Genomic DNA, 115,343 nt, shown 5'->3' with positions numbered 1-115,343 from the left:
CTTTACATAACTTGTAACCCATTTAACCTTCATTTGATAGCATCCCGTTTTATACATCACAATGGAGTGTTTTTTTATGCGCAAATATATTGCACCTTTAGCTGTAATTTCAGTCACACTATCTACGTTCGCTATGGCCAATTCCATACAAACTTCATCTGAATCGGTAGAAGTCAAAGAGGGTGTTATCAATGCTCCTGAAATCACTATCAAATTAAACGGGAAGCAATCTAGCAATGAACCACAGGAAAAAATTATTGTAGAAGCTGATTCTATCGAAATTGTCGATGGAGAACTTCGAGCTAAAGGCGCTAAGTTATATGAGCAGGATAAGAAAATAGAATCGAATAAATAATTTATTGCTCAAGCTAGCTAGATCATCTATGGCTTGGGCAACAAAAACCTGCCAAAGCAGGTTCACTTTATCTTTTAGTCTTGCCAACATTATTCTGATTAGTTTTGTTTTTTCTCACACAATTGACAGAGACTCGCCTAACTTACTACCTTTTAAATTCATCTGTTTCAGAAGCTCCGCATATATAGTAACCTTACCTGCTTTACTGAAATCAATGCATAGATAGTGTGATTCTTCGTATTTAGATCGACGTAGCTTGTTAAGATGATTTAAAATGATCTTAGCGGCAGTAACACAAACCCTCATGTGTGTACTTGTATAAGTGGGCTTGCATGGCTCCTAGCGCAGTAAAGCACCTAAATATTCATCAACTGATGGTGATTTTAAGTTTTGTGTTGCTTTATCCGACATTACTGACATTGAAATGCCCCTATATAACAAAGCACTCTACTTTAAGTGCACTCACTAGGTATTTTCTAAGCTATAAAAAGGGATGCGTTGAGTTTTGTGTTACGAATTTAGATTTTTCAATATGAAATATACTGTATAAAATCACAAATACCAGACGAAAGTAACGAATAAGTGCAAGGTATAAGTTGCTAATTATTAACTTATTTAAGTGTAAATTATTGATATGTCATTATTAATTACTAAAAAATGTATCAACTGCGATATGTGTGAGCCAGAATGCCCAAATGATGCAATTTTTATGGGCGATGAAATTTATGAAATTGACTCCAGCCTGTGTACTGAATGCGTAGGCCATTATGACAAACCTACGTGTCAATCTGTCTGCCCGATAACAAACACAATCATCACCGACCCTCAACATATTGAAACTGAAGAACAGTTATGGGACAAATTTGTTGCAATTCACCACGCTGATAAAATTTAACCCCAATTAACCTCCCCTCGCTATTGAGCTTTAATGCTTAGAAAGCTGCCAGTAGATTTTCTGGCAGCTAGGCATAGCATTATTTAAAGATTACTTTCAATAATGACTGTAGCAGCGGCATAGTGGCGTTCGTCTGTAATCGAAACATGGAAATGTGTTGCTTTTAAGCTACCTGCAAGTTCCAGCGCAGCGCCATTTAAGTTAAGTAATGGCTTACCCAATTTATCATTTGTCACTTCGAATTGGGTAAATGCTAAACCATTGCGTATTCCTGTGCCTAATGCTTTTGCAGCAGCCTCTTTGACTGCAAAACGTTTTGCCAAAAAACGCGCTGGCTTTGATTGTTTTTGGTATTGAACGAACTCGCTTTCTGTCAGTATCCTGTTCGCTAGGCTGTCACCTGTGCGTTCAATTGCAGACTCAATGCGTGCTATTTCAACAATATCTGTACCTAACCCTACAATCGCCATTATTTACGCGCTTCTAATAATATTTTTTTCATATCAGCAACGGCTTGTGCTAACCCGCTAAATAAAGCACGACCAATGATTGCATGACCAATATTTAGCTCATAAATTTCCGGTAATTGGGCAATACGCTGAACATTATGGTAAGTCAACCCGTGACCTGCATTCACTTTAATACCTTTACCTGCGGCATATACCACACCATCACGAATACGACGAAATTCTAACTCTTGCTCTTGTTCTGTTTTCGCATCTGCATAAGCCCCAGTATGGATCTCAATAAATGGTGCCCCACACTCTTGTGCCGCATCGATTTGCTCGTGATCTGCATCAATAAATAATGAAACTAAAATACCCGCTTCAGAAAGGCGCTTAACGGCATCAGCTATTTTTTGTTTTTGACCTGCGACATCCAAGCCACCTTCAGTGGTGACTTCTTCACGTTTTTCAGGGACTAAGCAACAAAATGCAGGTTTAATACGGCAGGCTATCTCAACCATTTCATCCGTTACTGCCATTTCAAGATTCATTCGAGTTTGAATGGTTTCATTTAAAAGGGCGACATCTCTATCGGTAATATGGCGACGATCTTCACGTAAATGCACCGTGATGCCATCAGCCCCTGCTTGCTCAGCGACAAAAGCAGCTTGTACAGGGTCGGGATATTGAGTGCCTCTTGCATTCCTAACAGTTGCAATGTGGTCAATATTTACACCTAACAAAAGCTCAGCCATTTTTTTCTCCCAATAAATAAACGATAACAAACAACTCTCCCTTCTATCCTACTGTAATTTGCCGTCTTGAGGGAATAAATCTCTCATCATTCGAGGTGAATTCCAGCTTAATTGCCCTATTTCAATGGTTACACTTTTATTTTGCGAAGCGCTTCGTAGAATTTTATTGAAATGATAAATTCACGTTGTTCAAAGCGAAGACTTTCAGTAAAAATAATAAAAAAGGGGCGAATAACCATAATCAATATATTTAATATATGGGGTCATTCAATCATTAAAATAACAATATATTTAATTGGGCTTATTCTGCACTTTAGGCGAGTAGGTAAATTGGCGAAATAGCTCGCGGCTTTTTAAGGGCTTTCCACCTAAGTAGGGTTTAAGGGCAATGCGAGTGAAGCGTTTGGCTGCTTTCAATGTGTCAGCATCTGGGAATTCTCTACTAGCCAGAGCTTTAAGTTGCTTACCTGTGAAACTGAGCTGGTCAATAATTAAACTACCAATAAAACCTTTTTCTTCACGGTAACGGTAAGTCATAGTATCGGAAACTGGCTCTCCACTGCCTGCACAGTGTAGAAAATCCACCCCATAACCAAGGTAGGAAAGCAGTGCCAATTCAAATTGGCGTAAAGCAAATTCTGGGGTCTGTTCACTTGCTGCGAGTATTTGCAAACAGGAAAGGTAATCAAAAAATAAGGCTGAATAAGGTGTGCCAAATTCTAATACTCGAGCGGTTAATTCATTAAGGTATAAACCGCTATATAAAACCGTCCCCGTTAAAGGTAAAGCCAAGGAAACAGGGTCAGCATTAATGAGTGTTTTGATTTCACCTTTGCCTCCCCAACGGATCAGCAAAGGTGTGAAAGGCTGTAAACAGCCTCTTAATGGTGAGCGGTTACGGCGAGCACCTTTCGCAAGCAAGCGAATTTTCCCTTCACCTTCAGTGAAAAAATCAAGTAATAAGCTTGTCTCACTGTAAGGCCTTGAATGGAGTACAAACGCACGTTGCCAACCACTCATTCTACCACCAATTATTTGAGGTCGTCGACATAACCAAGGCTGCGCAATGCTCTTTCGTCATCAGCCCAACCAGATTTAACTTTAACCCAAAGCTCAAGGTGTACTTTATTATCAAACATTCTTTCCATATCAATACGTGCTTCAGTACCAATGGTTTTCAGTTTGCTACCTTTGTTACCAATCACCATTTTCTTCTGGCCTTCTCGCTCAACCAGAATCAACCCATTGATATGATATATACCCGAATCCGTCACTTTAAATTGTTCAATTTCTACAGTCACTGAGTATGGCAATTCATCCCCAAGAAAACGCATTAGCTTTTCACGGATGATTTCCGATGCCATAAAACGCTGGGAACGGTCGGTGATATAGTCCTCAGGGAAATGGTGAGTCGCTTCAGGTATATGTTGCTTCACAATCTTAGCAATTGTATCTACACCCGTGCCTTTCTCCGCACTGATAGGAACAACATCCAAAAAGTTCATTTTCTGGCTAATCATACCGATATGCGGCAACAATATCGTTTTATCGACCACATTATCAATTTTATTGATCGCTAAAATAACAGGGCAACGTAAGCTAGATAGCTTAGTCAATACCATTTCATCATCAGGCGTCCAATTAGTGCCTTCAACCACAAAAATAACTAATTCCACGTCACCAATTGAGCTCGATGCGGCTCGATTCATTAAACGGTTAATAGCTCGTTTTTCTTCAATATGTAACCCTGGAGTATCTACATAAATAATTTGGTAATTATCTTCTGTATGGATCCCCATAATACGATGGCGAGTCGTCTGAGGCTTTCTCGATGTAATCGAAACTTTTTGCCCCAGTAATTGATTTAATAATGTTGATTTACCAACATTTGGCCGCCCAACTATAGCCACAAAGCCACAGTGGGATTGTAATTCACTCATTCAAGCTCCAAAATTTTCAATGCTTGCTCTGCGGCGGCTTGCTCTGCTTTACGGCGACTTGACCCAACCCCATTAATAGGCTGTTCAATACCGCTGACTTGACAGTGGATCGTAAATTCTTGATCGTGAGCTTCACCTTTTACCTGAACAACTAGATAGTTAGGTAATGGTAAATGACGCCCTTGCAGATATTCTTGTAACCTTGTTTTCGGGTCTTTTTGTTTATCACCCGGACTGATTTCATCCAGTCTACTTTGATACCAATCTAAAATAATTCTTTCGATCGTTTGAATATCACTATCTAAAAAAATACCACCGATCAGTGCTTCAACAGTATCAGCAAGGATAGATTCGCGACGAAACCCACCGCTTTTTAATTCCCCCGGCCCTAAACGCAAGCATTCACCGAGTTCAAATTCACGGGCAATTTCCGCTAATGTATTTCCACGCACAAGTGTTGCTCGCATTCGGCTCATATCACCTTCATCCACTTTAGGGAAACGATGATATAAGTCATTTGCAATAACAAAACTTAATATTGAGTCCCCTAGAAATTCTAGGCGCTCATTGTGTTTGCTGCTTGCGCTTCTATGTGTTAAGGCTTGGATTAATAACTCATTTTGATTGAATTGATAACCAAGCTTACGCTGTAATCTTTCTAGTAAAGAGGGGTTCATGTGCGCCCAACCATTTTTATTTGATAAAAAAGCACACGCAACAGACCTGTAAAATAAGCCATTTTACAAAACTGTTGCGTTTGCACTGACTCCCGAGTCAACCCACATTTTATACAGCTCAGTAGAACTAATTATAAAATACCATTAGTTACCATGCATTATAAAGGAGGGTTAATAATTGGAGAGCCAATAATATTAATTAAACTATATTGTACACTGGGTAAAATAATAATGCTTCGGATTATGCGGATTTTCAAATGAAAACCCGCACAACCACCGTTTGGCAGATCCAATTAATAAGATTATAGTGGACCAATTCGGCTAAAGCGAATACCTGTAGGCCATTCGTTTTCTTGTTTATCCAAACTTAACCAAATAAACACAGCTCGACCAACTAGGTTTTCTTCAGGAACAAAGCCCCACATACGGCTATCTGAACTGTTGTCCCTATTGTCACCCATCATAAAATAATGCTTTTCAGGCACAATCCATTCATTCTTTGGCATACCCGGTTGCAAATACCTTGCTTCAGTAATAGCTTGGCGAATAATTAGGATTTGATGCTCAACGGTGCCTAATTTTTCGCTACGCTCATACTGGCGCAGTGCATTTCTAGGTAATGCTTCGTCCAATGGGATTTCATAATTACCCTTTTGGCTGTCAACAACAGAATCAACATCAAAAAACATCGTCCATTCACTCGGTGCCAATGGACCATAAGTAATAGGGAGTTTTTCCGTGCACTTGTTATCAGCACAATTTGGGTAAATAGTCAGTTCTTTCGCATCTGGGTTATAAACGATTTTATCCCCAGGCATACCAATCACACGTTTTACAAAATCAACATTTGGATCTTTCGGGTATTTAAATACCGCAATATCACCACGTTTAGGTTTACCAGTTTCGATTAATGTCGTCTGCGTAATTGGGTCTTTTAGCCCATAAGCAAATTTCTCAACCAACATAAAGTCGCCAACTAATAAAGTTGGCATCATTGACCCTGAAGGTATTTGGAATGGCTCATAAATAAATGAGCGGACAACCAGCACAATAGCTAACACAGGGAAAATAGATGACCCTGTTTCAAGCCATGAAGGACGGCGAACTGCATTCGCAACATCCGCTTCACTCACTGCACCGTTAGTCGCATCCTGTAATTGCTTTAGCTTCGCTTTACGAGCAGGTGCAAATTTAAACTTGTCTAAACACCATATAATCCCTGTGATTAATGTTGCCAGTGTTAGGATCAAGGCAAAGGTGTTAGCCATTGAGTCTCCTTGTAAACTTAGTTGTCTTTACCAACATGCAATATAGCAAGAAACGCTTCTTGTGGTAATTCAACATTACCTACTTGTTTCATCCGCTTCTTACCATCCTTTTGCTTCTGTAACAGTTTCTTCTTACGGCTAACGTCACCGCCATAACACTTGGCAAGCACGTTTTTACGTAGTTGTTTAACTGTAGAACGAGCAATAATATGGTTACCAATCGCCGCCTGAATCGCAATATCAAATTGTTGGCGAGGTATTAGTTCTTTCATTTTTTCGACAAGTTCACGCCCACGATGTTGTGAATTTCCGCGGTGAGTAATCAAGGCGAGGGCATCAACACGTTCGTTGTTAATAAGAACATCGACCCGCACCATATCCGATGGTTGGAAACGTTTAAATGCGTAATCCAACGATGCATAACCACGAGAGGTTGATTTCAAACGATCGAAGAAGTCCAGAACAACTTCAGACATTGGAATATCATAAGTAAGCGATACTTGATTACCATGATAGACCATATTGGTCTGAACACCACGTTTCTCAACACACAATGTAATCACATTACCTAAATACTCTTTAGGCATCAGCATGTGACATTCTGCAATTGGCTCACGCAGTTCTTCAATATTATTCAATGCAGGTAGCTTCGAAGGGCTATCTACATACACAATTTCACCGTTGGTTTGTTTTACTTCATACACTACCGTTGGTGCAGTAGTAATCAGGTCAAGGTCGTATTCACGCTCTAAACGCTCTTGGATGATTTCCATGTGTAATAAGCCAAGGAAACCACAACGGAAACCAAAACCGAGTGCCGTAGACGTTTCTGGCTCATAGAATAATGATGCATCATTCAGGCTAAGTTTACCAAGGGCGTCACGGAAAGCTTCATAGTCATCAGAGCTTACAGGGAATAAACCTGCATAAACCTGTGGTTTTACTTTTTTAAAGCCAGGCAGCGCTTTTTCAGCAGGATTACGAGCACCTGTTAAAGTATCACCTACTGGTGCCCCAGTGATATCCTTAATCGCACATACTAACCAGCCTACTTCACCACAATTTAATACATCGCGGTCAATTCGCTTCGGTGTAAAAATACCAAGGCGGTCAGCGTTATACACTTGACCTGTACTCATGACTTTGATTTTATCGCCTTTTTTCAAGGAGCCGTTTTTAATACGGATCAATGAAACAACACCTAAATAGTTATCAAACCATGAGTCAATGATTAAGGCTTGCAAAGGCGCATCCGCATCACCTTCTGGTGGGGGGATCTCTTTAACCAGACGCTCAATCACATCTTGAACGCCAATCCCTGTTTTTGCTGAACAGCGAACAGCATCATGTGCATCGAGCCCCACGATATCTTCTATTTCATCCGCAACACGCTCAGGGTCTGCCGCAGGCAAGTCGATTTTGTTCAAAACAGGAACAACTTCTAGGTCCATCTCAATAGCGGTATAACAGTTTGCAAGTGTTTGAGCTTCAACCCCCTGCCCTGCATCAACCACTAACAGGGCACCTTCACATGCTGCTAATGAGCGTGATACTTCATAAGAGAAGTCAACGTGGCCAGGTGTGTCAATGAAATTTAATTGGTATGTTTCACCATCCGCAGCGGTATAATCGAGTGTAACACTCTGTGCTTTAATGGTGATCCCACGCTCACGTTCTAAATCCATTGAGTCTAAAACCTGCGCCGCCATTTCACGATCTGTTAAACCACCACAAATCTGAATAATACGATCTGATAAGGTAGACTTACCATGGTCGATATGAGCAATGATAGAAAAGTTTCTTATGTTATTGATTTTCAAGGTAATATCTTCTTTTAAATTGCCTTACAAAATCAGCTTTGTGCAAATATCGCGACAAAACTAAAATGCTATGATTATCACAAGATTGTTAATTAGCAGCATTTTACATACAAGAACCCACTAACACAAAGATTCAATGTAAAACAACTGTAAACCTGTATAAGGTTAATAAGTTAGTTATCGTAATTTATCGCTAACTCCCCTGTAAAATATACTGTTTTATACCACCGTGCTTATACTATTTTCATTCCTGCTCGAAATAATCTAAAAAGCCAATGAATTGCTAATCATCCATTTATTAATAAGCTTTAAACCGCAAAAGGGAAACTACATGTTTCCCTTTTTAGTGATAGTACCAATTTATATTTCGAATACAACCCATTGAAATTTAGCAATTAACTTGTATCGAAAGCTCTGTCGGAGGTAACCCAATTTGTAAAACCACAGGTTGAAAAGCTTCGTCATCACGCCATTTTGACGCCAACTTACGTGCTATAAAAAAGCCAATTACACCACCAGCCACACCAGACATAGCTATCCAAAACTGTTCTAAGCTAAATGATTGCGCTAGACCTGCAAAAATAAATAACCCTAAAATAGGCGTTAAATAAACTAATAGTGCAGAGCGTATCAGGCTACCTTCTGGAATACCGACCTCAATCTTTTGCCCTACCACCAGTGGCTGTTCAATCGCAATTTCTAATTCATGTTCCGTATTTGGCCCTATTTTACTTAATGCGTAAGAACCACAGGTTTTACGAGCACCGCAACTTCCACAGCCAGATGAAGAACCATAGCGCAATAACGCCCTACCGTTTTGCCAACGGACTACTGTTGCCCACTCTTTTACCATAACTTACTCCCGGAACTGAATACTACCCGCCACGACTTGTGCGGTTGCCAACGGTAATTCACCGATGATAGTGACCACATGTTGTTTTTGCGCCATCGTATAAATTGTCCGACGCCCATTTTGTAAGGGTTGATCTAACAACGGGCCTTTTACAGATTTTGTCACATTAACAGAAAAGGTAAATAGACCATCACTAAACATCGCCGTTTCGACTATATCGTCTTCAGCTAATTTACGTGAAGAGCGCGATATTTCTTCGAAGCCTGGTGGCAACATACCGATTTGCCACTTAAATGAGGGATTCCCATTTTTGGGCGAAATCAATAAAGGCGGCATATTTACCTTGCTCAAGGTAAGCAACGAATCTTTCACTGTTTTGCTATCTAGTACCGTTGAGATCACACGAAATTGTTCAAGTGTTTGACTATTATTATCGAGAAGATCGATACGTAATGGTAATTTCGTTTCTTCATCGATCAATACTACATAGTTAAAACGTGAATTGTCTTTCGATATTATGCGGATCACTAATGCAGGTCGGTCACCAATATGAGTGCGCCCTGCATCAATAAAATTATAATACGGTTTAATTTGTTGATAATTAGCAAAAATTACCGAAGGTAAGTTATCAACAATATTTTTGCCATTTAAGCTAAATGCATCAAACCCTGGCTCAAAATAGCTAATGCTGTCACCTTTTTGCACAATTTCACGTCGTGACGAATCCATCTGGATCATCTGAGAAACAGGCTTACCATCAATAATAGTATGGCGATAACGTACAGGAGTAATTGATTGAGGGTTAAATGTCACAAATGACATTTCATAAGAGAGAGCTTGGGCAGCATTTCCCATTTCTTTAAAAAGAACATCGGCATCTTGTTCAGATGCCGAAGCTTGATTAGAAACAATCAGGCTGCCCGTCAGGCAGATGACGGATAACCATTTATTCATTATTGCAATTTAACTCCTGCTGAAGACGCAGCTTGTGCAGGTTCTTGATATTGCTGATTCTGATTCAACATTGAGCGTCTTTCAATTTCATACTGCTGCAACATTGCATTAATACGTTGATTTTGCTGCTCAACTTGTTGCAGTTGTTGCTCGTTACCAAACAGTTGATTATCAGATATATTTAAGCTTACTGGCGCACCACTTCCTACTGGAATTGTGTTAAACATAGGCTCATCAACTGGTGAATCAACAGCATCACTTTGATTATATTGTTGAACACCAACAATCACAGCCAATGAAACACAAGCTGCCACACCAATTTGGGTTAATTGGCTCGCCCAAGGACGAATTTTGCCCCAGAATGGGAAGCTTCCCCAAGTCGCAGGTTCAGGCTGCGATTCAACAACTACCTGAGGATTAATACGCACAGCTTCATTCTCTAGTGCTGCCGCAACTTTACTAGCAATATCAAAATGCATGACCTCGCTAGTTTCGTTACGTAGAGTATCACGAATAAGATGATAGCTCTCCCAACGTTGCTTTAACGTTGAATCACGTGAAATGGCGTTTACTAGTTCTAAATCTAGAACTTCGCCATCCATCATTGCGGAAAGTTTCTCTCTTTGCATGCCCAATTACCTTCAGTTAATTGCATCACAATTATAGTTAATTGACTGATTTAACAATACTAATACTGTTGAATCAGAGGTTGTACTTTATTATCAATCGCTTCTCTTGCTCTAAAAATACGCGAACGTACAGTGCCAACAGGACAATCCATAATTTCTGCGATTTCTTCATAGCTCAAACCATCTAGTTCGCGAAGCGTAATTGCCATTCTTAAATCTTCTGGCAATGATTCGATGGTTTTAAAAACGACTTTCTTTAATTCATCAGACAACATTAAGTTCTCTGGGTTCGAAATTTCTTTTAAAGCACCAGCGGTTTCAAAGTTTTCTGCATCACTCGCTTCGAGATCTGACGCGGGTGGACGCCTATCTTGAGCAACTAAATAATTTTTAGCCGTATTAACCGCAATACGATAAAGCCAAGTGTAAAATGCGCTATCACCACGAAATGACCCGATGGCACGATACGCTTTTATAAATGACTCCTGAGCCACGTCAGGGACGTCGGCCTGCGGCACATAGCGAGAGACTAGACTTGCAACTTTATGCTGATATTTTATTACCAGTAAGTTGAAAGCTTGTTGATCGCCTTTTTGCACCTTCTCAACCAATATCTGGTCAGTTAATTGCTCGCTCATTCCAGGAAGTATCTCCCGAATTCAAGCTGATAATATGTTAACTTGATCATGTTCTCCCTTCCTAAAGCAAGCACTACTTTGAGTAGTAGAACTAGTTGAAGTTCAATTAAATCTAAAAAAATAGTCAATAATTTACAAAACGGCCAACGTTGCTGTTTCGATGATCCTAAAAGATCTCCATTAAAACAACTGTATATAACATTTCCGTCTCTCATGAATACAGCATACGAATTTTGTAAATAAATACTATTACCACCACACGAAACCAATTTGAATATGTAAATAGACTTAGGTCAATACATGTTTACTAAACAGCAATCCATCAATAGCAATAGACAATCCAATAGGCTAACATAAAAAACTCAATACATACTATTATATACACGCAAACACTTATGAACGCATCCACACAGCATTACACTGATATCTTAATCATTGGGAGTGGTGTCGCAGGACTTTCAGCTGCCTTACGGCTCGCCCCCTTTCATCAAGTGACTATTCTCAGCAAAAGCAACCTCAGTGAAGGGGCTTCCTACTACGCACAAGGTGGTATTGCCGCCGTTTTTGATGATACCGACAGTATTGAATCTCATGTTGAAGATACCCTCATCGCTGGTGCGGGTATTTGCCAAAAAGAAGCGGTTGAATTTATTGCCTCAAACGCTAAGCATTGTGTTCAGTGGCTGATCGACCAAGGTGTTTTATTTGACACCGAAATCACCGAAAGCGGCGAAACACAATATCATTTAACCCGTGAAGGGGGTCATAGCCATCGGCGGATCTTACATCATGCGGATGCCACAGGTAAGGAAGTTGAAACAACTTTAGTCGATCTTGCCATTGCCCACCCTAATATACATATTAAAGAACGCTATAACGCCGTTGACCTTATCCTTTCTAATCCAGCCAACTCTTCTCGTATTTTAGGTGCCTACGTCTGGAACCGCCAAAAAGAACAAGTCGAAACAATCCGAGCAAAAACAGTTGTGTTAGCAACGGGAGGTGCTGCTAAAGTTTATCAATACACGACAAACCCTGATATTTCTTCTGGCGATGGCATCGCAATAGCATGGAGAGCCGGCTGCCGTGTTGCTAACCTTGAATTTAACCAGTTCCACCCAACCTGTTTATTCCACCCGCAAGCACGTAATTTTTTACTAACAGAAGCATTGCGCGGAGAAGGGGCTTATTTAAAACGCCCTGATGGTAGTCGTTTTATGCCAGATTATGACGAGCGATGCGAACTTGCTCCTCGTGATATTATTGCTCGGGCAATTGACCATGAAATGAAGCGCCTTGGTGCTGATTGCATGTATTTGGATATCAGCCATAAGCCTGATGATTTCATAAAAAACCACTTCCCAACCATTTATGCGAAACTAATGACTCTAGGTTTAGATCTCACAAAAGAGCCAATCCCAATTGTGCCTGCGGCTCATTATACTTGTGGTGGCGTCATTGTGGACAAAATGGGTATGACCGATATCACCAACTTATATGCTATAGGGGAAGTGAGTTACACCGGTTTACACGGTGCAAACCGTATGGCCTCAAATTCACTCTTAGAATGCCTTGTATATGGCTGGTCAGCAGCAGAAAACATCAATAAAACCATAAAACAGATCGATGAGATCCCTTATTTGCCTGAATGGGATGAAAGCCGAGTGCATAATTCGGATGAACAGGTTGTAATCCAACATAACTGGCATGAATTACGCCTATTTATGTGGGATTATATGGGGATCGTTAGAACCACCAAACGCCTTGAGCGCGCCTTACGTCGTATTCATCTATTACAGCAAGAAATCCATGATTACTATGCGAATTTCCGTATTTCAAATAATTTACTGGAATTACGAAACCTCGTTCAAGTTGCTGAATTAATGGTACGTTGCGCGCTAGAGCGCAAAGAAAGCCGTGGGTTACACTATACACTTGATTATCCAGACCCATCACCAAATTCAGGGCCTACCGTTTTAATACCTGAATAGAGGGTCACAAAGCCGGCACTGGTGTCGGCTTTTCTTTAGCTAGCTTCACGGTATATAACTTAGTACTTTAAATAAAATGGCTGAATAAGTTTACGAAATGCTTCGGTATATTCATTATTTTCATTTTTTAGCGCTAAAGATGTTTGTTGTACCGATGCTTCCTGTAATTGAATACCCAGCAGCATACGGTGATAACCAGTTTTAGGTTTATCGCTAATATCGACGCGAAAAGCTGTAAACCAGCCAGATTTCCCTGCCATATCCTGCAATCTCTCCCCAACTTCGTATGGTAAGACTAAACAAAACAGCCCATGGGGAGCAAGACAGGACTTCGCACTTTTTAGCAATACATCATGGGTTAAAGCACATGTATACCTTGCTTGGTCTCGTTTTTTATCACGGCATGCGACCGCAGGTTCAAAATAAGGCGGGTTACTCACAATCAAGTCATACTGAGTCTGCGAATGCTGGCTATAAGTAATAATATCTTGGTTAATTATATGTAAGCGTTCCGCCCAAGGTGATTCATTAAAGTTTTCTTGTGCTTGCGCCGCTGCCTCATGGTCTAATTCGACGGCATCAACACGCAATGTTGGGTTTCTTTGGGCTAACATCAGGGCTATCAAGCCACTACCACTGCCAATATCTAAAGCTGCTCTAACCCCTTTTACGGGAGCCCAAGCCCCCAGCAACACGCCATCAGTCCCCACTTTCATTGCACATCGGTCATGTGCGACAAAAAACTGTTTAAAAGTAAACCCACCTTTGCGGTAATTTTGTTTTAGTTCACACATGCAAACACTCTAATTGGACAATATTTATTCTATCGTACTCATTTTGAGCAAATAAAAATGATAATTTAACCTATTCGCTACAATATTATTCTTATATTATGAGAATAATATTTGAGACGAATTTTTTTTACTGCTAAGTTCAAAAAAAGGAGATGCAATGAATAGTATAAATCGAACCCTAGACATCTTGTCATATATCACAACCAGTGCATCTCCGGTGACGCCTCAGGCTATCTCATCTGCATTAGGCATCCCATTATCGACAGTTTATCGGTTGCTGGCAATTCTCATAAATTGGGAATTTGTCTCTTATGCAAAACAATATGGCACTTATTGTGTCGGTTCGCAGAGTATCAAAAACCAAGAAAAATACTATCACCACAGTTTATTGATGGGAGCTTCTAAACAAGAGCTACAAAAGCTAGCGAAAAAAACGCAAGAAACCGTGGCGATAATTACTTCAAACTTACGGGAAACTATTTGTGTAGACATGATTGAAAGTGAACAGGCCTTACGCTGCTCTTTTATTATTGGTCGTGGTAATACCTTAATAAAAGGAGCAAGTGCAAAAACGTTACTGGCCTTTCGTCATGAACAATACCAAACCCATGTATTTGAAACACACGCGAAACAATTAGCACATGAGCAAAGTAAATTTAAATTACAACAAGACCTACTGCAGATACAAAAACAAGGCTATGGCGTGTCTATCAGTGAAATTGACGAGGGCGTATTGGGGGTTTCTGCCCCTATTTTCAAAGGAAATGATGTTTTAGCTGTAATTTCAGTTATGGCGCCTGAATTCCGTTCCACTCATCGCGTCGATGAATTTATTACGCATACTTGCCAAACAGCCCATAACATTACTAAATTAATTAACCTGGAGTAACTATGACACAAGCTTTCCAATGGCAAGGGCGCACAGATGGTGAAACACAAGAACATTTGCGCATCCATCAGGTCATTAACCAACACGCTCCTGCTAAATTTGCCTTAATTGGTTTTGCGTCCGATGAAGGCGTTAGACGTAATAAAGGCCGTCAGGGGGCCAAAGCGGGTCCAAATGCTATTCGCAGCCAACTTGCAGGGTTGCCAATTCATCAACCACTTGCCATCAAAGATAACGGGACAATTAGCTGTGATGACGGTGATCTCGAAGCCGCACAACGCCGTCTATCTGATGAATTAGTAGCTATATTATCTGCTAACCAAAAACCTATCGTCCTAGGTGGTGGTCACGAAGTGGCATTTGCCAGCTTCCAAGGCCTGTTTGACTATGTTGAACAATATCAAGCGGGTAAAACAATTGGTATTATTAACTTTGATGCGCATTTCGATTTACGCGAAGCCCCTATTGCCACTTCCGGCACGCCATTTTTGCAATCTGCCATGTTATGTCAGCAATACCAACGTCCTTTCAAATACTTATGCTTAGGCATCGCAGATCATGGCAATACAAAAGTCCTATTCGATACCGCTGATACGTTAGGTTGCCAATATATCCGCGATAAAGAATTAGCTTATACCAAGCTACCTCAAGCAATTGAAAAAATTAAAAAATTCATTGACGATGTCGACTATTTATATGTCACCGTAGATTTAGATGTATTTTCTGCAGCCATTGCGCCAGGCGTTAGTGCACCAGCACCGAAAGGTATTTCTACTGAAATTTTTGATGAACTATTTGCCATTATCAAAAGTAGCCAAAAAATTGCCGTTTTTGATATCGCAGAATGTAACCCTGAGTTTGATATTGATAACCATACCGCCAAACTCGCAGCTTATTTGATTTACCAATATTTATTCTAATAAAACAACACAACAATTCGACTGATAAATACACTGTTTCTCACGCTGTTAAGATAACTTACTTTCGAGCACCACAATAAAAATAGCTTTGAAATTGATTATCAAATTAGCTGTAGCGCAATATCTTAATGGTTTTTAACTATTGAATTTCGCGTTACAGCTAGGCGGCAAGTGACGTTATCCCTAGTCACATACAAAAGTATGTGACTAGGGTAGCGGAGCGCGGCTAACAACTCTGTAGCGTGAAAGACAACAGTTAAAAAGGGAAAAATATGATTCTACACCTAGACACGCTCTCCACCCTATTTCTAACAGTAATCTGCCTATTGATGGGGATCCACTTAAAAAAACGTATTGATTGGCTACAACGTTTTTGTATTCCCTCCCCTGTTATTGGCGGTTTTCTGGTTAGTTTGATTATCTGGGGACTTAAATCATTCAATCTAGCCGAGATTAATTTTGATACCAGCTTACAAACCTTTTTAATGGTTGCCTTCTTTACCACTATTGGGATTGACGGTAGCTTCCGTATTTTGAAAAGTGGTGGTCGGTTACTATTTATCTATCTTTTCATCTGCTGGTTTGTGGTTATCTTCCAAGACACTTTCGGTGCAGGGCTTGCCCATTTATTAGGTGTTGAACCTGTTATCGGCATTATGGCTGGCGGTGTTTCTCTAACAGGAGGGCACGGTGGTGCGGCTGCTTTTGGTGGTATGGCAGAAAGCTTAGGGGTGCAATCAGCGACAGTCGCCGCTATTGCCGCCGCAACTTTCGGTTTAATAACGGGAAGTCTACTCGGTGGGCCAGTCGCTTCATTTTTGATCAAGAAATTTAACGTTCGCATTCAAGCTGATGAAAATGTAGAACGAGTTCAAATACCTGAAACCATCGCAGGGAAAATCGAATCTATCGATGCCCATGCTTTTTTAAAAATGCTCGCGTTAGTACTGGGGATCATGGTAATTGGTCAATTCGCCTCGGCACAATTTACTAAGGCAACAGGATTTTCATTACCGAGTTATGTAGGCGCAATGATCATCGCTATTGTTATCCGCAATATTAACGACCAAATTGAATTATTCCGCATCAACCAAAAATCGGTTGACCTGATATCAGAAGTCTCCCTTGGCTTATTTTTAACAATGGCGATGATGTCATTAAAAATTTGGGAGTTGAAAACAGTTGCACTACCATTATTTACCATCCTATTAGCGCAAGTTATTATATTAACGTTATTAGTTGTCTTTGTTATTTTTAGGCTGCTAGGTAAGAATTACGATGCCGCCGTGATGTGTGCTGGTTTAATGGGCCACGGGCTGGGAGCTACGCCAAATGCAATGGCTAACATGTCTTCCGTTTGTGAGCGTTATAAACATGTTTCCATGAAAGCCTTTATGATTGTCCCATTGAGTGGTGCAGTACTCATTGATTTAGTCGGGATACCTTACCATACTTGGCTTATTAATATATTTAGCTAATCATTTCGAAAGGGAGGTTCTCCTCCCTTTTCAATGGTGTTATCCAGCCTAAACCCTACCTACTTTCATTGATATATCACTCCCTGTCTACTTTAAAAACAGTTACAATTGAGGAAAGCTGATTTTTCAGGTGAACAATTTTGCTAACCTGTTTATAATCAGCGCCCCAAATAGAGGTATATCATGACTGCATCCACTTTTTCTGAACTTGAACTTGACGAAAGCCTAATTAATGCGCTTTCGGATAAAGGCTATCAACGCCCAACGGCTATTCAAGCCGCGGCTATTCCTGCTGCAATGGATGGCCGAGACGTTTTAGGTTCAGCCCCTACTGGAACAGGTAAAACCGCCGCATTTTTAATCCCTGCGATTCAACATTTACTTGATTTTCCAAGAAAAAAATCAGGGCCACCTCGAGTTCTGGTTGTTACACCAACTCGTGAATTAGCCATGCAAGTTGCTGAACAAGCAAAAGAATTATGCGCACATAATCACCTAGATATTGCAACGATTACTGGTGGTGTCGCTTATATGAACCATGCTGAGGTTTTCAGCGAAAATCAAGATATCGTTGTCGCCACAACAGGTCGCTTACTCCAATATATCAAAGAAGAAAACTTTGACTGCCGGGCCGTTGAAATTTTAATCCTTGATGAAGCAGACCGCATGTTAGATATGGGGTTTGCGAATGATATCGAAACCATTGCTGGTGAAACGCGCTGGCGCAAACAAACTATGCTCTTCTCTGCAACTCTGGAAGGCGAAGCAATCCGTGATTTTGCAGAAAGGTTATTAGAAGAACCCATTGAAATTGATGCAGACCCTTCTCGTCGCGAACGCAAAAAAATTCAACAATTTCATTACCGAGCCGACACACTAGAACATAAAACAGCTTTACTATGCCACTTGTTAAAACAAGAAGAGGTAACAAAAGCGATTGTGTTTGTTCGTAAACGCGAACGCTTACGTGAAGTCGTTCAATGGCTGCGTGAAGCAGGTATTGAACCATGTTACCTTGAAGGTGAAATGCCGCAAACTAAACGTAACGAAGCTGTTCGCCGTTTAGTTGATGGCCAAGTTAAAGTATTAGTTGCAACCGATGTAGCTTCCCGTGGTTTAGATATCGATAACGTCAGCCATGTGTTCAACTTTGACTTACCACGTACTGCTGATGTGTATTTACATCGAATTGGTCGTACGGGTCGCGCAGGCCGCAAAGGGGTTGCAATTTCCTTAGTTGAAGCTCACGACTTTCCACTGCTGGGTAAAATAACTCGCTATATTGAAGACCAAATTAAAATTCGTGTTGTTGACTCTTTGCGTCCGACCACGAAAGCCCCTTCAGAGGCAATGCTGAATAAGCCTAAACCGTCGAAGAAAGTCCTTGCAAAACGCAAGGAAAAGAAAAAAGAAGAACAAACTAAAAAGAAAGAAAAAGTACGCCATCGCGATAAGAAAAATATTGGGAAACGCCGTGCTCCAATTGCACCGACAACACCTGAGCAAACTAAGTAAATAAAAACGGGTTTCGACCCGTTTTTTTTATTATTTCATCATATTAAACACTTTTTCACGCATAAATTTTCCCTCATGGGTTAACAATTCTGGTTTAATAATATGATTATTGAGAATGTCTTTGCAGTCTAAGCCTTGGTTGTTTTTAACTCGCCAATCAGCTCCACTTGCTAACAATAACTCTGCCACCTCAAGTGCATGGCTATTCACTGCATCATGTAAGGGAGTATTGCCTAAACTATCCCTAATATTTACCGTTACACCATTCTTTAATAAGATTTGAGATTGCATGACTTGGCCGTTTTGTGCAGCTAAATGCAAAATACTTTTTTGTTCTTTTGATTGCATACTTTTAATTAATTGCCCATATTGAGATTCAATTAAAACTTGCATAAATTGCCCATTCATTGCACTAACTGATTGCCGAGCTAAAAAGTCAATATCGCTAGGTTTATGATGTCGAACTAAAATAGCTGAAAACTCATTAATATCCCCTGCTTTAATCGCTTTCTTACAACCTTCTTGCCAATTTAATACTTGTTGTTCTTCAGGGTTAGGGAATACAGTTAATGGTATTTCTTGGATTTTATTATATTCTCCAGTAAGGGCATTCCAATTATTCCACGGTTTATGCATGCACATCATTTTAATAATTTTAACCATTGTATGTGCAATAAAACTTCTTGTTAATAAACGGTGTGGTAGCCAATTTTTCCAAGAACTCTGTTCGCTATAAGGCATTTTAATACAATTTCCCAACGCAGAAGGGATTGGTAAAGAATTTTGTAATGAATCAAGCCAGTCATACTGCACAGTATAAAAACGTATTAGTCCTTCCTGAGCCACTTTTTCAGCCATGTGGTAATCTATGCCGACTTTATTAACAGTGCTCTTAGACAGCCCCGCTGGGCTAAATGCAATACAAGGAGAATTGCTTGCCAATGCTGCAATAGACGATAGCCCTCCACCTAATGAATGCCCTGTACAGATTGTATTTCCATTAACTGCATTTGATAAAACATTCATTAAACTCACGGCTTGAAAATATTGAGATTCATACAAACCAATTCCTTGGCGGATATTTGCATAAAAATCGCTGATATCATTGCTACCACTAAAACAAAGAATATATAAATCATGAAACCGACAAATATTAGCTTGGAACCCTGTCTGCTTATCACTTAATAATTCAGCACTTATTCCCAGTTTATTCAATTCACTATCATCTAATCTTTCAATCTCTTGTATTGTCTGCCAATTATTATTGTAAGCCCCCTGTGAAAGCAACGCTAATATATAGTCTTTCGGCTGTGCATCCCGACCTAAAAAGTCATTTTTTAATATTTTTGGGGGCCACAAATTTCCCCCGCAAGACTGATTTTCTACATGCTGATGTTGTAAATATATATCTAAACTTTCTTGAGCAAGAGAAAGCTCATCTCTAGAGGATATCGTTTCTGGCGTTAAAAAAGGCATAAATTCCTCCTAACAAATATATTGTGTTGGAAGAATATTGGAATACAAATAGCCAAGGAGAGAAATAATCTACTTTATTAGTCGCAAATAAAAAGCCATTGATAACAATGGCTTTAGAATTTATTACACAGTATTTAACGTAGTTATACTAAATTTTATTATAAGCTTTCAGTAAAAGTACGGGTAATAACATCACGCTGTTGTTCAGGGGTTAATGAGTTAAAACGTACTGCATAACCTGATACACGGATGGTTAATTGTGGGTATTTTTCTGGGTTTTTAACCGCATCTTCTAATGTTTCACGGCTTAAAACATTCACATTTAAGTGCTGGCCACCTTCGACACGAACTGTTGGCTTCATCTCCAAAGGGACTTCACGATACTCAAAAGCACCTAATTCGTCTTTCGCGACGATTTGGCCTTCGTTATAATCCGCTTTTGCACAAACACAACGAGCCTCATTTTTCTCGTTATCAAGTAACCAGAAAGAATTTAATAATGCTGCATTATCTGTTTTAGTAATTTGAATACCAGTAATCATGTCGACCTCCACGTTCGAACTTGATTGCAATCGGTTTTTATTAACCGAAACTGCATTAACCATCAATCTTATAAAAACTAGCAATTGGATATTTGGTCTAACCAATGTATATAGTCATTTTATACCAGTTGAACCCCTGAGTTTCTTTGATATTTATCAATTATTTCGCGCAGTAACTAAACAGATCGGTTCAACTTTATGATTTAAATCAAAATTAATCCGTTTGTTTTTTAATTTTTTTCATAAACTTTAAAAAATATTTTAAATACTATAATCAATATCAGGGCTTTATCTCTTGCCTATGAACCAGTAAGCTTAGGGTATCAACTGGTTCAGTTATAAATTGGACTGTCATAGATTCATTATTATGGAATACTTCATGTCAGAACCTATCACATGGCACGATGTCATTGGCCCAGAAAAATCCAAGCCTTACTTCAAGGAAACACTTGCTTACGTTGCTGATCAACGCAAAAAAGGTAAAGTTATCTATCCACCACAAGATGATGTTTTTAATGCTTTTCGTTATACAGAACTTGCCGACATCAAAGTGGTTATCTTAGGTCAAGACCCCTATCACGGACCTGGTCAAGCCCATGGCCTATCTTTTTCAGTACTCCCAGGGGTAAAACCGCCACCTTCTTTAGTTAATATGTATAAAGAACTGGAGAAAGATATCGCTGGTTTTCAACGGCCTGATCATGGCTATCTACTGAGTTGGGCTAAGCAAGGTGTCTTATTACTCAATACCGTACTGACGGTAGAGCAAGGTAATGCACATTCCCATGCACATCTAGGCTGGGAAACCTTTACAGATAAAGTTATTGAAGCTATTAATGAAAATACTCAGGGGGTCATTTTTCTATTATGGGGCGCCCACGCACAGAAAAAAGGCAAAATAATTAATACTAAGCGCCATCACGTCCTTAAAGCCCCACATCCATCGCCACTTTCAGCGCACCGTGGTTTTTTAGGTTGCGGACATTTTTCCCAAACAAATACCATCTTAGAACGGGAAGGCAAAACACCTATTGACTGGAACCCAGTCATCAACGAATAAAATACGATGTAATGGGCTAGAAAAGCAGAACAAGAAAACAATAAAATCAAACAATTGATTTTCAATAATACTAGTAATTAAATGGGATGCCTGTGCATCCCATTTAATTATCATTATCGTTATTTCGACACGATGACCATTGCTGGTCTTAATAGACGGTTATTTAACGTGTAGCCTTTTTGCATCACATCAATAACATGACCTGCTTGATGATCAGGCGATTCTATCATCGTCATTGCTTGATGAACCTCAGGGTTAAACGGTACATTCGCTTCGCCTACTGGTTCAATGCCAAATTTCGCCACTGCATCTAAGAATGTTTTCAGCGTTAAATCTAACCCTTCTACCATTGCTTTAGATTGTTCATTGTCACTGTCTGCCGCATCAATAGCACGCTCTAAATTATCAATAACTGGTAATAGTTCATTAGAAAATTTTTCAAGAGCAAATTTGTGCGCCTTTTCGATATCTTGTTCCGTCCGACGACGAATGTTTTCGATTTCAGCATGTGCGCGCAACATGGCTTCACGCTCAGTTTTTCTTGATGCTTCAAGCTGTTGCTCAAGCTCAGCAATACGCGCTGCTAACGCTTCTTCGTTTGCTTGCATTTCATCAGCTTGCTGAACTTCAGCTTCTTGCTCTTGTTGAACTTTTTGTGATTCATTTTGCTCAAAAGCTTGCTCATCATGCATGTTTTGGTCTTTACTACTCATGAATATCTCCGCGTATTTAGCATTAATCCCCTATATGAGAGTATTATGGGGATCTAATACAGGGATTCAAGGGAAGTCATACAATGAGAGGCCAAAAAAGTATGCGAAAGGGCAATAATACACCACAATCACAATTTAAAACGATAGGCATTGTCGGGCACCCAAGGCATCCGGAAGCATTGGCAACTCATGAATTAATTTATCATTGGCTAATTTCAAAAAATTACCATGCAATTATTGATAAACAAGTTGCCAAAGATCTGAAGCTGGCTAATGCCAATACAGGGTCATTAACCGATATTGGCCAACAAGCAGACCTCGTCGTCGTCGTTGGGGGTGATGGTAACATGCTGGGTGCTGCGCGCATTTTATCCCGCTATAATAATAAAGTTATCGGCGTAAACCGGGGTAACCTCGGTTTTTTAACTGACCTCGACCCTGATAATGCCTTACAGCAGCTTTCTCGGGTCCTTGAAGGTGAATATCGCGAAGAAAAACGTTTTCTATTAGAAGCTCAGGTTATCAAAAGTAATCAAAAATCACGGAAAAGTACTGCAATCAACGAAATTGTTCTGCACCCAGGTAAAGTCGCTCATATGATCGAATTTGAAGTCTATATTGATGAAAAGTTCGCATTCTCTCAGCGCTCTGATGGCTTAATCATTGCAACTCCAACTGGCTCTACCGCCTATTCACTTTCTGCGGGAGGCCCTATTTTAACGCCTAATTTAGACGCCATTGTCTTAGTCCCTATGTTCCCTCATACCCTATCATCACGGCCACTCGTTATTAGTAGTGATAGCAGTATCCGTTTAAAGTTTTTACGCACAAATATCGACTATGAAGTCAGTTGTGACAGCCAAATTATGCTGCCAATTCAAGATGGTGAAGAGGTTATAATTAAACGCAGTAATAAAAACCTTAACCTAGTTCACCCCCAAGACTATAACTATTTCAATACGTTAAGTTCAAAATTAGGATGGGCTAAAAAAACTTTTTAATTTTTTTGCGCTACCTCTTTACTGTATAAAAAAACAGTTTAAACTGTATGAAAACACAGGTGTGTATTTTTACAGGAGAGCGCAGATGCTTACTCAATTAACCATCAATAATTTTGCTATCGTTCGTGAATTAGAAATTGATTTTCGTAATGGCATGACCACCATCACAGGTGAAACAGGTGCGGGTAAATCTATCGCTATTGATGCGCTCGGCCTGTGTTTAGGGGAACGTGGTGAAGCCAATATGGTACGCTCTGGCACTCAACGTGCAGATTTGTGCGCCCGCTTCTCCCTTGCAGATGCAAAAATGGCCGCAAATTGGTTAGCTGAACATCAACTTGATAACCAAAATGAGTGCCTATTACGCCGTACAATATCTTCTGATGGCCGCTCCCGTGGCTTTATTAATGGCGTATCCGTACCTCTTTCGCAGCTTAGGGAACTCGGTGCTTTACTAATCCAAATCCATGGTCAGCACGCTCATCAATTATTACTTGATAATACTCACCAAAAATCACTACTAGATGCCTATGCAAATCAACAAGAACTGCTCTCGCAAATGAAACAAGCTTGGCAGGTTTGGCATAACTCTTGCCAGCAATTGGCCATTTTTCAAAAACAAATGCAAGAATATGAAGCTCGTCAGCAGCTATTAGAATATCATTTGAAAGAATTAAATGAATTTATGCCCATCCAAGGGGAATTTGAAGAAATTGACCAAGAATATAAACAATTAGCAAATTATGGTCAGTTTTTAACGCTTGGGCAAACTGCGGCTCAAATATTATCAGACAATGATGAAGCCAACGTGATGGGCCTGTTGAACATGGCAAAAAATGAGTTATCTGAATTAGTCGCTCTCAATCCTAAGTTTTCAGGGTTACTGGATATGCTCGAAGAGGCTTCAATCCAAGTCAGTGAAGTCAGTGATGAAATAAAACATTATTGCGATCAGTACGAACTTGACCCCAATCGCTTGTTTGAACTTGAACAACGCATTTCTAAACAAATTAGCCTAGCGCGTAAACATCATGTTACTCCTGAAGCACTACCAGAACTATTTCAACAGTTACTAAGTGAGCAAGAACAAATTTCCAATCAAAATGAAGATTGTGAAGCATTAAATGCTCAGGTTATTAATGATCACCAAAAAGCATTAGCTTGCGCTAAGCGCTTACACCACATGCGCCTGCATTATGCCCAAGAGTTAAGTTCATTAATTACCGATAGCATGCACCAACTATCTATGCCCCACGGCCTGTTTACTATTGATGTAAAATTTGTTCCGGAACAGTTGCAAATCGACGGTGCTTGTAAGATTGAATTCAATGTTACGACTAACCCCGGTCAGCCTCATCAAGCTTTAAGTAAAGTTGCATCCGGCGGTGAATTATCACGCATAGCATTAGCTATCCAAGTTATTACCGCTAAAAAAATGGACACCCCAGCCTTAATTTTTGATGAAGTCGATGTCGGTATCAGTGGGCCAACAGCAGCGATTGTTGGTAAATTATTACGTGAATTAGGTGAGTCGACGCAGGTTATGTGTGTAACCCATCTACCGCAAGTTGCTGGTTGTGGTCATCATCATTTTTATGTCAGTAAAGAAACCAATGGCGTAGAAACTGAAACACATATGCAATTACTGGACAAAAAATCAAGGTTACAAGAACTTGCCCGACTTCTTGCCGGTTCAGAAGTCACAAAAAACACACTGGCAAATGCAAAAGAATTACTCGCAGCGTAATTTTTGACAACTTTTTTACGCTCATGTGGTCTTAGAGTCGATAAGGAAGGTTTTAAAATGTATCAATGTCGATTATCATTGATGTTCTGACTCCAAAAGGAATGAGATATCCATGCGTTATAAATTGTTAACTGCTGCTGCACTATCACTCGCATTAATGTCTACGGGCTGTTCAATGATGGAACGTCTTGTCTATCACCCTGACATTAACCAAGGTAATTACCTCACAGCGAAAGATGTTGCCAAGATCCAAAAAGGAATGACACAGCAACAGGTCGCTTACACTTTGGGCACACCAATGTTATCCGACCCGTTTGGTACTCAGACTTGGTATTATGTTTTCCGCCAAGAGCTCGGGCATGACCCAGTTCAGCAAGAGACTTTAACTCTAATTTTTGATCGCAATGGTATTTTAACTGATATCAAAAATGAGAAAAACCTTGCAGCCCAAGAGTCAATGGAAGCCGCTGAAACTAAAGCATCCGAGACCAAGTCAGCTGACTAATCATATAGTTAGGGCTTTATGAAACTATCTACCTGTATCATTAACTACATATTTGAACAGGTAGTTATTTTGAATGAACATTGTTATACCACTCTTATTTCCAAAGCAATTTGAAGATATTAAGTCTACATAACAAAAAAACCGAGCTATCGCTCGGTTCATCAAAATCATATTAGCTCTATCAACTATTTTTTGTTTCTTTAGATTTTTCAGCGCGCTTTCGACGTAATTCTTTCGGGTCTGCAATTAAAGGCCGGTAAATTTCAATCCGATCACCATCTTGCACTTTATCAGTCAACTTTGCAGGGCGGCTATAAATACCCACTTTATTTTTCTTTAAATCGATATCATCACGCAACGCAAGAATTCCAGAGGCAATTATTGCATCCTCAATTGTTGTACCATCAGCAACCTTCACTGATAACAAAAATTGTTTTTCCGGCAATGCATAGGTTACTTCGATACTAAGCTCAGACACTGTAAACATCCTTAGCTCTTAAAGTAAAGGCTTGAACCATGTTGTTCGCCAATTCCTTAAAAATTTTACCGAATGCTAACTCTATTAATTTATTAGTAAATTCAAAATCAAGATGAAATTCGATTTTGCATGCATCAGCACTTAAAGGAATAAATTTCCATCCTCCAGATAACTTGCTAAATGGCCCTTCGACCAACTGCATGTGAATACACTTGTTATCCTCAAGTACATTTTTAGTAATAAAGGTTTTGCTGATCCCCGCTTTTGACACTTCAACTGAAGCTGTCATTTCATCAGAACTGTGGCTAATAATTCGGCTACCTACACACCCAGGCAAAAAACTTGGGTATGAAATAACGTCATTGACGAGTTTATACATTTGTTCTGCGCTGAAAGGGACTAACGCAGAGCGACTAATCTGTGGCATATCAATTCCTATCCCCAAAAACTGAGCATATAATACCATCATTGACTGGTTAAACAAAAAACAAAACCCATACAGGGCAAGATTTGCACAATCAGAAAAATATCAGCTTAGAAAGATTTCTTTCAACTCAGCTTACAGTATAATGATTGCACTATGACAAAGAAAAAACCATATAAACCCGGTTCAGCAACAATTGCTATGAACAAGCGTGCTCGCCACGAATATTCTATCGAAGAGGAGTTCGAGGCGGGTTTGTCCCTACAAGGTTGGGAAGTTAAATCACTACGCGCTGGCAAAGCCAATATTGGTGATAGCTACGTGCTTTTACGTGACGGTGAAGCCTACTTATTTGGTGCAAACTTTACACCACTTACTGTTGCATCATCCCATGTAGTGTGTGATCCAACCCGTAGCCGAAAACTACTTCTGAATCAACGTGAATTAGACACACTTTACGGCAAAGTTAATCGTGAAGGGTATACCGTTATTGCACTTTCCCTCTATTGGAAAAATGCATGGTGTAAAGTCAAAATTGGTGTTGCAAGGGGTAAAAAAGCCCATGATAAACGTTCTGATATCAAAGATCGTGAATGGCAACTCGATAAAGCACGTATAATGAAACATTCTAATCGCTAAGTTCTAGCTTTATAGGATAATTTTCTGTTATACTGTGCTCAACAACTTGGGGCTGATTCTGGATTCGACGGGATTTGCGAAACCCAAGGTGCATGCCGAGGGGCGGTTGGCCTCGTAAAAAGCCGCAAAAAAATAGTCGCAAACGACGAAAACTACGCACTAGCAGCTTAATAACCTGCTTAGAGCCCTCTCTCCCTAGCCTCCGCTCTTAGGACGGGGATCAAGAGAGGTCAAACCCAAAAGAGATCGCGTGAATGCCTTGCCTGGGGTTGCAGCGTTAAACTTAATCAGGATAGTTTGTTAGTGGCGTGTCTGTCCGCAGCTGGCAAATGAATTTAAAGACTAGACTAAGCATGTAGTACCGAGGATGTAGAAATTTCGGACGCGGGTTCAACTCCCGCCAGCTCCACCAAATTATCTTCTAAGGACGTCCAAAGAAGACTGAAAAGCCCGTTAACTCAATGAGTTACGGGCTTTTTTATGTCCTACGCTGTCCTATTTTATCCCACCCAAGCTAATTACTTTAGGCCCATTGATAGGCCCAACGAAAAGAACTAACATCTTTGTTGGGCCTAAATGCATGGAGATTTTTCATGGCAAGAAAAACTAAGCCATTAACCGATACCGAAATCAAAGCAGCTAAACCGCAGGACAAGGACTATCAGCTATATGATGGTGATGGACTCACACTGCTAATCAAATCTAGCGGAAGCAAGTTATGGCAATTCCGTTACTACCGCCCTTATACAAAACAAAGAACCAAACAAAGTTTTGGGGCCTACCCTGCTGTCACACTTTTAGATGCTAGAAAACTTAGAGCAGTGTCTCGCTCATTGCTGGCAAAAGATATTGATCCTCAAGAATATCAAAAAGATCAAATAAGAAACTCTCAAGAGGCCAAAACCAATTCCTTTCAACTTGTCGCTGAACGTTGGTGGGAAGTAAAGAAGTCCACCGTAACCGAAGATTACGGTAACGATATTTGGCGTTCACTTGAACGAGATGTGTTTCCCGTTATAGGTGATATCAGCGTTACCGATATCAAAGCCCATATATTGGTTCAAGCAATACAGCCTGTTCAAGCCAGAGGTGCATTAGAAACTGTTCGTCGCCTTTGTCAACGTATCAACGAAGTGATGATCTATGCTCAAAATACTGGGTTAATTGATGCCGTTCCAAGTATCAACATCGGTAAAGCTTTTGAAAAGCCGAAGAAAAAGAACATGCCAAGTATTCCCCCTGATCAACTACCGCAACTCATGCAGACAATGCGTACAGCTAGTATTAGCCTATCGACTCGATGCTTGTTTATGTGGCAGCTGCTTACCATATCCCGCCCTGCCGAAGCCGCTGAAGCACGCTGGGACGAAATCAACTTTGAAACTAAAGAATGGAAGATACCGGCTGCTAGAATGAAAATGAACCGTGAGCACACTGTTCCGTTATCTGACGCTGCTTTAGCTATCTTAGAACTAATGAAACCTCTCAGTGGTAATCGTGAGTTTATCTTTCCTAGCCGTATCAAGCCTACCCAACCAATGAATAGCCAAACCGTCAATGCTGCATTAAAACGTGCCGGATTCGGTGGTGTATTGGTTTCTCACGGTCTTCGTTCAATAGCCAGTACCGCACTCAATGAACAATGCTTCCCACCTGATGTTATCGAAGCCGCCCTCGCCCACGTTGATAAAAATGAAGTTAGGCGAGCTTACAACCGCAGTGATTACTTAGAGCAAAGGCGCCCTATGATGCAATGGTGGGCTGATTTTATTGAGGCAGCAGATAGGGGGAGTATTATTGAAGGCGGGATAAGAGGGATATCGCTAGTTGGGTAGTTTATGCTCCCGTTCGATTCGAACGGGAGCATAATGGCACAGAGCCATGCATCGTCTAGACGCCAGCTTTGTGCCAGAAGCGAACATAACTAAAATCTTGTTGTGCAAATCAAAGCTAAGCAAGTCATGCCGTTTTGAACGGTAGTTTATCAGTCTTTCAATTTTTTCTTTGCTTACGAGTGCTCACTTGAGAACTTAATTGGGGGCAAAATAACTCGATGAAAAATGGCTTTTGTTTTAACTAGAAGAACGATCTTACATAGGTGAATATACGTTCATAATTAATTACTGCTACACCGATAGCTGCAAATATAGTGAACGCAGAAACGATAGGGCTATTTTTCACCAGCTCCACCAATGCTACTGGATGCACGCCATACTTATCGATAAAGCTTGCCTTGGTAACTAGACTTTTCTGATGGGTTCTATCGAATACATTGGCAAGTATGTCCACTTTGCGAAGAGTAGATTGCTGAAGTTTGATAAAGTCACCATTGACAAATGCATCAGCTTCCTCCGCCCCTTGAAGAGCATCAACATCTGCGATTCCGTTCAATTCAATTATGCTCATCAGGCGCCCTTTACGGCCTTTAGGAGATGTATGAGGGGCATACTTGCGGCCATATAAAGTTACTAGCTCTCGGGCCAAGTCTAGCTTTCGATTATCAGACAAAATAGTTGGAGTCCCCCCAAGAACACGGTAGCGATGTTCCAAGGCAGAAAAGCCATAATTATCATCGCGCATGTTCCAGTGAATAAAAGTGCTTTCAACATGGCTGGCTAAAAACTGAAAGTAACCGTCTAGCATATCTCGCTCAAGCGGATCAAGAATAGTCGATATCTGAGTAGGGGAGGAAATCGCCTGCCTACCAGCTGCAAGTGAAGTTAAATTCACTAGTTGTTTAAGCAGTTCTGCTGACTTTTGAATAGACCATGTCTTGGTCTGTGCTGACTTGAGATTTCTGATTGCAATACTAGTAACACGAGTGGAATGACCTACAGGGGGTTGGCCTGGAGCTGCGTAGAACGACTCACACGAATAGTGTATTAAATAAGAGTTCACTGAGTCGGCATAAACTTCATTCAGTCGTTTTTGTGATTTATGCCGTTCTTTAATACGCTCTATCTCAGACGATGCCATCCCTGATCCTAACTATTAGGTATGTAGCTACAAATAATTGGCAGCTAAAATAATTATCAATGTGTTACTATAACTTCTATATGAAAAAAATGAAATGACCCTAGTAGAAAACATTTAGATTTATGTAGTGATATGATGAACCTACTTACCTGAAGTAGCCATAACCATACTCTACTGACTTCGTTCACAATTAGCATAATATCTAACACTATTAGAGTTGTTAGTATTGATGTCACTAAATCCCATTTTCAAGTATACGCCTGAATTCCTCATGCTTCTGTCCTCTGAAATAAAAAATTTCTAGCTCTGAATTGATGAGTACAATCTGACAATTTGAACTTGGAACGTGTATCGTGATAGAGGCTCGTTATCTAGGAATTGAAGTCGATGATGTGTTAGAGAGATCTGAGTCAATTGATGTATAGTTCTATCAGGGCTGTTATCAGCCCTGTGCCAAATTCGGACATTCCACACATTTATCTATATGGCAAAAAAAATACCACTAAATGTTTTTATGCTCGATGATTAGTTGTCCGATACAACGATGTCCCCAGAAATGATCATCCATTATCTGCTGTCTTGCTATCTCATCCCCTCGGAGTGCTTCCAGAATAATTCCAGCAGTTAGTAATTTTACAAACATGTATTCCCCTGTATCGGGTAATAAGTCCCAGAGCCTGTAAAGTCCTGCCTCAATATTCTTTGTAACTGGTGCATTTACATGAGCACTGAAGGCATGGTCCACTAACGATGTCATTGCATTAATACTCTCAAGTTCATCTGAATAACACTGTTTTACACTCTCCGCATACACGTGAGCTCTTTTAATACCATCTTCAAGTATCGTGGGCTGAGACCAGATGATATATGCTTTCGTTACATCAGGCATCAATGGGTCATCCAACCATTCTCTTGCCTTTTCTTCCGGAAAATTGCGAAGCGCATTAGCTGTATGGATAGAAATGATCCTTAGTAATTTGAAATCATCCAGCAGAGACCTTGAGGCAATAGGTAAAAAATGACGAGCCGAATTTAGCGCATGTTTGAGTAAAATATCCTGTACATTATCAAATGAGAGCGCGACGTGGAAAGCAAAATCCAAAAGCTTTGCCCATAGTTTAATATCGTTAGTGAACCCAGCATTACGTACTACCGCAAATGGCGCTTGAGCTCGTTCACGCAGATTAATCTCGAATGCAGAAATTCGCTGGCCAGCCGCACGGCCAGGATCACTCCCTAATTCAATAGATAAATCAGTTTGTGCTTTTGCAAACCAATATGCCGAGGTATCCTCATTGATGAGTGACCAGCATTCCGAGGTGGTAAGTTGTTTTCCAAATATAGACAAAGCCTTACCTAGCATGAACTTACGTGTTTCATCTTTATGTGCTAGTGCAAATCGACAAATGTATTCTGCATCTGGATGACTTATCGATATAAATGATTCCCAAGTCTTTTCTGTATTATCACAAACTCCAGCTGTAGCATTAAGAGCGAGAGAGAACTCCTTTTCAGCCAGTTGAAGTTTTTCTTGCCAATTCTCGAGCTGTATTTCCTCTCTAGCAATGACGTCAGGCAAACTGGATTGATCATAATTAGCCTGATCCGGGTTATATTTCAGCTGTCTAAGCCTACCTTGTATATCGGAAATTTTCTGGTTGCATTGTCGTAAAGTAATTCGTGTTTCATTCATCAGCTTAATACAAATTTGAGTCATACCCTCAGATGGAATACAAAGAATCCTTAGACGATCTACCAGAAAAGGGAGAGGCGTTTTTGGCCTCCAGTGAAATTCAATTCCGAGGCTGAAGGCACCAACCATGATGAATACTGGCAAACGAGTACGCATAGCGGCATCAGCAAGAGTAGGATAAAAACTGCAAAGTTCTGCAACCTCTCCGACAATAGTATCAATAGGAACACGTACAGCGACTTCAGCCACAAAATGGCCCATATATTCAGGACAATGGATCAACATCATCCGAGAAAGAAAACCCAACGCATACTCTCTTCGTGGATTGTCATTGAGACATCTTTCCGCTAGCCTGAAAGCAAATCTGGTTTCTTTCCAGTCATTGTAGTTAATAACAGGAATAGAAAAAATATCGGCGCCAGTTCGTTTCGGCGCAGAATGCTTCATAGTTGCAGCTTTGATTGCTTCGTTTAAGCATTTTTTATAGGCTCTAGAATTTCTTAGTAGGCGTTTAAGAACATAAACTACAATATTCTCAGCCTCCAGATTATCAGTGTGAGAGCGTGCTAGCATTTCACCTATGCCTGCCAATGCTGCACCGTTCAAAGGAAGTGGACCAGTTTTCGTCTGCTTCTTTAGCAATCGCAATAGTAATGTACCATTGCATTCCCAGTACTGGTAATCCAATTTGGTGATCAGACCACGCATTTTTGCATGATGAAAAACCGAAGCGTCAGTGCCCTGTCGATTTCCATAAAGCCATCGTAGCGTGTGAGTAATTTCAGGTATGAAGTTACGGTTAAATTGTTTTTTCATCTCTCGGCCAGTCCAGCGTAATTTCAGGGGAAGAGGATTTAGTAATATCTTGACCCAAGATAAGACCGTCAATATAACGACCAACTACGAGTGAGACAGCATCATCAAGTTTTGACATACAAAATGGCCAGTTACCTGACATTTTGTTGAAACTGTTTGACAGTAGATATAATTCCCTGTTCCCTTCGAATAGCTCCAGCATTAGGTAGCGGTCATGAAACGCCTGAGTACTACCAGTAACTAGATTGATAACACGCAAGGCACGCACAATCCCTCCCACAATTCCTGATCGCATCCTATTGAGAGCAGTTCGCATCTTTAAGATGTCGTAATCAAACTTATCCGTATCAGGATTCTGCTTCGACAGACTTGTGATAATTGTCATTTCAAGGTCGGGGTTTTTAATACGTGGAACCATGCGAGTCAGAGCATCCTCTCCGAAAAAAGGGTCGACAATAACCGCGTGCTTTATTCGCCCGCTATTAAGTATATTTTTGAAATGCTCAATTACCCTAACTTCGTAGGCTACCCCCTTGTTGAACCAGCGATCGCTTCCCAGCAAGGGGTAAAGTTTATTTAGGTAATCACGAGTATTTTTAGTATGCGCTTCAAAAACGCTGTCCGGTACGCCGGTCAGTGAACGCATCGTTGTCGCTGGCCGAATGTAAGATGCGCTACTATGTATTTGTTTACCCAGTCCTGCTGAAGATTGAGTGAGCCTGTCATTAACGTGGATTGTACCCTGTTGAATCTGCGTATTCATGCCTATACGAAGAATAAGTGAGTTCTGGTCATACTGAATGAGCTGTCCATCAATATCGAAAACACTAATCTCGTAACCGGACCAAGGCGCAGTATCAACTGTCAGGTTTATCCCCGGCTTAATGATGTGAAGGCCGTTATGAACAGTCATTCCCGCATGCTCCAGAATGACGTGCGCACTTAGCGGAGCGTCAAGATTTACAGTTGGTGCTAGTTTGAATCCCTTGGGTGCGGAAAGTTCGGGGCAGTTTTTGGTCAACGGGGTGATGAGCTCCAGACTGATCACTTCATGACCTTCCCCATTAGCGGGTACGTCAAATACTTCAAATGTACCTAATCGGTAAGGCGTTTTTCTGAAATTGACACCAGTATCCTTTTCAATGCGCTCCAGCAGACTTTTGAGCTGATCATCAGGCATGGAGATAAATTGTTCCGCTGCAAACGTCACAACACGCTTTGCCAAACGCCCAAAACCGTCGGCCAAATGGCTACACATGCTAGAAAACTCAATGTCTTGTACTAGAGAGGGGAGTACATGCTTCAGAGATGATTCATTTTCCAACGTATCTGTCAGTTGCACAGCTGACGTAGTATTGAGGATTTCTTGCAAAATGTTGACCTTTGCTCCCTCAATCTCCAACTCAACGAATTGCTCTTCTTTAGGTATAGTTGCCCATGGCTCTGCACCATGCACTAAACAACCAAAGATCAAAATCCCCTCATCGGTGTACATAACATACAACCAGTGTTTATCCGTGTTACACATCTCAATTCCCTAACCAATTCTTATGATTTAAAGAATATTATCACAAATTGCCGAAATAGAGCTGGTACACATCGGAAATGCCTGTTACCCGGTATCAATAGCCCTAGCATTCATATAATTCCCCATATATAGACGAAGTTTCGTGGTTCTATGTTAGCGCCATGACACGTGCTTCATTGAATAATTATATATCAATGCTAGTAATTTTTTATTCGATAGTTATAAACAATAACGAACTTCCGTTTCTTGCTCAGAGCTGACTGTCAGTTTCTAGTATGTACTACACTGCTCGGATATGAGCTAATACAATTACATTTAATCACTTACCCAATTCTTGACTGCTGTTCTAACTTAGCATTACTTCATGCCAACATTTACCCACCTGATAATTTGAGCAATGAATACTATACAAAATGTCTTAGTCAACTCTTTCTATATCCTGTTTATTCAAATCGCTGTTCACGTCCTTCAGCATCCTTACGTTCACGGCCTCTTTCATTCTCTATCCACCGAATCAATTTTTCATTCACCGATTTTGCAGCTATAGAAATGTCGGTACGCTCATGGGTAATTAGCTGGCTAATTGCATCTGCTCTACATTGCATTATATTTGCCAGACTACCAGACCAACAAGAAGGAGTCGTACACTCTGCAAATGCTTCTAAAACAACCTTTGGTTCAGGTGCTAGTTCTAATAATTTGATTGCCACCTCAGACAAGATCGTTGCTGATGTAATCTCATCTTTTACCCAAAGGTTTATGCTCGTCGCTACAACCGCAAATATGCCGCTATCATTTTTGGTACAGCACCACTCAAGCAGGAAATCCACATCTATTTTTTCAAGAGCAGAACCATTCCTATCATCACTACGGATAAAATATAATCGTGACTGTTTTTGCCTACCATCCCCTTCAAAAACACGACAAAGAAATTCGTCTGGCATCAATGACGCAGTCTTTCCAATAACATTTGCAAATGAGTAAAGACAACCGTAGCTATTGTCAATTACATCAAAAATAGTATTTAACCACTCTAGTTTATCCGATTCGTTGCCATCAAAACGTAAAGCAGCATTAATCACACGTTCCATGTTATAATCGCTCATACCGCCAGAGTCATTATCATTCCTCTTAAGTCGCGATATTCCAGCTTTCAGACCAAGTAATCTAAATTCGGCACCAAGAGTATCGATTGCTTCATCTTCGTCATGTAACCTCATGCTAAGGCCATCTAAAACTACATCATCACCATTTTGTTTTCTTAAAAGCCTCGAAATAAGGTCAAGAATGCACTCTTTTGGTAAATCTCCATATTCCTTCCTCCACAAAATCGGTCCATACATGATTGGCCTAATATCTGGATCATCCAAAATTGTCATACAGCGATTCAGATCATTAACTGTAAATTCTCGTTGTGGATGTAGAGCAACTAAAACGTTTCTAAGTTCATTATGTTTTGCGCACTGGTCAAGAAATTCCTGCGCTAGCTCTCTATTTACAGAATCAACTTCGTCAATAAATCCCTTAAAAGCTGAGAAATCTTTATTAATTTCGGGATGTTTCTTCAACTCATCAACAAGATTCTGCCAATAGATTTTCTGATCGTATGTTCCTTTCGCTAATCCTGTACCAAAAGCTATTCGATATGGCATCCAATCAGCAGCAAATAAATTAGAGCCTAGCTCATGGAGCTTATGATTTGAAATAGCAAAAAGTTCACCTAGTCGTTGAGCATTAGCGTCAAGCCGTTTTCGAGCGTCAGTATATTTATCTCCAGAACTATGATTAAAATCATTATCAAGAGCCCAATAATCCCGCCCTCCACTGAATACAAACGTTATTGTTTTTGAAATTAAGCTATTAGGTTCTAACTCTTTCTCTAAGGCCACGAGATTATCTGGTATCTGTTTTAAATTTTGACTATCTTGGCTCTTAGAGTAATCAAAATAAATAACTGAACGAATCGCCTTCCAACCTTCTCCCCAAGGAGAGTCATTATGCAATTTACGAGCTACATCGATAAGTATTTCTCTCATAGCTTCTTGAAACCACATTCCCCTAAACTGATTCGCCAGAATTTGTCGAGCACAGTTTTTCAACTCAAGATCACTTGAGATCCCTAATTGTAATGCAAAATTAATAAAAGTATGATGCCACTCAACCAATTCATCGTAGTCAGGTTCGAATCCAAAATCCCTAGGCTTAGCACCAAATTCATACAACCCAATACCTGACCATAAACCACCATCAAGAGCAGTTGAAAGCATTTTAAGCCCTAAAGATCTACGAGCAACGATATCTGAAGTAAGGCATTCATTCATAATCTCAATACGCTGCTCTATAGAAGCATGAGTGCCTGATAAATATGCCTGAAAGAATTTAGTGAGCTTTTGCCCTGCATCATCATGGTTATTACTTTCTTTTTCATTATCTGCAATTCGAATTAACAATTTAGCACATTGCACAAAATTACTAGGCTCATAAGCTAATGCTTGTAATAGTTTGATAGTCGTTGTTCGACGAGAGTCATAGCGCTTTAACTCGTTGAAATTAGAGTTAGTGATTTCTACCTGAATTCGGTTCAATAACGCATCAGGTGCCACTGGAGCGATATATTCCAACATCCTTATTTGTGAATCATCTAGTTCTAGAATTTTCCCTAACAGTCCTTCAGGTTGTAACCAACCTTCAACAATCTCGATGGCGACAGGATGGTCATGTAACAACCCTAATCGATGAGCAAATGACATTAATAAACGTTGATTGTTCGATGCTTCAAAGGTTGCCCTAAGCTGTTCGATGGGGATACTATCAAGTGCTGACGATGCTAATCTGTTCGCAATAGCATGAGGTAAAATAGCTCGCCAATGAGCTCTTTTTTGTACAATATGCCTATCTATTAATTTTTTGACTGTGCGGAATAATTGGTTTTTAGAATACCCAGAAAGAGAGCCCAATACTTCTAATTCACTTCCCCCTACATCGGGATCAGAAATCGAAAATGAATATACTAAAGATAATATTTCAGCTTGCTCCCTTAAATCATCGTTTTGGTGATTACGCTGATCGAATAAACGGTTAAACAATTGAGCGTCGGATAGTTGAGCCAAACTTTCCCCCTCTTCCACCCTCTCCGCTATTGCCAAAGAGACTCTTGCATTACCATCTGCAAACTCTGCAATCCTACGGGCATTATTCTGGCCTATATTAGGAAAACGACGGAGCAGTAATTTTTCAGCGACTTCGGGTCCAACTGTCTCTACGTGAATTACCTCTGTGGTCTGTGGCTTATCATCCCTAATATCGTACTCAATAGTAATGAGTTTTACATTGTCACATGCAGTAGAAACCCTTTTAGCCAAATCTGCATGGAGGTCTGATGGACAATTATCAAGGATCATAATTGAATGTCGGTTTTCAGAAATAAGCCTCTCCAACATGACTGTAGCCGACGGCTCTGGTTCAGCACCAGTATCGACATAAACAGCAATTGTTCTATCAAGAGCATCTGTTCCAACTGTATCTACAGTTTCATCAAAAAGCGCCTGTACGATACGCGTTTTTCCTACCCCAGATAACCCAGTAATACGAATTGCTTTATTAGTCGTTCGTACAAGGTCTCTCATCGGTCCGATTGCATCTTCAATACTAAGATTCTGACCTTTTCCTGATGGCAATGAGATCTTCACACCTTGTGCGAAAATTATAGTATCTTCAGCTCCTTGCGGTGGATTGCTCCATGCCCCATACGGCTGCCAGCCAGAGTATCCTCTACCCAACTTCCTTTTCACCCATAACATCACTGACGGATGTTGGCGCACCCACTGAGTTAATTTAGAACGGTCAAAGAAGCATAAATGCAAATTACTGCCATTAGGATCTCTGCTCGCTGCATCCTGCATGGCTTCAATACGGTCTTTTAACATTGGAGGAGAGCAATCATCAGCTAAGCTGACAATAATGTAACTTCCCCCTTGTGCGGCTAATAAAGAAATCGTTGATAATAATTCACCATCAATAACCATTTCTTTTGTAATAGCAGTCTTCGGCATTGAATGTTTTTTTGATTGAAGGATTGTATTCGGTCTTTCAATAAATCCTGTAGTTAATTGCTCTACAGGAACATTAACATGAACATCAATACCATCATCTGGAGCATTGATTGATCCAGACCAATTTACCCTAGCAGGGCTATGACCATGTACTGCTACTTCTGCCTCTGAAAGACGAGCGATTAGTTCTTCTAACTGAACATCAGATAGCCCAAGTAATTCACCTTTTTCAATATCAAAAATTGCCATGGCTTAGACTTTTTAACGAAAATATTGGCACTTAAATTGCCGAAAGTGAAACTATTATATCGAATTGAGCTAATAGTGCATGTATAAGGTATAGAATGAGTAGAACAATCACAGTAAAGACTAATAAATTTATGATCAGCCTAACTGTCGTAACACTATTGGTTCAGAAAAACCAGAACTAAACCAATAGCATATCAACATAACTATCAAAACTGATTTATTTAATCATACTCACTTAGATCTTTTCTTGGCATTTTTCTTTTTATACTTTCTGGTTATAGCTACTTCCTCCATGGCAGCTCTGACATCATCGTAATCTCTAGACCAATTGACAATTTTGTTAGTTAAATCATCATATTTGATCTCTATTTGTGGATATTTATTTTTTACTAATTCAATATACCCCCATAAATCTTCTGTAATTATTTTTGCTGCAACAGTTTTGTTTTTCCATTTTAAAGACTTAGGGTTCGATTCAAGCAACAACTCACATGCTTTTTGTCTTATTTTAGCGTAGCCATCACTCCTAGTTCGGATTCCCTTTTTAGCCGCCTCAGATCGTTGTCTATTCAATCGATTTAAATCTTCACTAAAATAACTATAAACGCCTAATCCAAAGCTCTCGCTTAGCACCTCTAGACTTTGCATTAAACACTCAACAACGACAACTTTATGCTGGAATGGGGTATTTCTTTCATAAAAATTCATCGCTAATTGAAAGTTAACACTTGACCAAAATACACTATTTAAAAGATAAACATTAACGCCTTTATCTTTATCATTAAATTTAAGATGCAGACTCCTAACTCGTCTGCGATAACTACCTACTGGGTCTTTATTATTTGATATTTTGGCATATAACTCTGCTGCATACTTTTTAACTTCATCATCTTCCCCATTCAACATACCTAAAACTTTTAACGTTGAATCAGCGCGTAAACCCCTCCACCCTCTTTTTTTTATTTCATCATGAAATTGTGCTTGTTTACTTTCAGTAGCCTTACAAACGACACGTATTAAATCAATTAAATCATCCACTTAAAACACCCTCAATATTATTTTTGCTTCCACCATATTTTTCATCCCTAAGCCGCAATAAAATAGCTATTACAAACTTAGACATAACTTAATAAGTAGAGGAAATCACACTATGAATCAATCCAATATCATGATTCTTCGACTACCCACTGTAATCGAACGCATTGGTATCGGTCGTTCCACCATCTATGACTGGATCAACCCAACATCACCAAGGTATGACCCAACGTTTCCTAAACAAAAAAAATTAGGGAAGCAATCTGTTGGTTGGATCGAATCCGAAATCAACGATTGGTTACTTCAACGAGAGTCAACTTAGCTAGTCATCATTTTATCATTAACGATATTAATGTTTTATTGAGAATGTTTATTATTGTGAAGAAGTTAAAGAAGTAAAACCAAAACAGGCCTAAAATATCGAATATTGACTATTCAATAACGTTAAAAATTATTTATACAAAACTTAAGAGAGGATAATTATCATGTCTCAACGGATAACTATTACTGTAAAAAATGAAAACAGTTTAAAACAGATAGATGAGTACTGCTGTAAGCATAAAACTTCACGTTCATCTTTAATATCCAGTATATTAAAGAGTGCTTGCCCATTACTTTCAGAGATAAACCAATACACTCAATTAACTAACGAGCTTGAAAGTAAATTATTTTCCCCAGATAAATCTTCAATGAATTATCAAGGAAAAGCATCGACATTTTCTTTAGCTGAACATCTTTTAGATATATGGCAAACGCACATAATAGAAAAAGGTGTCATTATTGATCAACATGCTTATCCTCATGCATTTAAAAGTCCTAAAGTTGGTCTCAAAGAAAAAATAAGCATTCAAGAAGAACTAGAACACTACATTAGCGAACCAAATATTAAGAAGGCTATCTTTATTTATACTGATAGGCATGTTCACTATAAGCTACATAAAGCAGGTGGATTATCAAATACAATTTTAATTAAAAATACTGAGTATAAAAATTACATTTTTGACTTTAATGGGATCATTAACATACCGATGAATGATATTGTTTTTTTTGGCATTGAAGAAGCGATAAAGAAAAGTAAGGTACAGTTAAAACATACCTATGAGGCTTTTATACCGATTTATCACACAAACCATCAGTGCATTCTAATTGGGGTTATTGATAGGAACAATGCCAACAAAAGAATAGACAAAAGCTCAAACACCATAATCATAAACCCACTATAACAGGTCATTAATACGTTTTTTGATACCTAAGGGAATAAAATGAGCCATTATGCATACATCCGAGTAAGACATGATGACAGTGATGCCTTAGCAAATCTTGAGCAATACACACAGGAAATTGTCACGTTTTGCCCTGAGGTTAAGGATAATATCATCATTGAACGTCAACCATTGCTTGATGTGAAACTTCCTCCACCACAACTTATGGAGCATATTGACCATATTTTAACACCAGAAGACACTTTAATAACAAGGAGTCTCTATGATATAGGAAATAATACTCATCAGGCTGCACAGATTTTATCTCGATGCCATGAACTTGGTATGGCTGTTGTCATCCTTAATCAGTCTATCACGAATATATTTGAGCAGAAGTTTTTCTTGCTAGACGTGCTGAATCTATTAAATGATTTAGAAGAAAGCTATGAAGTACTAAAACTAAGCAGGCGACATTACATTTCGTTATCCCAAAATAAGTCATTAGGTCGGCCTGCAGGAAGTAAGTATAAAGATTATATTTACGATCTGAAACACAAGGGATATAAACAACGCGAGATAGCAAATAAGCTTAACATTAGTCTTTCAACTATAAAACGCCACTGGAATAAAGACATTTTCGAATAGGACTAACTCCAGAGTAATTAATTAATAGAAAATGTAGTTACAGTACGACTCTAAATATAATTTTCGTGTTGGATAGGTATTATATATACCATCTATCATAACTAGCAAATAATAAAAATATAGTAGGGGTGCATTACATAAAAAACACCAAGGAGACGATATCTAATTTAATAAAAAACCATTTCAAACCTTATTAGCTAAATAATACAAAAAGGGATAACGCAGCTCCTTTGCCCTATCCCTATATTACTTTAATCATATTAAAGGGTAAGTTAATATTACCCTAGGGAATACTCATGTCTAAAAATGAATATAATGAATTTTATCTAGAATGCATTGCTGATACATTGAATTATGCTTTAAAGGAATACCCTCGTATCACGGTAATACGAGTTGACCTTCACTTTCCGTCTATTATCGATAATGGAGATATGCCGACATGTTTCCCTTATTTAGAAGGAAGTCCTATATCCCGATTTACTGACTCCTTAAAGGCTAAACTTAAGCACGATCAACACCGTAAAAAGCTTCAAGGTAAACGTACTTTTGAAAACAACATGCGTTATATGTGGGTAAAAGAAATCGCAACTGCAATACAGCCTCACTTCCATGTATTTTTAGTCTTCAATAAAGACGCATACTACCATTTAGGGGACTACAATTTAATCGAACCTAGTTTACGGACCATGATCACCACAGCTTGGTACAATGCATTACAGCTCGAGTTTAATCCTACTTTTGATAAAGGCACATTAGTACACTACCCAGAAAACTGTCGATATTGCTTAAATAAACTTTCAGCATCATTTTCTGATGATTACCAATTAGTCATGAAACGTTTGAGTTATTTAGCAAAAGAATACTCCAAGCAGTACAGCCCTGTACGTCGTAGTTTAGGGCGTAGCCAGTATTGATATTTGTGGTGGCCTTAGGGCCACCTATACAATAAGGTAGCATTCCTACTGGTAACACCGCTAGCCTATCATTATAACAGACTAGTATCACACTCAATGAACGTTACTATTCAATGCGTAAGAAAACGATTGTACTCCCATCTTCCTAACTCACTTAATTCAATTCGAATAATTTGAGAAAAATCATATTAATGGTAATATAAGCAATCGTAATACATTAAACTCAACATTAGAAAAATCAACTATTAATCAAATTGTTATGTTTGATTTGTAACATGTGACAAAGGCCTCATTAAGCAAATACAAGCTACCACTGCCTAGTTGTTGTAGTTAGTCTAATGAGCGAATATAGCAACACTAGTAACTTACGTTAGTAATTTATCTATCCGTTTAGCAACACATTAACAAGAACAATAAACGATAGTAAAAACCAATGGGCATCAAGGAGTGTGGATATGTCGTCGGAAGCAGATACTAGAGCTAATTATATAGATCCAGCACTTAAGGCTGCATATTGGCAGCCAAGTAATATAATTCGAGAGCATTTCTTTACCGATGGACGCAAACTTGCAGGTGGAATACGCGGTCGTCGTTGCTTTGTCGATTATCTACTCCATAAAGACAATCGCTACCTTGCTGTAATTGAAGCGAAAAAAGAATCTTATTCCCCAACAGAAGGCCTTCAACAAGCCATCGACTATGCTCAAAAGCTGCTCGTTCGCTTTGTCTATTCAAGTAATGGCAAACAAATCTATGAACTCGACTTAGAAACTGGAAAAGGCGACTACATCGAGTTTTATCCAACACCTGAAGAATTAGAAAAACGCTATGCTGGTATTCACTCCAACTTAGGCCAACAGCTTCGAAATGTCCCCTTTCACATAGAAGGAGCAATGCACCCACGTTATTACCAAGAATTAGCGGTGCATGCAGCCACTGACGCCATTGGTAAAGGAGAGTCCCGTATACTTTTAACATTGGCTACGGGCACTGGTAAAACCTTTATTGCTTTTCAGATCGTCCATAAACTATTCCAGTCTCGTTGGAACAAAGAATCACCTGGCACTCGCCGCCCTAGAATATTATTTTTAGCTGATCGTAATATACTTGCAGACCAAGCGATCAACACATTTAACCCTTATGAAAAAGATCTAATTAAGATTAATGGTGAAGAAATAAGAAAGCGTCATGGGATTGTGCCAACTAACGCACATATCTTTTTTGCTATCTATCAAGCTATTGCCGAACGAGAAAATATAGAGGGTTATTACAAAGCTTATCCAAGTGATTTTTTTGATCTAGTTATGATTGATGAATGCCACCGCGGAAGCGCTAATGAAACTGGCTCATGGCGAGCTATTATCGACCATTTTAGTAGTGCAGTACATGTGGGCCTTACTGCCACACCAAAGCGTGAAGCAAACATTGATACATATGACTACTTTGGAAAACCTGCATTTGAATACTCATTAAAAGATGGTATCAATGATGGTTTCTTAACTCCTTACCGGGTCAAACGGGTGCGAACTAACTTAGACGAACTAGTGCTTACCAAAGATGACCAAGTGATCGAAGGCGAATCTGGGCAAGATATTTATCAGGTAGAAGATTACGATAAAAAAATTGTGGTCGATGAGCGTACCGAACTGGTCGCTAAAGCTATTTTAGACACTATAAATCCACTAGAAAAAACTATCATCTTTTGTGAAAACCAAAATCATGCACTCACCATGCGCGATATGATCAACAAATACAAAAAAGTAAAAGATCCACATTACTGTGTTCGTGTAACTAGTGATGAAGGTAAAATAGGTCGTGAATTACTAGAAAAGTTTCAGGATAATGACAAAGACATACCTACCATTATTACCTCATCGCAAATGCTTACCACTGGGGTTGATGCCCGTAATGTGCGTAACGTAGTGCTGGATAGAACCGTTGGTTCAATGGTGGAGTTTAAACAAATTGTGGGTCGCGGAACCCGTGTTTTCGATGGCAAAGACTACTTCACCATTGTCGATTTTCGCGGTGCAACTAATAAGTTTTACGACAAAGACTGGGATGGTGAACCTGAAGCAACAGAGTCAGATGGTACAGCTGAACCAATACCACCGCCTTACACACCAGAGCCATCTGAAGGAACAGATACTTCAGATCCCGAGCCTAGGTCCCGCTTAAAAGTAAAACTGAGCAAACACCGTGAACTTAAAGTGATTGATATTGAAACTCGCTATATCGATGAAAATGGCAAGCCACTAACGGTGCAAGAATTTGTTGAGCGTCTAATAACCCAGTTACCAGGGTTATTTAAATCGGTTGAGGAACTACGTCAGATTTGGTCAGACCCCGATGAACGAGAAACCTTACTCGATAAACTCGTGCAAACAGGTTTTGACAAAGAACAACTTGCCACGCTGCGGCGGATATTTGAAGCAGAAGAGTGTGATATCTTCGACCTGCTGGCCTTTTTAGCCTTTGAACAGCCAATGGCAACTCGCAAAGCACGAGCCGATCATGTACGTACTAACCACGCCTTCTTTGGGCAGTACCAGCAAGAAAAGGCTCAACAATTTTTACACTTTGTACTCAATCGTTATGAGCAAACTGGCAGCACTGAGCTATCGCGTGATCGCTTACCTGCTCTCATTGAGCTATCGGGATTGGGTACAGTGAAAGATGCCTCAACAGCATTCGGTGGAAAGCCAGCCTATTTACTGGCTGCTTTTAAACAATTACAACAACAGCTTTATCACGTAGATTAAAATGGAACTAACTCTAGCACCTAACCCGCTGCACAACCAGCGCCAAACCCTGTATATCAATAAAGTAGCAACCTTGATTGGTGAAAATGGCAGCGGTAAATCAAGTATCTTGCAATCGGTATTTGAAGAGCGGTTAAACAAACGCGCATATCAACAATTAAACGTAGTATGCTTTTCCTCTGGGCAAAATGAAAACTACTCTGAAAGGTTTGGTATTTATTTAAAACGTGAACGAAAAGCAGGTAGGGGACTAGGTTTGGAGTGCATTTACTTTAATAAGCAATGGTCTAAGTTGCTTATTTTTCTTGCAACGGCTACCAAGCGTAGTGGCAAAGTTCGTTCATTCTTACGTGAGCGTGGCTATGTTACAGAATTGGAGGCTGGAGGTGATGACCAATCTAGCCGCTTATTGTGTAAGTTCAAAGTAGATAAAAAATACGTTGAAAGAGTACAGGACGCATTAAGACAAGAAGAAAGAGGCGAAGTTAATACACTGCGAAACACTCCTTACTTCCGCTCACTAGATAGTTTTATTGGCGTATTTCACTCTAGAGATTACGATTTTGAGCAATCGATTCGTAAGTACGAACTTGAAATACCAGCTAACCGCCTTATCAATGTCTCATTCGATTACCCAAGAGAAATACAAGCTGGTGATGAAGATGCTGAAACTGGAAATGAAAATGCTCAAGCGCAAAATGTATCGTTTGATCCTGAAGTCAGTTTTTTTACTCAAGCTGCAGACAACAATTACTTCATTGATAAAAAAGGATATAAGCTCTTTTTTAAAGATGGAATAGAACTTGACCAATTGAGCGATGGTGAATACCAACTGCTCTTTCTATACGCCTTGATAGACCTTTTTGATGCGCCTAATACTCTATTTCTGTTTGATGAAGCAGACTCACACCTACATTACAAAAACGTAGAGAAACTATGGTCGCTATTACATTGCATACAAGGCTATGCAATTACTACCACACATTTATTGGATTCTATTTCTGCTAAAGAAAACCGTATAGAACATCTAAAAGTTGTGGAACACGGACGAATTAATGAAGACAACAAAATCAAGCAATTGATCAGTCGACTCAGTGTGCTTTCCCGCGCCAAATCCGTTGAATTTGAAGTATGTGGTAAGTTACCGAGTATTGCCATATTGGATGATGAGAATGACTGGGCAATATTCGTCAAGTTGGCGAAAAGGAAGGGGCATGATGTCACTAGAATCGCCGCCATAAGCCCGTTGAAAAAATCTTCAAGCTATACATGCGACGAGGACACGCTGGGCGAAGTTAAAGTGAATTGGGTCAAAGCACTAAGCTCGTCAGAGAGTCAGATTTTTACAAGAAAGATTTTTTTGATATGTGACAGAGATGAGGCTAATCCAAGCTGGAAGCCTAATGGTGTGCAGTTGGCCGGTCGAACTTACGGTGAGCTAGTTAGCTCAATTAAGTGGGCAGAAGGTTATCGGGTAGATACCTTTTTACTAGCTTGGAAAAGGCGAGAGGTTAAGCACTACTTATTAAGTTTCACTGCGTTATCACATCACAACCAAATAAACACTGTTAACAACGATCGTTTAGCTGCGGAATTTCATTTAAAGCCAAACGATAGTGGTGATAACGATGGAATTAGAAAACTATCTTCAAATGTTGTTAAAGCTGCCACACATAGCCTTATTAATAACCTTACAGGTGCTGAACATGAAAAAGGGCTTTGTATGGAAAAGCTCCAAGCCTATATCGACCTGATTCCACCAGAAGAAATCAGCGAAGATATCACCAATATGTACTATTTTATTATCGGAAAACTATAAGCCATGTCATTACAACAAAAGATTGACCGAATTACCGACATACTGCGCCGCGACGATGGCATTAGTGGGGCAATGCACTACACCGAGCAAACTTCGTGGGTGTTGTTCTTAAAGTTTTTGGATGATTACGAGTCTGAAAAAGAAGATGAAGCAGTACTATCAGGGAAAGACTATCAACCTGTATTAAATGAAAAGCACCGTTGGTCAAATTGGGCCTGCCCGAAAAATACCGATGGCAAACTAGATATCAATAAGGCTCACACTGGTGATGACTTAACTAATTATGTCAACAACGAGTTATTTCCTTACTTAAAAGGCTTTGCCAATATCGCAGCCACTGGCTCAGATCCTAAATCTTTTGCCTATAAAATTGGTGCAATCTTTCAATACTTAGACAACAAGGTTGCCTCGGGTCATACACTGCGTGAAGTGCTAGATATTATCGACACGCTGAATTTTCAATCCAGTGATGAAATGTTTGAGCTCTCGTTGGTCTATGAAGGCTTATTGCAAAACATGGGTGATGCTGGTGGTTACGCGGGTGAGTTTTATACACCACGCCCTGTAGTACGCGCCATGATCAAAGCCATTAACCCACAAGCAGGACAAACCATTTATGATGCTGCAGCAGGCTCTTGTGGATTCTTGGTTGAAGCTTTTGAACACTTGAAAACTAAAAAAAGCGAACTATCCACCGAACAATGGAATTTTATTCAGCGCGACACCTTTTATGGTTTTGAAAAAACTTCTCTGGCATATGTGATGGGTATGATGAACATGATTCTGCATGGCATCGAATCACCCAACCTTTTCCGGGGCAATACCCTTACCCTGAATATCCGCGATATTCAGGAAAAAGATCGTTACGATATTATCCTCGCAAATCCTCCGTTCGGTGGGAAAGAAAAAGATCAGATCCAACAGAACTTTCCCATTAAAGCGAATGCTACCGAATTGCTGTTTTTACAACATTTTATGAAAACCCTAAAAAGTGGCGGCAAAGCAGCGATCGTAGTTCCAGAAGGCGTACTGTTCCAAACCAACAATGCTTTTAAACAAGTCAAACAGGAACTGCTCGAAAACTTTAACCTGAACACTATTTTAAGCCTGCCCGCAGGGGTATTTTTGCCATATTCGGGTGTTAAAACCAACGTGCTGTTTTTTGAGCGCAGCGGCGGTACCAGTGACGTGTGGTACTACGAATGCGAACCTGAGCAAAAACTCACCAAAAACAAACCGATCACCGATGAACACTTAAAAGAGTTTGTGAAGCTTTATAGTAGCCGAGAAACCACCGAGCGCTCATGGACGGTATCAGTCAGCAAGCTGGTAGAAGAAGGCTACGACTTGTCCGCCAAAAACCCAGCTAAACAGAAAGATACTAAACATTTAGCGCCAAACGATATCCTTAAACAGATCCGAACCAAAGAAAAGCTGGTATCTAGCCTCTTGGATGAAATTGAAGTTCTGTTAGCGGAGAAGTAAAAATGGAACAGATTTTATATAAGCTACCGAATGGGTGGGAATGGCATATCATTGAAGACGTTGCGCAAATCGGAACTGATAGAGGATTTGTGCCAACTCCAGATCCTGAAGGGAATATCCCATTTATTGGAATGACCGATATTGACCAAGAAACGGGTCAAAAAAGTACCTACGAACGACGAAACTTTGATGACGTAAAAAAGGGATACACAAAATTCCAGCGTAATGCGGTGCTGTTTGCCAAAATTACACCTTGTACAGAAAACAACAAAACAGCTTTAATAGACAATGTAAATGGTGGCTTCGCAACAACAGAGGTTTTTCCAATTCATGCACTAGATAGCGTTGAACCAAAATATTTATTGCATTTCTTTCGATCTCCATCAGTTCGGCGTTTTCTAATAGATCAAATGGAAGGTGCGACTGGACGACAACGAGTACCTTTAAAGGCTTTAAAAAGCGTTAACATTCCTATTTGTAGTCTAGAAGAACAAAAATACATCGTCGAAAAACTTGATACTCTGCTCACTCGCATCGACACCGCTATCCTACATTTGCAAGAAAGCATTACATTGACTGATGCATTGTACGCAAGCACGATAAATGAACAAATGATGCAAGCGATTGAGTTGTTCGGTCTATCTACAGTAGAAAAACATATTGAGCAAATTCAGACAGGAACTACCCCCCCAACGAAACAAGCTGAATTTTACGAAAATGGTGACATTAACTGGTTCGCACCTTCTGACTTTGGTGATCACGATATTCTTTCTGATTCCAACAAAAAACTGAGTCAAAAAGCATTTGATGCAGGTAAAGCACGCAAATTTGATGCAGGAACAATCATGCTCGTCGCCATCGGTGCTACCATCGGGAAAATCGGTTATCTGGAACAAGATGCTAGTTCTAACCAACAAATTACCGGTATGAAATTCAACAGTGACATAACTCCTAAATATGCATATTACTGGTTTCGTTTTATTAAATCTGAAATTTTGGCCAATGCGTCAACCGCAACATTGCCTATCATAAACCAGAAAGGCATTAAAGCACTTTCGTTTTGCCCCCCCAGCAAACAGCTACAGGAAACTATTTGTAAAAAGATTGATGAAGTTTCGAATTTTAGAAATACAGTAAAAGTTGAATTAAATGAAAAAGTACAATTAATGTGTTTATTAAAAGCATCAATTCTCGACTCTGCCTATAAAGGCGAGCTCTAAGGAGGGAGTATGGCATTCGATACCACAGTTTTTGAACAAAAAGAATTTAGGGAAGCAATTAATAAACTTGAAGAATTACTCTCACACTCAAAAGCGGTTCTGTTAGGTGCAGGGGCGAGTTTTTGTGCTGGGCTTCCATTAACAAACCAGCTAACAGAAAGAGCACTAAAAAGTGACAAGCTCTCCGATGATTCCAAACAGATATTGATTGCCATACAAACCTCTTTCGCAGGTGCAAATCCAGCTTCACACATTGAAGATTACTTAAGTGAACTCGTCGATTGGCTTGCTATCACGGCTCGTCGAGCAAATCGTAACGTAACAGCGAGCAAGGTGGCTATTGGTGGCACTGAATATAGCAACGATCAGTTATTACAAGCGATAACCGAGATAAAACTCGCTATTTTTGAAGTAATTAGTGTTGAAGTAGATTCTGCTGTACATGAGCGTTTTGTTCAAGCACTGCATCGACCTATGCGACCAGGAAAAAACAGCTTACCAAGCACCATCGATTATCTAGTGATGAATTACGACACGCTAATTGAAGACTCACTCGCACTATCACAGTTGAGATATGCTGATGGTTTAGAGGGCGGTGTATCAGGATGGTGGAACCCTTCAACGTTTGAACAGAACAATCTAAATGCCCGAGTATTTAAGCTACATGGTTCCATCAATTGGGCTGAGCATGCTTCTTCATCTACGCCATTGCGAATTGCTCCACATTTGAAGCGTAATCAAGACAAAGCGGCAAAAATTATGATTTGGCCAGCTTCTACTAAATACCGTGAAACTCAGCTCGATCCCTATGCAAACTTAATGCATCGAGCTAGAGCAGTTTTAAACCCGCAAGGTGGCAGTCAACGTGTTTTGTTGATCACTGGGTACAGTTTTGGTGATGCACACATCAACCTAGAAATTGAACGTGGTTTAAGGGCCTCAAATGGTAATCTGACCGTGATGGCCTTTACTAGCGACACTGAGCCTAGTGGAGTATTGCAGACTTGGTATCAAGATAACTCAATTAACGAACAAGTACTGATCTTTGCTGATAAAGGATTTTTCCACGCAGAGCAAAAGGCTATCTCAACCAAAAGTATTGAATGGTGGAAGTTTGAAAACCTAACCCAGATCCTTGAAGGAGGTGTTTGATATGGATAACAAATACATAAAGCCCATTGAAAATCTCTCTATCGGGAAAATTATTGAGGTAGATGGCTCGCGCATTATCGCCGAGCTCGACCCTACTATTTCAGACTTGTCCCGAGTATTTGCTGGCGAAAACTATCCAATTGGGCAATTTGGCTCAATCATTAAGGTTCATTTTGGCCGCCGCTCTATTTATGGTTTAGTCAGTCGATTACGAATGAAGGCTGACTACCAGCTAGAAAAGGGCTTGCCTGTCGCATCTTCCGATGAACGAATTATTGAAGCTGACTTGTTTGGAGAGGCTGAGTGGCGTAGGAAAGGTGAAGATGAGTTTGCCCTTGCGTTTGAACGCGGTGTTGCTACTTATCCACTACCGCAGCAAACCATTTACCTGACACCCAAATCAGAGCTTAGGTTTATTTACGGTGACGCCAAAGGTGCCGTTATTCAACTTGGCGAGCATGTTGGCTCTGGCGGTGCACCTTGTTACGCTGAGTTAAATGAATTGCTAGGTAAGCACACTGCCATCCTTGGTTCTACCGGTGCTGGCAAATCAGGCACTGTTGCGGCTGTTATTCACAGTATTCTCGAACGTGGCCTGATAGCCAATCATGAGCGCTGGCACCCACAAATTATTATCCTTGATCCACATAATGAATATGGCAAAGCGTTCCCCACACACCAACGTTTATCGACCGATGAAGGTTCACTTAAACTTCCGTACTGGCTACTCGATTTAGAAGAGTCATTGAGCTTGTTTATCGGCAAGACTGAGTTTGCAGCAACCTCACAATCAAACATTGTTAAAAATGCCCTAATTGCAGTTCGAGAGCAGGCGGCTGAGCTGCTTGGGTTTGATAAGAACCAATTAACGGTTGACTCGCCGATTCCTTACATTATTGGCAGCGCAGAAGGCTTAGACCATTTCGGATTCAAAGATGGAGCTCTCTACGAGCAAGGATTAATTGGTGCAATTAACGCTCAGCGACCAGAAAACAAAGATAAAAAACAGCATGAGGATTTTAGTAGAGTTATTCGAAAGATAGATTCATTGCTAAAAGACGGGCGTCTCAAATTTATGATGGAAAGTTGGAATGGCGCCGAAGATCCGTTACCTACAATCGTCAATCAATTCTTAACACAGAAAACCACAGTTCAGATTGTTGACTTGTCTGGTGTACCTAATGAAGTCGCTGGTGTTGCTAGCGCTGCAATTGCGAGAATCATTTTTCAACTTAAAGTCTGGCAAACCGAGGCTGAACGGCAAAATAGCCCAGTACTTTTGGTGTGTGAAGAGGCTCACCGATATGTTCCGAATCGTGGTGAAGCTCAATATGAGGCGGCACAATCAGCAGTTCGCCGTATTGCTAAAGAAGGGAGAAAATATGGTGTTGGCTTATTGTTAGTTTCACAAAGGCCTAGTGAAGTTGAATCTACAGTACTGTCGCAATGTAATTCATGGATCGTACTTCGTATAACTAATGATGCTGACCGCGAGCATGTTCGCAGTATATTGCCTGATTCAATGTCTGGCTTAACAAAAATGCTTTCAGGTCTCAGACGTCAAGAAGCCATATTTGTCGGCCAAGCAGCAACGTTACCAACCAGAGTGATGATTAGAAGCTTATCTGATGAACAGTTGCCTCGCTCAAATGATATAGATTTTGACAAGGGATGGCAGCAACAGGCTATGACAATAGAGCAAATTAGTGATGTGGCTATGAAGTGGCGTTATCAAACTAAGTAATTTTTGCAGCATTCATAGATTACCACACAAAAAGGAGATACTCAGTGAACAACTAAGTTGAGTGCACAATAGGCAACGTACCTTAATTACTCAATGTGGACGTGTTCTCTTCTATGCACTTATAACTAAATATTCACTGAGTATCCTTTTGATATTATTGTATTGATAATTATAAAAAATCTCAGATATATATTATCTCCTTGAATAGCCACAATGATTTTTCAAGGATATAATATGAACCTACAACCCGAATTAGGAAGGGTGATATCCGCCTTTCCTATTTCATTTAAAAATCTGTTTTTCAACCAACTTAACCATCTCATCAACTACTCCCCCACCATTGGTCTAATGGGTAAAACGGGTGCAGGAAAATCCAGTCTTATCAATGCCCTATTCCAGTCCCCATTATCGCCAGTGAGTAATGTCTCTGGCTGCACACGCCAAGCCCAGTACTTCAGTATGACGATGAACAATCATACGCTCACCTTTATAGATTTACCCGGCGTAGGGGAAAGCATCGAACGAGATAAAGAATACCACCAGCTCTATCGTAACTTATTGCCAGAACTGGATTTAATCATCTGGGTACTCAAAGCCGATGATAGGGCATGGTCTTCTGATGAACAGTGTTACCGATTTCTCACCGAGCAATGTGGTTATCAACCAAGCCGCTTTCTATTTGTGCTGAACCAAGCCGACAAGATAGAGCCCTGTCGCCAGTGGGATGAACAACGCCACCAGCCATCCCCAGAGCAAGCGGCTAACTTAGAATTGAAGCAACAAGCCGTGATAACCGCATTCAAGCCACACCACCCTGTGATGACAGTCTCTGCGGCAGAAGGTTACCAACTGACTGAATTAACAGAGCAACTCATACAGGCGTTACCGGCGCAAGCCAGTAGCGGTGTCGCTAGGCAACTGAACAGCACTTACCGGACGCAATCCTTGGAGAATGTCGCACGTAACGATTTTGGGCAATGCGTCAGTGATATCGTCGATACGCTGATAGACATCCTTCCCCTACCTGTCTTGATAAAGAGTACGATTGGTACGGTCAAAAATAGCATCGTCTCCGTCGCTAAGTCCCTGTGGAGCCTATTCTTTTAGCTTCTTAAATTAACGCAACATTAATGACATCTAGCGCCACTCCTTAACGGGATTGGCGCTTTTTTATTTCTTTTTAATGGAGTATCAACTAATGAATCATTCAACCGAATCCGCTATCACAATGGAATTAGTACCTGATGAACAACGCCTTGATTTTTGGCTCAACCATTTTGGTGCAGTAAAAGGCTGGGCTACCTTTGAAGTGGTGATCTTCACCACGATGGGTCAATTCTGCAATGAGTATCATGGCGGTTACTGGGAGTATGGCACGCTCAGCAATGGCGGTGCTTTTATTTACCCCGACCTCAACGCAGACACCTTAACCTTATTCAACATGCACAACGGCAATGAAGCCACCGTGAGCCAAGAGGCGGCAGGCATTGCCGTATGTCTTATCCTATACAGCATCTGGTCATTCCAAACTGAAAGCGAAGTGATGTGCGACCGCTTTTATCAGTTGCGTGACTACGCGTTACAACATCCCGAATCCGCTGCCATTTTCCACTTAATTGATTAATCAGGAGTCTATCATGAGTTTATTAGCTTCGCGTTTTGGCTCTGCTAACAGCATTCGTCGTGACCGTCCACTCACCATTGAAGAATTATTTCGCACAGTGCCCAGTGTGTTTTCTGAAGAAAAACACGATTCGCGTAGTGAACGGTACACTTACATTCCGACCATTACCTTACTTGATAGCCTGCAAAAAGAAGGCTTCTATCCATTCTTTGCCTGCCAGACCCGGGTTCGTGATATTAGCCGTCGAGAGCACACAAAACATATGTTACGCCTCAGACGGCATGACCAAATCACAGGCGTACAAGTGCCTGAAATTATTTTATTAAATAGCCATGATGGCTCAAGCAGTTATCAGATGTTGCCGGGACTCTTTAGAGCTGTATGCTCCAACGGTTTGGTGTGCGGTGATGAATTAGGGGAAGTGCGTGTCCCCCATAAAGGGGATGTTGTGGGTAAAGTGATTGAAGGGGCTTATGAGGTACTCGATACGTTTGAGCAAGTGGCTGAAAAACGCGAAAGTATGCAGTCGTTATTGTTACCGCCACCTGCACAGCAAGCCTTTGCGGAAGCAGCGTTGACTTATCGCTTTGGTGAAGAACATCAACCCGTTACACGAGAGCAAGTTTTACAGCCTCGACGCGTTGAAGATAAGAAAGAAGACCTTTGGACGGTGTACCAACGTTTACAAGAGAACTTGATTAAAGGGGGATTATCAGGTCGTACCGCAAAAGGTAAACGTGCCCGAACTCGTTCAGTGAATGGGATTGATGGTGATATTAAACTCAATAAAGCGCTGTGGGTGATGGCGGATACCTTATTTAACCAACTCACTCCTCGCCATCCCAACTAATTTTCCCGCCCTGACAGGTTGTGTCGTTACGCCTTACTTTCTTATCGTTCAAATAAAAAGCATAACGTTATTTATCAATGAATTACTTATAGTGATTTTTCATTAAAATGCCTAATGAGAATTTTTCCCAACAGACATAACCTGTCAATCCCCTAAGTTAAACTCCCTCACTTCTTAATTTCCTAACGTCTGTTATTGAGAGCAATACGTTATGTTTCAGACCAATCGAAAATATGACCGCATGGCTGTGCGACTCTCAGCGCTGATTGCCCGCTTAATGGCAGGAGAAAATCTTGTGCTCTCATGTTTAGCCCAAGAGTTCAATGTTTCTGAACGCACGTTACAACGGGATTTACGTGAACGCTTGGCTTATCTGGGGGTAGAAGGTCGGCAAGGTTGTTATCGCTTGCCTATCAATACGCTAAAAGCTTATCGAGACAAAGATGTTCTGACCTTTGTGAAACAGATTGGAATGACTCGATTGTTTCCGGGGCTAGACAGCCGCTTACTGGGATTACTGCTAACCCAACAACCCCATGCACCCTGTTTGATTTGGCACCATGCCCATAAGATTTCAGCTTTACATGCCGACCATTTCTATCAATTGGTATATGCCATTACCAGTAAGCAATCTATTAGCCTACTTACGCCTGAGCGTCGTTTTAATCCACTACAACCCTATCAACTGATTTACCGTGAAGGTCAGTGGTATTTACTGGCTGAATACCACCAGCAAGTGCATGTCTTGTTGTTAGAAGATATCCAGCAAGTTCAACCACTCAATACCCCCTTCACACCGAAACACACAGTGATGCAGCTGTCACAACAAAACAGTTTTATCGCGGCACTACCGCATTTTAGATTGATATCACAATTACTTACCTCTCTTCCATCCCACAAAGAAAGGAGCCGACCATGACGCTATTAACCCCACTAGCATCACATCCAACACATTGCCCTCACTGTTCTTCTGAGCAAGACATCATTCCATGGGGCTCGGGCTGGATGTGCCGCGATTGCGGTCATGAATGGGCCATACCCATTCAAAATAACTATTACATCGTGAATTCATCATCACATAAGGAAGCTTAAAAAATATGAACACCGTTTCACACTTACAATTGGGTTTAGAACGCATCGCTATCGTTATCAGTATTTTGTTATGTCTTTGGATCACTGGCGCATTGTTAACATATTTCCAGCTTATCGCCCTTATCATGAACCCGTATGGGATCACATTGATGTACTTCGTTTTATATCTCTTGGCGTTGGTTATCCCACAACTCTTGGCGCAATTAGGCTTATGGATTTTGAGTGCTTTCAAGGGGGTTGATTATAAAATCCATTTCAACCCCAAATTAGTTGCCATTATCTCGTCCATCATTATCGGATTAGCCCTCTCTAGCCTACTGATTATCATGTCATCCGGTTGGCTATACGGTTTTACTGAAGGAATCGCCACCACGATATTGCTGGTTGATTTACTTATCGCCACTGGTATTGCCTTTTATCTTCATCGACGAATTCGTCACTGGATTTCAGTGCGACTAAACCGTAAGTCATCACATTAACCATGATCAGCCATTTTTGTTGTGAGTGCCTTATTCACCAGATAACCACCGAATACGCCATATCAGGGAAAACCAAGCACCCATTAGACGGTGTTCATCAAGCGTCAATCTGACGTTTCTATTTATGTTGATAGGAATTTATAATGAAAAAATATATATTCGTAACTGCATTAGCCTCACTGTGGTTGATGACGTCACCAGCCTCTGCCAACAGCCAGCCCCCTAAAAATACCATTTGGGAATATAAAGGTGATGGCGGTAAAACCTTATGGCAAGTGTGTGGGAGCCAAAATAGTAGCTGTAGGATTGTAGGCTCAACCAAGCATTATGTTGCTGTACTGAATCATAAATCTGCGTCAGGTTGCGCATTTGGTGATTTTTATATCGTGGCAAGAACTGACGGAAACTGGCAACAACGCGATACGGGCACTTGTAGCCCTAATGCTTATGTCCAAAAAGGATACATTAATAACGGGCAATATTCGTCAGTTGATATTGGTGTCAACGGTACTATCGTCAAACGCTATCCGATAGGTTATTGGAACCAACAAAAAGAATTATCAGGTAAAAAACGCCCACGGTGGAAAGAAAAAGACCGTACTAAAGGCGGATTGCAAACCAACCAACAATAAATAGCATTCTCGCTACCATCATTTGCGGTAGCGAGGACGAGAAAAGATAATTAAAGGTAACGTAATGAATAAGATAAAAAGCCTATTTGCGATAGGATTATTGGCAGTGAGTGCATTTAGCTTGGCTGAAGAACAGCAGCGTTATGCGAGCATCACACATACGAGCTCAAATTTTATTAACCAAGGTTACTGTGGTTATTCATTTACCCTCGATAATGGCGGTAGCCATATAGTTTTAGACCATGCGGAGTTTGGTGCGCTTGAGTTAACGCTACGAATGAAAGATGGGCAAGGCAAAGTATTAGGGGATACGATACTGGAAGTGGAACCTTTTGGCGATTCTAGCGCCACTCGTGCCACCTTTGCAGGGTTGGAAATTCCGTGTGAGGATGTTACTGAGTTTGAAGTGGTTAAAGTGGTGGAAGATCAGAACGGGCGTAAGGTCGAATTGCCGTTATCCATCTTTGAGGCTAATAATCCAGAATTGGCGAAGATGAGTGTGGAAGGGAAAAAATAATAGTTTTTTAGCTATCGATCAGGGTAACGAGTGGTAGATTGAATGATCTGCCATTTTTTTTGGTTAGTAGGCTTTTTTAAGTATCTTAAACATCATCTAACAATGATTAGATACATTAGTTTAGATTTGATAGAAACAACTTTCTAATGCAATATATAAATAAGTCTGATAATTGGCTTTGAGTGAGGAACGAAAGTTCACGGTTGTTTCCAAAGTCGATGGAGGAATTGCTAGCATTACCGCGTATTAATTAACGTGGTCAAAGTCGAATGAAGAAATGATTAACATCATGTTGTGTTAATCAATAGGGAGCAGATTATGAGGTGGTGATAGGTAAACGCTGATTGATGTACCTCAATTCCAGCTAAAACATTAAGATTGACTAGCTGAATATTGTACATTCTAACGACAACATTAGTTCTTAGTAAATCTATCATCTTACTTGCAGTCTTCTTAAACACTTCATATCAAGGAATATGTATGTCAAGAATCACCGTCAAAGCTGGAGCTGACTTTCTTACTGGATTAGCTCATGCAAAACCAGTTGCCGCGCTGAGTGAGCTAATTTGGAATGGTTTCGATGCAAAATCTAAGAATGTTGAAATCGAGATTACGACGGATCCTGTGTTTGGGGGAGTTGAAGCAATTCTGATTAAGGATTATGGCACTGGAATCGCTCACAATAAAGTTGTGAGTTACTTCGGTAATCTAGGGGAATCTTGGAAAAAAGCTGAGAAAGCAAATGGGGATCGCTCCCTCCATGGCCAGTTTGGTCGAGGAAGGTTCAAGTCTCTCTCTCTTGGTGAGCAAGTTCATTGGAAAACCGTGTTCGAAAAAAATGGTAATAAATATAAATACACGATTTTAACTGATGCTAATAAAATTAACGATTTTATAATCAGTGAGCCAGAGTTAGCTGATGATGAAGATTTAGGTACACAAGTAGAGATTTATAACACTAGTAACACTGCTGAACTTTTATTAACTGAAGATGCTTTATCTGATCTCATCATGGAATTTGCTCTTTTCCTAACAGAATATCCAAGTAGGAAATTAATATTCTTAGGTGAGAGAGTCTCACCAACCGATGCATGGTCTGACAAACAAGACTACGATATAGGTGGGGTCATACTCCCTGATGGATCTCTGATTAATGCTTCCTTGACTATTATCGAATGGAAAAAGAAAGTTCAGAGGGAACTTCATTACTGTGATTTGTTAGGGTTTTCTCTATACAAAGAGAAGATTGGGCCAATTATTCGTGCTCCCGGGTATGATTTTACTCTCTATGCAAAGTGTGATTACTTTAAGGCACTAAGTGATAAAAATGAAGTATCTTTAGGTGAACTTATTCCTGAGGTTAAGACGATTAAAGATGCTATTATACAAAGGGCTAAAATTCACTTTCTGGATAAAGCATTTCTTAATAAATCCAAAATAGTTGACTCTTGGAAAGAACAAGAAATTTACCCCTATAACGATGACGTATCCCAAGGCCCAACGGAAGTAATTGAACGAAAGGTGTTTGATATTCTTGCTGTTAATGTTCAAAGCTATCTAAAAAGCTTTGAAAGTGCAGATAGAAAAACAAAAAAATTCACATTCATGCTCTTATCTCAAGCGATTAAACAGAATCCCACGTCGGTACAAAAAATTCTAACAGAAGTTTTGGGTTTGAAATCTAAAGAGCAAGATGAGTTGGCTGCGTTATTGGAGAGAACAACCTTGTCTTCAATAATTAGTGCTTCTCAGATTGTGTCTAATAGAGTTGATTTTATTAATGGGCTAGACAACCTTTTACATAATAAAAATACAAAGAAAACTTTATTGGAAAGAGATCAACTTCATAAAATTCTAGAAAAGGAAGCTTGGCTTTTTCGAGAGGACTTCTTCCTTGCTGGTTCTGAGGACTGGCTTGAGGATGTTTTAAAAAAACATATCAAGCATCTTGGTAAAAGATATGATGAGGACGATAACGAACCTGTTTTACTCCCAGATGGAAGACAAGGTCGTGTTGACCTAATGTTTGCAAAGTGCCGCCAACCGTATGAGGGCTTTACAGAGTATTTAGTCGTTGAACTTAAACGCCCCTCTCAGAAAATAAATTATGATGTTATTGGTCAGGTTGAAAAATACGCGTTATCTGTTTCTGGGGATGAACGTTTTGATCATACTAAATCAAAGTGGACTTTCATAGCCGTGTCTAACTCAATGGATGAGTATGCTGAACGTAGGGCTAATCAACGTGGGTGGCCTAAAGGAAAAACATTAGATGACGCTGAATTAAATGTTGAAGTATGGGTTATGACTTGGGCTGAAGTTTTGAATGCAGCAAGAGCAAAATTAAGTTTCTTTAGTAAACAATTGAATATAGTGGCATCAAGGGATGATGCAACATGCTACCTTGAAAAGACCCACCGTGAATTTATTCCGGTTATAACAAGTGCTGAAGAAATATAATTCGCCTAACCACCTTCAGGAGATTAATGGGCTGTTCACCCTGTCGGCGTATGTGGCAGGGTCGTGATTTTTAAAAAGGTCATCAACATGAGTACATACAAAATTATTGGTATCGAGCTTGGCTAGCATTCATTTCATATTCATTATCAGGGTAAAATCATTTTCCGTATGAAGTTAACACGAAGTAAATTATTTGAATTCCTAGCACAAAGCAGACCACCAATTTTTATTGCTCACTAGCTTATCAACCATGTTAAAATAGCAATCTACTTTTTAGTCCAAATCAAAAAAACAGTAAAATAAATTTTAGGCCCAACAATAGGCCCAAATTAAAAGTTGAATTGGTTTTTGTTACTTAAAAATCAATTAACTAAGAGTCTAATTCAGACTCCGCCAGCCCAAATTTGGTGGGTCAGTGATAGGACAACAGGTTTAAAAACAGGAAGTTAGCAAAATCAGTTGGACTAGACACTGGCAACATTAAGACTAGAAAGTGCACGTGAAATGCACGCGCATTTTAAATCAAAAACCCTGAGGGTCATTCCTTGGGGTTTTCTTTTTTGTAAAAAATGAAATTAGATACCTCATCTCACCTGAACATCAACATATGTTTTGAAATAGATGATAAGCCACCAAACGGTAGCTTTTCGCTGTTAGATGGCTTTACTATTTGATAGTATAAATCCTCTAATGTTTCTAGATGATGTAAATAGCTTACTACTTTTTACATATTCATAGAAAAGCTCAAAAACTAGGCATGTAACTTGAGAGTAATTGTCAATATCGGTTCAGTGATGGCCATTAGTGTGTAAGTGCCATATTTTCGGCGCTATAAGCCATCAAATATAGAAATTTAAATCAACCATATGGTAGGTATCCAATTGATTGTTTTTATTATCAACCTAAAAGAAAGTTCTGAGCGTCGAATGAAAATGCAAGCTCAACTCGATAAAACTGAACTAAAATATGAATTCATTAATGCAGTAAACGGGAAAGATCTATCAAACTCTGAACTTAAAGAGATTGTTTATGACTACCCAAATTGCATGCTATCAAAAGGTGAAATTGGATGTGCTTTAAGCCATTTGGCAATTTATAAAAAAATGGTAAACGAAAACATTGAGCAGGCATTCGTACTAGAAGACGATGCTACATTACCTCATAACATTGAAAATGTAATATCTAAAATACAAAAAATAGATAAATTAACTAAGCCAAATATCTATTTATTATCATGCGTTGATAGTTACATAAAAAATCAAAAGATAGATGATAATGTGTTTAAAGTTTACCAAGCTATTCGATCTCATGCATACATTATCAACAAAAAAGCAGCCCAAAGACTCATATCATTCCAAACCCCAATTAAGTACGAAGCTGATATGTGGTGGTATTTTAGATACTTCAATTGTGCTAATATATATTGCTTTATACCTTCCGTTATACCTTATGATGATGAAACTAAAAGTATTTCTTTAATTGAGCATGAGCGTTTACCATTAATAGAATTGAGAGAAAAATACAGAAGTCGTCTGCGAAAAACAATAAGAAATTATCAATATTATAGATTAAAAGATTTATTCTTAAAGAAAATACTACTAAAAATTGAATATAATCAAAAATAATACAAGCTGGAGCCTATCAACAAAGGAAGGCACAAATAAGAGTATTGATAGGTCAGTGCAATAGTCCTACTTGTTTCTTGGTATTGCAAAACATATGTACGTAACGATAGGAAAATATTTAGAAAAAACGGGAGATGGCTATTCTGAAACAGTAAAAATACACTTAATACGATAAGAAGCCGCTTTTTACAACGGCTTAATTTGTTAGGGTTAATTAGCAATATTAATTTAAATCCTTACGCATCTCATTAATTAAGAGACTAACATCAAATTTACTCATAGGATCCCCCATCGCAAGACCAAGATTATCACTGGTAGTTAGTTGAATTGCATTCGAGCTATTAGCACCAAAAACAATATTACAATCCTGATTTATAACATTACGCTTGTTATTATAGACACAATATTGTTTTATATTAAAGGCACTTGCCAAATGAACAATCGCCGTATCCACAGAAACAACCACATCGGCATTGCTAACTAGTGCAAAAGAGTTTCCAGCATCGTTAAATGGATTTAACACCACATTTTCTAATAATTCACAATTAATGCTACATCCTAAATTAAAAACAACTGTCTTATAATTTTTTAGTGAGTTTAGATACTCGATTATTTCATTTATTTGCTGCATTGAAAAAGAACGTTCAGTTTGTGACGCATAAGGATTAAATATAATTAGTTTTTTATTTTCTTTTACTGACTTAGCATAGTCATGAGCGAGCGAGAATTCAGAACTATCAAAGGATAATTCGTATTTATAGTTTTTACTTTCTAGATTTAAGTATTTTAGAACTTTGATCATTCTATCAGTTAAATGAGCTTTACCATCACTGCGTAGATTGATATCGTATATACTTCCTTTAGGCTGGTCAAAACCAATTGATTTTGCAGGATTTAATAGAAATAAAGTTTTTAACCTATGGCGTATAGAATGGTCAAAATCAAAGAGATCAATAACTAGATCAATATTAATTTTTTTTAATTCACACACTAACTCAGGTATTTTATTTTTATCAAAAGGGTAAAAACCATCATTTCCAATGATATCAGAAAATAAAAAATTCAATCCCTCCGGAGCAACAATGTATACCTTTTTACCACTAGACCTAATTTTTTTAATCAGTCCCGATGTAATAATAGAATCTCCTATAGCTTTTGCGTGCATAAAAATGCACACATTATTGCAATTATTTACATCAACCTTTTGTCTTTTATAAAGCAACTTCATAATCCATAGACTAAGTTTAAACTTGATTTTTTTTGTTTTTTCATTTCTATATCTATTTATCTTTCTTAATATATTCATCTTCTAATTTTTAAGCTTAAATTTTATAAGTAATACCATTCCCATTATAATAATTATGATTATAATTTATTCAACTTAAATATTACTATGAATGATTTAAGACCGCATCACCTTACGGTCTTATTATATCAGCATAAAAATATATCAATTATTCCTGCTTGGCATTAACTAACCCTATACCACCACATCAACATTATATAGGCGTTTGTCACTGTGATTGCACTACCACTACCTTTTTTTCCTGTAGCACCCGATATTGTATGAGTGTGAGCGCCAATTGTGACAGTATGATTATGTGCGCCGGACGAACTAGTTACATTGCCACTTCCGGGTGCAAGAGTTTTATTATTTCGGTCCCCCCAATAAGAATTGATGGGGGTACCGGCTGTATGCGTGTGAGCTCCTGCTGTATTTGTGGTTTTCGTTCCATAATCAAAACTACTCGTTGTTGCCGAAAAGCTATGATTATGAGCTGGCATCTGTGCTTCTGTTAATGTGACCGAATCCGAACCGCCAGTTGTTAACACATTCGCACCACTCGCTGCAGCTAATCGAATAGTTTTATTTTCACTGATGTATTGCCATTTAGTACCAGGGAACAAGGTATTCGGGTTTTTGTTTTGTGCAAACCACATAACAATGCCAACGGGATAAATCGTATTGAGGTTAACCGAGTTTTGTAATGCATCGGTGACGGCCTTCTGGCTCATCACGTTCGTTGTTGATCCGCCCGTTGATTGGGCAACACTGCTCGTATTGAGCTTAGCATTCAACCCGTTATTAAGTGCTGTGTTTGTTGCATAGTCCCCTGACGGCTGATAACTGCCTTTCGGCTGATATCGCCCATCGCCCTCTACTTTAGTGTAGCTTTCACCTTTAAGTGCGTAATTGCCTGCGGGGGCATAGTTGCCTTTGGGTTGATATTTGGTATCAGACTCCGCTTTAGAATAGCTATAACCTGCCGCTTGGTAATTGCCTAATGGCTGAAAGCGTTTGTCGGATTCGGTTTTGGTATAAACATTAATATCACCGGCACTTAAATCCGCTTTCAGTTCCTGCCATGCTGTACCTGCGACAGGTTCAACATTGTTATTTTCAATCTTCGACTGCCACGTTTTGTTTTTATGATAAACGATAGCGCGAATTGGGTATGGCGTACCTTCTGTCGCCCATTTAGGTAAACCAAAGCTCTGCAACTCACCTATTGCTTCCGTAATATCGTGAAACATGCCATTCATCTTTTCACGTTCGATATCTTTAGCTGCAGGATCAGTTTGTTGGTCACGCTCATAATCATAGCTATAACCTTGCGTGTATGAAACTGCGCCATCGGCTTGTACATCATCGGGAATAGAAGTCCTGTCCCCTTGTGTTGCAAAGGGAATTTTAAAGATTTTTGTCATGGATTTTAGGCTCCGAAATTACTGCTAAGGAAATTTTTACGATGTTGACCGTTACCAAAGGCTTTTTTAGTCACAATACGATATTTAACTCCTACCCCTGATGGGCGAGGCATGAGGTCGAAGTTTTCAAGAAGGGCCCGTAAACGTTCGTCCGGGTTGAAATTAAACACGTAATACAAATAGGTCATATCCAGCGGATCAAGCACGAATACTTTACTATCCGCCTGCCAAAAGAAGCGTTTAAGAAATTCATTAATATTGGTGGCCGTTGGGCTTTGCGTAAGGTTAAAATAGCGCATACGCACGATGAGACGTTTTTGGTCGACCGTCAGCGATAAGGTGTAATCGGCATTACGCCGAAAGTTGCCTTTGAAATTGGCATTCTTTTTACCAAAACCAAAGCCGATTTTCGTTTTATCGCTAGGCGGGACATCAATCCCCAACGGCACATCGAGTAACCGTCGATAATAAAAATATTAAATACGCTGAAAGGCTACTTGCTGAAATTCAAAACAACATTGAAAAAGGCACTTTTAATTACGCTAAATATTTTCCTAACTCTAAAAAATTAATGCTTTTTGGTGTTAATAATCGAGAAAAAAGAGTGATTGATTATTTAGAGGAATATTTAGTTATTTGTGAAACTAGAAATTTATCGCCATCAACGATTGGCGGTTATAAAAAATGCAAAAGTGCCTTATCTGATTTGCACCAATTACATGTTTCATCACTCACACCGGCGATCCTAAAAAACTGGATACAAAAGCAAACGACAGTATTAAAAACTATCCGTAACCAGCTCTCATTTTTGCGTAGCTCGCTTGATGAAGCCATTACCGATGGGATCGTATCCATTAACCCAGTCAGCCTTGTATCTGCTTCAAGATATCAATCAAATAACAGTGACAATGAAAGCAGTTATATTGTTGACCCATTGTCACCTAAAGAGGTCTCTGCCCTACTCACTGCGGCAAGATATGAGCAATGGAAAAACTTATTTCAGTTTGCCATTAATACAGGGTTAAGAAGTTCTGAGTTATGTGCATTAAGATGGAGTGATATTGATTTTTTAGAGAATACCGCACATGTACAGACCGCCAGTGTGGTTGGTGTTATTAAGAAAACCAAAACTAAAGCCGGCACCAGAAAAGTTGAATTAAATAGTGAGGCCATGAACGCTCTGAATGATCAAAAGCAATTCACGTTTATGAAAGACGGTGTAATTTTCGAAGACCCAAAAACAAATAAAGCCTGGGCAGGAGCTGACGCGATCAGAAAGAAAGCATGGGTGCCAACATTGAAAAAAGCGGGTATTCGATACCGCAATCCATATCAAACTAGACATACCTTTGCCACAAGGCATATCAGCCAAGGTGCAAATCTATTTTGGTTAGCTGGACAAATGGGGCATAAAGGGCCTGAAATGCTGTTTAGGCACTATGGGGGATATCTTAAGGAATATGATGGTGGGACGGCTAAAAATATTGCTAACTTTCTTTAATTTTCTTGGAGTTTGCTTCATGCTATTCATAGATATTGTTTCTACAAAAGGCTTTGATAATTAATCATGAAAAAATTCAAATCAACAGGCGTAACTGGCGCAGCTGGAGAGCTATACTTTGCATATTGGATTGTAAGGAATTTTAGTTGGCCGTGCCGTCTTCTTGATATTGATGTTGGTATCGATGCTCAAGTTGAGGTTTTTGAGCGCAACATCTCAACGGGTGATTTTTTTGCAATCCAAGTTAAATCGACCGTTACTTCAACCCCTGACATCCAAATAGATCTAACGGACTTTAAATATTGGAGGCAACTAGACAATAATGTAATTTTGGCATCTGTTGTATTCTCTGAAGAATATGGTGACCCAATAATTTACTGGAAATATTTTTCAAATGTTAACTTGGATAAAATTATTCTTCAAATAGAAGATAAAAATACATCATCTAAGTTAATTACTTTCGATGAGAGTGATATACTTAATATCAACTCAAAAGATAAGTGGTTATGTTCTTTAATCTCAGACTTAGATAGAGAGTTAATAGAAGCAGCGGACTCACTATTAGATGTAATTAAAAATATAAGTCTTGATGAATACTCAGGTGATGAGGATGATGAAAAACTTCGTGAACACGATGCAATAAGCGCGCATTCTTTAATCTATCATATAAATTCTATATTTTTACACTATGAACAGCTTAAGACTGCCATAATGCACGACTCGAGGCTAGTATTCAAATCCACTTCAATCAATGAGTCCATAAATACAGTTGAAAAAAATGAAGCTAAACTTCTGCTTATTTTTAACTACATGTTTGACGGTGTTAAAAGCGAATCGATGCCTCGCGATGTATTACCTGATCCACTTAGCAAGGCAATAGAACAAGAAACAAAAGAGTGGGCTTCAAGATTTTCCTCACGGTACCTATAGTTCCTTTTATTGTATTTCAGCCTATAGTCTGGCAATGACATGACATCAGAATGTACGAGAAATGCACATTATATAGACGCCACGAAAATAATAATTATAAATCAATAAATTAAAAAATTACGGACGCTGGTTCAACTCCCGCCAGCCGGTAGGCATAGAAGATTTCAAAAAATCTCAATGACCTCTCAATGATGGCGGGAATCTATTTCGCACACTATCAGCGATACCGGATCTTTATACGGGAATACTTCTACTATTTAAATACATAATCATCATATCCGTATATTCATAAAAAGATGCTTGTCAATTAATATACTCACCTCCACATAAAATATTACCTCATCCTAACGGGCGAGGCGGGTTATTTAGAAACCCGACGGAAAATTCAAACAACAATTTGAAAAATTTAAAATTGTTGTTAACACGGGTACGATTTTAAAATTACAAAAAAGTTGTAATGATTTAGAGCATCTACACCCTAAAAACGGTCATGCATTCAATATGTAGACCATCATAATAGATCGTGTTCGCGTTCAATAAATATGCTGGGGGGTTCTGGCAGTATCACAAATACCTGCATTATTCACCGTGAGGTCAATAATTTTATCCTTTTTCCCAGATTGGCAAGCCCGATATTCATAATCTACTTGGAATCTTTGGCGCAGGCTTGGCAGCGATAGCATTGATGCTCAACAATTCGCTATCCATGTTTTTTAACTAAATGCGTTGATTGACAAAATGCGCATTTTACATCGACTTTGAGCATAAATATCTCTATCTTACAGACTGTTCACCGCATTGAATACGAGCTCCAAAAACACATCTCTCATAAAATACCAGTAATTCAATTATTCTCATTGAAACTGAAGAGTGAAAACTATAGTGTATGAAAAAAGTATTTACGCTATTTATTGGAAATAATAGAAAATATAGTACTATACCTTTTAACAGGCTCTTTTCATGTGTTTTTTGATTTAGTCATAATTTGAACATCAAGCAAACTGAGCCCTTGCTTTTTCATTTAGTAACTAGGTAAATCTATGATTAATTTTTTAGAGAGCTTTTATTTCACATTATGCCTCGTAGTAAGTTTTATTATTACTTATTACATTGCTGGCATTGATGCAACACTATGGAGTTCACTCTCAACCCTGCATGGCTACACGATATTTAATAAAGCTAGCCAATATAAAAATATCACCTATTCACTACTGTGTTCTTTTTTTGTCTTTGTAGGCTCTGCCTTGGGCTATTTTTTGGGTTTCGGCAGCCTATTTTTGGTAATTCTCTTCATAGCACCTTTTATTTACTACCAGTTTTACAATATAGACTCCTCATTGGATATGTCATTTAAATACTTCATGATTTTTTATATCATAGGGGCGACACTCAACAAATCGAGCTTTGATGGCCTAGTAATAGGCTTACTGATAGGAACAATCATAACTCTTGTATTTTGCTACACCATCAGTAACCGTAAAAAAATTACGATGTTCCAAATAAAAAAGTATATATCACTAAAAAAAGACAAATTATCATATAGCCTTATTTTTCAGTCACTAATCTATTCTTTTGGGTTGCTTTTATGTGTTTTGACCTCTAGAGCAATTAATATTGACCATTTCTTCTGGGCACCACTGACATATATATTTGTGTTAAATCCTAAATTAACTAACATCATTAAGTTAACTAGAGATCGAGTTATTGGCACATTACTTGTTGTTTTTATTTTATATTTTACGTTTAATTTTACTGCCTTTATGCCGTATGTTGGCTTTGCTTTGATATATCTATTTGCTTTTCTAATCCCAATAAGTAACAGCAAAAAAAACAACGTTTTTGGCACATTTTGCCTTACAGGACTTGTTTTATCCTTAATAGAAATGTCAATTTACTTTAACCATATCGATTACCATCTTTTACTTGAAAGAATAATGGAAACATTGATTGGTGGTATATTTGCGATTATATGTAGCTATTTCCTTAAACTAGCAACACAAAAACAATCCGTTAGCCATATACGAAAAATACATAAATGAATATCTAAAAATGACTAAATTAAAATTACTCAATTTAAATTTAGAATTAAATTGCTATTATTAATAACTATGCCAAATTAAAACCCATTATTATAGACGCAAAGGTAATTGTTCAAGAATACTATAAAATAACAAATAAGTGCCTCGGTATAACAAGGTAATTTTAGAATTTAAAACAAAAATTCTTAGATTAGAGGAAGGTGACGCTCGTTAAACTAGATAGCAGGCAAGACGGTATAAATAGACATAAAAATAACCTATCGGTGCGTTGGGATTTACTTTAACGTTTTCGATAGTTGTTGAACCATCAGTCTTGGTAACCGTAGTGTACAGCACATATCAGATCTACAGACGTCGCCTTTTCTCCGGGCCAACACAACCAGTTGGCTTTGTCACTATCATCGTTGTCACTATCACATTATCATCGGATGATTGAGCTTGTGCTGATAGTGTACCTATGCCCAAAGCCAATGAAATCCCTATCGCGAAGTGGTGATTATTCATGAAGGGCACCTTAATATTTCATGCAGTAAGATAATACCTTACTGCATGATTTTATGTGATTTTAAGTTTTTCAGAGTGTTTTAAAGGTCTTATAAACACAGGCTAGAAGCCGTGATTTACATTGCCCTTACAAGCCCCCTAAAATAACAATCTCATTGCCAATAAAGGTACAGGATGTATCCGTTTGACTGAAATCTATGATGCGGCTTCCTTATGAGTTGGGTCAGAAGCGGGTGATTACACTTCGTGCAATGCCGCCATTTTTAAGCTCCTGATAAGCTTCGTTAATTTCATCGATATCGATCTGTTTGGAAATGAGGTCATCCAAGTTAAAACGTCCTTGTAAATAAAGATTGGCATACATAGGAATATCATGCTTAATATTCGAAGACCCCATGTAAACCCCTTTAATAGTTGCCTGATTAAGCAACACGTCCTCCAAGGCATCAACACTAATGGGGTTATCTGGCTTCGGCATACCAATCACATAGGTAGTACCTCCCTTTCTTAACATCTTGACAGACTGCTCAATGGTAGATTTTGCACCTACCACCTCGAAAGCATGTAAAACTCCGCCATTCGTCATGGTACGAACCGTTTCAACATGATCACCATCTCCCGCCAATACGAAATCAGTCGCACCAAACCGACGAGCGAGTTCCTCTTTAGCCGGTTGAGTATCAATGGCAATAATACGTGTAGCTCCAGCAAGCCGTGCGCCAGAGATGACGTTAAGACCCACGCCACCAACACCAATCACAGCGACCGTATCTCCTGGTCTGATCGCAGCGGTGTTAATCGCAGCTCCGGCTCCTGTTACGCAACCGCAGCCCAGAACTGAAGCTTGAGGAAAAGGTAACTCTTTGGGAACCTTGGCCAGCTGATTCTCATGTACCAAAGTGAATTCTGCAAAAGCAGCAGTACCAAACATCGGTAAGACTGGCTCACCATTAAGGGTTAGACGCTGTCCCTCCCCTGCACCTCGCATAGTTTCCTCAGGATGCTCGCATTGGTAAGTTCGTCCGTCCAAGCAGGCTTCGCAATGGCCGCAATATTGAACCAGAGAACCAACCACATGGTCACCAATAGCGAACTCTCTGACCTCAGGGCCTATCTCTTTGACAATTCCAGCTAGTTCATGCCCTAGTACGGCTGGCAGCGGAAAGCCGTAGTTATTCTCTGCAATATGTAAGTCCGTATGGCAAAGGCCAGATGCTTTGACCTCCACCAGAACCTCGCGCCCTTTCGGGTGGTCAATCTCAATATTCTCAATCGAAAAGAGCCCGTTAGGCGTATTGAGTACAGCGGCTTTCATCATGGATTCTCCTATCCAAATTTCAAATCACTCAACACTGCTTTTGAGCTTGTTCGCGGCGAGCAATAGCCGCGTTTGCCCACATAAACAGTTTTTCACTCTTCCACGTATTCGACTGGGAAACTATCTACCTTTTCAAGATAGAAAAAGTAGTACTTGCCGTTATCAACAATATCAGGGGAGCCCTCCAACGATTTACCATCCATGACGCCGAGCAGTGTGTTTTCATCAACTTTACGTAAATGATCGAAGATAGGTACACCATCGTAGATCATGGTAGTCGAGACTTTTCCACGGAATTCTACATCCCAAAGCGAGGCTTCACCCTTCATTGCCTGACTTGAAAATAGGCGATTTTGGTCGTCATAACAGATAAGTGGCACTGCGTCCATCTTGCTTCGATACCACTTTCCGTACCATTTCCTTTCTATCAGAGCACGATTGCACCAGTGCCCTGTATTGAAATCACCGCCTTTCCAGCGCCCCAGAACTTCATCTGTAGAAACGGGTGAAAGCGAATCAAAGAATTCAAACAGAATTTCGTCATTGAGGCGTTCCGTATTCTTAAGTTGGTCGAACCTCTGTTTCGTGTCCATGCATTCCTCCAAATTTGTTTATTTCACACTAATGCTAACAATTGTGGCCGTACGCCAAACCAATTTACCAGTAGTGGATTAGTACAGATTTCGATGGAAGTATCCCTCTATCAAGAAGCCATGTCTAAGACGAATTTTCTCGTAATTAAGTCAAATTTCGTATAAATAACAATATACATGCTAACAGTATAGCGGTTAAGATTTCGTTATAATTCCAATAGGATTTAGTTAAAATGCGACGGTCATTAAACATTACGCTACAACATGCAGATCTCTGCGATATAAATGAGGAATTGCTCAATGAAGCTTGATCCGCGCCTTGTGGTGCAGTTTGCGATAATCGCTGAGGAAGGTTCATTCACTCGAGCAGCTGAGCGTTTACATGTAGCTCAACCGTGGCTGTCTGCCCGATTGAAAAAGTTTGAGGAGCAGTTAGGGTTTCCCCTATTTACTCGGAACACACGTAATATTACCTTAACCAAACAGGGCTACGAGCTACTTCAAGCAGCACGCGGCGTACACGCATCAATGATGCTGACCGAAGCTCTTGCGTCCCAATTGCAACACCGAGATGAGCGTCACCTTAGGCTTGGTTCTCCTCCTTACGGCAGCCACATTGTTCGCAGACAAGAACTGGTCGAACAATTTGCGTTAATTTATCCCGATATCAGTGTTGAACTCGATATTGGCTGGAGCTCAGGGCTGATTGATCGGGTTCTGAAGGGGGGTTTAGACCTTGCTTTTGTGTTGGGTGAAGTACACCATTCTGAAATTGAGACAATGTTACTCTGTGAGCTCAAGCTTGAACTACTGATGTCTGCCAATCATCCCCTCGCGAAGGTCAATAATCTGAAGCCTGCGGATCTTAAGGGCCAGACTATCGCAGTGTTTACACGGGCACTCCATCCTGAACTGTTTGATTCTATTTTCACTGGATTAAAAGCCGCAGGTGCCACGCTCGTTCAGTTTATCGAGTTCAATCAAGCACTCTTAGATCGTACTCACTCAGCGGAACCTACTATGGTGGCCAGCTTTGGACTGAGATATGAATACCTAAATGCTGCTAATATTATCGGAAAGACTCTCGATGAGAGTAACTCGATTCCTTTTTCCCTAATACGAAAGATTGGTCATGCGTCTGAGGAAAGTCAGCTTTTTTGGGATCTTTCACTTTAAGTCTGCAAAATCTAAAGGACAATCACAGTTTAATTTAGAAGAGCCTCAAAGTTTTACATAGTATTTATTTCTATTCTGGATCAGTTGAGTACTGTGTGATTAATGAAGGGCAGCCGAATAGTAGTACTAAACTAGCTTGGCTGCTGGATTTCAACATTTCAGTTCCCATCTCTATGCAATTGGCTGATCAGCCTGAGAGGCAGGTCAAACAAGAACATGTTAATGTGATATGTTAATAACCAACAGGCTTACTTATCTGGTACTGCTATGAGGGTCCTACTATGAACACCTTTCATCAACTGACAGCGACAAGTCTCAATGGGCAACTCATCTCTATGACTGACTACGCGGGTAAGGTGGTTCTCGTCGTTAATACTGCCAGCCATTGTGGCTTTACGCCGCAATACAATGGCCTTGAAGCACTCTATAAGAAATTCGCGCCTCAGGGCTTTGTGGTACTTGGTTTCCCCTGTAATCAATTCGGTAAACAGGAGCCCGGCAGCGCTGAGGAAATCGCGCAGACCTGTTTTATTAACTATGGCGTGAGCTTTCCTATATTCGAGAAAGTAGACGTTAACGGGAGCTCGGCTCACTCAATATTTCGTTACCTGAAAAACGAGCTACCCGGCCTAATGGGGAGTCGAATCAAGTGGAATTTTACTAAGTTCTTGATCGGCCGTGACGGTAAACCACTCAAACGCTTCGCCCCTTTCACTACAGCAGAGAAAATGGAAGCAACAATTATTTCGTCGCTTAAAATTTAGCTGTTCGCTAATTTGTGAGATTAAATCGAATTTTAGTCCCCTATCAAAATAACATTTGGCAGACCATATGATCTGCCATTTTTTGATTAGCAAATATGGACAATACAGAAGTTGCCAAAGGCTTTATCAACATATTTATTTTTAAGCCTAATATACTGATAAAGGGATGGAATAACTTATCCGGTGCATAGTTAACTTCCGTTGTATTAGCATTAAAGGGATATCATAATTTCTGATTCTTTTCCTTTGTAAACTTCAGTTGCTATATAATCAAAAATCTCATAAGGAGAGACGTCTAGTATCAGAAAAATAATTAATAGCTTATCTATACTTAATTTATTAATACCTCTTTCATAACGAGACCATTGTTGCTGGCTAATACAAAGTTTTTTAGCGATTTCTTCTCCTGTAAGATCATTACTTTTTCTAATATCCTTGAGAAAGAACCCTATACATTTATTAATATTATTAACTCTTTGACTTGCTTTTAAAAATTGTTCATTAACATTATGCTTAGTCACTGTTTATTCCTATCATTGGTTAATACAAGTATACAGTGGTAATAATATATATGAACCACAGCATGAACATGTGAATAAACTTTAAATAATTATTTTTAGAAAATTTAAAATATAAAAAGCACTATATGACAATAAAATTATGTTTTTTTGCAAAAAAATTGGGGGATTGTAGTTGTATACATAATGTAGCTATTCTCCCCATTCTCCTTCACATTAACATTAAACCACCCCCCCTTTTCTCGTGTATAACCATACATATAAATATATGCCAAGTTATCTGGTAGATTATCTAAAGGCGATATTTTAATATTAGAAACAGTCATTAAATAAGAATTATTATCAGTGACTTTATAATTTACTTTTATATCTCTCTTTATATTAAAAATGGAGTTTTCTTTTTTTAAGGTTGCTGAATAAGATATTGTACCTTCACCATTTTCTAGCATAAAACCAATACCAGTATCCATCACATCAAACCCTTTATCAGTAAAATAACTATAGCGAACTTGGGCGTAACAATTAAGATCAGGTATACGATTTTTATAGCTATTAAGATAGAAAAATATTGACGATATAAATAAAAAAAGTGAAACAACAGGAATTAATATTCTTTTCATTTTAAATTATCTTTTAAATAATAATAGTACGAACTACATATACTTTCAGATAGATAAATATATTCATTACATTTAATCACTGATATTCTTGGTAGGTTTGAATATACTGAAACATATAGTTTTTCATTATTATAACAAGCTACCCCACCGATAGTTTTCAATATATTATCTAAGAAATTTTTTGAATAACTTTCACTAGCATAGATACTACAATCATTATAGTTACCCATATATTTATAACTAGAGAAGGGAGAAACAATCTTACTCATATTGTTATAATAAAGAAAAACCATTACCAAACATAGTAATATTAAAAAAACCACTGAAAGATTAACATGATATTTATTTTTTTTAGTGGTGTTTTTCTTAACTAAAGGCTGCTCTATAACTGTCAATGGTTTTTCGATAACTGCCAATGGTTTTTTTTCACTTAAATGATGGTTTTTTACTTTTTTAATATCTATATTTTTTGATATTACAATGCCACGCCGTGGTATTGTAATCAAAACATCAGGTGTGTACCCTAGTTGTTTAAAGGCCTTTCTTATAATTGAAATATTTTGATAAAAAGTATTCGAATTTATTGGAATACCATGAGCCTCCCAAACCTCATGAAATAACTGTTTCTGAGTTGTTACTTCAGGTGAATTTTTTAATACAATGGATAAACACTCATTTGCCGGAACAGTTAATGTTGCCACTTCATTTGTATTTAATAAATTTATAATTTTTGCCGATTCTTTATCATAAAGAATCGTATCATCAAAAATGACTTGCTGTATTTTACTCATACTCCCCCCTAACTCATAATAAGTGTATTTTAACATTTAAACATTTTCAAGATTTAAATTTTCAGTACCAATTAATAATAATTCACATAATAATCATTATCATCAAGGCCTTAACCAAAATATTTTATACCCGACTAAAAAGACTATTTTAAGTAAGATAAAAAACTAAAATTATAAAAAACCATAAATTTAAAAACATCCTTAAGAAGAAGTACATTACAACATATATTTTATTTTTCTTAATTAAATATTCTTAAATAAAAAAAACATATAATTATTCATAAGTTACGAGAGAATTAATGATTATAAAAAAAACAAAAATTTAACATTCCCTATCCATATAAATAAAAAATCACAAACATCAACAGCCATAAAAACACCAACAAATATATTTAAGATAATTTAAGAAACAACATAACAGTTTGATTTTATTGGATTTTACCTAATGAGATAAAAATAAAATCTTAATTATTAAAATTTAAGTCTTTTTAATTAAACAAATTACAAGCTTAGAGATTAATATTTAAAACAGGCAAGGAGAGGAATGATATTTTATTTAATAATTTTATAAAATTAATTATTGATAAATCTGAAGTCCATTCCATAAGTAAGAAAGCCTACAGAAAACACTAGTAACTTGATTAACTTTATCTGTTACTACTTTAAATTTTAAAATAAATATTAATTAATGGATGAAATATGAAATTGAATAAAGTTTTTTTATCTTTAGCTTTAACTTCAGGTATTATGGCTTTTGGTGCAGCTGCAGTGGAACCAGAAACAGCTACAGCTCCAAAAGAGCAAGGATCAGGTAGTGTGACTTTTACAGGTTCAATTATTGATTCACCATGCTCTATCGCACCAGAAAGTTCTAACCAAACCGTTGATCTTGGTCAAATTTCAAGTGTGTTACTTTCAAATGCAGGAAATTCAACTCCCCGTAATTTTACCATTGGATTAGAAAAATGTGATACTACAACGAAAAAAAATGTAACTATCACATTTGATGGCTCTAAAGATGCAATAAACAACAAGCTTTTAGGTGTAACTGGTAGTGCTAAAGGCGCAGGCGTTGTTGTTACGGACGGTAGCGGTACACAAATTACATTAGGTACGCCGTCAGCAGCACGCAGCTTATTAAATGGGGATAATAAATTAGTATTTTCTGCATACTTACAAGGTAGTTCAGCAACAGGGGAAGTTACCCCAGGCGAATTTAGCAGTGTAGCAAACTTTACACTTGCATACCCATAATTTTCTCTTTGTATAACTAATACATTATTAAATAAATTATAACAACTGCCCATATGAACTAATTAATTCATCTAATTCTTCATTATGGGCAGTATATAGTTATATTTAATTTTATTTATTTTATCGCCTCATTATTAATTATAAAAAACAAAACCAGTTTGTATTACATACAGTCACTGAAATTATAAAAACATTTATGACTTTATCGAAATTAATAACTTAACGGAATTAGCTATGATTAATAGGGAAAAAACTAAATATAAAGCAGTAGTTATCATTCCACTGTTGACCATGAGCTATTGTTTTAATTCAGAAGCGATAGAATTTAATACTGATGTGCTTGATTCAGTTGATAGAAGTAATATAGATTTATCTAGATTTAAAGATTCTGATTATGTAATGCCTGGTGATTACCTGCTAAATATTTTCCTGAATAATCAAAAAATTGAAAATGAAGAACAATCAATTTCATTCTATGCAAATGAGATAGACCCTAAAAAAACAGATATTTGTTTTCCTGTCCAGTTAGTCAATAAACTTGGTTTGACTCAAAATACCCTAGAAGAAGTTAAAACTTGGCACCAACAACAGTGTGCTGATTTCAGCTCTTTAAAAGGTTTAAATATTAAGGCAAATGTTGCAGATGGAACACTATATTTAACCATGCCAAATTTCTATTTAGAATATCGCGACACTAACTGGTTACCACAATCTCAATGGGATGATGGAATAAATGGTTTACTGGTAGACTATAATCTAAATATGGATTTGAACCGCCTTGATAACAATGGGTCCACAAGAAATTTAAGTGTTAGTGGTACTGTAGGTGCAAATATAAGTAAATGGAGAATGCGTGCAGACTACCAAGGTAACCATACTAAAGCTTCGTCATCGAATCATACAATAAATAAATTTGATTGGTCTAGATGGTATGCATTTAGACCAATACCCAATATTCACGCTGTTGCTACCTTAGGTGAGAATTTTTTTCAATCAAATATATTCGACTCATTTAGATATACTGGTGCTAGCTTAGTTACTGATGAAAGAATGCTTCCACCCAATTTAAGGGGTTATGCTCCTGAAGTTAGGGGTATTGCAAAAACTAATGCCACAGTTACCATAACTCAACACGATCGAGTAATACATGAAACAACCGTCGCATCAGGTCCCTTCCAAATTCGCGATCTGACTAGTGCTGTAAGTGGAAAATTAAAGGTTAAAGTTCAAGAACAAGATGGAACAGAACAAATATTTTATATTGATACTGCTAATGTTCCTTACCTGACGAGACCAGGATCTTTACGTTACAAAATAGCCGTAGGACGACCTTCAACGTTTCAGCATAAAATACAAGGAGATTTCTTTGCTAGCAATGAAATCTCTTGGGGTGTTGCGAATAGCTGGTCTCTTTACGGCGGGGGAATTATGACTGATGGGTTCAATTCTTTATCCGTTGGTATAGGTAGAGATTTATTTCTATTGGGAGCTTTATCTGCCGATGTTACACAATCACACGCACAAATTCCGGGCTCCAATACTAAATCAGGTAAATCTTACCGGCTAAGTTATTCCAAAAGATTTGATGATTACGATAGCGAAGTAACTTTTGCTGGCTACAGATTTTCTGAGCGTAATTATGTAACGATGAATCAATTTTTAAATTTACGTTATCATAATAATGATATAAAACAAAATAAAGAAATGTATACCGTAACAATCAATAAAAACTTCTCAGATGCAAGATTAAGTTTATACTCTACGTATTCACATCAAAGCTACTGGGATAAACCAGAAGAAAATAACTATAGTTTGTCACTAAGCCGATATTTTGATTTTTTAAATCAAAAAAATCTATCCATTAATATTTCTGCGGTAAGAAGTCAAAGAAATCAGCGTACAGATGATAGTATTTCGGTGGGTATTAGCCTGCCTTTAGGAAATGGTCAAAGCCTTGGCTATAACGGTCAAAGCTCTAGTAACTATATTAATCAATCTGTCAATTTCACAGATAATATAGACATAAATAATAACTATAGAATGTCTATTGGTGAGTCACATAAATCAACACAAGAAATAAATACTATGATTAATGGCTATTATAGCCATCGTAATGATATAGCTGATGTTAGCGTCAATGCGTCATATGCTCAACAGCAATATAGCTCCGTGGGAGCTTCAATTCAAGGAGGCCTGACAGCCACAATGAATGGTGCTGCTTTTCATCCTTCAGGTATTAATGGTGGTACAAGATTAATGCTGAGTACAGAAGGTGTTGAAAACATCCCAATTAATAATGGAATAATACATAGTAATTATTTCGGAATTGCTGTGCTCACAAATATCAATAGCTATTATCGCACAGATACCAGTATTGATGTAAATCAAATAGCTGATGACATAGATGTTAATAGTAGTATTGTTGAATCTGCTCTCACAGACGGTGCTATCGGTTACCGTAAATTCAGTATACTTCGGGGGAATAAAGGTTTTGTCATTGTTAGATTAAAACAAGGCAACTATCCTCCTTTTGGAGCTAGCATTCAAAATGAGAAAGGCAGAGAGCTTGGGATCGTTGGTGATAATGGATTAGCTTATATAGCAGGTTTTAATATTGGTGAAACCTTGCATGTTAAATGGAATGGAACACCACAGTGTCAGATTGAAATTCCACAAAAAATCGAACTTAATCAAGATTTGTTACTTCCTTGTGATTTTAAAAGAATTAAATAATTATATTTAGGAGATGAAATGAAAAAGACGTCCATTTATGCATTTTTTATACTTACATTATTAAATTCAGAGTATAGTAGTGCTGCAATAGCATTAGACCGAACACGCGCCATATATGAAGAAGGAACAAAAGCAATAAGTTTAAAAATAAGCAATGAAAGTAATCAGTTGCCATATTTAGCTCAAGCATGGATTGAAGATGAAAACTTCAATAAAGTAACAAAACCATTATTAATTACTCCGCCTATTCAACGTATTGAACCGGGAAGTAAAAGTATGATTCGCATATCTTCATTACCAGAAGTAAAGGATTTACCACAAGATAGAGAAACTCTTTTTTACTTTAACCTTAGAGAAATACCACCTCGTAGTGATAAGCCTAATATTATTCAGATTGCACTTCAAACAAAAATTAAATTATTCTATCGGCCTAGCTCAATAATGACAAACTCAGGCAAACCTTGGCAAAATAAACTTATTTTAACTAAAGAAAAAAATGGCTATACTATTGAAAACCCAACTGGTTATTATATTACCATAACTGACATACAATCCTACAACAATAAAAAAAGTGATAACCAATTTTCTCCTATTACAGTTTCACCAATGAGTAGCACAAAATTAACAACGACTGTTTATGATAATTTCACACTTACATATATCAATGACTATGGTGGTCGTCCAACATTAGATTTTCAGTGTTTAAACCATAAATGCCAAGTTAAATAAATTTGAGAAATTTATGCCAAATAAATATTTATTAATATCATTAATTTTTTTCATTCTACATCATTATCTTCAATTCTTGGTTATGGAACTGATATGCAGTTTAAGGGCCGTCTATTTGAGCCTGGATGTGAATTCAACAACAAGGTAGATATGGATATTGATTTTGGTATGATTGGATTCAAAAAAGTTGATGGAAAAAAATACGCAAAAAAAATTAATATTCCAATGAAATGTAAAGGTAGTTTAAATAAAAACCTATACATTCAAATTCAAGGAAATGCTGTTAGCGGCAACAACAATGTAATATCAACAAGTAAAGAAAATTTAGGAATTATATTTAACGATAACATTGGTAACCCAATTACACTTAATAAATTTTTAGCGGCTAAAAGTGACAGTATATATGAGTTTACTATTACACCAATAATGTTAGATATGACAAAACCACTTGATGTTGGTTATTTTTCAGCCACGGCAACTTTGGTTTCAACTTATTTTTAATAAGGGACTCTATGTATTATATTTATATCATATTTTTTCTGTACTCAGCTTTTATTTCAAACGCATTTTCTAGAAATGGTGATTTATATATGCATGGGGAAATTGTCTCTGAACCATGTGTATTAAATTTAAACTCTAGAAACCAAACCATAGAAATTGGAAATGTAATTAAAAAAACCTTGTATCTCCACACCCGGACGATTGGATATCCATTTACAATACAATTAGAAGAGTGTGATACTTCATTGGGTAATGATGTGGAAATTAGCTTTATTGGTGATGGAGATTTAATACTTCCTGAGTTATTGGCAATCAATGGTACGGCAAAAGGGATAGCAATAGGTATAGAAACTATTGATGGTGAGCATATAAAAATAAACAAAAGTATTTTAAGAAAGAAAATCACTAATGGGCAAAATACTATAACAATTAATGCATACATACAAGCATATACCGATGCAATTGAAAATAATCAAATTATAGATGGTGATTTTAATGCCAATCTTAATTTATTAATCAACTATCCTTAGGTTGTAATGATATGATATATTCAATAAAAAAAATATTAACCGTAACTAAAACAATATTTATTCTAACTCTACTTAACTTTCTTTTTTTACAAAACTCTATTGCTGCTGATATCGAAAATACTTGCTGGGATTATAAAGAGTCAAATATATTTAATGTAACTCTTAGTGGTAGCTCCTTTACTAATAGCAAAGCTAATTCATCTGTTTTATATAATTATAGGTCTCCTCAAGGTCCTTATCCTATAGTTTGTCGTTTTAAACCTGAAAGTTCAGGTTCAGGTAGTTATATGTATCCAATGGTATATTATAATACAAGAAGTTCACTACCTAAATCCGAATACGGCAATGGTTTTTTAAAACTAAGTGACGATTTGGATATAAAAATTCAAACAACAGGTTTTAATGGAGCCACAATACCTCATACGCCTACCAGTGGTAGTGGTCGTGATGTAGGTTCATTAAGGGAAGGTTTGAATTTTCTTAATGGTTCCTATGGTGTAGAACAGTTAATTACCTTACGATTAAGAAAAGATCAGTTGAACGGTTTTGTCAATGTTCCCCCTGGAATTGAATTATTCTCTGTTTATGATTCAATTTATATTTTTAGCAGCTTAAATAACTCTACTTCAGCAAAATTTTACACAACCGGGCAAACAATTTTATTACCAATTATATGCCAGATTAATAACAACCAAGATATTAACATTGACTTTGGTGATATTGATAATACAAGGATAACTCAAACTGGTGATAGCTATATCAAGACTATCCCACTATTGTATTCTTGCAATACGTCGATAAGCCAAGATATAAAGGTTACTATTATCGCTAACCCTGCTAGTTTTTCTTCTGATTTGGTTTCTACCTCTCTCCGGGATGATATAGGGATCATGATAAAATACAATGGCCTTATTGTGAAGCCGAACACATCATTTAATACTGTGTTGACTAATGGCACGGGGCAAGATGTACTCGAAGTTGTTCCTGTAATAAACGATCCAAACAAATCAATAACTGGGGAATTTACAGCATCAGCAACACTTGTAATGACTATACTGTAGAATATGTACTGCTCTATTTAACGATGGTTGATAGAGCAAAATTCATCTAACTCATGCTGAATAGTAAAATCTCGCGATTTATATCATTACCATCAATTTTCTGTATTTTTTCTTATCGCATATAAACTCCAAATACCTTAAACTTAATCATATTAAATTTAAGGGGACTCGAAGTGGCATTCACTATTACTTATCTTTTGTTTTTTTCTTTTTTATTACTCGTTCTTGCTTATTGGAGTTTTTCAGCGCTACTCCCTAAATCGCCGCCAATCAGCCTTAGCTGCCTTTTTGCTAGGACAATCATTGGTGCTGTTTTGGGAATAGCTGCTTTATATGTGATTATTGTTGTTGCCTCAATCTCTATTTAACCGATTATAATAAGGTTACTTTACCGAAAGTGTCGTTATTTCCAATAGCGCAGAATAGGAAAAAACCGGGTCTATAGGCATAAAGATAATAAATGTTAACCAACCTATGTTTACCATATCATAAGCAAAATTAATATACATAATATCTCCTTGTATTTGGCAACGGTATTTCACTGTATTAAAGTAATTAAAACAATAAGACAAACACTGAATTAATCATTTATATCTCGATTAATAGTCAATAATACGTAAAATTAAGGAGTGGGAAGTAGAAAATAATATTAACGACTGGATGCACTATAATGAAAAAAATTGATATTATATAAAGATGAAGTGCTCAAGCTATTGTAAAATATCGCACAATATTCTCTAATAGAAGAAAGTATACTAAATTTTATACGTTTTTAATCATTGATTCCTTACATGTGATAGAGCATCCCATATTAATATTTGTTCAGAATACAATTACGACAGTTTTAAGTTCATAGTTGATACAAATGTATTTGTATCTAAAATTAACAGTGAATGATTAGAATTATTTAGTCAACTAATTGATTTATATAAACAGCAATCAAAAAGTGGCACTGACTGCGCCACTTTAGCTTCAATAATTACTTATGAGATACGATACCAACCCATTAACATAATATAGGCGTTGGTTACTGTAATTACAGCAGCACTACCTTTATTACCTGTTGTTCCTGAGATTGTATGGGTATGGGCACCTATTGCGACGGTGTGGGTATGGGCGCCAGAAGAACCTGTTGTTTGTTCCTCTTGTACCCACGCAATTCTCCCTCCATTTGTAGCGTTAGGCATTGTTGTTAATCTTTTTACCCCTGTAAATGTATGAGTATGAGCTCCAGTACTATTTGTCGTTTTCGTCCCATAATCAAAACTACTGGTTGTTGCTGAGAAGCTATGATTATGTGCAGGTAATTGTGCTTCCGTTAACTTAATCGAATCACTACCACCACTACTTAACACGTTATTACCACTCGAATTGGCTAATCGAATCGTTTTATTTTCACCAATATATTGCCACTTCGTGCCAGGAAATAACGTATTTGGGTTTTTATTTTGAGCAAACCACACCACAATACCAACTGGGTAAATTGTATTAAGATTAACCGCATTTTGTAAGGCGTCAGTCACTGCTTTTTGACTCATGACCGCCGTTGTTGAACTGCCCGTTGCCTGAACAACACTGCTGATATTAAGCTTAGTATTTAGGCCGTTAGTTAAAGCACTATTCGTCGCATAATCCCCCGCAGGCTGATAACTTCCTTTGGGTTGATATCGCCCATCTGCTTCTGCTTTGGTGTAGCTTTCCCCCTTAAGTGCGTAGTTCCCAGCAGGGGCATAGTTACCTTTAGGTTGATAAAGAGTATCGGACTCCACTTTTGAATAGCTATAACCAGCAGGAAGATAATTACCTAATGGCTGGAAACGCTTGTCGGATTCGGTTTTATTATAAACATTGATATCGCTGGCAGTTAAATCTGCTTTTAATTCATGCCATGCTGCTCCAGCAGCTGGTTCATTGCTATTATTCTCAACTTTCGACTGCCATGCCTTATTTTTATGATAAACAATGGCGCGGATCGGGTATGGTTTAGCTTCTGCTGCCCATTTAGGTAGCCCCAAACTTTGCAGCTCACCAATCGCCTCCGTAATATCGTGAAACATACCGTTCATCTTTTCACGTTCAATATCTTTCGCCGCAGGGTCCGTTATTTGGTCGCGCTCATAATCATAACTATAGCCCTGCGTGTAAGATACTGCGCCATCCGCTTGTACATCATCAGGAATAGAAGTTCTGTCCCCTTGTGTTGCAAAGGGGATTTTAAATATTTTTGTCATGGATTTTATGCTCCGAAATTACTACTGAGGAAGTTTTTACGATGTTGGCCGTGACCGAACGATTTCTTCGTCACGATACGATATTTAACCCCAACCCCAGATGGGCGAGGCATTAGGTCAAAATTTTCAAGAAGCACCCGTAAACGTTCGTCAGGATTGAAACTAAACACATAATACAGATAACTCATATCCAGCGGGTCTAGCACGAACACTTTGCTATCTGCTTGCCAGAAAAACTGTTTAAGGAACTGATTTATATTGGTAACCGTTGGGCTTTGCGTCAGGTTAAAATAACGCATACGCACAACCAGACGCTTTTGCTCAACTGTCAGGGATAAGGTGTAATCGGTATTACGCCGAAAATTAGCGTTAAAATTGGCTTTCTTTTTGCCAAAACCAAAACCAATTTTCGTTATATCACTAGGAAAAACATCAATCCCCAGTGGTACATCAAGAATACGTGCCCAAATATTTAAACCTAACTCATTAGCGGTATCAATATTGAACACATCACGATACCAACCACTCCAAAACTGCGTTGTCGCACGTTCAAAGTAATTCGCTTTATATTGTGCTAATACCTTAAGATTTTCAGCATCTTCATACTGCCAAAGAATGGCGCGCAATAAATCTGAATGGAAATCAAACGATTGGATTTTCGTCATACCATCACCACTTGTACTGCACTGCGTTTGATTCTTGCCACCTCATTCATATTTATTTTATAGTTATTCGATGACCAAGCTTTGCCATCAGTTGAAAGCTCAACATGCGTAATAAATAAGCGAGGCTCAACCGCATTAATACCCGCTGATATTTCAAATGGCGAAACATCTCGCCCAACCACTAAAGCCCCCTCACCATCGATATCCCCATTAGCCCATGACTCAACCGCAGCTGGGATAATGGTTTGTGCATCAACGGTAGCTTTTTTTACTGTCACACGACAAAACAACACAATCTCTTTCGCCCGATCAAACTTAACGGGATAAGTTTGGCCGCTGATTGTGTCTAAAACATTAACTTCTTCATTGCCATTAAAAGATGCTCCGAGCGTTTTTGTACGTAATAGCGAACGAGCAATCGCATCTTTATCTCCCCCTTCAACACACACATAAATACTATGAGGCACTAGGGTGATCCCCTCAAAAACCATCGGCTGACTGGTATGATTTTCTCTATAAGCAAGGGAACGCACACCTTCTAGTTCATATAATGCAGAGGTAATCGCTTCACCCACGCTGACCGTGTTCTTAGCTAATGTCTGCTTACGCCGCCGCCTTGCCTGTAAGTCTGATTCCGCATTTCTCCCCAGTATTGCATTACTCGGGTTATAAACGGTTTCCCAACCTAATACGGAGCTAGCCACTTTATTCAGTTGCCCAATCCCACACTCAATCGCCCCCGTTTTAATGGCGCGCATATCCCCTGTAATAGTGCCATCCTTACCAATAATCAGAGTGTTGGTGGTTTCAAATAAATCACCACTCAGCGTTGCTGCTTGCGACCCTTTAGGGATCAAGGTGTCGGCAGTACCGGTGAATTTAACCTGTGTCAAAAATGAATGGGTCGCATCAAAACGCTGACCGCCCATTAACGCCCATATTGCATCGAGAAATATACCGCCGGCTAAATCAGGGTTAATTTGATTGGCTAGCTCGGCATTATTTCGTGCGATTGCATCCCGATTCTCAACTTCCATGGTGATAAGTGCACCTTGCGGCGTTTCAGGTGACACATCGAGTTGTTGACCAAAGAGGTTTTTAAATTCATTTTCGACCTCATCACGTAAAGTGCTGGTATCAGGCACAATGACACCTTGTGATGTAATATATTGATAATCAGCCATTAAGTGTTATCTCCCCATAAATAGTTTGGATCACCGCGGTATAATTCAGTGTGTTATCCGCCATCACTGCCGAAAATGACACCACGGAGGTCACATCATCCAGTTCCCCCATTCGGCTGCGAAAAGCAGACTCAAACAAAGGCATGTCCACTTGCCGCCCAAAGGTTGTTTTCCAATACGGGAGCCCCGAATTTAGCTTATGTAACATTTCACCGCGTATCGCTTTGGCGTAATGCTCGCAACGGTTTTGCGTTGCTTTTTCAGCGTTTGCTATCGCTAAGTTGCCACTACTGCCAATATAAATATCGTTATTGTCGTTAACATCGAAGGTCATCATATTGGGGCTCCTGTGTTGCTATTACCGCTTTGAATACCACTATGTTTATGCGTTGAGCCAATATCCTTACCATTATGTTTCATCGTGCCACCGTTTGAGTCGCTGTTTCCATTCACCGCCTGGTTACCATTGATCGTGACATTACCGTTAAAGGTGGTTTCAGGCACATTAACCTCAAAAATGGGTGAATCTAATACAGCTTTTCCTTCATGTAATGACAAACATACTGAGCCATCCATAGACTGAATGACTAGCGCATCGGTATTTTTTCCATCAATCAGCCAGCCTTTAAGTGTGTCCGGATAAAACATAGCATCACTAAAAGTATGTAAGCGCGCTGTATTCGGTTCATCTTCTAAACCGCCCCGTTGAAAGACTAAGCTGATATCGCGGTCATTGGCTTTGAGCCAACCAAAATCCCCTGCTTTAATGGGCATTCGGATAAAAAAACCTCCTCCTCCAAAGCGGAAAACCGGGATGTTCGCTACCGAAGCACGCCCAATTTTTTTCCCCTCGGTAGAAACCATCATCACTAACGGTTTGATAACAGCTCGATTGGTTTTATCGTTATAACTCACCACTGTAGCCGGTAGCATGTCATCAATATTCATCAATAAGTTACGAAACGCAGCCATAAACTGCCCTGCCAAGCTGCCTTCGCTAGCAATATCATTATTTGGTTGGTTCATGGTTTATACTCTTTTGCAGATCGCTTGATAAAAGAAAGGGTCGTCATGGGAAGCAATATCGAACTTGAGTTGCTCAATAATATAATCACCGTTTAAAGCAGGGTTAAACTGACTTTCAAGGCGTAACATTCCCCCCAATGTGGAGCCACTATCAATCAAATAAGTGACATCGACGCCTTTTTCATTAGCTTTAGGAATACCTACCATGCCTGTTTTTTGATTGAGAATACGCAGACGGCCGTTTAATGCTTTATCCCTATCTTTCACATAGAGAGTGTCATCATCAATAAACGCTTTAACATTCGCGGCATCTTGTAACCGCTCCACTTGCTTTAACGCGGAGCCACAAAAATACCAATTAGCAATATTCTTATCGGTAGCCTGGAAATCCAATTTAACGCCACAATCTTGGGCGATATTCTTGGCTAGTTCACTCATTTTGCTCATGGCACCGGCCGATGAAGACACGATATCCCGTGCGTTACCATTGTTAGTTTTCGCTTTTAAGGTGAGAGTTACCTCTGGCGGAGAGGCAATTTCTGCGCTGACGATATCCCCGACATAAATGCGAAATACTCCCGTACTAACGCGCCCTGCTTCTAAAATTAATCGGTGTGGTTTTTTCGCTTTAGCATATGGGCTGGTTTCCGTAAGTAACATATTGCGCGTATCCGCATTCAATCCGTCAATATTCACCGTACATTCATTTTGTAACGAATTAGCATACTTGGTGCCATTAGCACGAATACGCAGCCCTTCATACCACTGTAGTCGCTCATTGACTTCAATGCCGATACGAATACGGCGTAAATCAATCATCGTCATTCCCCCACCACACCAGATAGTGAGATTTTCCAAACTGTTCCCACCACGGGTATTCATCATTATCAGTAATAAACACAAAATTGCCGCCAGCAGATAGATAGCGATAAGGGATCAAAGGTTGATTAGGTATAGCTCGAATGCCTCGCAATAAAACGACATCATTGCGTTTAATATCACAACAGATTGTATTTCGTGCCACCTTGAAAGTGAGTTCCCATTCCTCTCCGCTAAGGCTAATGCGTACGCGTTGATTCGGTACAGTATTTAATGGAATTTCTTGCATTATCCTCCCCCTAGTTTTAAATCACCGTCGACCATTTTTGCCGCTGTCGATTTTTTCTTTTGGTCAGATACTGTGACCGTTTGAACTTTCCCTCGATTTACTGTGCTAGATTGCTCTTTTTTAGTCACTTTTCGTGGCGGTAAATCCCCATACTCAGGCTCAACCGTTCGCCACTCAGTAAAACGTAAAGTGAGCTTAATTGCGTCTGCCATATCTGGAATTTCAGTGTGATTGAAATTGACTAACAGCATGGGTTGATAAGTTTTAACGCGAGTCTGAACCCCCACTAATTGATGTTTATCATAAGCTTGCTGCATGATTTCAAAGGTGCTTTTCATCTCGCCAGTCAGTATGAGATCCATGCTAATCTCAACGGGTTGCTCCACAATATGGTCACTGCGCGTTTCTCCTGATTCAACCGCAAACTGTGTTGCTTTATGTCCATCGCTCACATTAATTTGCATTGGATTAACCGTTTCAAATAATGCCGTGAAATTATCTGTATTGAATATTTTAACTTCGGTGATCATTTGCCTAGCCCCGAATTCATTTGATGACCAAGGTCTTGGCAATGAGAGGCAATAGCATCCTTGCTATCTCTCGCCATACCTTGAGCATCTGTAGCTTGTGTTTCCACTTTAATCTCACCAATTGAGATGTTAGTTTCATTGGTCGAGTTGGATGTGTTATTTATAGCCTGACTGGTCATTGAGTTTAGTGGATTAGATGAAATGCTACTTATGTAGTGATTTGCCCCTTGCAGCAGTTTCATCGCATCCTCTTCCGATAACTGAGGCGATTCTGGCAGTCGGTGTTCAATCGTACCGTCCGCTGACATTTTACGTTCAACCGTTTGGGTGACTTCGGCATCATCAAAACCAAACCAACCTTTAACTGTGCTCCAACCTTTTTTAATGGCATCAAGACCGTCATTGATCCAGCCAAGGTACTGCTTAATTTGAGCCCAAAGCCATTTAAAAATCCCGACAACGGCATCAGAAGCAGTATCAAACACATCTTCAAACGCCTTACCCCAGACTGAAAGCCCATCAATAAATTCATTAAGCCATGTCCACAGTTGTTTAACACCACCAATAATCAAATTAAAGGCAGTAACAGCCGCATCGGAAACTGCGCTAGAGACAGCAATAATAAAGTCAAAACACGCTTTAAAGGCTTCCCATAACGCCATAATCACCGTTTTTAAGGCAGGGTATTTATCCAATATGCGACCTATCATGGAATCATTACCATCAATAAAATTCATGATATCGTCATAAATCAGTGCGAAGGCAGCGGCAAGGAGCACGACAACTGCGCTAATCGCTAAGATAGGCCACATAGCGGCTAATGTTGATATTCCTGCGGCAGATGCTGCGGTACCAATGGCAATAAAAAACCCCGTAACAAAACCTTGATTGTCACGGCAAAAATCTACAAAAGCTTCTCCCCAAGCAAGCACTTGGGTAAGTGCAGGTAAAGCCGCATTCATAATGCTGACCATCACACTATTAAATACCGTTTTTAACCCGCCAGTCACTTGCTTGTATTTTTGCGCTTGTAATACTAATTCCTTAGTTACGACGCCATTTTCTTTTTGCTTTTTGGTTAATGCTTCGAGTTCAGTCCGCCCTTTTAAGATGGATTCAATGATTTTATTATCGGTAATACCGACTTCTTTAATGCGCAATATGGCTTCTTTTTTGCTCAGTCCTTGTACGGCATCTGATAAACGATACACCCCTTCCATCGCATCAATAGAATCACCTTGCATATCTTTTAAGCTGATTTTTAAACTGTTAAATACCTCAGCTTTGCCCGACGACGTATCTTGTAAGGCTACACGGATACTGTTAGACATATCCATCAAGGTATCGCGGGCCCCTTGTGCATCTCCTCCCATCGACGTGACTACCTTGCCAAAAGCATCAACCACTTCAACGGGCAAATTTAATGCATCTGCTGATTGCGATAATAAATTAATGTCTTCAGCAGCCGACTGAATAAAGGAGGCAATATGACTAATGGTTAATCCCCCCCCAAACACATTGGCTATTTTGCCTAAAAACCCAGATAGTGAGTGGGCTGCTTTATCATAATGGTTCGCCACACCATCGGCTGATTTAGCAAGCTGATCATTGTTATTAGCAAGATTTTTCGCTTCGTTTGCCGCCTTACTCGTCACCATGACCTGATCAGCCAATGAACCTTCCGTGCGTTGAATATTAGATTCCAACGCTTGTATGCCGGTGACCAATTTCTTGTTGTTTTCAATAGAAAGCACATTTGATTGATGAAGTGATTTGGCATATTCAAGATAGTTTTTCATTTCATCCAAATAGGCCACCATTTCTTTTTTAGGCGCATCAAGGTGGAGCTCTACTTTTGCACTCTGCGCCCCCACTTGCAGTGACAAAGTTACTTGGGAAAGAAAATCGGTTAACGAAGCGATCCCGCCTTTTGCATTTTCGCTGACTCGTTTCATATCGGCGATAATGTCATCCGTAGAACGCCGGATTTTTTCAAAGGCACTATCCGCTTGCTTTGTATCAAACTCAAAGACTTGAACAAACGTATCCATTAACGACATAAATCACCTTTTTTAGACATAAAAAAACCGCCTGAGAGGCGGTTTAAATTGTTATATATGGCAATTATTCCTTCAATTGTGTGAGCAGTTGTTCTAAATACTCTGCCTTCACTAAAACTGACGTAATCTTGCCACTTTCAATCATCGAATTAGAAACATCTGATAATCTGAGTTTAATCTCTTTGGCTTCAATTTTAACTCTGCCTATTGAGATCGGTGAATTTTTAGACTCTATACCGGTCATATATACACCGATTGCTGCAATGTTCGGAATGGGTTGTTTCCCTTTTTCCAAAACCAGCGTCATCGCAAGATTTAATTCGCCAGGAGAAGTTTTCTTTGCACTTGCTAATCTCTTTGCTGCATCATCGTCTAAAACAATACCTGCATAAGTAATTTTATTAGAGAAAACATAAATTTCAGTATCTACTGTTTTTGCTTCCCCAACAAAACTACCAATACCAACTGGCACAGAAAAACTAGCATAAGAATTAAACTTCTGCTTATAACATTCTTTAAATTCAACGGTTTTAAATATAGTGGGAAGCTTTTCCTTTATCTGGATTAAGCTCTTAGACTCTTTTCTCGAATCCTCAAAGTCATTACATGAAGGAACCTCTACATTAATATTTCCCTGCACTATTTTGTGATCTAAGGAAAGAAGATCGTCCGTATTAACTTTAGCCACCACATCCACTTTACAACCAGAAAGTAATACGATAGCCGCTAATACTGCAATAGACTTTTTCATATATTCACCAATAAGTTAATGACATATTAAGTAAAGCACACTATGGAGAACTTTAAAGTCATATCACTCATTTCTGTGATGTTGCTAAAGCTTCGTTATAACGATTCGTGATAGCAATTTCCCACAGATCCAGTGCTTCTTCTAAATCTACTGAGTTTTTGAGTTCGGTGAAGGTGGCGAGTCGCTCGCTGATGATGACGGCAAAGAAGCCATCAGCGTTTTTATAATCGACGGGAGTGAACCACTTACCTTGCTGAGTAGGTAATGGAGGAAACCTTGACTCCCGTCGTTGCCGAAAAAACTGGTGTTATATTTCAGCATTTCCAACTCTAGGCGGATCAACGACTCACCATCAGGTATATGGTTATCAATCAATGTTTGGGTTTTAAGCAGAATTTCCTCATCATCGATAACTACACACACATAAGCCATCATTTTTAACATGGCTTCTTTGCTGACCTCATAGTCACCAATTTTAGGGGCATTAGATAATGGGTATTTGGCTAGGATTTCACGACCAACCGTAGCAGGTAACCGACTAATCACAAAAATTTTTTCAACGCCATCAACATCTTTGATGGCCACTTCTTTAGGCTTTATTAACATGATAAATACCGATAAAAAAGGCGGGATTCCCCGCCATAAATGGATGAAAAATTAACGTACGCGTGTACTGTCAAAATCCTGAAACACAAAGGTATAGGCTTTGGATTTCAAACGCCCTGCCGAGGCGGCTGAGTTGCCACGACTACCGTTCGTAATTTTGCCGTTACGCGCTGTCACCGTTGAACCATCACCATAAGATGCGACAAAAGTAATGACATCCCCTGCATGGCGACGACCTTTTTTGGCGATGTTGGCCTCGAACAAAATAGACAGGTTTTGGTCTTCTTCACTACCCGCTAATACGTTGATAGTGACCGTTTGTGGGGTCGGGGCAGACCAGCTCACCAAGTTGCCATTAATATCCATACCCGTTTGTGCAATATCCACCGCCGGTAAATCTAACGGGTCGGCATCATCCGCAAAAGAGGTAATTAAAATTCCCGCAGGAAAGGTTTTGCTCGCTTGAATAGTGAAACTCAAGCCTGTTGCAGAAATATCACTCATTATCAATTCCTTATACTAAGTTATGTGAGCCTTCGACTTTACGTACCCAATCACCTTTTCCGTAAATCAGCACGTATTTCATGACGTATTCAGGTAAACCATTTTCCCCTGTACTTTCAACAATCTGTGCGTTGTACCAATAACCTTTGTCCTGCACGTCATACCATGCAAGGTCATCCCCAGACGCATCAGCAATCGCCAATGTTTGTACTTCAGTCAGCGTTTTACCCGCTAAAATTGTGCCGTTATCCAATGCCTTAGTAACAGCCCCTGCAATAACCATCAGTGCACGAGCTTCACCATCTTTGTTGGCTGGTACACCGCGAGTCGCGAGTAACACACTAAACCATTGCTGCGCGATATAAGCTTTTAACCACTGCTCATTGGCATGCACACTCATATCCAGCGGGTTCGATGGCCCGCCACACAGAAAACCACGTTGATAAAAGCGAATCTGTGAACCAGCAACCGCGGTTTCACCGTAGTAGTTCACACGAAGCTTATCGTAGCGATCCGCATCTTTATCGGTAGTGACTTGGGCAGGAAACGCAATACTAAACTGGCGGAACATGTAATTTGTCGTCGCATTAGTGCGGTCGTAATCCGTTGCCGCCATAACTGCCATGGGTAGGGCTTGGATAAAGAAACTATCATCCGTTTTGAGGTTTAACCCAACAGAAGCCGTTCCCATCAAGGCTGCACTAAAATCTTCAACCTTATTTTTACTAACATTAAGGTGTAACTGGTACTTGACGTTTTCACCCGAAATATACTGAGCTAAAGCAACCGCTTGTTCTAATGGCATTTCGTCAAGGAATGTCGCGCTACCAAACGAATCTGAAACTTGCTCGGCAACAATGAAAGCCTCTAAAGGCGTTTGCGCGGGATTCCCCTCCGATGCCGTACCGGAAGAAAGCCCCATGGCTTCAGCCAGCGCAGAATACTCGACACTTATCGATACACTTTCCTGAACACCGCCACTGAGTTCAAACGTGCTTTCCAGTGCATTAAACGTCAGATAGCTACTGGAAAACTGCGGTTCACTCTCAGCATTAAGCTTGCTTTGAATTGTAGACGCGATATCCGAATACGATTTTGCTTCTGATAAATCAATATCTTTATAGCTTTTAGTTACAGCCCCTATCGTGACCGATAGCGTGCCATCGGTAATGATTTTTAAATCCACTAATGCGGCCGCTTTTGCACCAAAGAGCGTAGGCGCACGCCCTACTGGCTCATAGGCGGCAATTTGTAATTCTTTGGGTTTACTGACTGGTGCAGGGCTGACATAGCTAAAATATTGCCGCGCAAAGTGAGCCTCTGGCGCATCAATACCTAATAGCTCATCGACTTGGCCACTGGTAAATTCCAATACTTTACCCGTAGGAATTTTCGGGTTGGTGGAAAATAAACGTGCAGTCAGTTTGCGCATCGGAACAGCAGACGCACCAATGACCGCCGATGCAATATCAACGTATCGTGTTTGTTTAATTGGCATAGTAAAAACCTTATATGCGGTGGAGATTAGGATACAACGCACTAATGGCCGCTGTATCAGGGAAGAGAGAACGTTTAAACGTCACATTAAAATCAAATGAAATGGTTTGTTCATAGTCACCATGTTCGTTCACTATGTAAGGTTGGCGAATATCAGTTGCACGCTGCACACCAATGCCTTGCTTTCTCAATGCGGTGACAAAGGGAAGTGAATTGATGACCATTCGCACCATCGCGGCAATATCATTCGCTGTATACGACCCTAATTGAGTAATAACTGTCTGAACTTGGTATGTTTTTTCAGATAATAGGTTTTCTTGGTGATTGGCATTTTGCCCCTGAATATTGTAGTTGCGCCCCTGCCAACCATGACCTCTTTCATTAATAGAAAAGAACATCACCATATTGTCTTCACTGCCAGGCTTGATAGGTTGGAACCCCGCTTTTACAGGGATATCAAGCCCTATTTCTGTTAACTGCCGCACTAGCTGTTTGTAAATAGCACTATCAATATCATTGTCCGTCATCGTTACCGACCTCAATGCCAATGACCGATATCAAACCGCCCTGTTCATACCAGAGTGCATCACTGATTACAGCGTATTTTTATCGTTGAAAATAAGATAATTAGGTGATGTAGCGCACTGAATGCCTTTGGTATCGAGGGAAGTCTAAAATCGGCAATAAATTGAATATGAATCAACACCCATTGATTGGATATATGGGTTATCTATCGCTTGTTAGCTGCCACGAACTTCAATAGAAATGTGACGTGCCGCAACACGGTATCAATAACCAAATATTATTTGTCCTCCTCTGTAAAATTAACTGCCTGTCGCATCTGCTGCGTATCCCCCGTGGTTTAGCAGGTGATTTGTCTTGGCTGTACTGCCTGATACCGGCTTTTTCTATTGGACTATCCAAAGCCAGTGTGTTTAAAAATTTAACAGCAAGCTTTTTTTAAACATAAAAAACCTCGCTTTAGCATTTAATATATTGTTTTAAATCACTATTTAGTGATATTGAGCACACCCTAGTGTTACATAATCCTGTAACCCTTTAATAATTTGCTCTGACTGCGCAATTCGCTCTCTGAGTAACCAATAATTTCGGATAGCGGAGTCAGTAGGTCTGGCGGTTGTTCCATCATCCACGCGGGAGGTGGAATTGGTTTCGACTTTCGGACAACTGGCTCTGATGTACACCCGCTCAGGATTGCGCTCAGCAGCAATACGCAACTTATCAATTTCAGCATTTGCATTTGTTAGCTCTTGGATATGTTTAGTATCGAGTTTATGAAGCGCTTGAACGCGCTCTTGGTAATCTTCATTGATTTTAACTTGCTCAGCTAGTTCAATGAGTAGCTTGGCATTCTTGGTGTTAAGTTCGCCTATCTTCTCGTACTGCTTCCACATTCCCCATATGGCCACCCATGCAGCGACAAATAACAATGCTCTGACTTTATTCATGGCGGTTACCATAGAGAAGATTAAAAGTTAACTTGTCGGCCCTTATAATGGTCGATGGCTTTTTGGCAACGCTTTTCTAAGCTGGCTTTATCAATGCCACAAGTGTTGCCTGTTAGACGATAAACACCGAACGCAATCATTGCTATCGCAAATAGCACAATGCAAATTGCAGCGGCTACAGGTTTCCATGACATATTGCAGCCTCCGCTTCTCTGCGGTTCACTAACCCGCGCCATACCTTGCCCCCCGCGTAAACCCATCTTTTTAGTTCTTCACAAGCACCGTATTGGTCACCTGCGTTAAGCTTTTTCAACATGGTCGACTTAGCAAATGTGCCAGTGCCAACATTAAAAGCAAATGAATAAAGCGCGGCTTTTGTATGCTCCTCAACAGGGACTTTAACTAGGCGATCTACCTGTAATTTGGTTCTCATAAAATCCAGCTCTAACAGCTCGTTACATTCTTCTTTGGTATAAGTTTTATTGAGAACAATATCTTTCCCTGTGTGCCCATAGCAGACCGTCAGCACGCCAATAACATCCTCGTAGGGCTCATATCTAATCCCCTCATAATGCGCAATCACGGCTAAACCGATAGCCGAAGCCCCTGCACCAACAAGCACAGTGAGTTTTTGTTTGAGTGACATTAGATATCCTTAGGCGCTTTCGCCATAAGTTCGGCAGCTTTTCGTGCAGTGGCTGAGGGGTTTTGTGGGTCAGTTTTATTAACGAGTTCTTCAAATAAACGTGTTCGCTTTCGCTGCTCTCGTCGATTCATAAAAAAGGTAATAAGACCAAGAATAATGCTAAACGCCATCCCGATAATAAAGCCCCACTCATAAAGTGATAGACTTGCAAAGAATGCTGTAAGCCCAGCACTGCCGTAGGCTGCGTTGCTGTATTTATCCATACGCATGATTTCACCCCCTACGGAGTGCCTGAGGTTGAGTTAATAAAAAAGGCCACCTAAGTGACCTTGAAGAATTTAATAGAAAAGCAGCACACAATATACTAATTAAAATATTAGTTATACTCTGTCTCAATAATACCCGTTAAATTAAAGTCATAACTACCACCATTACCTTGTGTTTCTGCTAGCCTTATTAAACTAACTTCAACTGGGATTACTGATGCTCCTGCTTTAGACTTAAACTCTAGTTTTTCATTGGGATTTAATATTTGACCATTTATTTTAGTTTTAACCCCAATATGGCTCGCTGTCGTTTGATATGCTGCACTAGAAAGTTTATGGGCAGCATCAGAAAAATAAACTTTAACATTAACATCCTGCATACATTGATAACTTACTCTGACAGACTCGGCTTGCGTTTCGTATCCAATATTTACATATGTTGGAATGGTATCAAAAGCCAAATTAAGGCTCGGCTCGCTTGTCAAATTACACGGAGGAACAACCTCTTCAAAAGAACCGTGAATGCGAAATTGTAACGGTGGATTTGCAGCAAAGCTTGAAAATGAGCAAGAAAAGATAGTTATAGCCATTATTTTTTTAAAATTGAAAATACTCACAATAAAAACATCCTTTTTTTAAATAAACAAGAAAGGAAATTATTACATTTAAAAAATTAAAAGGCATGAATCTTAATATCAATTAAAAACTAACTATTAGAATAAAAAATTTAACCCACTCAATTTTAGCTTAATTTAAGAATTGCTATTTTATCCATAAAAAATTAACTAGAAATTAGCTTTTTACTATAGACAAAAAAGGCCGCACTAGGCGACCTCTTGAATATAAGCTATCCACAAGACTAGATCACTGAACTTGTAAGGGTTACCTTACATATTAGTCGGTTAAACATAGAAAATGGCATCACTGTCCCCTTTAAATTATGAAGTTTCATTTAAATGTTTTTTAATTTCTAGTGAACACTGCTTAGTGTTATTAACTTCAACTATCTTATGCATAACAGCTGGGTTTGAATCAAAAAAAACATTTAATTGGTTATCAAATCGCTTTGCAAAGCGAAGTAATTCAATGGTATTTAGAATCGTTTCCTTATGTCTTGTTTTTGTTATTTTTGCAAGTAGGTAACGCTTTATTATTCTTAACACACATATCCGATATGGGATCTTCAATCTAATAATCAAAGAGCAGTCTTCAAAGAATGGGAGCATCCGACGATCATACGCGCCTTCAACTATCCAATCTCTTTCCGATTTTATGGCAGAAACAAGTGAATTAATTATCTCAGGAGTATTTTTAATATATTCTCCACTCCTTTTATTCCAATATATATCATCATACGCATAAGTAGGGACATTCAGTTCAATGGCTAATTTTTTAGCTAACGTTGTTTTCCCTGCGCCAGAAATGCCTATAATGCAGACTTTCACTTAAAACCTCACTTATCGTGCTAAACCACAGAAGATCACAAAATAAAACCCTGCCGAAGTGAGGTTCTACTCTTAAGAAAACGCAACACTTGTTGAGGTTTTTAGATATAAAAAAACCCCGCAATCGCGAGGTTTTGAATTGGTAAAATGAGACATCGATTTACTTAATTAGGTATAGAATGTCCATTATGTAAAAATAATAAACCAGCTTCGGACAAAATGCAAGCTTTTTACTGTTTATTTGATCAGTTTATTTTATCGCTTTGCTAAACGCCTGCTCTGCAATACTTTCCTCAATAAAACATTTGCTGGCCAATGTTTCATAAAACGGTTTCCAATTTCGGCGCCATGTTCTTTCGTTAAGCTCTGGTACCAAGTGCTTTATTGCATTATATGCGACAGATGAGGGAACGCGCTTAAAACCGAGGCCTGCACACCGTGGGCAATCTTTGAATACTGGGACGCCCTGTCGTTCTGTTTGTGCTTCATCCAGTACTTTCCCCCGCCCCTTGCATCGACAGCGCTGTGTTAACTGGCCTTTTCCCTTACATGACTGGCAAATCACTTTTTCAGTTTCCACGATCTCACGCTCAGTATTAGTATATCGTTTGGGCTTGTCCTTGGTAAAGGAGGAAAAGACAGCGTCTCTTGTTGAATATTTTGTTGTAGTGACTTGTTTATCAATCATCCCTTTGCCGCTACAGGTTGAACATGGGAAAACGGAACCTGCAGAACGAGCGTAGTCCTCAAATGCGATTTTGGCCAATATGATTAAACAATGACCTAGTTTTTTACCTGCAGCTTTTGCTACCAGCTTTGGGGTCTGTTTTTTCGCATATTGCGTCAAGGCTTCTATGGTAGAAATTTTATCCTCTTCGCTGACATCATTTTTAGCGAGAAAAGCCGTCATGCCAAACTTAGCCTGAGGATCAATCATCCCCATAGCAGCTATGATGTCCGTTCCAGTTAAACGGTCGGGTGATGTACTGCTCGCAGTATCGCTAAATATCGGTGATTTGGGGTGAAAGTTTTTCAGTGCATTTTCGAGTTTCATTGGTCTTGCCTCTAAATAAAATCTAATAACTGAGCTGCCACATTTTCAGCAACCTGTTGGGGGGGAATTTTACGAAATAAAATACAGTTCCAAAGTACATCGAGGGTGGCTTTGTAGAGTTCACCAAAAGCTAGGTCGTTCATTTTGGTAAAACTGATTAATTGGGTGATACGGCGTAGGCTGCCATCGGACATTTCAAAGGTTTCATAATGGCCCAATTGTTCTACTAACCAATAACGGAGAGCATTAAAGAATTTATCAATTGGAGTATTGTCGCCAATTGGCTGCCAATATTTATCCCCTAAATTGAGTATTGCGGAGTAGTTGCGATGGCGTCGTGAATCGCGGTCTTTCTTGAAATCAGCCGAAAGCACACCACCACACTTGATTTTGACGTGCATGAATTCCCTTGCTGGGCGGGAAGCCGAAACAAGAGAGCCGTTAGATATTTTGATAAAGCTATACTGTGCCATACTTTTTCTCTCAGTAGACACAGCGAGTATTTAGATTGGGTGTTCAAGCCAATAAATGGATTATACACAAAACACTGTTTAAATAAACAGTGTTTTGTGTGTTTAACCTACCTATTCCACAGTCGTCTATGATAACAACTTAGATATCCTATTGTTTCGTTTAGAGCCGAATAGCATCACAGTATGTCATCCATTCGAATCAAATTCGCATTCTTACAAGGCTCTCTACTGGCTCTACGTAATGCACAATTTCTTTGAAGCATTTTTACCCCCTGCTTACCAAGAAATAACTCAGCCAGTAATGCCTGATTCTTTTTGCCGCTTACGTTGTTCAGCTTTACGTTCTGTTACTGTTTTTTGTCATTGGCCTGCCACTTCATCTTAGTTTGGTTAATGCACTGAGCAATAACGCTCGATAGATAGCTCATCGACTCGAGCGCCACCAAGATTTGCCCAAAATACGATTGTTGAAAGTACATCTTTTTCGCTTGTTGCGACAAAAAGAGTTATGAAAGATTCTTGGTTCCATAAACCACTTGCTTTATAAACCGATTTTTTCATTTTCACTCCAACTAACGACATCTAATAACCTTATGACAAGACGGCCTTATATCCGTTATAAAATATATAACCATATGATGGGAGCGATTTTCTTTTTTCCAAGTGCATATATTTCAACTTTTAAGCGATGTATTAAACGATTAAAAGATAAATCAAATCACCTCACTTCGGGTTATAAAGCAAGTGGTCTAATAACCCGTTTGTTTTTGATGCCCAGCCAATGCCTTTACAACATTTTGGAATGGAGTTACCTTTGATGACTTAGCTGATATGGCCCTGTATCACGCCAATGGTTTGAGCAAATTCAGACTGATTAAGTTACTGTTATTTTTTAGGTAAATATTTAATCTTATTTGTTAGCTCCTTTTTTACTTAACGATTCAATATTAGCAGTACTAATGACGAAAAATAATAGCAATACTAGTGGCATAATATTAGCAATACAAATAAAATAGATGATATGAATAGAAAAATTTCAGAATCAGACAAAATAGCAGCCCAAAATTTACGTAATATCTGGGAAAGCAAACGTGAATCTCTCAGCTTAACTCAAGAAAAAGCAGCTGAGGCACTTGGCTTTTCTACGCAAGGAGCCGTCAGCCAGTATCTCAATGGCCGTACTGCGTTAAATACAGATACCACATTAAAATTTGCCGCTTTACTTCGTGTTAAGCCTGAAGATATCAACCCCGAATTAAAAATTTTACTCGATTACGTCAGGTCAACAAATAGAAGTGAAGATACCACTCACCCACAACAATCGATTAGAAGCGATCACAACACATTGAGATTAATGGATATATATGCAAAAGCAGGTCCCGGTGGTTTTATTAATAATGACTTCCCTGACACCATAAAATCAATAGAATTCTCTTCCGAAAAGATTTTTGAGTTATTTGGTCGTAAAAGTCTTAAAGGAATTGAGATGATTAATATCAGCGGCGATAGCATGTCTCCGGCAATTAATCCTAGGGATGTTGTTTTCGTTGATACACACAGTGACTTTTTTGATGGGGATGGCGTCTATGTATTTAGTTTTGAAAGCTCCCTATTCATAAAACGATTACAGCGAGTTAAAGGCCGGAAGCTTGCGGTCAAATCTGATAATCCTGCCTATGAAACTTTTTATATTGAAGAAGCTGAGATGCATGATTTACGCGTAATAGGTAAAGTCATAAAGTCTCTTCCAATAAAAATGGTTGATTTTGCTTAACCAAAACAATCAATTAAATACTATCGCTAATATTTTCGGTTTTTTATCGCCTAAAGTAATTAGCAATGCTATTGAATGATAAAAATATCGGTGCTAATATTATTTCTACTAATACAAACACAGCAAGTATTTAGATAAGTGTTCAAACCTAAAAATCAGCCTACCTAGGGAAAAGAGTTAGGCTAACGTAAGAGGCAAGACCAGCCAGTTAGGGCTGACAAGCGTTGATTGATAGGCGTAAAAAAACCCACCTAAATGGGTTTCTTTACCTCGGGTCGCCGACCAAAGCTAACCGAGTATTCTGCTAGCGCGACCAAACGCTAGAAGAGGCAAGACCAATGATAAATCACTGATCAACTTTATTTTAAAGGAGCCGCAATAAAAGCACAACCTAAACGGTCTATGCCCACGCTCTATATGGTGAATTTTAAATTTCATCGGTTTAGGGTAACATTTTAATTGCGTTAGAAAACGTTAGGATATATAGCAAGGATAATGAAAAATAGATTGATAAATGGTACAGTTATTACTGCTTATAGCCCTAGATATTCCCCCTCATCAACTAAATAAACTTGTGTTAAATACCACCTGTTACCCTTAAAATTAAATGATATTCATAAATAGATGAGCAACTTTCTGGCTCGATATATTACATAGTAACAATAATAGATAGCCCTATTGTCTATAATCAAAGCCTATAGGTAAGAAAAAGCCTTTGCAATTAGGCCGTTATGCAGGTTAGTTTTACTCCACCCAAATAAAAAAACGCACTTACCGTGTCATTTCATTGATATATAGTTACCTAAAACATGGTTGATAAGGGGTATCACTGATGCGCAACAAGTACATTAAGTAAAATTTATCAACATGCACAGAGAGATAATAGCCCCTTACTTAAGGTAAATAAGCATTCTTTTCTATATCGATACTTTTCCTACTGATAACCGCTTAACCCTATTATCTTTTTCTATTTTGACAAATTACTATAGATAAAAAATCTATAATATCAAATTTAAAGAAATAATTCCTTATGAAAATAGGCGTAACCCTATCTATAAAGTCGCCATGGCTTATATATAAACTTTCATTAATAAGTACTGCACGCAATTGTTTTCGTTTATTCCAATCAACATCGGATTGCACAGTGATTGTCACCCTATTTTCTTTATCATTTAATGTTGAAAGAGTGATTTTTATTTCTCTTTTTTCTTTATCACATCCATATATTACTCCCAACTTAGGGTATAAGTCATAGTTTATATTTTCAAACAAACCGCTGCTATTTAACTCTCTTAAAAACTTACTAAAAATAATAATCATAGTTATCCAATAAAAAGGTGCCATTAGTTAGCACCATAAATTACAATATAGAATATAAAGTTAAATTTAATAGCTATGTGAATAGTTTTTGTATCTATACCCTTGAGACTTCATACATTCAGCGATGAGTTCTGGCCTTTCATTTGAACTCACTAAAGCAATACCAATATCATATTTACATTTTGCCAAGACATTTTCAGAGTCTTCATAATTTACACCTTCTTTATACCAGCCTGGGCCTACAACACATCCACATAATAAAAACACTGATGCATATATAGTATATTTAATATTTATTTTCATTTGCATGTTCTTTAAAATGTATATGAGAGACCAATTATATTGACTAGCCCATATTTTTGTTTTGTAATTGGGCTATCAGCCGCATCACCAAATAGATAATAACCTCCAGATTTTAAATTAAGGAAAAAATTCTCACTCAACCTATAGTTCAACCCGATTAGAATACCTGCATCTTTAATACCTGCTTTGGGGGTATATACAGCGTAATCCGTCTTAAGAGACTGCTTTTCAGTCACGCCGAAGTAAGCTTGGTTATAATTTTTATTTACGTATCTTGTGGATATATTGGTATCAATAAACCAGTCATCATTTAATTCAAAATGCGAGTTAACCCCAAACTCAACCCTTGTTGCATTATCAACATCTACCCCGCCATAATCCCTATGTCCAAGTGCCGTCAATGAATTAATATAGATAGAATGCTCTTCTATACTATAACTCACTTCAAAACCCGCAGCTATAGCACCTTTAAGGTCTCCCATTCCCTTTAAGTCTTTATTTTTACTACCAGAAAAACCAATTTCCTCTTTTCGACCTTGCATATAAGCGCCAAGAACACCTATATGAAAATTATCAAACAGACTATATTGCCACTTTGCACCACTAGTGCCCAAACTAAATATACCAAAACTGTTTGTATCTACTGTGTATTGGATCGTCGCATCCGGTATTAAAATATATTTATCAGACCCTTCATAGGGTGATGACATTCCAACACCTGCACCTAATATTAATTCATCGGCAAAAGAATTAGTGCATAAAATAGCACCCAACATTGGGACTAAATATTTAACTGTCATGATTTTCACTCTTTATTTACATGATTATAAATGTAATTGGCTTATTAAAGACATTTTGGATTTTTCAACATAACGTTTAAGGCCATTTTCATCATAAAATGCCTTATCATTTCCATTATTTAATTCTTTAAGTTTATCTATAAGGTCAAACTTATCTCCCTTACTTGCAATAAATATATCTACCTTTTGATCATACAAAACCTGATAGCTATACTGGAGGTCTTCAATAATTTCTGGATAATTCAGATTATTAATTAAATAATAGCCAGGAGTTGCTAGGCTATCTGCATATATCAGTGTGTCATTATTATTTAGTTTTATCTTCCATGACGTACTTCCCGGTAAATGCCCTGGCGTTAATAATATAGTAAAAGTTACACCATCAAGACTAAATGATTCATTATCATTTAAGAGTAAATCTGTTTTAACTGAAGGAAATAATAATGCATCACCTAATGCAAAATCATCTGCTCCACCTAAAGCCAATTGCTCAGCATTGAGTTTATTCGAAACGACCTTTGCACCACTTATTTTTTTTAATTTAGCTATCCCACCCGCCTGATCCAACCTAGCATGGCTGTTCAAAATATATTTGATATCCCTAATATTAAACCCTAGTTTTTCAATATTACTTTGAATTAACTCTGCGCTTTCATTTAAGCCCGCATCAATGAGTACATGACCTTTATTTGTTGTGATCAATATAGACGTTAAATTTGTCGTTCCAACATACCAAACTTGAGGGGCTATTTTGAAAGGTGCAATAGGCTTTGCCCATTCCATAAAGACACTTTTAGGTGGAGCGACAGATAATGGTTGCTCAGGATGTAATGAAGCATAAGCCATAGGTTGCACGACTAACCCTTGCATGCAGAGCAATACTATTAATTTTAACTGTTTCATGAATACCGTTACTTGTTTATCATCGAAACAAGATGATAATATAAGTAAATTGAATTCTGCTCATTAATATTGGTACAAAATGAACCTAGCTCAATTTGATTTTAATCTTCTCAAAGTTCTCTATGCATTACTTTTAACAGGAAGTACCAAGGAAGCAGCTTCTAAACTGGGTATTTCATCTTCCGCGGTCAGCCACGCATTGAGTCGGCTACGCTCAGCGTTGGGTGACCCGTTATTTAAACGAGAAAATAATCTTCAAGTTCCAACCCCATTTGCTTTAACACTTAAAGCGAAACTCGTTCCCCTTTTTATTTCCTTGAATGATGATTTATTTACAGATTCCATTGATGGCTCAAGAAGTTTCAAAATTGTCTGCCCCCCAGCATTGATGGATATTATGACCTCTCCTTTATCAGAACTGTCTTTCAAGTTAGATTTTTACGCGGAATGTATTCCATACCAAAGGCGGTCTTGGCGTGAAGAAGTGCTTGATGGCACCATTGATTTAGTCTTTGCTGTCGGTGGAGATCAAAGCCCTGTATCGTCGCTAAAATTTGAAACTATAGGTATTAGCCGATTAGTCATTATCTACGGAGCGCCATTAAGACCAGCTTTAGAGCACGTTAAAGAATTAAGCCTTGAACAACTCGTATCTTATAAACATGTCTATTGTTTACCTTGGCCCCAAGATGACAACGAACTAGATAGGCAATTACGTCGAAGAGGTTTATTTAGAACTATTGGCTTTAAATGCCCAGAATATTCGCAAGTGATATCAGCAATAAATAGCAGCCCATATTTAGCGATTGTGCCAGAACCTTGGCTAGAAAATCAGTCACTAAAACATACCATTTACCAAACGAAGCTTACTGATAGCCTTGCCATTGGTAATTTATTTATGATGCACAGAAAATCAATGCAACCTTGGAAGAAAAAAATTGTTGCGTCACTTAAATCCAAAATAGAATCGTATTATAAGACGACTAATTTATAACGATATCAGAGCATCTGTTAATAAAAGTATATAAAATCGCTATCCAAGCGAGTAAAAATAAGTAAGGCGGGAATATCCCGCCTTTTGTTATCATTTTAATGGTGAGTTTAATAATGCTATGGCGTTACCAGAAAAGTGCGTATAAAACACACAAAACAACCATAATAACGTAAGCGGAAATATTGAAACCTGTTGACGTTTTAAAGGTCTCGGAAGTTAAAATAATAGCGCCATCACAATCATCCCCTTTTGCCGTTGTAAGGCTAATCAACCCGATCACTACAGCAGTAAAGAAGAAGGTGTACATCATTTGATCAAGGAAAGGCATACCTAATGGCATTAATTTCAAGAATAAAGCAAATGGAATAGACAATAATACCCCGATGATCGCGCCTTTCGCATTTGTTTTCTTCCAGAATAAACCTAACAAGAATACCGCTAAGATCCCAGGGCTCACTAAGCCTGTATATTCCTGTATATATTGGAAAGCTTGCCCAATATTACCCAGTAATGGTGCAATAAAGCAGGCGATGATCAATGCAACAACCGCACTGACTCGGCCAACATTAACCAATTTATGGTCCGTTGTTGCAGGTGCAATATATTCCTTATAGATATCCATGGTGAAGATAGTCGCTACAGAGTTCAACATAGAAGCTAAAGACGATACGATAGCGGCTGCTAATGCTGCGAATACTACCCCTTTCGCGCCTACAGGTAAGAACTGGGTTAGCCACGGATAAGCTTTATCCGCTTGCGCTAATGTCGGTATATGTTCTTGTGCCATAGTCCCCAAACCAGCAAGCAATGCAGGGTCTGAAACTATCACAAAAGCAGCGATACCAGGCACAACAACTAAAATCGGTACAATAAGTTTTAGAAACGCAGCAAATACTAACCCTTTTTGAGCTTCATTGATGGATTTAGCGGCTAATGCACGCTGAATGATATATTGGTTAAAGCCCCAATAGTATAAGTTGGCAACCCATAAGCCACCGATTAACACGGCTATCCCCGGTAAATTACTAAACTGAGGGTTATCTTGGCTTAGGATCATTTCAAAATGAGTAGGCGCTTCGCTTGCCATACGGCTCATTCCAGCAAACAAACCGGCGTCCCCACCAATATAACTCACTGCCATAATTGTCGTTAACAAGCCACCTAAAATCAGGAAGAATACTTGCACGACATCGGTCCATGCTACTGCGGATAAGCCACCATAGAGGGAGTAAATTACCGCAAATAATGCTAAACCAAAAATAGCATAATTCATTGGTATACCTAGGATTGTTTGTAACGCTAACGCACCTAAATATAGGACTGAGGTTAAGTTAACAAAGATAAATAATGCTAGCCAGAATACCGCTAAAATGGTTTTTAATGTTTTATTAAAGCGTTTTTCAACAAATTCAGGAATAGTATAAATACCTTTATCAATAAACACAGGCATAAAATACTTAGCGACAATAATCAAGGTAAGTGCCGCCATCCATTCGTAGGATGCAATTGCCAGACCAATCGAAAAGCCTGATCCAGACATGCCGATAAATTGTTCTGCGGATATATTTGCTGCAATTAATGATGAACCGATAGCCCACCAAGGCAATGTTTTACCTGCCAAAAAATAATCTTTAGTTCCTTTTTTTTGCCCGTTTTTATCTCGTGATACCCAGAGCCCAACACTAATAATAACAAGCACGTACAGGATGAAGATCCCGTAGTCTAAAGTGCTTAGTCCAACCCCTTCTGTCTGCATAATAAAATTCCTTCGCCAAATGATAACGAAGTTAGTGTAAACGTTACCACAAATAATCACCGTTACTTAAATCACATATTTTCACAATATTCTTAAGAATATTCACTGAATTAACTAAACATTAGATTTAAACCTAGAAATCGCGTCATAAAGGGCATAAATAACAGAGAGAATCTGAAAGTCAGCAGGCTAAAATCTAAAATACGTGATGACCATCAAAAATAAATGATAACGTTTACATAAAAAGTGAATGAGTGCTCAATTCATGGCTCTAATGGCATTACCACTAAGAATGCAATGGTCGAACGGAATTGCGCTGAACTAAGGTCGGGGAGTAAATTAAGCTATCCCCTAAGATTTTTTCACCCCGAGCTAAAGAGAGGGCTAATTGCGTTGCTTTTTCAGCCATCATTTGAATAGGATAACGTACAGTGGTTAAACGCGGGTGAATATACCGAGCAATCAAAACATCATCAAAACCAATTACTGAAACCTGTTCTGGTGAGTGAATTTCATTTTCATCCAATACGGCAATCGCCCCTGCTGCCATAAAATCGTTATAGCCAACCACGGCGGTGATCTCCAATGACTTGGTTAGCAAATTAGTCATTGCTTGTTCCCCGCCTTCACCGTAAGGGACACCATATTCGACATAACTTTCTGAAAGAATAATACCATTATTTTTTAACGCATCGCGATAGCCCATTAAGCGCTGTACCGCATCCTCAATTTGATGATTTGAAGAAATATAAGCGATTTTAGTATGCCCATGACGAATTAGATGTTCAGTCGCTAAATATGCCCCTTTATAGTTATTTAATGAAATACAACGGTGAGCGATTTCATCAATATGCCGATTAATCAGCACCATACTCGGAACTTCTTTCGCGTATCCAATCAGTTCATCATCCGAAAGGGCTTTTGAATGAATAATCAATGCATCACAGCGGTTATTGATCAATAACTCAATAGATTGGCGCTCTTCTTTGGCATTATGATAACCATTGCAAATCAAAATATGTTTGCCATTTCGATGAGCAACGCCATCAACGGCTTTAACCATTACCCCAAAAAATGGGTCGGATACATCATTAACCAGTACACCTATTGTATTAGAACTTTGGTTCACTAATGCACGAGCAGCAGCATTTGGCCGGTAACCCAACTTATTCATTGCACTTTTTACTGATGCAATAGAAGCTTGACTCGCTTTCGGCGATTGGTTGATCACCCGTGAAACCGTTGCAACAGAAACGCCGGCTTCTTTTGCTACATCTTTGATTGTCGCCATCGTATACCTCTACAATTAGGATGGCTTATTAAACAATGAGCTAGGATTAAAAACAATGGCATAACGCATATTAAAATCATTTAAATGAAAACAACGGATTATTCATGCCTAAATAGCAAAACACCGCATCACTGCGGTGTTAATAATTATGCGAAATAATACATTAAAAAATAAATTGATAGCATGTTTCGCTAGTATAGCGTTGATTTGAGTATGAAATTGGGCTGTATTTAGCCCCCCATTCAGGGTGGTTTACCGCATCAGGTGGAAATTGAGTTTCAAATGCAACGCCAGAAAACGGGGTATATTCCTTTGTTTTTCCCGCGACAGAAGTCAAATAATTCCCTGTATATAATTGCATTGCTGGCATGGTTGTTGAAATATTCATCTGAACATCCCCCGCAGGTGCACGAAGTGAAGCGACCGTTTGCTTCCCATCAATACGAGTGCTATCAAGGATAAACGTATGGTCATATCCCCCAACCATTATTTGGTCTTCATCTTGTAAAAAACCACGGCCAATTGGCTTTCCTTGGCGAAAATCAAAATAGCTGCCAGTAACACCGCGCCACGCCCCTGTTGGCACCCCGTCTTTGTTTGTCGGTACATAATCGTTACTGTGGATTTTAAGCTCGTGCTCAAATAACGTTTTTTCCGTATTTTCCCCAGCAAGGTTAAAGTAGGTATGGTTAGTCAAGTTCACAGGGCAAGTTGCCGATGTTTGGTACTGATAACGAATAATGACCTGATTTTCATCTGTTAATTCATAACTCGTATCGACTCGCAACTCACCGGGAAAGCCTTGGTCACCATGAGGGGAAATCAGAGTAAACACCACCTGTTGAGCATGACGCTGTGAAATAGCCCAAACCCGATAACTGAAATTATCTTCCCCCCCATGTAAACAATGCATTCCTTGATTACTAGACACTTTATAATTTTCACCATCAATCGAAAATTGTGCGTTCGCGATTCGGTTGGCAACACGGCCCACTGTAGCCCCTAAATAAACCGTCTGCTGCATCTGCTGCGCAATATTTGGCGAACCTAAAATAACATCACGCTGACCACTTGCTAAGGGTAAGATACAGCTCATCCAGCTTGCCCCCAGGTTCGTCAAAGTAATTTTCATACCATTTTGATTGGTTAGCTCAATAATTTTAGCGGCTTGTAACACAAGACGTTGCTCGTGAGTAAATTGCATTTTTTCCCTCAATTTGTCAGGTTCTATGATCAACTCAAACTCACTACGCCAGCGCCGGCACTTGGCTGACAAACATAAATATCCGCCTGTAAGCCTGTCATTTTAGAATATTGGGCTTCAACAGCCTCAATCACTGGTTGCACAAGTTGTTGTTGCATTAAGGCCACCACACAGCCTCCAAAACCACCACCGGTCATACGCACACCACCTTGAGCCCCTAAAATAGATTTCACAATGTCGACTAATGTATCAATCTCTTTCACGGTGATTTCAAAATCATCGCGCATGGAAATATGTGATTGCTCCATCAATTGGCTTAACAAGGGTAAATCATTTTGTGTCAACGCGATTGCGGCTAACTGTGTACGCTCATTTTCACTAATCACATGCTTAGCCCGTTTGGCAACTAATGGCGGTAATTGATGTTGTTTTTGCAAAAACTCATCATAGGTCACGTCACGCAATGCCTTTACAGCCAAGCGCTCAGCAGCTTCTTCACATTGTTTACGCCGAGTATTGTATTCACTTCCCACTAGCCCCCGTTGTTTATTTGAATTGATTATCATCACAACTAGGTCGTCAGGGATAGAAATTGCCAGTAAATCCAAACTACGACAATCAATCAATAAGGCATGCCCCTCATCACCACAGGCTGAAATTAATTGGTCCATGATGCCACAGTTACAACCGACAAATTGGTTTTCCGCCTGTTGACCATTCAGCGCAATATCTTGCTGACTAATATCTAATTGATACAAGGCCTTCATTGTTTGCCCTATAACCACTTCTAATGAAGCTGAAGAACTTAACCCCGCTCCTTGCGGTACATTGCCACTGACTGCGATATCACATCCGTTAAACTTAAACCCACGTTGCAACAAGAACTTAATTACACCGCGAATATAATTGGCCCACATTTTTTCAGGTAAAAATGTAATTTCTTGGTCTAGGCTAAACTCGTCACAATCATTATTATAATCGGCAGCAACTACTCGAATAATACGGTCATCACGTTTTGCCGCCGCAGTCATTGTTAGGTAATTAATGGCACACGGCAGCACAAAACCGTCATTATAGTCTGTGTGTTCACCAATCAGATTCACTCGCCCTGGAGCCTGAACATAAATATTCGCTGGATAACCAAAGGTTTTCTCGAATGAATTAGCAACCGTTTTTTTCAGCATTTCCATTGTTTGCTTTCCTTAATCGTAAAATTGATTTACTCGAACAATAAAATCCAAGCAAATATTAATTTGAATAATTCCTTAACTATTTCGTTAGGTTTAGCGTTGCTTGTAATGTATTTCGCTAACCTCTCTTAAACGCTGGGCTGCCTGTTCTGGCGTTAGGTCACGCTGGGTTTCAGCTAACATTTCATAACCCACCATAAATTTTTTGACCGTTGCAGAACGCAATAGCGGCGGATAAAACAACGCATGTAATTGCCAATGTTCAATATCTTTATGTGGTTTAAAATAAGGGGCAAAGTGCCACCCCATCGAATAAGGGAAGGAACACTGAAATAAATTGTCGTAGCGGCAAGTCAGTTTTTTTAGCGCCAAACTCAAGTCTGTACGGACGGTCTCATTCATTTCATCCATGCGCCTAATCGGTTGTTTAGGTAACAGCATCGTTTCAAACGGCCAAGCGGCCCAATAAGGTACAACTGCTATCCAATACTCTGTTTCCACCACAGTACGCGCACCAGATTTTTGTTCTGCATTGACATAATCCATCAGTAGATTACTGCCATGGCGCTGATAGTATTGTGCTAAAAAATGGTCTTTTCGTTCGATTTCATTTGGCAGAAAATCACTCGCCCAAATCTGCCCATGAGGGTGCGGTTGAGAGCACCCCATGATTTCACCTTTATTTTCAAATACCTGAACCCAAGTAAATTGTTTACTGAGTTCCGTAACCTGCTGTTGCCATGTTTCCACCACCTTTTCAATTTCTGGAAGTGAAAGCTCAGGTAGCGTTTTACTGTGATCTGGTGAAAAACAAATGACTCGGCTAACGCCTCTGACTGATTGAGTTTGAAATAACGCTGACTGGTTTTCTGGCTGAGCACAGGCTTGCTCTAACAAAGCACCGTGATCATTTTGAAAAACATAAGTACCTTGATAGTTAGGGTTTACCTCGCCTGAAACACGAGTATTTGTTGGGCACAGAAAACAATTTTTATCGTATTCAGGCAAGTCTGTTATTGACGGCTTTTCATCTTGACCACTCCATGGGCGCTTTGCTCGATGAGGTGAAACCAAAACCCATTGCCCCGTCAACGGGTTATAACGGCGATGAGGGCAATCTGAGGGGTTAAATGGCATCTTATTCATGCTATCAATCTCCTATTTATTGTATCCATTAGGGTTATTTACTTGCCAACGCCAACTGTCTGCGGCCATATCATCAAGGGTACGCACCGCTTGCCAACCTAATTCACGATACGCTTTTTCAGGGGTAGACCAATACTCTGCGATGTCCCCAGCACGACGAGGTTGGATAGTATAAGGAATAGGCTTCCCAACGGCTCTTTCAAACGCCTGCAACACTTGCAGTACACTGAAGCCATTTCCGGTTCCCAAGTTATAGATATGTAACCCTGCTTGCTGACCGACTCCTTGCAATGTAGCAACATGCCCATCGGCTAAATCCATTACATGGATGTAATCACGAACGCCAGTCCCATCAACAGTAGGGTAATCGTTTCCATAAATTGCTAGTTTATCCCTTTTTCCTACCGCAACCTGTGTAATATAAGGTGTTAAATTATTTGGCACACCTTGAGGGTCTTCCCCCATCAGGCCTGATGAATGTGCACCCACAGGGTTAAAATAGCGTAATAAGGAAATCGACCACGAATTATCGGCGTGATAAAGGTCAGATAAGCAACGCTCAACCATGTATTTACTGGTGCCATAAGGGCTTTGCGTGTTACCTGTTGGGAAGTTTTCTGTAATGGGTAATGTGCTAGGTTCCCCATAAACGGTAGCAGAAGAGCTGAAAATTAAGCTTTTTACGTTAGCTTCATTCATACAACGAGCTAAAACCAATGTGCCATTGACATTAACATCATAATATTCAATGGGTTTTTTAACTGATTCGCCAACCGCTTTTAACCCTGCAAAATGAATAACTGAACGAAATTGATGGGCGCTAAAAATAGATTTAATAGCCGGTTCATCTCGAATATCACAGTGATAAAAAACCGGCCTCACCCCAGTTAATTGTTCAATGCGATTAAGCACTTCCAATTTAGCATTATGTAAATTATCAACAATAACAGGAAGTAATCCAGCTTTTATTAATTGGACACAAGTATGACTACCAATATAACCCAATCCCCCAGTGACGAATATTTCACCCTGCTGCATGTTTCACTCCTTAGTACGCCTTCAATTTCATATTTGCCTTTCAGCTTGCCGTTGTGGGCGAGTATACCAACGAGTTGATATCCAATTCTGTGATCAAACTCGATTTAGTGTAAACGTTTACACAAAAATAGCAAAGAACCGATGAATGTCATGAGAATTGAAAAAAATTGAAAAAATAAGATGCCAATCGAGGATAATGATTTGGATAAAAAAGCACAGAGTAACTTTGTGACTCTAATAAGTTACTTTATGAATATTATTATGACGAAAAAATATTCAACCGCGTCGAAATCAGTGTATTAGGGTTCCCCCCCAACCACATTATGAATAACGTTTAGTCACCACCATTCTTGTTTGATGATTTATGCCATTCATCTCATATATCAACGCTCCCACTCACTGTTTCGCTACTAGGAACAGTCTACAACCATATAATTAAATATAAAAATCAACATATTACATCAAAATAACTCTTATTTTGATGAATGATCACAATTGATTCAGTGACCAACTTAACACTGTGGCAACAAATCATTTACTTTGTATGTTATTTCATCTAAATATATTTGCATCGATAAGCGGAACACTGTTCCTGATAAAGGAACGAAAAATAACAATAATACCGTTTAATTTAATGCACACAGGGGGAAGCATGAGTAATCAGTTACAATCCGCAGGGTTTGTTTTAACTCTGCTAGACCATTTTTCAATTGATAAACCAATATGGGGAGTGCGTGAACTGGCTCGTCATATCGGTAAAAGCCCCTCAATGGTGCAACGTGGGTTTAACCTTTTAGAGGAGCAAGGGTTTCTACAAAAAAATAACAGTAAAGAGTACTTATTGGGCTTACGCTGCATCGAAATTGGCCACATAGCAAATAATACACGGCAATTTTCTCAGTTGGCTAATGATTACCTCCAGCCATTAGCCAGCAAAACGCATGAAACTATTTTTATTTATCGTCGCTATAACGATATCGCCATTTGTAATTTTATTTTAGAAAATGACCACCTAATACGCTTTACCTCAAAAGAAGGTGAGGCCTTGTCATTACACGAAGCGCCTTTTACACAAATTATCTTAAGTTCAATGGATGTGACTTATATTGAGGATTATCTTTTAAAACACAATTTACAAAATGATTTGGAATTAAAACATCAATTGAAACTTTACGCGGATGAAGGCTATGCCTATTCAAAAGAAGCTTACCTTGCAGGGACTCAAGGGTTATCAGTACCTATTTTTTCATTTGAAAAAGGGGTGTTAGGCTCTTTATGTATTGCTGCCTCAAGCCAAAGTAAAAATTTAACTGAATATTATCCATTATTAAAATCTACAGCAAGCAAGTTATCTGCCATATTTTAAATATGGAGAAATATAAAAAATAAATATAATTCAATATTAAAATAGGTAACTCTATGAATATATCTCATGATAAAAATGATACTGAGGTACGTGTATCTATTTTTTCTCCAGCACTGCTTATTGCAATAATTATATTATCATTTGTTGGTGCTATTATCGGTATACAAATTATTGTCACACTAGGAATATCGGCGAACACCTCAATTATTGGCGCTGTATTAGCTATATTATTATCAAGATTACCATTTTCAATTTTTTCTTCATTTAAATTTATAGATGCTCAAAATTTAATTCAAACCAGTATTTCAGCCGCCACCTTTGCCGCAGCGAATGGATTGATGGTCTCAATCGGTGTCCCTTGGGTGCTCGGTATGCCTGAATTAATTTACCCTATGATGGCTGGTGCATTTGTGGCTATTATTATTGATGGCACAATATTATACGGATTATTTAATACTCGCGCATACCCAGCGAGTGCCTCTTGGCCTGCTGGCGTTGC

At 38.9% G+C, this 115,343-nt stretch carries 111 protein-coding genes, 1 other RNA gene and 3 pseudogenes (1 of these 115 only partly in view); 50 read left to right on the top strand and 65 right to left on the bottom strand.

What is annotated here, in order from left to right:
• Positions 1-76: 76 nt before the first annotated feature.
• Positions 77-355, top strand: a complete 279-nt coding sequence (locus ABE954_RS07955; RefSeq protein WP_042844707.1) for a hypothetical protein — start codon at positions 77-79, stop codon at positions 353-355.
• Positions 356-989: 634 nt separating this feature from the next.
• On the top strand, positions 990-1,250 hold the full coding sequence (locus ABE954_RS07950) for a YfhL family 4Fe-4S dicluster ferredoxin (RefSeq protein ID WP_042844708.1): 261 nt from the start codon (positions 990-992) through the stop codon (positions 1,248-1,250).
• An 83-nt stretch (positions 1,251-1,333) separates the two neighbouring features.
• Here ABE954_RS07950 and acpS read toward each other — a convergent pair whose 3' ends face one another.
• The 11 genes from acpS to rpoE all read right to left on the bottom strand — a co-directional run bounded on the left by acpS (position 1,334) and on the right by rpoE (position 11,230).
• Complete coding sequence (acpS, locus tag ABE954_RS07945; protein ID WP_042844709.1) at positions 1,334-1,720, bottom strand: holo-ACP synthase; 387 nt, start codon at positions 1,718-1,720, stop codon at positions 1,334-1,336.
• The gene (pdxJ, locus tag ABE954_RS07940; protein ID WP_042844710.1) at positions 1,720-2,451 is read right to left on the bottom strand and encodes a pyridoxine 5'-phosphate synthase; all 732 of its coding nucleotides are present in this window, start codon (positions 2,449-2,451) and stop codon (positions 1,720-1,722) included. Before pdxJ ends, acpS begins: the two co-directional genes overlap by 1 nt.
• 291 nt (positions 2,452-2,742) lie before the next feature.
• Complete coding sequence (recO, locus tag ABE954_RS07935; protein ID WP_129466143.1) at positions 2,743-3,471, bottom strand: DNA repair protein RecO; 729 nt, start codon at positions 3,469-3,471, stop codon at positions 2,743-2,745.
• Between the two features lie 11 nt (positions 3,472-3,482).
• The gene (gene era / locus ABE954_RS07930) at positions 3,483-4,391 is read right to left on the bottom strand and encodes a GTPase Era (protein ID WP_042844713.1); all 909 of its coding nucleotides are present in this window, start codon (positions 4,389-4,391) and stop codon (positions 3,483-3,485) included.
• Positions 4,388-5,068: a ribonuclease III gene (gene rnc / locus ABE954_RS07925; protein WP_042844714.1), complete on the bottom strand. Its 681-nt coding sequence runs from the start codon at positions 5,066-5,068 to the stop codon at positions 4,388-4,390. The genes era and rnc overlap by 4 nt, the downstream gene beginning before the upstream one ends.
• Before the next feature lie 302 nt (positions 5,069-5,370).
• Positions 5,371-6,336 (bottom strand): signal peptidase I, encoded by a 966-nt coding sequence (gene lepB, locus ABE954_RS07920; RefSeq protein ID WP_042844715.1) that lies wholly within the window; start codon positions 6,334-6,336, stop codon positions 5,371-5,373.
• A gap of 17 nt (positions 6,337-6,353) precedes the next feature.
• Positions 6,354-8,150, bottom strand: a complete 1,797-nt coding sequence (gene lepA / locus ABE954_RS07915) for a translation elongation factor 4 (RefSeq protein ID WP_042845371.1) — start codon at positions 8,148-8,150, stop codon at positions 6,354-6,356.
• 394 nt (positions 8,151-8,544) lie between these two features.
• Entirely contained in the window at positions 8,545-9,009 is a 465-nt protein-coding gene (rseC, locus tag ABE954_RS07910; protein WP_042844716.1) for a SoxR-reducing system protein RseC, read from the bottom strand.
• A gap of 3 nt (positions 9,010-9,012) precedes the next feature.
• Positions 9,013-9,963, bottom strand: a complete 951-nt coding sequence (rseB, locus tag ABE954_RS07905; protein WP_371025844.1) for a sigma-E factor regulatory protein RseB — start codon at positions 9,961-9,963, stop codon at positions 9,013-9,015.
• Complete coding sequence (gene rseA, locus ABE954_RS07900; RefSeq protein ID WP_042844719.1) at positions 9,963-10,592, bottom strand: anti-sigma-E factor RseA; 630 nt, start codon at positions 10,590-10,592, stop codon at positions 9,963-9,965. Before rseA ends, rseB begins: the two co-directional genes overlap by 1 nt.
• Before the next feature lie 59 nt (positions 10,593-10,651).
• Entirely contained in the window at positions 10,652-11,230 is a 579-nt protein-coding gene (gene rpoE, locus ABE954_RS07895) for an RNA polymerase sigma factor RpoE (protein ID WP_042844720.1), read from the bottom strand.
• A gap of 395 nt (positions 11,231-11,625) precedes the next feature.
• Here rpoE and nadB point away from each other — a divergent pair, with 395 nt between their 5' ends.
• Positions 11,626-13,221, top strand: a complete 1,596-nt coding sequence (gene nadB / locus ABE954_RS07890; protein ID WP_371025843.1) for an L-aspartate oxidase — start codon at positions 11,626-11,628, stop codon at positions 13,219-13,221.
• Positions 13,222-13,280: 59 nt separating this feature from the next.
• Here nadB and ABE954_RS07885 read toward each other — a convergent pair whose 3' ends face one another.
• Positions 13,281-14,015: a tRNA1(Val) (adenine(37)-N6)-methyltransferase gene (locus ABE954_RS07885; protein ID WP_042844728.1), complete on the bottom strand. Its 735-nt coding sequence runs from the start codon at positions 14,013-14,015 to the stop codon at positions 13,281-13,283.
• A gap of 157 nt (positions 14,016-14,172) precedes the next feature.
• Between ABE954_RS07885 and ABE954_RS07880 the strand changes: the two genes are divergently transcribed.
• From ABE954_RS07880 to srmB, 4 genes are all read left to right on the top strand, one after another.
• Positions 14,173-14,904, top strand: coding sequence for an IclR family transcriptional regulator (locus tag ABE954_RS07880; protein WP_042844731.1), 732 nt, complete (start codon positions 14,173-14,175; stop codon positions 14,902-14,904).
• 2 nt (positions 14,905-14,906) lie between these two features.
• A complete protein-coding gene (hutG, locus tag ABE954_RS07875; RefSeq protein WP_071548222.1) occupies positions 14,907-15,824 on the top strand; it encodes a formimidoylglutamase in 918 nt (305 codons plus the stop codon).
• Positions 15,825-16,096: 272 nt separating this feature from the next.
• Positions 16,097-17,302 (top strand): sodium/glutamate symporter, encoded by a 1,206-nt coding sequence (gene gltS, locus ABE954_RS07870; RefSeq protein WP_129466146.1) that lies wholly within the window; start codon positions 16,097-16,099, stop codon positions 17,300-17,302.
• A gap of 183 nt (positions 17,303-17,485) precedes the next feature.
• Positions 17,486-18,817, top strand: a complete 1,332-nt coding sequence (gene srmB, locus ABE954_RS07865) for an ATP-dependent RNA helicase SrmB (protein ID WP_042844736.1) — start codon at positions 17,486-17,488, stop codon at positions 18,815-18,817.
• A 30-nt stretch (positions 18,818-18,847) separates the two neighbouring features.
• On the opposite strand, the gene ABE954_RS07860 is transcribed toward srmB, so the two are convergent.
• Together ABE954_RS07860 and grcA are read right to left on the bottom strand one after the other, a co-directional pair.
• A complete protein-coding gene (locus ABE954_RS07860) occupies positions 18,848-20,293 on the bottom strand; it encodes an ankyrin repeat domain-containing protein (RefSeq protein ID WP_166696635.1) in 1,446 nt (481 codons plus the stop codon).
• 158 nt (positions 20,294-20,451) lie between these two features.
• Positions 20,452-20,835, bottom strand: a complete 384-nt coding sequence (gene grcA / locus ABE954_RS07855) for an autonomous glycyl radical cofactor GrcA (RefSeq protein ID WP_042844740.1) — start codon at positions 20,833-20,835, stop codon at positions 20,452-20,454.
• Positions 20,836-21,214: 379 nt separating this feature from the next.
• Here grcA and ung point away from each other — a divergent pair, with 379 nt between their 5' ends.
• Positions 21,215-21,895, top strand: a complete 681-nt coding sequence (gene ung, locus ABE954_RS07850; RefSeq protein WP_048607890.1) for a uracil-DNA glycosylase — start codon at positions 21,215-21,217, stop codon at positions 21,893-21,895.
• 119 nt (positions 21,896-22,014) lie between these two features.
• Here the strand turns inward: ung and grpE are convergent, their stop codons facing one another.
• The gene (grpE, locus tag ABE954_RS07845) at positions 22,015-22,608 is read right to left on the bottom strand and encodes a nucleotide exchange factor GrpE (RefSeq protein ID WP_371025842.1); all 594 of its coding nucleotides are present in this window, start codon (positions 22,606-22,608) and stop codon (positions 22,015-22,017) included.
• 101 nt (positions 22,609-22,709) lie between these two features.
• On the opposite strand from grpE, the gene nadK reads away from it, so the two are divergent.
• From nadK to bamE, 3 genes are all read left to right on the top strand, one after another.
• On the top strand, positions 22,710-23,609 hold the full coding sequence (gene nadK / locus ABE954_RS07840; protein ID WP_042845373.1) for an NAD(+) kinase: 900 nt from the start codon (positions 22,710-22,712) through the stop codon (positions 23,607-23,609).
• Between the two features lie 85 nt (positions 23,610-23,694).
• Complete coding sequence (recN, locus tag ABE954_RS07835) at positions 23,695-25,356, top strand: DNA repair protein RecN (RefSeq protein WP_042844745.1); 1,662 nt, start codon at positions 23,695-23,697, stop codon at positions 25,354-25,356.
• 112 nt (positions 25,357-25,468) lie between these two features.
• Complete coding sequence (bamE, locus tag ABE954_RS07830) at positions 25,469-25,861, top strand: outer membrane protein assembly factor BamE (protein WP_042844747.1); 393 nt, start codon at positions 25,469-25,471, stop codon at positions 25,859-25,861.
• 181 nt (positions 25,862-26,042) lie between these two features.
• Here the strand turns inward: bamE and ABE954_RS07825 are convergent, their stop codons facing one another.
• The gene (locus ABE954_RS07825; RefSeq protein ID WP_208292020.1) at positions 26,043-26,348 is read right to left on the bottom strand and encodes an RnfH family protein; all 306 of its coding nucleotides are present in this window, start codon (positions 26,346-26,348) and stop codon (positions 26,043-26,045) included.
• Positions 26,332-26,766, bottom strand: a complete 435-nt coding sequence (locus ABE954_RS07820) for a type II toxin-antitoxin system RatA family toxin (protein ID WP_197679461.1) — start codon at positions 26,764-26,766, stop codon at positions 26,332-26,334. Before ABE954_RS07820 ends, ABE954_RS07825 begins: the two co-directional genes overlap by 17 nt.
• A 153-nt stretch (positions 26,767-26,919) precedes the next feature.
• Here ABE954_RS07820 and smpB point away from each other — a divergent pair, with 153 nt between their 5' ends.
• From smpB to ABE954_RS07805, 3 genes are all read left to right on the top strand, one after another.
• On the top strand, positions 26,920-27,402 hold the full coding sequence (smpB, locus tag ABE954_RS07815) for an SsrA-binding protein SmpB (protein WP_042844751.1): 483 nt from the start codon (positions 26,920-26,922) through the stop codon (positions 27,400-27,402).
• 48 nt (positions 27,403-27,450) lie between these two features.
• Positions 27,451-27,814, top strand: a transfer-messenger RNA (tmRNA) gene (gene ssrA / locus ABE954_RS07810).
• Between the two features lie 181 nt (positions 27,815-27,995).
• Positions 27,996-29,237, top strand: a complete 1,242-nt coding sequence (locus ABE954_RS07805; RefSeq protein WP_371025841.1) for an integrase — start codon at positions 27,996-27,998, stop codon at positions 29,235-29,237.
• 241 nt (positions 29,238-29,478) lie between these two features.
• On the opposite strand, the gene ABE954_RS07800 is transcribed toward ABE954_RS07805, so the two are convergent.
• The 5 genes from ABE954_RS07800 to ABE954_RS07780 all read right to left on the bottom strand — a co-directional run bounded on the left by ABE954_RS07800 (position 29,479) and on the right by ABE954_RS07780 (position 39,754).
• A complete protein-coding gene (locus ABE954_RS07800) occupies positions 29,479-30,378 on the bottom strand; it encodes a hypothetical protein (RefSeq protein ID WP_371025840.1) in 900 nt (299 codons plus the stop codon).
• A 502-nt stretch (positions 30,379-30,880) separates the two neighbouring features.
• Positions 30,881-32,887, bottom strand: a complete 2,007-nt coding sequence (locus ABE954_RS07795; RefSeq protein WP_371025839.1) for a hypothetical protein — start codon at positions 32,885-32,887, stop codon at positions 30,881-30,883.
• Positions 32,871-34,415: a VPA1262 family N-terminal domain-containing protein gene (locus tag ABE954_RS07790; RefSeq protein WP_371025838.1), complete on the bottom strand. Its 1,545-nt coding sequence runs from the start codon at positions 34,413-34,415 to the stop codon at positions 32,871-32,873. Before ABE954_RS07790 ends, ABE954_RS07795 begins: the two co-directional genes overlap by 17 nt.
• A gap of 443 nt (positions 34,416-34,858) precedes the next feature.
• A complete protein-coding gene (locus ABE954_RS07785) occupies positions 34,859-38,716 on the bottom strand; it encodes a hypothetical protein (RefSeq protein ID WP_371025837.1) in 3,858 nt (1,285 codons plus the stop codon).
• Between the two features lie 231 nt (positions 38,717-38,947).
• Positions 38,948-39,754, bottom strand: a complete 807-nt coding sequence (locus ABE954_RS07780) for a hypothetical protein (RefSeq protein ID WP_371025836.1) — start codon at positions 39,752-39,754, stop codon at positions 38,948-38,950.
• A gap of 112 nt (positions 39,755-39,866) precedes the next feature.
• Here ABE954_RS07780 and ABE954_RS07775 point away from each other — a divergent pair, with 112 nt between their 5' ends.
• The 20 genes from ABE954_RS07775 to ABE954_RS07680 all read left to right on the top strand — a co-directional run bounded on the left by ABE954_RS07775 (position 39,867) and on the right by ABE954_RS07680 (position 61,973).
• Entirely contained in the window at positions 39,867-40,073 is a 207-nt protein-coding gene (locus ABE954_RS07775; protein WP_048608913.1) for an AlpA family transcriptional regulator, read from the top strand.
• A 163-nt stretch (positions 40,074-40,236) separates the two neighbouring features.
• Positions 40,237-40,974: a hypothetical protein gene (locus ABE954_RS07770; protein WP_196718997.1), complete on the top strand. Its 738-nt coding sequence runs from the start codon at positions 40,237-40,239 to the stop codon at positions 40,972-40,974.
• 39 nt (positions 40,975-41,013) lie between these two features.
• Positions 41,014-41,598: a resolvase gene (locus tag ABE954_RS07765; protein ID WP_371025835.1), complete on the top strand. Its 585-nt coding sequence runs from the start codon at positions 41,014-41,016 to the stop codon at positions 41,596-41,598.
• A gap of 296 nt (positions 41,599-41,894) precedes the next feature.
• On the top strand, positions 41,895-42,512 hold the full coding sequence (locus ABE954_RS07760; protein WP_371025834.1) for an inovirus Gp2 family protein: 618 nt from the start codon (positions 41,895-41,897) through the stop codon (positions 42,510-42,512).
• 455 nt (positions 42,513-42,967) lie between these two features.
• Positions 42,968-45,274, top strand: a complete 2,307-nt coding sequence (gene hsdR, locus ABE954_RS07755) for an EcoAI/FtnUII family type I restriction enzme subunit R (protein WP_371025833.1) — start codon at positions 42,968-42,970, stop codon at positions 45,272-45,274.
• A 1-nt stretch (position 45,275) separates the two neighbouring features.
• On the top strand, positions 45,276-47,093 hold the full coding sequence (locus tag ABE954_RS07750; RefSeq protein WP_371025832.1) for an AAA family ATPase: 1,818 nt from the start codon (positions 45,276-45,278) through the stop codon (positions 47,091-47,093).
• A 3-nt stretch (positions 47,094-47,096) separates the two neighbouring features.
• Positions 47,097-48,578: an N-6 DNA methylase gene (locus ABE954_RS07745; protein ID WP_371025831.1), complete on the top strand. Its 1,482-nt coding sequence runs from the start codon at positions 47,097-47,099 to the stop codon at positions 48,576-48,578.
• Between the two features lie 2 nt (positions 48,579-48,580).
• Positions 48,581-49,798, top strand: a complete 1,218-nt coding sequence (locus ABE954_RS07740; RefSeq protein WP_371025830.1) for a restriction endonuclease subunit S — start codon at positions 48,581-48,583, stop codon at positions 49,796-49,798.
• 9 nt (positions 49,799-49,807) lie between these two features.
• Complete coding sequence (locus tag ABE954_RS07735; RefSeq protein ID WP_371025829.1) at positions 49,808-50,950, top strand: SIR2 family protein; 1,143 nt, start codon at positions 49,808-49,810, stop codon at positions 50,948-50,950.
• A gap of 1 nt (position 50,951) precedes the next feature.
• Positions 50,952-52,694 (top strand): ATP-binding protein, encoded by a 1,743-nt coding sequence (locus ABE954_RS07730; protein WP_371025828.1) that lies wholly within the window; start codon positions 50,952-50,954, stop codon positions 52,692-52,694.
• Between the two features lie 234 nt (positions 52,695-52,928).
• Positions 52,929-53,801, top strand: a complete 873-nt coding sequence (locus ABE954_RS07725) for a GTPase family protein (RefSeq protein WP_371025827.1) — start codon at positions 52,929-52,931, stop codon at positions 53,799-53,801.
• Positions 53,802-53,892: 91 nt separating this feature from the next.
• On the top strand, positions 53,893-54,318 hold the full coding sequence (locus ABE954_RS07720; RefSeq protein WP_272581735.1) for an antirestriction protein: 426 nt from the start codon (positions 53,893-53,895) through the stop codon (positions 54,316-54,318).
• Positions 54,319-54,331: 13 nt separating this feature from the next.
• The gene (locus ABE954_RS07715; protein ID WP_371025826.1) at positions 54,332-55,168 is read left to right on the top strand and encodes a DUF932 domain-containing protein; all 837 of its coding nucleotides are present in this window, start codon (positions 54,332-54,334) and stop codon (positions 55,166-55,168) included.
• 211 nt (positions 55,169-55,379) lie between these two features.
• Positions 55,380-56,087, top strand: coding sequence for a helix-turn-helix transcriptional regulator (locus tag ABE954_RS07710; protein WP_371025825.1), 708 nt, complete (start codon positions 55,380-55,382; stop codon positions 56,085-56,087).
• Positions 56,084-56,260, top strand: coding sequence for a hypothetical protein (locus ABE954_RS07705; protein ID WP_371025824.1), 177 nt, complete (start codon positions 56,084-56,086; stop codon positions 56,258-56,260). Before ABE954_RS07710 ends, ABE954_RS07705 begins: the two co-directional genes overlap by 4 nt.
• Positions 56,261-56,265: 5 nt before the next feature.
• Entirely contained in the window at positions 56,266-56,739 is a 474-nt protein-coding gene (locus ABE954_RS07700; RefSeq protein ID WP_371025823.1) for a hypothetical protein, read from the top strand.
• A gap of 143 nt (positions 56,740-56,882) precedes the next feature.
• Complete coding sequence (locus ABE954_RS07695; protein ID WP_371025822.1) at positions 56,883-57,371, top strand: hypothetical protein; 489 nt, start codon at positions 56,883-56,885, stop codon at positions 57,369-57,371.
• A gap of 64 nt (positions 57,372-57,435) precedes the next feature.
• Positions 57,436-57,888: an IrmA family protein gene (locus ABE954_RS07690; RefSeq protein WP_371025821.1), complete on the top strand. Its 453-nt coding sequence runs from the start codon at positions 57,436-57,438 to the stop codon at positions 57,886-57,888.
• Between the two features lie 480 nt (positions 57,889-58,368).
• Positions 58,369-60,348, top strand: a complete 1,980-nt coding sequence (locus ABE954_RS07685) for an ATP-binding protein (RefSeq protein WP_371025820.1) — start codon at positions 58,369-58,371, stop codon at positions 60,346-60,348.
• Positions 60,349-61,274: 926 nt separating this feature from the next.
• Positions 61,275-61,973, top strand: coding sequence for a glycosyltransferase family 25 protein (locus ABE954_RS07680; RefSeq protein ID WP_166732476.1), 699 nt, complete (start codon positions 61,275-61,277; stop codon positions 61,971-61,973).
• 223 nt (positions 61,974-62,196) lie between these two features.
• Here the strand turns inward: ABE954_RS07680 and ABE954_RS07675 are convergent, their stop codons facing one another.
• The 3 genes and pseudogenes from ABE954_RS07675 to ABE954_RS07665 all read right to left on the bottom strand — a co-directional run.
• A complete protein-coding gene (locus ABE954_RS07675; protein ID WP_240133665.1) occupies positions 62,197-63,279 on the bottom strand; it encodes a glycosyltransferase family 9 protein in 1,083 nt (360 codons plus the stop codon).
• A gap of 164 nt (positions 63,280-63,443) precedes the next feature.
• Positions 63,444-64,682, bottom strand: a complete 1,239-nt coding sequence (locus tag ABE954_RS07670) for a phage tail protein (protein WP_371025819.1) — start codon at positions 64,680-64,682, stop codon at positions 63,444-63,446.
• Between the two features lie 5 nt (positions 64,683-64,687).
• Positions 64,688-65,149, bottom strand: a pseudogene (locus tag ABE954_RS07665) (DUF2612 domain-containing protein); the annotation flags it as partial.
• On the opposite strand from ABE954_RS07665, the pseudogene ABE954_RS07660 reads away from it, so the two are divergent.
• Both ABE954_RS07660 and ABE954_RS07655 read left to right on the top strand, forming a co-directional pair.
• Positions 65,143-66,183, top strand: a pseudogene (locus ABE954_RS07660) (tyrosine-type recombinase/integrase); the annotation flags it as partial. The pseudogenes ABE954_RS07665 and ABE954_RS07660 sit on opposite strands and share 7 nt — an antisense overlap.
• A 66-nt stretch (positions 66,184-66,249) precedes the next feature.
• On the top strand, positions 66,250-67,113 hold the full coding sequence (locus ABE954_RS07655) for a DUF4365 domain-containing protein (protein ID WP_240133664.1): 864 nt from the start codon (positions 66,250-66,252) through the stop codon (positions 67,111-67,113).
• Positions 67,114-67,667: 554 nt separating this feature from the next.
• On the opposite strand, the pseudogene ABE954_RS07650 reads toward ABE954_RS07655, so the two are convergent.
• Positions 67,668-67,879, bottom strand: a pseudogene (locus ABE954_RS07650) (IS1-like element transposase); the annotation flags it as partial.
• Between the two features lie 274 nt (positions 67,880-68,153).
• Between ABE954_RS07650 and ABE954_RS07645 the strand changes: the two are divergent.
• Positions 68,154-69,152, top strand: a complete 999-nt coding sequence (locus tag ABE954_RS07645) for an FUSC family protein (protein ID WP_210814501.1) — start codon at positions 68,154-68,156, stop codon at positions 69,150-69,152.
• Positions 69,153-69,497: 345 nt separating this feature from the next.
• Here ABE954_RS07645 and ABE954_RS07640 read toward each other — a convergent pair whose 3' ends face one another.
• The 3 genes from ABE954_RS07640 to ABE954_RS07630 all read right to left on the bottom strand — a co-directional run bounded on the left by ABE954_RS07640 (position 69,498) and on the right by ABE954_RS07630 (position 71,567).
• Positions 69,498-69,656: a hypothetical protein gene (locus ABE954_RS07640; RefSeq protein WP_158516029.1), complete on the bottom strand. Its 159-nt coding sequence runs from the start codon at positions 69,654-69,656 to the stop codon at positions 69,498-69,500.
• 223 nt (positions 69,657-69,879) lie between these two features.
• Positions 69,880-70,974, bottom strand: coding sequence for a Zn-dependent alcohol dehydrogenase (locus ABE954_RS07635; RefSeq protein WP_197679462.1), 1,095 nt, complete (start codon positions 70,972-70,974; stop codon positions 69,880-69,882).
• A 92-nt stretch (positions 70,975-71,066) separates the two neighbouring features.
• Complete coding sequence (locus tag ABE954_RS07630) at positions 71,067-71,567, bottom strand: DUF4334 domain-containing protein (RefSeq protein ID WP_042844948.1); 501 nt, start codon at positions 71,565-71,567, stop codon at positions 71,067-71,069.
• Positions 71,568-71,867: 300 nt separating this feature from the next.
• On the opposite strand from ABE954_RS07630, the gene ABE954_RS07625 reads away from it, so the two are divergent.
• Both ABE954_RS07625 and ABE954_RS07620 read left to right on the top strand, forming a co-directional pair.
• On the top strand, positions 71,868-72,743 hold the full coding sequence (locus ABE954_RS07625; RefSeq protein WP_210814502.1) for a LysR family transcriptional regulator: 876 nt from the start codon (positions 71,868-71,870) through the stop codon (positions 72,741-72,743).
• Between the two features lie 281 nt (positions 72,744-73,024).
• Positions 73,025-73,507, top strand: coding sequence for a glutathione peroxidase (locus ABE954_RS07620; RefSeq protein WP_206227541.1), 483 nt, complete (start codon positions 73,025-73,027; stop codon positions 73,505-73,507).
• Between the two features lie 212 nt (positions 73,508-73,719).
• Here ABE954_RS07620 and ABE954_RS07615 read toward each other — a convergent pair whose 3' ends face one another.
• From ABE954_RS07615 to ABE954_RS07605, 3 genes are all read right to left on the bottom strand, one after another.
• The gene (locus ABE954_RS07615; protein ID WP_371025818.1) at positions 73,720-74,028 is read right to left on the bottom strand and encodes a helix-turn-helix domain-containing protein; all 309 of its coding nucleotides are present in this window, start codon (positions 74,026-74,028) and stop codon (positions 73,720-73,722) included.
• A gap of 137 nt (positions 74,029-74,165) precedes the next feature.
• Positions 74,166-74,645: a hypothetical protein gene (locus tag ABE954_RS07610; RefSeq protein WP_166696626.1), complete on the bottom strand. Its 480-nt coding sequence runs from the start codon at positions 74,643-74,645 to the stop codon at positions 74,166-74,168.
• Positions 74,642-75,436, bottom strand: a complete 795-nt coding sequence (locus ABE954_RS07605; RefSeq protein ID WP_166687100.1) for a winged helix-turn-helix domain-containing protein — start codon at positions 75,434-75,436, stop codon at positions 74,642-74,644. The genes ABE954_RS07610 and ABE954_RS07605 overlap by 4 nt, the downstream gene beginning before the upstream one ends.
• Before the next feature lie 699 nt (positions 75,437-76,135).
• Between ABE954_RS07605 and ABE954_RS07600 the strand changes: the two genes are divergently transcribed.
• The 7 genes from ABE954_RS07600 (at position 76,136) to ABE954_RS07570 (ending at position 82,612) form a co-directional block, all read left to right on the top strand.
• Positions 76,136-76,690, top strand: a complete 555-nt coding sequence (locus tag ABE954_RS07600) for a fimbrial protein (protein ID WP_166687099.1) — start codon at positions 76,136-76,138, stop codon at positions 76,688-76,690.
• A gap of 234 nt (positions 76,691-76,924) precedes the next feature.
• Positions 76,925-79,423 carry a fimbria/pilus outer membrane usher protein gene (locus tag ABE954_RS07595; protein WP_371025817.1) on the top strand — a complete coding sequence of 833 codons (2,499 nt, stop codon included), beginning with the start codon at positions 76,925-76,927 and terminating at the stop codon, positions 79,421-79,423.
• A gap of 18 nt (positions 79,424-79,441) precedes the next feature.
• Positions 79,442-80,152 (top strand): fimbria/pilus periplasmic chaperone, encoded by a 711-nt coding sequence (locus ABE954_RS07590; protein ID WP_371025816.1) that lies wholly within the window; start codon positions 79,442-79,444, stop codon positions 80,150-80,152.
• 93 nt (positions 80,153-80,245) lie between these two features.
• Complete coding sequence (locus ABE954_RS07585) at positions 80,246-80,653, top strand: fimbrial protein (RefSeq protein WP_304558380.1); 408 nt, start codon at positions 80,246-80,248, stop codon at positions 80,651-80,653.
• 11 nt (positions 80,654-80,664) lie between these two features.
• Positions 80,665-81,183 carry a fimbrial protein gene (locus tag ABE954_RS07580; protein WP_166687095.1) on the top strand — a complete coding sequence of 173 codons (519 nt, stop codon included), beginning with the start codon at positions 80,665-80,667 and terminating at the stop codon, positions 81,181-81,183.
• An 11-nt stretch (positions 81,184-81,194) separates the two neighbouring features.
• Entirely contained in the window at positions 81,195-82,244 is a 1,050-nt protein-coding gene (locus ABE954_RS07575) for a fimbrial protein (protein ID WP_371025815.1), read from the top strand.
• 173 nt (positions 82,245-82,417) lie between these two features.
• Entirely contained in the window at positions 82,418-82,612 is a 195-nt protein-coding gene (locus ABE954_RS07570) for a hypothetical protein (protein WP_166687093.1), read from the top strand.
• Between the two features lie 615 nt (positions 82,613-83,227).
• Here the strand turns inward: ABE954_RS07570 and ABE954_RS07565 are convergent.
• From ABE954_RS07565 to ABE954_RS07455, 23 genes are all read right to left on the bottom strand, one after another.
• The gene (locus tag ABE954_RS07565; RefSeq protein WP_166696617.1) at positions 83,228-84,475 is read right to left on the bottom strand and encodes a phage tail protein; all 1,248 of its coding nucleotides are present in this window, start codon (positions 84,473-84,475) and stop codon (positions 83,228-83,230) included.
• 5 nt (positions 84,476-84,480) lie between these two features.
• Positions 84,481-85,140 carry a DUF2612 domain-containing protein gene (locus ABE954_RS07560; RefSeq protein ID WP_166687091.1) on the bottom strand — a complete coding sequence of 220 codons (660 nt, stop codon included), beginning with the start codon at positions 85,138-85,140 and terminating at the stop codon, positions 84,481-84,483.
• Complete coding sequence (locus tag ABE954_RS07555) at positions 85,137-86,324, bottom strand: baseplate J/gp47 family protein (RefSeq protein ID WP_166687090.1); 1,188 nt, start codon at positions 86,322-86,324, stop codon at positions 85,137-85,139. The genes ABE954_RS07560 and ABE954_RS07555 overlap by 4 nt, the downstream gene beginning before the upstream one ends.
• A complete protein-coding gene (locus ABE954_RS07550; protein WP_166687089.1) occupies positions 86,317-86,661 on the bottom strand; it encodes a hypothetical protein in 345 nt (114 codons plus the stop codon). The genes ABE954_RS07555 and ABE954_RS07550 overlap by 8 nt, the downstream gene beginning before the upstream one ends.
• Positions 86,658-87,350, bottom strand: coding sequence for a Gp138 family membrane-puncturing spike protein (locus tag ABE954_RS07545; protein ID WP_071548255.1), 693 nt, complete (start codon positions 87,348-87,350; stop codon positions 86,658-86,660). Before ABE954_RS07545 ends, ABE954_RS07550 begins: the two co-directional genes overlap by 4 nt.
• Before the next feature lie 3 nt (positions 87,351-87,353).
• Positions 87,354-88,169 (bottom strand): hypothetical protein, encoded by an 816-nt coding sequence (locus ABE954_RS07540; RefSeq protein WP_166697058.1) that lies wholly within the window; start codon positions 88,167-88,169, stop codon positions 87,354-87,356.
• Positions 88,162-88,458 (bottom strand): hypothetical protein, encoded by a 297-nt coding sequence (locus ABE954_RS07535; RefSeq protein WP_071548257.1) that lies wholly within the window; start codon positions 88,456-88,458, stop codon positions 88,162-88,164. Before ABE954_RS07535 ends, ABE954_RS07540 begins: the two co-directional genes overlap by 8 nt.
• A complete protein-coding gene (locus ABE954_RS07530; RefSeq protein ID WP_071548258.1) occupies positions 88,458-88,988 on the bottom strand; it encodes a phage baseplate protein in 531 nt (176 codons plus the stop codon). The genes ABE954_RS07535 and ABE954_RS07530 overlap by 1 nt, the downstream gene beginning before the upstream one ends.
• A complete protein-coding gene (locus ABE954_RS07525) occupies positions 88,985-91,048 on the bottom strand; it encodes a hypothetical protein (RefSeq protein WP_217008496.1) in 2,064 nt (687 codons plus the stop codon). Before ABE954_RS07525 ends, ABE954_RS07530 begins: the two co-directional genes overlap by 4 nt.
• 64 nt (positions 91,049-91,112) lie before the next feature.
• Entirely contained in the window at positions 91,113-91,799 is a 687-nt protein-coding gene (locus ABE954_RS07520) for a hypothetical protein (RefSeq protein ID WP_071548260.1), read from the bottom strand.
• Positions 91,800-91,946: 147 nt separating this feature from the next.
• Positions 91,947-92,405 (bottom strand): hypothetical protein, encoded by a 459-nt coding sequence (locus tag ABE954_RS07515; protein ID WP_071548261.1) that lies wholly within the window; start codon positions 92,403-92,405, stop codon positions 91,947-91,949.
• Between the two features lie 51 nt (positions 92,406-92,456).
• Entirely contained in the window at positions 92,457-92,909 is a 453-nt protein-coding gene (locus ABE954_RS07510; RefSeq protein WP_071548262.1) for a hypothetical protein, read from the bottom strand.
• A 10-nt stretch (positions 92,910-92,919) separates the two neighbouring features.
• Positions 92,920-94,407, bottom strand: coding sequence for a DUF3383 domain-containing protein (locus tag ABE954_RS07505; protein WP_210787148.1), 1,488 nt, complete (start codon positions 94,405-94,407; stop codon positions 92,920-92,922).
• A gap of 10 nt (positions 94,408-94,417) precedes the next feature.
• Complete coding sequence (locus tag ABE954_RS07500; RefSeq protein WP_166696615.1) at positions 94,418-94,933, bottom strand: hypothetical protein; 516 nt, start codon at positions 94,931-94,933, stop codon at positions 94,418-94,420.
• Between the two features lie 486 nt (positions 94,934-95,419).
• A complete protein-coding gene (locus tag ABE954_RS07495; protein ID WP_226619128.1) occupies positions 95,420-95,875 on the bottom strand; it encodes a lysis system i-spanin subunit Rz in 456 nt (151 codons plus the stop codon).
• A gap of 20 nt (positions 95,876-95,895) precedes the next feature.
• A complete protein-coding gene (locus ABE954_RS07490; RefSeq protein ID WP_187550119.1) occupies positions 95,896-96,069 on the bottom strand; it encodes a hypothetical protein in 174 nt (57 codons plus the stop codon).
• Entirely contained in the window at positions 96,051-96,521 is a 471-nt protein-coding gene (locus tag ABE954_RS07485) for a lysozyme (protein WP_371025814.1), read from the bottom strand. The genes ABE954_RS07490 and ABE954_RS07485 overlap by 19 nt, the downstream gene beginning before the upstream one ends.
• Positions 96,521-96,790 (bottom strand): HP1 family phage holin, encoded by a 270-nt coding sequence (locus ABE954_RS07480; RefSeq protein ID WP_042844233.1) that lies wholly within the window; start codon positions 96,788-96,790, stop codon positions 96,521-96,523. The genes ABE954_RS07485 and ABE954_RS07480 overlap by 1 nt, the downstream gene beginning before the upstream one ends.
• A gap of 107 nt (positions 96,791-96,897) precedes the next feature.
• Positions 96,898-97,404 carry a hypothetical protein gene (locus tag ABE954_RS07475; RefSeq protein WP_166696612.1) on the bottom strand — a complete coding sequence of 169 codons (507 nt, stop codon included), beginning with the start codon at positions 97,402-97,404 and terminating at the stop codon, positions 96,898-96,900.
• Positions 97,405-97,725: 321 nt separating this feature from the next.
• A complete protein-coding gene (locus ABE954_RS07470) occupies positions 97,726-98,232 on the bottom strand; it encodes a hypothetical protein (protein WP_042844959.1) in 507 nt (168 codons plus the stop codon).
• 250 nt (positions 98,233-98,482) lie between these two features.
• Positions 98,483-99,286 (bottom strand): antitermination protein, encoded by an 804-nt coding sequence (locus ABE954_RS07465; protein ID WP_048607795.1) that lies wholly within the window; start codon positions 99,284-99,286, stop codon positions 98,483-98,485.
• An 11-nt stretch (positions 99,287-99,297) separates the two neighbouring features.
• Complete coding sequence (locus ABE954_RS07460; RefSeq protein WP_129466188.1) at positions 99,298-99,759, bottom strand: DUF1367 family protein; 462 nt, start codon at positions 99,757-99,759, stop codon at positions 99,298-99,300.
• Positions 99,760-100,149: 390 nt separating this feature from the next.
• Positions 100,150-100,320 carry a hypothetical protein gene (locus tag ABE954_RS07455; protein ID WP_164975505.1) on the bottom strand — a complete coding sequence of 57 codons (171 nt, stop codon included), beginning with the start codon at positions 100,318-100,320 and terminating at the stop codon, positions 100,150-100,152.
• Positions 100,321-100,780: 460 nt separating this feature from the next.
• Here ABE954_RS07455 and ABE954_RS07450 point away from each other — a divergent pair, with 460 nt between their 5' ends.
• Positions 100,781-101,533, top strand: coding sequence for a LexA family transcriptional regulator (locus tag ABE954_RS07450; RefSeq protein ID WP_071548264.1), 753 nt, complete (start codon positions 100,781-100,783; stop codon positions 101,531-101,533).
• A gap of 957 nt (positions 101,534-102,490) precedes the next feature.
• Here ABE954_RS07450 and ABE954_RS07445 read toward each other — a convergent pair.
• The 4 genes from ABE954_RS07445 to ABE954_RS07430 are packed head-to-tail and all read right to left on the bottom strand — an operon-like array spanning position 102,491 to position 104,859.
• The gene (locus ABE954_RS07445; RefSeq protein WP_042844968.1) at positions 102,491-102,877 is read right to left on the bottom strand and encodes a hypothetical protein; all 387 of its coding nucleotides are present in this window, start codon (positions 102,875-102,877) and stop codon (positions 102,491-102,493) included.
• Positions 102,878-102,919: 42 nt separating this feature from the next.
• Positions 102,920-103,156 (bottom strand): hypothetical protein, encoded by a 237-nt coding sequence (locus ABE954_RS07440; protein WP_042844971.1) that lies wholly within the window; start codon positions 103,154-103,156, stop codon positions 102,920-102,922.
• Positions 103,157-103,167: 11 nt separating this feature from the next.
• Positions 103,168-103,956, bottom strand: coding sequence for a MipA/OmpV family protein (locus tag ABE954_RS07435; protein WP_129466190.1), 789 nt, complete (start codon positions 103,954-103,956; stop codon positions 103,168-103,170).
• Positions 103,957-103,980: 24 nt separating this feature from the next.
• A complete protein-coding gene (locus ABE954_RS07430) occupies positions 103,981-104,859 on the bottom strand; it encodes an HARLDQ motif MBL-fold protein (protein WP_129466191.1) in 879 nt (292 codons plus the stop codon).
• A gap of 79 nt (positions 104,860-104,938) precedes the next feature.
• On the opposite strand from ABE954_RS07430, the gene ABE954_RS07425 reads away from it, so the two are divergent.
• On the top strand, positions 104,939-105,853 hold the full coding sequence (locus ABE954_RS07425) for a LysR family transcriptional regulator (RefSeq protein ID WP_042844974.1): 915 nt from the start codon (positions 104,939-104,941) through the stop codon (positions 105,851-105,853).
• A gap of 124 nt (positions 105,854-105,977) precedes the next feature.
• Here the strand turns inward: ABE954_RS07425 and ABE954_RS07420 are convergent, their stop codons facing one another.
• The 6 genes from ABE954_RS07420 to galE all read right to left on the bottom strand — a co-directional run bounded on the left by ABE954_RS07420 (position 105,978) and on the right by galE (position 113,478).
• The gene (locus tag ABE954_RS07420; RefSeq protein ID WP_042844975.1) at positions 105,978-107,609 is read right to left on the bottom strand and encodes a sodium/sugar symporter; all 1,632 of its coding nucleotides are present in this window, start codon (positions 107,607-107,609) and stop codon (positions 105,978-105,980) included.
• Positions 107,610-107,895: 286 nt separating this feature from the next.
• Positions 107,896-108,900, bottom strand: coding sequence for a substrate-binding domain-containing protein (locus ABE954_RS07415; protein ID WP_042844978.1), 1,005 nt, complete (start codon positions 108,898-108,900; stop codon positions 107,896-107,898).
• Positions 108,901-109,063: 163 nt separating this feature from the next.
• Complete coding sequence (galM, locus tag ABE954_RS07410) at positions 109,064-110,104, bottom strand: galactose-1-epimerase (protein ID WP_371025813.1); 1,041 nt, start codon at positions 110,102-110,104, stop codon at positions 109,064-109,066.
• A 29-nt stretch (positions 110,105-110,133) separates the two neighbouring features.
• Positions 110,134-111,294, bottom strand: coding sequence for a galactokinase (gene galK / locus ABE954_RS07405; RefSeq protein ID WP_042844983.1), 1,161 nt, complete (start codon positions 111,292-111,294; stop codon positions 110,134-110,136).
• Between the two features lie 93 nt (positions 111,295-111,387).
• The gene (locus ABE954_RS07400; protein WP_048607805.1) at positions 111,388-112,440 is read right to left on the bottom strand and encodes a UDP-glucose--hexose-1-phosphate uridylyltransferase; all 1,053 of its coding nucleotides are present in this window, start codon (positions 112,438-112,440) and stop codon (positions 111,388-111,390) included.
• Positions 112,441-112,452: 12 nt separating this feature from the next.
• Entirely contained in the window at positions 112,453-113,478 is a 1,026-nt protein-coding gene (gene galE, locus ABE954_RS07395; RefSeq protein WP_131680639.1) for a UDP-glucose 4-epimerase GalE, read from the bottom strand.
• Positions 113,479-114,130: 652 nt separating this feature from the next.
• On the opposite strand from galE, the gene ABE954_RS07390 reads away from it, so the two are divergent.
• Positions 114,131-114,844: an IclR family transcriptional regulator gene (locus ABE954_RS07390; protein WP_164975506.1), complete on the top strand. Its 714-nt coding sequence runs from the start codon at positions 114,131-114,133 to the stop codon at positions 114,842-114,844.
• A gap of 53 nt (positions 114,845-114,897) precedes the next feature.
• Positions 114,898-115,343, top strand: partial view of an OPT/YSL family transporter gene (locus ABE954_RS07385; RefSeq protein WP_042844990.1) — the 5' portion only. The gene runs 1,183 nt beyond the window's last position; the window shows 446 of its 1,629 coding nt (coding positions 1-446); the start codon lies at positions 114,898-114,900; its stop codon lies beyond the right edge, outside the window.

This window comes from Providencia sp. TYF-12, from assembly GCF_041344805.1.
GTDB classification, from domain to species: Bacteria; Pseudomonadota; Gammaproteobacteria; order Enterobacterales; family Enterobacteriaceae; genus Providencia; species Providencia huashanensis.
This window is presented reverse-complemented; position numbering and strand designations above follow the sequence as displayed.

Excerpts from the sequence above, each read along its gene's own strand:
- ABE954_RS07955 (WP_042844707.1), top strand. The coding sequence starts at position 77 with ATGCGCAAATATATTGCACCTTTAGCTGTAATTTCAGTCACACTATCT.
- ABE954_RS07950 (WP_042844708.1), top strand. The coding sequence starts at position 990 with ATGTCATTATTAATTACTAAAAAATGTATCAACTGCGATATGTGTGAG.
- acpS (WP_042844709.1), bottom strand. The coding sequence starts at position 1,720 with ATGGCGATTGTAGGGTTAGGTACAGATATTGTTGAAATAGCACGCATT.
- pdxJ (WP_042844710.1), bottom strand. The coding sequence starts at position 2,451 with ATGGCTGAGCTTTTGTTAGGTGTAAATATTGACCACATTGCAACTGTT.
- recO (WP_129466143.1), bottom strand. The coding sequence starts at position 3,471 with ATGAGTGGTTGGCAACGTGCGTTTGTACTCCATTCAAGGCCTTACAGT.
- era (WP_042844713.1), bottom strand. The coding sequence starts at position 4,391 with ATGAGTGAATTACAATCCCACTGTGGCTTTGTGGCTATAGTTGGGCGG.
- rnc (WP_042844714.1), bottom strand. The coding sequence starts at position 5,068 with ATGAACCCCTCTTTACTAGAAAGATTACAGCGTAAGCTTGGTTATCAA.
- lepB (WP_042844715.1), bottom strand. The coding sequence starts at position 6,336 with ATGGCTAACACCTTTGCCTTGATCCTAACACTGGCAACATTAATCACA.
- rseC (WP_042844716.1), bottom strand. The coding sequence starts at position 9,009 with ATGGTAAAAGAGTGGGCAACAGTAGTCCGTTGGCAAAACGGTAGGGCG.
- rseB (WP_371025844.1), bottom strand. The coding sequence starts at position 9,963 with ATGAATAAATGGTTATCCGTCATCTGCCTGACGGGCAGCCTGATTGTT.
- rseA (WP_042844719.1), bottom strand. The coding sequence starts at position 10,592 with ATGCAAAGAGAGAAACTTTCCGCAATGATGGATGGCGAAGTTCTAGAT.
- rpoE (WP_042844720.1), bottom strand. The coding sequence starts at position 11,230 with ATGAGCGAGCAATTAACTGACCAGATATTGGTTGAGAAGGTGCAAAAA.
- nadB (WP_371025843.1), top strand. The coding sequence starts at position 11,626 with ATGAACGCATCCACACAGCATTACACTGATATCTTAATCATTGGGAGT.
- ABE954_RS07885 (WP_042844728.1), bottom strand. The coding sequence starts at position 14,015 with ATGTGTGAACTAAAACAAAATTACCGCAAAGGTGGGTTTACTTTTAAA.
- ABE954_RS07880 (WP_042844731.1), top strand. The coding sequence starts at position 14,173 with ATGAATAGTATAAATCGAACCCTAGACATCTTGTCATATATCACAACC.
- hutG (WP_071548222.1), top strand. The coding sequence starts at position 14,907 with ATGACACAAGCTTTCCAATGGCAAGGGCGCACAGATGGTGAAACACAA.
- gltS (WP_129466146.1), top strand. The coding sequence starts at position 16,097 with ATGATTCTACACCTAGACACGCTCTCCACCCTATTTCTAACAGTAATC.
- srmB (WP_042844736.1), top strand. The coding sequence starts at position 17,486 with ATGACTGCATCCACTTTTTCTGAACTTGAACTTGACGAAAGCCTAATT.
- ABE954_RS07860 (WP_166696635.1), bottom strand. The coding sequence starts at position 20,293 with ATGCCTTTTTTAACGCCAGAAACGATATCCTCTAGAGATGAGCTTTCT.
- grcA (WP_042844740.1), bottom strand. The coding sequence starts at position 20,835 with ATGATTACTGGTATTCAAATTACTAAAACAGATAATGCAGCATTATTA.
- ung (WP_048607890.1), top strand. The coding sequence starts at position 21,215 with ATGTCAGAACCTATCACATGGCACGATGTCATTGGCCCAGAAAAATCC.
- grpE (WP_371025842.1), bottom strand. The coding sequence starts at position 22,608 with ATGAGTAGTAAAGACCAAAACATGCATGATGAGCAAGCTTTTGAGCAA.
- nadK (WP_042845373.1), top strand. The coding sequence starts at position 22,710 with ATGCGAAAGGGCAATAATACACCACAATCACAATTTAAAACGATAGGC.
- recN (WP_042844745.1), top strand. The coding sequence starts at position 23,695 with ATGCTTACTCAATTAACCATCAATAATTTTGCTATCGTTCGTGAATTA.
- bamE (WP_042844747.1), top strand. The coding sequence starts at position 25,469 with ATGCGTTATAAATTGTTAACTGCTGCTGCACTATCACTCGCATTAATG.
- ABE954_RS07825 (WP_208292020.1), bottom strand. The coding sequence starts at position 26,348 with ATGTTTACAGTGTCTGAGCTTAGTATCGAAGTAACCTATGCATTGCCG.
- ABE954_RS07820 (WP_197679461.1), bottom strand. The coding sequence starts at position 26,766 with ATGCCACAGATTAGTCGCTCTGCGTTAGTCCCTTTCAGCGCAGAACAA.
- smpB (WP_042844751.1), top strand. The coding sequence starts at position 26,920 with ATGACAAAGAAAAAACCATATAAACCCGGTTCAGCAACAATTGCTATG.
- ABE954_RS07805 (WP_371025841.1), top strand. The coding sequence starts at position 27,996 with ATGGCAAGAAAAACTAAGCCATTAACCGATACCGAAATCAAAGCAGCT.
- ABE954_RS07800 (WP_371025840.1), bottom strand. The coding sequence starts at position 30,378 with ATGGCATCGTCTGAGATAGAGCGTATTAAAGAACGGCATAAATCACAA.
- ABE954_RS07795 (WP_371025839.1), bottom strand. The coding sequence starts at position 32,887 with ATGAAAAAACAATTTAACCGTAACTTCATACCTGAAATTACTCACACG.
- ABE954_RS07790 (WP_371025838.1), bottom strand. The coding sequence starts at position 34,415 with ATGTGTAACACGGATAAACACTGGTTGTATGTTATGTACACCGATGAG.
- ABE954_RS07785 (WP_371025837.1), bottom strand. The coding sequence starts at position 38,716 with ATGGCAATTTTTGATATTGAAAAAGGTGAATTACTTGGGCTATCTGAT.
- ABE954_RS07775 (WP_048608913.1), top strand. The coding sequence starts at position 39,867 with ATGAATCAATCCAATATCATGATTCTTCGACTACCCACTGTAATCGAA.
- ABE954_RS07770 (WP_196718997.1), top strand. The coding sequence starts at position 40,237 with ATGTCTCAACGGATAACTATTACTGTAAAAAATGAAAACAGTTTAAAA.
- ABE954_RS07765 (WP_371025835.1), top strand. The coding sequence starts at position 41,014 with ATGAGCCATTATGCATACATCCGAGTAAGACATGATGACAGTGATGCC.
- ABE954_RS07760 (WP_371025834.1), top strand. The coding sequence starts at position 41,895 with ATGTCTAAAAATGAATATAATGAATTTTATCTAGAATGCATTGCTGAT.
- hsdR (WP_371025833.1), top strand. The coding sequence starts at position 42,968 with ATGTCGTCGGAAGCAGATACTAGAGCTAATTATATAGATCCAGCACTT.
- ABE954_RS07750 (WP_371025832.1), top strand. The coding sequence starts at position 45,276 with ATGGAACTAACTCTAGCACCTAACCCGCTGCACAACCAGCGCCAAACC.
- ABE954_RS07745 (WP_371025831.1), top strand. The coding sequence starts at position 47,097 with ATGTCATTACAACAAAAGATTGACCGAATTACCGACATACTGCGCCGC.
- ABE954_RS07740 (WP_371025830.1), top strand. The coding sequence starts at position 48,581 with ATGGAACAGATTTTATATAAGCTACCGAATGGGTGGGAATGGCATATC.
- ABE954_RS07735 (WP_371025829.1), top strand. The coding sequence starts at position 49,808 with ATGGCATTCGATACCACAGTTTTTGAACAAAAAGAATTTAGGGAAGCA.
- ABE954_RS07730 (WP_371025828.1), top strand. The coding sequence starts at position 50,952 with ATGGATAACAAATACATAAAGCCCATTGAAAATCTCTCTATCGGGAAA.
- ABE954_RS07725 (WP_371025827.1), top strand. The coding sequence starts at position 52,929 with ATGAACCTACAACCCGAATTAGGAAGGGTGATATCCGCCTTTCCTATT.
- ABE954_RS07720 (WP_272581735.1), top strand. The coding sequence starts at position 53,893 with ATGAATCATTCAACCGAATCCGCTATCACAATGGAATTAGTACCTGAT.
- ABE954_RS07715 (WP_371025826.1), top strand. The coding sequence starts at position 54,332 with ATGAGTTTATTAGCTTCGCGTTTTGGCTCTGCTAACAGCATTCGTCGT.
- ABE954_RS07710 (WP_371025825.1), top strand. The coding sequence starts at position 55,380 with ATGTTTCAGACCAATCGAAAATATGACCGCATGGCTGTGCGACTCTCA.
- ABE954_RS07705 (WP_371025824.1), top strand. The coding sequence starts at position 56,084 with ATGACGCTATTAACCCCACTAGCATCACATCCAACACATTGCCCTCAC.
- ABE954_RS07700 (WP_371025823.1), top strand. The coding sequence starts at position 56,266 with ATGAACACCGTTTCACACTTACAATTGGGTTTAGAACGCATCGCTATC.
- ABE954_RS07695 (WP_371025822.1), top strand. The coding sequence starts at position 56,883 with ATGAAAAAATATATATTCGTAACTGCATTAGCCTCACTGTGGTTGATG.
- ABE954_RS07690 (WP_371025821.1), top strand. The coding sequence starts at position 57,436 with ATGAATAAGATAAAAAGCCTATTTGCGATAGGATTATTGGCAGTGAGT.
- ABE954_RS07685 (WP_371025820.1), top strand. The coding sequence starts at position 58,369 with ATGTCAAGAATCACCGTCAAAGCTGGAGCTGACTTTCTTACTGGATTA.
- ABE954_RS07680 (WP_166732476.1), top strand. The coding sequence starts at position 61,275 with ATGAAAATGCAAGCTCAACTCGATAAAACTGAACTAAAATATGAATTC.
- ABE954_RS07675 (WP_240133665.1), bottom strand. The coding sequence starts at position 63,279 with ATGAATATATTAAGAAAGATAAATAGATATAGAAATGAAAAAACAAAA.
- ABE954_RS07670 (WP_371025819.1), bottom strand. The coding sequence starts at position 64,682 with ATGACAAAAATCTTTAAAATTCCCTTTGCAACACAAGGGGACAGGACT.
- ABE954_RS07655 (WP_240133664.1), top strand. The coding sequence starts at position 66,250 with ATGAAAAAATTCAAATCAACAGGCGTAACTGGCGCAGCTGGAGAGCTA.
- ABE954_RS07645 (WP_210814501.1), top strand. The coding sequence starts at position 68,154 with ATGATTAATTTTTTAGAGAGCTTTTATTTCACATTATGCCTCGTAGTA.
- ABE954_RS07640 (WP_158516029.1), bottom strand. The coding sequence starts at position 69,656 with ATGAATAATCACCACTTCGCGATAGGGATTTCATTGGCTTTGGGCATA.
- ABE954_RS07635 (WP_197679462.1), bottom strand. The coding sequence starts at position 70,974 with ATGATGAAAGCCGCTGTACTCAATACGCCTAACGGGCTCTTTTCGATT.
- ABE954_RS07630 (WP_042844948.1), bottom strand. The coding sequence starts at position 71,567 with ATGGACACGAAACAGAGGTTCGACCAACTTAAGAATACGGAACGCCTC.
- ABE954_RS07625 (WP_210814502.1), top strand. The coding sequence starts at position 71,868 with ATGAAGCTTGATCCGCGCCTTGTGGTGCAGTTTGCGATAATCGCTGAG.
- ABE954_RS07620 (WP_206227541.1), top strand. The coding sequence starts at position 73,025 with ATGAACACCTTTCATCAACTGACAGCGACAAGTCTCAATGGGCAACTC.
- ABE954_RS07610 (WP_166696626.1), bottom strand. The coding sequence starts at position 74,645 with ATGAAAAGAATATTAATTCCTGTTGTTTCACTTTTTTTATTTATATCG.
- ABE954_RS07605 (WP_166687100.1), bottom strand. The coding sequence starts at position 75,436 with ATGAGTAAAATACAGCAAGTCATTTTTGATGATACGATTCTTTATGAT.
- ABE954_RS07600 (WP_166687099.1), top strand. The coding sequence starts at position 76,136 with ATGAAATTGAATAAAGTTTTTTTATCTTTAGCTTTAACTTCAGGTATT.
- ABE954_RS07595 (WP_371025817.1), top strand. The coding sequence starts at position 76,925 with ATGATTAATAGGGAAAAAACTAAATATAAAGCAGTAGTTATCATTCCA.
- ABE954_RS07590 (WP_371025816.1), top strand. The coding sequence starts at position 79,442 with ATGAAAAAGACGTCCATTTATGCATTTTTTATACTTACATTATTAAAT.
- ABE954_RS07585 (WP_304558380.1), top strand. The coding sequence starts at position 80,246 with ATGCAGTTTAAGGGCCGTCTATTTGAGCCTGGATGTGAATTCAACAAC.
- ABE954_RS07580 (WP_166687095.1), top strand. The coding sequence starts at position 80,665 with ATGTATTATATTTATATCATATTTTTTCTGTACTCAGCTTTTATTTCA.
- ABE954_RS07575 (WP_371025815.1), top strand. The coding sequence starts at position 81,195 with ATGATATATTCAATAAAAAAAATATTAACCGTAACTAAAACAATATTT.
- ABE954_RS07565 (WP_166696617.1), bottom strand. The coding sequence starts at position 84,475 with ATGACAAAAATATTTAAAATCCCCTTTGCAACACAAGGGGACAGAACT.
- ABE954_RS07560 (WP_166687091.1), bottom strand. The coding sequence starts at position 85,140 with ATGACGAAAATCCAATCGTTTGATTTCCATTCAGATTTATTGCGCGCC.
- ABE954_RS07555 (WP_166687090.1), bottom strand. The coding sequence starts at position 86,324 with ATGGCTGATTATCAATATATTACATCACAAGGTGTCATTGTGCCTGAT.
- ABE954_RS07550 (WP_166687089.1), bottom strand. The coding sequence starts at position 86,661 with ATGATGACCTTCGATGTTAACGACAATAACGATATTTATATTGGCAGT.
- ABE954_RS07545 (WP_071548255.1), bottom strand. The coding sequence starts at position 87,350 with ATGAACCAACCAAATAATGATATTGCTAGCGAAGGCAGCTTGGCAGGG.
- ABE954_RS07540 (WP_166697058.1), bottom strand. The coding sequence starts at position 88,169 with ATGATTGATTTACGCCGTATTCGTATCGGCATTGAAGTCAATGAGCGA.
- ABE954_RS07535 (WP_071548257.1), bottom strand. The coding sequence starts at position 88,458 with ATGCAAGAAATTCCATTAAATACTGTACCGAATCAACGCGTACGCATT.
- ABE954_RS07530 (WP_071548258.1), bottom strand. The coding sequence starts at position 88,988 with ATGATCACCGAAGTTAAAATATTCAATACAGATAATTTCACGGCATTA.
- ABE954_RS07525 (WP_217008496.1), bottom strand. The coding sequence starts at position 91,048 with ATGTCGTTAATGGATACGTTTGTTCAAGTCTTTGAGTTTGATACAAAG.
- ABE954_RS07520 (WP_071548260.1), bottom strand. The coding sequence starts at position 91,799 with ATGAAAAAGTCTATTGCAGTATTAGCGGCTATCGTATTACTTTCTGGT.
- ABE954_RS07515 (WP_071548261.1), bottom strand. The coding sequence starts at position 92,405 with ATGTTAATAAAGCCTAAAGAAGTGGCCATCAAAGATGTTGATGGCGTT.
- ABE954_RS07510 (WP_071548262.1), bottom strand. The coding sequence starts at position 92,909 with ATGAGTGATATTTCTGCAACAGGCTTGAGTTTCACTATTCAAGCGAGC.
- ABE954_RS07505 (WP_210787148.1), bottom strand. The coding sequence starts at position 94,407 with ATGCCAATTAAACAAACACGATACGTTGATATTGCATCGGCGGTCATT.
- ABE954_RS07500 (WP_166696615.1), bottom strand. The coding sequence starts at position 94,933 with ATGACGGACAATGATATTGATAGTGCTATTTACAAACAGCTAGTGCGG.
- ABE954_RS07495 (WP_226619128.1), bottom strand. The coding sequence starts at position 95,875 with ATGAATAAAGTCAGAGCATTGTTATTTGTCGCTGCATGGGTGGCCATA.
- ABE954_RS07490 (WP_187550119.1), bottom strand. The coding sequence starts at position 96,069 with ATGTCATGGAAACCTGTAGCCGCTGCAATTTGCATTGTGCTATTTGCG.
- ABE954_RS07485 (WP_371025814.1), bottom strand. The coding sequence starts at position 96,521 with ATGTCACTCAAACAAAAACTCACTGTGCTTGTTGGTGCAGGGGCTTCG.
- ABE954_RS07480 (WP_042844233.1), bottom strand. The coding sequence starts at position 96,790 with ATGCGTATGGATAAATACAGCAACGCAGCCTACGGCAGTGCTGGGCTT.
- ABE954_RS07465 (WP_048607795.1), bottom strand. The coding sequence starts at position 99,286 with ATGAAACTCGAAAATGCACTGAAAAACTTTCACCCCAAATCACCGATA.
- ABE954_RS07460 (WP_129466188.1), bottom strand. The coding sequence starts at position 99,759 with ATGGCACAGTATAGCTTTATCAAAATATCTAACGGCTCTCTTGTTTCG.
- ABE954_RS07455 (WP_164975505.1), bottom strand. The coding sequence starts at position 100,320 with ATGAAAAAATCGGTTTATAAAGCAAGTGGTTTATGGAACCAAGAATCT.
- ABE954_RS07450 (WP_071548264.1), top strand. The coding sequence starts at position 100,781 with ATGAATAGAAAAATTTCAGAATCAGACAAAATAGCAGCCCAAAATTTA.
- ABE954_RS07445 (WP_042844968.1), bottom strand. The coding sequence starts at position 102,877 with ATGGCACCTTTTTATTGGATAACTATGATTATTATTTTTAGTAAGTTT.
- ABE954_RS07440 (WP_042844971.1), bottom strand. The coding sequence starts at position 103,156 with ATGAAAATAAATATTAAATATACTATATATGCATCAGTGTTTTTATTA.
- ABE954_RS07435 (WP_129466190.1), bottom strand. The coding sequence starts at position 103,956 with ATGACAGTTAAATATTTAGTCCCAATGTTGGGTGCTATTTTATGCACT.
- ABE954_RS07430 (WP_129466191.1), bottom strand. The coding sequence starts at position 104,859 with ATGAAACAGTTAAAATTAATAGTATTGCTCTGCATGCAAGGGTTAGTC.
- ABE954_RS07425 (WP_042844974.1), top strand. The coding sequence starts at position 104,939 with ATGAACCTAGCTCAATTTGATTTTAATCTTCTCAAAGTTCTCTATGCA.
- ABE954_RS07420 (WP_042844975.1), bottom strand. The coding sequence starts at position 107,609 with ATGCAGACAGAAGGGGTTGGACTAAGCACTTTAGACTACGGGATCTTC.
- ABE954_RS07415 (WP_042844978.1), bottom strand. The coding sequence starts at position 108,900 with ATGGCGACAATCAAAGATGTAGCAAAAGAAGCCGGCGTTTCTGTTGCA.
- galM (WP_371025813.1), bottom strand. The coding sequence starts at position 110,104 with ATGCAATTTACTCACGAGCAACGTCTTGTGTTACAAGCCGCTAAAATT.
- galK (WP_042844983.1), bottom strand. The coding sequence starts at position 111,294 with ATGGAAATGCTGAAAAAAACGGTTGCTAATTCATTCGAGAAAACCTTT.
- ABE954_RS07400 (WP_048607805.1), bottom strand. The coding sequence starts at position 112,440 with ATGAATAAGATGCCATTTAACCCCTCAGATTGCCCTCATCGCCGTTAT.
- galE (WP_131680639.1), bottom strand. The coding sequence starts at position 113,478 with ATGCAGCAGGGTGAAATATTCGTCACTGGGGGATTGGGTTATATTGGT.
- ABE954_RS07390 (WP_164975506.1), top strand. The coding sequence starts at position 114,131 with ATGAGTAATCAGTTACAATCCGCAGGGTTTGTTTTAACTCTGCTAGAC.